Below are 112,749 nucleotides of genomic sequence, written 5' to 3'. Positions count from 1 at the left end.
TGTTCAAGGATCACCACGGCGATTTCCGTGGCCCGGCAGCTGCTGCTCGGGGAGATCCCGGTGGTTTCAAAGTCGATGACTGCTATGCGTTCCAAACCTGGTTCAACTCCGTAAAAATCAATTCTTGAGCAGCAACGCGCCTTCGATCGGCACGTAACGGCTGGCGGCGCGGATCAGCGAGTTGGCGGTCAGGCCCGGCACGCCGTAGGCTACCGCTTGCACCCCGTGCTTGCTGATGATGCGTTCCAGCAGCATGTCGAAATCACCGTCGCCGGAAGCCAGGACGATTTCATCGACATGGTCGGCGGCATCCATGATGTCGAGGGTAATGCCCACGTCCCAGTCGCCCTTGGCCGAACCATCGCTGCGCTGGATGTACGGCTTGAGCTTCACGGTGAAACCAAGGTTGCGCAGGATCTGCTGGAACTGCTGCTGCTTGCTGTCGCCACGGTCAATGGCGTAGGCGTAGGCTTCGACGATTTCGCCCTGTTTGCTGATGTCAGCCCACAGTGCGGCGTAGTTGAAGTGGCAACCATAGGCCTGACGCACGGTGTAGTAGAGGTTCTGGACATCGGCGAACACTGCGATTTTTTTCACCGGCTTTCCTCAAGGCTGAATCAGGCACCAGGCCCGAAAAGTTGCCCAGTATGCCAGCCCGAAGGATTGTTCCGCGAATAATCAGCTATGTGGCAAGGGAGCAAGCTCCCTTGCCACTGACGTGTCAGACGAAGGAATCGTCGTCGCCGCCGAAGAACGATGAGCTATCATCGCTGTAGTCGGCGTCGCTGAACCCGCCCTGATCGTTGCTGTAGGAATCGTTACCGGCCATGCGCTGGTCATCGCCCCAGCCATTGTTGCCCTGGTCGTTGACCTGGGCGGGCTCTTCCTTGATGACTTCGACGACTTCTGGTTGCTGATTGTGATGGAACAGGCTGCTGATGCCTTGTGCCAGCATTACGCCACCCGCCACGCCGGCGGCGGTTTTCAGTGCACCACCAAGGAAACTGCTGCCGGCCGCTGCCGGAGCCTGTTGCTGGGGTGCATAGCCCTGCTGTGGAAAGTTCTGCGGCGGCGCGCCGAAGTTCTGCTGTGGCGGTTGCGCACCGAACGACGAGCGTCCCGGCTCACGCCAGCCACCGCTCGATGGCGGTGCGCTCTGGGTTGGCGCGGGCTGCGGCTCACGAGAGCTGCCGCCAAAGATGCTCGACAAAAAGCCACCACTACCCGGCGCAGGAGCCGGGGTCGCCTGGGCCTTGGCCTGTTGCAGTTCGGCCTGCAACTGCTGGACTTGCTGGGTCAATTGCCTGTTCTGTTCATCGAGGCTCTTGATCGCCGCCTCTTGCACCAGAATCGCCTGGGTCATGAAATAACCTGCCGCGGGCTGGTGCGTCAGGTGCTCCTTGATCCGCGCCTCTGCCTGGGCGTCGCGCGGGGCTGAGTCCGTTTCGGCCTGTTGCAGCCGGGAAAACAGTCCATCGATCAGGGTTTGTTCTTCGCTGTTCATGGCGACCTCGTAGATTGCCGGGAAAATCGTTGCCTTTATCCAATGAGAATAAGGTGCTCAACCTTAATGGAGGCTGAAACAAGATGTTTCAATGTCCTTTACCGAACGTTTACGTTTGCGTTCCCGAGCGCTTGATCGGTTAAAGTGAGCCACTGCTTCCAACCTGCGATACCAACTGATGAATCCGTTAGATGTTCTGCGTGACTCCCTGTATTTCTTCAAGCGCAATCTGGGCCAGATCGCGCAGCTGTGCCTGCCGCTGATAATGCTTGAGGCACTGTTGCAACAAGTGGTCGACCACTCCACGGAGCCGGACAGTTTCCCCGGCATCAGCGTGATTGTAGGTTTGCTGGTGTACCCGTTGTATACCGCCGCGCTGATCCTGTTTCTCGACGCCCGCAGCCGGGGCGAGTCGCCGCGCAACCGCGACCTGCTGGCGATGGCGGCGAGCCTTTGGCCGCGCTTCGCCTTGCTGACGGCGCTCAATACCGTGTTGATTCTGCTGGGCCTGTCGCTGTATTTCCTGCCGGGTATCTACCTGATGGTGACCCTGGCGTTTGGCGAATACCTGCTGGTGTTGCGCGGCCTGGCGCCGCTGGCGGCCATGAAGGAAAGCCTGCGCATGACTAAAGGTCACTTCCTGCGCATCCTGCTGTGCATTCTGTGTGTGATGGGGCCACTGTGGCTGCTCAAAGGGGCCACCCTGGCGGTGTACCCGGAACCTCAGAACCCGGTGGTTTCAGTGCTGATCGACAGCGCCCACAGCTTCCTGCAGCTGTTTACCAGCGTGGTGCTGTTCCGTCTGTTCATGCTGATCAACCCGTTGCCTGAGAAAAATGACTCACTGCTCTGACCTTGGGCGCGACCATCGCTCTCGGGTATGCTCGGGAACAATTTTGTAACGCTAATAAGCCGAGCCATGACCCGTCTACTGCGCTACACCCTGCTGGGCCTGCTGATCGTGATCGGCCTGATCACCGCGATGATCTACAGCCTGACCTGGCACCCCGATGCCAAAGAAGTGTTGCCTGTCAGTTGCAGTGCCCAGGCCCCCTCCCTGGTCCCCGGGCAGGCGTTGAAGGTGATGACCTGGAACGTCCAGTACCTGGCCGGCAAACGCTACGTATTCTGGAATGACCTGGCCGCCGGCACCGACGAACGCCCCACAGCGGAAGACATGGCTTTCAGCCTCGACGAAGTGGCGCGGGTGATTCGCGACGAACAGCCGGACATCGTGCTGTTGCAGGAACTGGACGACGGCGCCAAGGCCAGCGATTACCAGCACCAGTTCAAACTGCTGCAAGAACGGCTCGCCGACTTGTATCCGTGTGGCATCAGCGCGTTCGACTGGAAAGCAGACTTCGTGCCGAACCCGCACATCTTCGGCAGTGTCGGCCGGCAACTGGCGACCCTGAGCCGTTACCAGATCGAACATGCCGAACGGCTGCAACTGCCCATCACCTCGGGCAATCCGCTCAGCCGCCAATTCAAACCCAAAGACGCCTTGCTGGTGAGTTATTTGCCATTGAGTGACGGTGGGCAAATAGCGGTGCTCAATACCCATCTGGACCGCGCCAATCGAGCCGACAACACCTTGCAGAACCAGGTGAACGCCGTGGCCAAGGCCCTCGATAAATTTGAAAGCCGTGGCACGCCGTGGCTGATCGGTGGGGATTTCAACCTGTTGCCGCTGGGCCAGTATCGACGCCTGTCCGATGCGCAACGCGCGCCCTACTCCGCCGACAGCCCGTTGCACCTGCTGTGGGACAAGTACCCGATGATCCCGAGCAACAACGAAGCCAGTGGTATCGACCGCGAGCGCTGGCTGACCCACTACCCGAACGATCCCGGGCTGAAAGGCCCGGACCGGACCGTCGACTACCTGTTCTACAGTCCGCGGATCAAACGGGTCGAGGCCATGGTGCGGCAGGATGATACGTTGCGTATCTCCGATCACCTGCCGGTGATTGCGCGGTTCCTGTTGCCGGCTGCGCCGTAGCACCTCACTCAAGCCCGCTCCCACAGGGTCTGTGCAAACCTGACTTAATGCACCTCCTCCAGATCATCATGCAGCAGCCCGAAGATCTCGCGTTTCATCTCGATGAACGAGCGCTCCATGACCATGTCCAGGTTGCGTGGACGTTCGATCGGCACATCCAGAATCTGCTTGATTCGCCCCGGTCTGGCACCCATGACGTAGACCCGGTCGCCGAGCAGGATCGCCTCGTCGATGTCGTGAGTCACGAACAACACCGTCTTCTTGCTGTTGCCCCACACCCGCAGCAACAACTGCTGCATTTGCAGGCGCGTCTGGCTGTCGAGCGCGCCGAAGGGTTCGTCCATCAGCAGGATCTGCGGGTCATTGGCCAGTGCCCTAGCGATGGCGACGCGCTGCATCATGCCGCCGGACAACTGCTTGGCGTAGTTGTCGGCAAAGCCGCTCAGGCCCACTTCGTTGACGTAGTAATCGACGATGTCCTTGCGTTGCGCCGCCGGCATGCCGCGCCGCTTGAGGCCGAATTCGACGTTCTGCCGCACCGTCAGCCACGGAAACAGCGTGTAGCTCTGGAACACCATGCCGCGATCCGCACCGGGGCCTTCCACCTGCTGGCCGCCGACGTAGATCTCGCCAGAGGTCGGTTCGGCCAGGCCGGCGGTGAGGTACAGCAGGCTCGACTTGCCGCAACCCGAAGGTCCGACCAGTACGGCGAATTGCTGGTCCGGCACCTCGAACGACACTTCCTCCAACGCGGTAAAGGTACCGCCATCGGGTTTCTTGTAACTCAGGCTGACCTTGTCCACCTTCAGCCGAGGCGCGTTCACCGGGGCAGCATGAGGGGCGGTAAAACGATGAGTGGCGGCGGTTACTGAGCCCATGCGGTGATCCTCAGACGTAGGAAACGGAACAGTTGATCGGTGACCAGGCCCAGCAGGCCGATGATCGCGATGGCGAGGAAAATCACATCCACCTGGAAGCCACGCATGGCCTTGAGGCTCAGGTAACCCAGGCCACTGGAAGCGGCGACCAGTTCAGCCACCACCAGGTAAGTCCAGGCCCAGCCCATGGTCACGCGCAGGGTGTCGAGCACACCTGGCAGGGAAGCCGGAGCGATCACGTGCAGCACCGCATCGCGGCGGTTCGAACCGAGGGTGTAGGAGGCGTTGATCAGGTCCTTGGAGATGCCTTTGGACACGTCCGCGATCATCACCAGTTGCTGGAAGAACACGCCGAAGATGATCACCGACACCCGCTGTTCCAGGCCGATGCCGATCCACAGGATGAACAGCGGCACGAACGAGGTCACCGGCAGGTAGCGAATGAAATTCACCAGTGGCTCAAGAAAGGCCTGGACGATGCGGAAGCTGCCCATCAGCAGTCCCAGCGGCACCGCCACCAGGGACGACACGATGAAACCGACCATCACCACTTCGACGCTGGCCCATACATGCTGGCCGAGGGTGCCGTCGCGCCCCAGGCGCACGGCGGCCTCGACCACCGCGCCCGGCGTCGGCAGGAACATGCCCGGCACCACGCCACCGTAGGACAAGCCGGCCCACAGGCCGACCAACAGCACCCAGGCCAGGCCACTCGCGCTCCAGATCACCGAGACCGGCAAACCGGTCTTGGGCGTGATGCAACGGCTCAGCCATGAATTGCGCTTGAACATGCAGCCTCCTAGAGCGGGGTGACGAAGCGGTTGTCGATCAGGTCGTCATTGCTGACGTTGTAGGGCTTGCCTTGCAGCTCACTGGCGGTCTCGTTGGCCAGTTTGATCAGCGGTGCGCTGTCACCCGGTTTACCCGGCGCGCCCAGGAGTTTTTCGCTCATGGCCTGATCGTAGAAACGCACGCCTTGCGCTGCGGTTTCCAGTTCCTTCGGATCGGCCAGGTAACCGCCGACACCCTTGGCCATGATTTTGTAGGCTTCCTGTGGATGATCCTTGGTGTACTGCACGGCTTTGTACAAACCGGCCACCAGCGCCTTGACGTCCTCCGGCTGCTTTTCGATCACGGTGCAGTTCAGTGCGACCACATCGACGATCACCCCCGGCGTGCTGCTGCTGTCGACCAGCACCTTGCCTTGCTTCTTGTCGCGAACCATCGACAGGTGCGGCTCCCAGGTCACGGCAGCCGGTACGCGACCGGCGATGAATGCGGTGGCGGCGTCGTCGGCCGTCATGTTCTGCACGGTGATGTCGCTCATTTTCATGCCGTTCTTTTTCAGCAGATACGACAACCAGAACTGCGAGGTCGAACCTTCATTCACCGCCACGGCCTGGCCTTTGAGCTCTTGCAGGCTCTTGACGTCCTTGCCTACCAGCACGCCGTCGCCACCATGGCTGTCGTCCAGCGCGGCCACGGCCTTGAAGCAGAATTGCGGACGGTACTTGAGCACCTCGTCGATGGTCGACGCCGAGCCGGACAACTCGCCGGACGCTTGTGCGGCCATGTACATCGCCGCTTCTTCGACCACCGGCAACTCGACGGTCAAACCGTTTTCCTTGAAGTAGCCAAGGTCCTGGGCCAGGTACAGGGTGCCGTAGCCGACCCAGGTGGTATGACCGATGGACAGGGTGCCGGCCTGGGCGCTGGTAGCGACCGTCGCGGCGATGGCGGTGACCGCCAGTGGATGGGCAACGCGGGTAAGCAAGGACTTGATCATGGAGCACTCCCAAAGCTGTTGATTTAGTTTTGTCATGGGCAGTACGGCGAGCCCTGAATCGGCTGCAACCTGTGATCTCTCAGGGACCCTTCGGCGGGCAGCATTCGGTGGGCTGGCGAGATCGATGTTGGCCCAAGGGCGGGATTAGGAAAATGAGGAAATATGTGGATGCGAACGATGAAAAAACTGGTTAGCGCGCACTGTGAAAGGGCGCTACGGGCAGGGATGCCCGAGGTGGGTGCAAGACTTGAGAAGTAGTTTGATTCGACAAAAGCAATCGCGAGCAGGCTCGCTCCTACAGGGGGTCTATGTCGCCCTCGTTTCCGATGATCGACACAAATCCAATGTAGGAGCGAGCCTGCTCGCGATAAGGTCCGCAGGACCTTCCAGCAAGATCAGAGCCGGCCGTATTCCTGCGCCGTACGATCCATCGCTTTCAGGGTCTTGCTGATCAGCTCATCAATCTCTTCACGGCTGGCAATCAACGCCGGCGCCATGATCATCCGGCCCAAGGTCGAGCGAATGATCACCCCCTCCTCGAAACCAATGGTGCGGCAGCGCCAGGCGATGTCGTTTTCGTTGGAAAAACGCTTGCGAGTGGATTTGTCTTCGGCCAGTTGTAGCGCCGCGACCATGCCGGTGCCCTGAATATCACCCACCAGCGGGTGCTTGCCGAACACTTCCCGCAGGCACTGTTGCAGGTACGGACCGATGTCGTCCTTGACCCGCGTCACCACGCCTTCATCACGCAGGGCCTTGAGGTTGGCAATCGCCACCGCCGCCGCCACCGGGTGCCCGGAATAGGTCAGGCCGTGGGCGAACACGCCGCCCTGCTCCACCAGCACCGAAGCCATTTTCTTCGACAGGATCAAACCGCCCATGGGGATATAACCTGAGGTCAGGCCCTTGGCGATGGACAGGGTGTCCGGCTCGAATCCGAAGTACTCGTGGGCGAACCATTCGCCGGTACGACCGAAGCCGCCGATCACTTCATCGGCACACAGCAGCACATCGTACTTGCGGCAGATGCGCTGGATTTCCGGCCAGTAGCTTTCTGGCGGGAAGATCATGCCGCCGGCGCCCTGGAACGGTTCGGCGATAAAGCCCGCGACCTTGTCCGCACCCAGCTCGAGAATCTTCGCTTCCAGTTGCTGGGCCGCGCGCAGACCGAATTCAGCCGGGGTCAGGTTGCCTTCGTGGGCGAAGAAGTACGGCTCGTCGATGTGCTCGATGTCCGGAATCATGCCGCCCATTTCGTGCATGAATTTCATGCCGCCCAGCGCCGTCGCGGCCAGGGTCGAACCGTGGTAACCGTTCCAGCGGCCGATCATGATTTTCTTCTCGGGCTTGCCGAGCACCTGCCAGTAGCGACGCACCGTACGGATCAATACCTCGTTGGCTTCGGAGCCTGAGTTGGTGTAGATCGCGTGGCTGTAGTGAGCCGGCAGCAGGCTGAACAGCAGCTCGGACAGCTCGATCACCTGCGGGTGGGTGGTGTGGAAAAACATGTTGTAGTACGGCAGCTGTTCCAGTTGCTGGCTCGCAGCAAAGGCCAGGTCCTTGCGCCCGTAACCGAGGTTGGTGCACCACAACCCGGACATGCCGTCGAGGTAGCGCCGGCCATCGTTGTCCCACAGGTGCAGGCGTTCGCCACGGACCATCACCCGTGGCCCCTCTTCGTTGAGGGCTTTCTGATCGACGAACGCATGGATGTGGTGCGCAGCGTCGGCGGCCTGGTAGTCGCGGGTGTCACGTGATGTGGTCATCGCCAGTTCTCCGTTTTGTTATCAGCGCAATTGAAACCAGGTGGTCTTCAACTGGGTGTATTTATCGAATGAATGCAGGGACAGGTCGCGGCCGAAACCCGACTGCTTGCCACCGCCAAAAGGCACGGTCACGTCCAGCGCATCGACGCTGTTGACCGACACCGTACCGGCCCGCAATTGTCGCGCCACACGGTGGGCGCGGTTGAGGTCGTCGGTCCACAGCGAAGCCGCCAGACCGTAGACACTGTCGTTGGCCAACTGCAAGGCGTGGGCCTCGTCGTCGAATGGCGTGATCGCCAACACCGGGCCGAACACTTCATCGCGAAACAGCGGCATGTCCGGCGTCACGCCGGTGAAAATCGTCGGCTGGATGAAGTTGTCCGAGCCGTTGAAGATCGACTGCCGACCGCCACAAACCTTGGTCGCACCTTGCAGTTCGGCCTGCTGGATGAACTTCATGATGCGCGCGGTCTGACGGCTGTCGACGATGGCCCCGGCGGCGCTCGACGGGTCCAGCGGATCGCCCGGCAACCAGCGTTCGGCCTGGGCCTTGAGGCGTTCGACGAACTCGTCATGAATCGAGCGCTGCACCAGTAACCGCGAATTCGCCGAGCAAACTTCGCCCTGATTGAAGAAGATGCCGAATGTGGCTTTCTCGGCCGCCAGATCCAGATCCTGACAATCGGCAAACACCAGGTTGGCGCTCTTGCCGCCGCACTCCAGCCACACCTGCTTGAGGTTCGACTGGGCCGAGTACTGCATGAAATATTTGCCGACTTCGGTGGAGCCGGTGAACACCAGGCAATCGACGTCCGGGTGCAGGCCGAGTGCCTTGCCGGTCTGCTCGCCGAGGCCCGGCAGTACGTTGAGTACGCCTGGCGGAATCCCCGCCTCCAGCGCCAGCTCAGCCAGTCGCAGGGCAGAAAACGGCGACTGCTCGGCCGGTTTGAGGATTACCGAGTTACCGGCGGCCAGGGCCGGGGCGAGTTTCCACGCAGCCATGTCCAGAGGGAAATTCCACGGCACCACGGCAGCCACTACGCCCAAGGCTTCGCGAGTAATGGTTGCCAGCACGTTCTGCGCACTCGGCGCGACCTGATCGTAGAGTTTGTCGAGGCTTTCGGCGTACCAGCGGAACACGCCAGCGGCACCCGGCACGTCGATGTTGTAGGCATCGGTGACGGGCTTGCCCATGTTCAGCGAATCGAGCAGCGCCAGCTCTTCACGGTTTTCCAGGATCAAGTCGGCCAGGCGCAACAGTACTTGCTTGCGTTCGCTCGGCGAGCGTGCAGCCCAGGTGCCAGCCTCGAAGACCTGCCGCGCATTGTGCACCGCCGCGTTCACATCTTCTTCGCCGCAGGCGGCAACGTTGGCCAGGCATTGCCCGGTGGCAGGGTTGATCGCGGCGAAAGTCTGCCCCGATTGCGCCGCGCGGCGCTGGCCGTCGATCACGGCCTGGTCGGGAAACCGCAGGGAAGCGGCCTTGCGTTGCCAATACTCAAGCTCGAACACGTTCAGATGCTCCAGAGGACATTCTTGTGTATTGGATAGTCGCTCAGGCCCGAGCGGTGGAAAACCAGTAAAAATGTGTTCGCAGGCCAAGAAAAAACTACGTAGCCAATCTCCCTTCTGGCGCAGCATGTGGTTATTGTTCAAACACAACAAATCGCTACCCGAGCGGATAGGGGTGGCGCGCAAATTGCCAGGATGCCTGATCCGTTCTCCCCCGAGGTTTGCTGTGGCTGCCTACAATCTGCGTCAACTGAAATACTTCATCACCACCGTCGAGTGCGGCAGCGTTGCCGAGGCCTCGCGCAAGCTATACATCGCCCAGCCTTCGATCTCCACGGCCATCAAAGGGCTGGAAGACAGTTTCGGCGTGCAACTGCTGATTCGTCACCATGCACAGGGCGTGTCATTGACCCCCAGCGGTGCACGCTTCTACCGCAAGGCCCAGGAACTGCTGCGCATGGCCAAGGAGTTCGAACAGAACGCCCTGGCCGACAACGATGTGGTGTCCGGGCAGATCGATATCGGCTGTTTCGAAACCGTCGCGCCGCTGTACCTGCCGCAATTGATTGCCGGTTTTTCGGCGCTGTACCCGGGAGTGGAAATCCGCATCCGCGACGGCGAGCAACAAGAGCTGGTGCAGGGCCTGACCTCCGGCGCTTTCGATCTGGCGATCCTTTACGAGCACGATCTGGACGGCACCATCGAAACCGAACCGCTGATGCCGGCGCAACGACCTTACGCGCTGCTGCCGGCGGATCACCGCTTTGCCCAGCAGGCGCAGGTGTCGCTACGGGATTTGTGCCTGGAGCCTATGATTCTTCTGGACGTGCAGCCGAGCCGCACCTACTTCGTCAGCCTGTTCGAGGAGCTGGGCCTGACCCCACGCATCGCCTTCAGCTCGCCATCCATCGAGATGGTGCGCGGCATGGTTGGCCAGGGCTTCGGGTTCTCTATCCTGGTGACCAAGCCGCATTCGGAGTGCACCTACGACGGGCAGAAAGTGGTGTGCGTGGACATCGCCGAGGACGTCACCGGTTCCGGGCTGGTGGCGGCATGGCTCAAGCGTGGGCAGCTGACCAAACCGGCGCAGTTGTTTGCAGACTATTGCCGCGAACAACTCACGGCGAAATCCGAAAGCTCACACTGATCCCCTGTGGCGAGGGAGCTTGCTCCCGCTGGGTCGCGGAGCGGCCCCAACTCTTCACCTGAAAAGCAGGGCCTGCTACTCAGTCCAGCGGGAGCAAGCTCCCTCGCCACAGGTTGGGTGTTGCCTTGGCGATTATTTACGCGGTTTGATCCGCGCAGTCGCCTCCGCCACCAGCGGATCATCCGGCCAGTAATGCTTCGGATAACGCCCCTTCAAATCCTTCTTCACCTCGGCATAGGTGCTGCGCCAGAAGTTGGCCAGGTCCTGAGTTACCTGCACCGGCCGGCGCGCCGGGGACAACAGATGCAGCTTGACCACCTGCCGGCCCCCGGCAATGCGCGGAGTCTCGGCCAGACCGAACAACTCCTGCAATCGCACCGCCAGAATCGGCGGCTGTTCGCTGTAGTCCAGACGAATCGACGAGCCCGACGGCACGCTCAAATGATGCGGTGCCAGCTCGTCCAGGCGTTGTGGCAGCGGCCACGGCAGCAGGTTGTGGACGATGTTCGACAGGTCCAGGTTGGCAAAGTGACTGAGCCGCGAAACCTTGCCCAGATACGGCATCAGCCAGTGCTCCAGACTCTTGAGCAATGCCGTGTCGCTGACATCCGGCCACTCACTCTCGCCCTTGCCGGCGAGATCCAGTAGCCGCAACAAGGCGACCCGCGCCTGCCACTGACGCAGCTCCGGAGTCCACGGCAACAGTTCCAGGCCTTTGCGCCGCACCAGGTTCGCCAGCGCCTGGCTGCGGGCGGTTTCGTCGAGACCGGTCAGTGGCTCGCGGCTGAGGATCAGTTCGCCAACCTTGCGCTGACGCTCGGCCCGCAGCACGCCTTCACGTTCATCCCAATCCAGTTGGTCGACGCAGCGCACCTGCTCGGCCAGCACGGAGTCGAAGAGCGCCGGATCGAAGTCCGTCGCCAGATAAATCCGCTCCTCACGCTGGCCCTGGCGACTGCCCAGATCAGCGATCACCAGCCACGCTTGCTTCATGAGGCTGTCGGCCTCGGCAAACAGTGCGGCACGTCCGTTGGCCAGGCGATACTCCGCACCACCGGCCCGCCGTTGCTGGGCGACCCGGTCGGGATAGGCCAGCGCCAGCAACGCGCCGAGCCAGCGCGGATGTTCGGGATCGCTGACCGGCTCCGAGGCTTTGCCGCGCAGGTATCCACGATACTGCCGCGCCAGTTGCCGTGCGCGTTGCACCCCGCCCTGAGCACCCCGTGCGGCGCGCTCTTCGCCAGACAGCAGCACTAGTCGGCTGTGCAGATCCGCCCCGGCGCCGCGCAAGATATCGCGCTCGCCGAGCAGTGCCGCGACATCACAGGCCATGTCCGCCAGACCCAGCGCCTGGCCGCGCAACAGCAAATGCGCGATGCGCGGATGCGCCGGCAGTTCGGCCATGGCCTGGCCGTGACGGGTCAGTGCCTCACCCTCCAGCGCCCCCAGGCGTTCGAGCAGGTCCTGAGCCTGTGCATAAGCGGCGGCCGGCGGCACGTCGAGCCACACCAGTTGTCCGGGCGTCACGCCCCAACGTCCCAGCTGCAAGGCCAGCCCGGCGAGGTCCGCCGAGAGGATTTCCGCACTGCCATAGGCCGCCAGTTGCTCGTGTTGGTCCTGGGACCACAAGCGATAACACACGCCCGGTTCCAGTCGCCCGGCCCGGCCCGCGCGCTGGGTGGCGCTGGCCTTGGAGATGCGTTGGGTGTCGAGGCGGGTCATGCCGCTGCCGGGGTCGAAACGCGGTACCCGCGCCAGCCCGGCATCGATCACCACCCGCACGCCGTTGATGGTCAAACTGGTTTCGGCGATGTTGGTGGCCAGCACCACTTTGCGTTTGCCCGCAGGAGCCGGATCGATGGCCGCACGTTGCGCGGCCAGGTCCAGTTCACCGTGCAACGGGCACAGTAGAACCTGAGTGCTTTCGCCCAAGGCTTCGGCCAGTTGCTGATGCACGCGGCGGATTTCTGCCTGCCCCGGCAGGAACACCAGCACGCTGCCGGTCTCGTCGTTCAAGGCTTCGAGGATGGTCTGCACCAGACGCGGCTCGATGAATTCACCGGCCTGGAACGGCCGGCCCCAGCGCATCGCCACCGGGAACATGCGCCCTTCGCTGCGCAGGATCGGCGCGTCGTCGAGCAACCCGGCCAAGCGTTCGCCTTCGAGCGTGGCGGACATCAAGAGGATTTTCAGCGGCTGATCGTCCCGGAACAGCTCCCTGCCATTAAGGCTCAGGGCCAAGGCCAGATCAGCGTCGAGGCTGCGTTCGTGAAATTCATCGAAGATCAGCAGGCCCACGCCCTCGAGCGCAGGGTCACCCTGCAAACGCCGGGTGAGGATGCCTTCGGTGACCACTTCGATGCGGGTGTTGGGACCGACCTTGCTGTCGAGCCGAATGCGATAGCCCACGGTTTCGCCCACCTTCTCCCCCAGCTCACTGGCCAGCCGTTCCGCTGCTGCGCGTGCGGCCAACCGGCGGGGTTCGAGCATCAGGATGGTCTGCCCGGCCAGCCACGGCTCGTTGAGCAAGGCCAAAGGCACCCGGGTGGTTTTACCCGCGCCGGGCGGCGCTTCGAGCACGGCTTCGTGGCGCGTAGCGAGGGCTTCACGCAGGGCGGGTAAAACTTCATCGATCGGCAAAGAAATCATGCTGGCTCCAAAACAGAGCGGCGAGTATAACGGCGAACTGCGTGGCGTTAATCACGGTCCTAATTCATACCGACGACGTTTCGTTTCGAGATTACCCAGGAGATTTTATATGCATGTTCCCTTTCGCCTGATTGGCGGTGTTCTGGTCGCAACCTTGCTGACTCAAGTGACCGCCTGCGGTTCTATCTTCTACCCGGATCGCCGTGGCCAGATCGAAGGCAAGATCGACCCGGCCATCGCCGCGCTCGACGCCGTGGGCCTGCTGTTCTACATCATCCCCGGCCTGATTGCGTTTGCCGTGGACTTCGCCACCGGCGCGATTTACTTCGAGCCGGGCAAGACCGCTCAGGTCGACCCGCAAAAACTCAAGGACGCCATCGGTCCCGACGGCAAGGTCGATAACCGCAAGTTGCAGACTATTCTGGAAAGTGAACTGGGCCGCAGCTTCCCGCTGGACGATCCACGCCTGATCCAGAGTAAAGGCAGCTCCCAACAACTGGCGATGTTCGGCCTGCAACCCGCCGCGTAATACCTACGCACGAAAGGACTCTTCAAGGAACGATGGCCCCTATGACCTCCAGCTCCGAACACGCCCGCCTGCTGCGGCTGGCGACCCGTGCCTCGGTGGCGGTGGCGTGCATCCTGATCGTCGCCAAAGCCATCGCCTGGTGGCTGAGCGGCTCGGTGAGCATGCTCGCCGGACTCACCGACTCGACACTCGACGGCGTCACGTCATTGCTCAACCTGCTGGCGGTGCATTACGCCCTGCGCCCCGCCGACAATGATCATCGCTACGGGCACGGCAAGGCCGAGTCGTTGGCGGGCATGGCCCAGGCGCTGTTCATTGGCGGCAGTGCGGTACTGATCGCGTTGCAGGCCTTTGAACGGCTCAAACATCCCGAACCGATCGGCGCGCCGTGGATCAGTATCGGCGTGATTGTCTTCTCCCTCGTCCTGACCTTGGCCTTGCTGTCGCTGCAACATCGGGTAATCAAGGCCACGGGGTCCAACGCCGTGCGTGCCGACTCGCTGCACTACCGTTCGGACCTGCTGCTCAACGGCAGCATTCTGCTGGCGCTGGTACTGGCCGGGTTTGGCTGGTTTCAGGTCGACGCCTGGTTTGGTCTGGGAATCGCCGCCTACATTCTGTGGAGCGCAGTGCAGATCGCCCGTGAGAGCTTTGCGGTGTTGATGGATGAAGAACTGCCGCCGGAGGTCAGCCAGCACATGCTGGAATTGGCGTGCAGCGTCCCCGGCGTGCTGGGTGCCCATGACCTGCGCACGCGGATCTCCGGCAACCAGTGGTTTGTGCAGTTGCATCTGGAGCTGCCGGGGGAGCTGACGTTATCCGTTGCCCATGGCATCAGCGATCAGGCCGCAGCAGCCATTCACGCCGCCTACCCGCGAGCCGAAGTGCTGGTGCACGCCGACCCGCAGGAAGTGGTGAAAGCCGTGCGGGATCAGTAAGTCACCTGATAACCGCGACTGCTCAGGCAGTTGCCCTGGGCCTGTCGGTAGGCTTGCACCACCGACGGGTCTGGCTGGTAGGTGGCGGTTCGTGGATCGAAACCACTCTGCTGCACCGCGTATTGATAACACTCGTAACCGTCCCGACTGACCTGCTCCGGCGACTGACCGTTGGCTGGATAGGCCTCCACGTCATAACCATTGCTGCCGGCGGGTTGTTGCGGTTGCGACTGGTCAACCGGCGGCTCGACCACAACGTAGTCCTGAGTGCTTTCCTGATAGGCGTAATACGAACCGGCCGCCAGAAACAGCAGCGCCCCGCCGATCCACACCTGCTGGGCGTAATCAGGCAGGTATCTGACGCGAATCCCGCGCGGTGGCTCCACCACTTCATAGCGCGGACCGAGCGGGCGATACCAGTAACCGCCGGAATAGTAGTAATCCATGCCACGGTAAGGCACGCGGAAGTTGCGTTCGGGGAAGCGGTCGATCACTTGGCCGGGGCGATACCTGGGGCCTGGCCCCCAGCTGTTACCGTATCCACTCGGGCGCCCCTGCATGTGATTGTCATAGGACGGTGCGCCTGTGTAGCCATTCCAGCGATGGCTGTAATCGTTGCGACGCGGCTGGTCCTGGTAGTAACCGCGCTGCGGCTGCTGGGTCTGGCGCACGGTGTCGGGCCGGGGCTGGATTGGCATGTCAGTGGCCGGCAACTGCGGCGGAGGTGGCGGCGAGCGAACCCGGCTGTTGAAATCCGGCGCCGGATGGTTCTGCCACTGGCCATCGTCCTGATGCTGATTCTGGCCGTTGTGATCGTACTGGCGATTGTCGTTGCTCTGCGCCCGGGGCTGATTCTGCTGCTGGCCGTTTTGCGGATGCGGCTGATTGCTGCCACCATGGCCCTGGTTATCGCCCTGATGCCCACCCTGGCCGTGTTGCTCGCCATCATGGCCACGGTTTTGCGGCTCATCGGCCATCGTTTGCGCAGTGACACTGACACACAGCAAACCAACACCGGCCAAACGCCAGATGCGCGATTTCATGCTTTTCCTCATTGCGGATAAGGGCCTGTACGTAAGACTGAGAAAGCAGTGGCCGGTTCTGCGACAGGTTATCAGTCACGCAACTTATTTATTGAGGGTCGGGGGGCAAATTCCGCACAAGAAAAAGGGGAGACCCGTCGGCCTCCCCTTAGAGAACTTCGTCCTGGCTCGACACTTGTGGCGTCGGCTCACCTCACGCCGTCTTCTGGACAGTGTGTAGCTCGGGGGCCGGCACATCCCCGGTGGGGGTGGCGACCGCGGCGGGCCTGATTCGGCGAGCCGCACTGGACTGTTTGTCCGAGCAGTGATTCTGGTGATAAGAATAGGCCGGGAGCGCCGGCAGAGGATTGCGAAGATTGCCGAATTAAACATCACTTGCGCAATTTTTAACCTCGGATACATAATCCTTCGCAATAGTTACGACAAAGGACCGTTTGATGAGCAAACTCGACCGTTACGACCTGAGTATTCTGGCGGAACTGCAGCGCGACGCACGCATCTCCAACCAGGAGCTGGCCGAGCGCATCGGCCTGTCGCCTTCGCCGTGCTCGCGGCGGGTGAAGCAACTGGAAGACGACGGCTACATTTCCCGCCAGGTTGCCCTGCTCGACCGCAAGATGCTCGGCCTGAGCCTGACCGCTTACGTGCTGATCGGCATGGACCGCCACACGCCGGAGCGTTTCGAGAATTTCGAAGCGGCCATCCGCACCCTGCCCCAAGTGCTCGAATGCAGCCTGGTGACCGGGATGGATGCCGACTATCAACTCAAGGTCGTGGTGCCGGACATGGACCACTACCAGAAACTGCTGCTGGGGCATCTGACGCGGATTGAAGGCGTGACCAGCGTACGGTCGAGTTTTGTGTTGAATCAGGTGCTCAACAGCACTGAGTTGCCGTTGACTCATCTGCGTAGCTGATCGAGATTGCGGGGCACCAACTGTTTTTGTGGCGAGGGGGCTTGCCCCCGTTGGGGTGCGAAGCAGCCCTGAAATCAGCATGCAGGTTGTATCTGACACACCGTATTTTCTGCGTTTGCGACTGCTTCGCAGCCGAACGGGGGCAAGCCCCCTCGCCACAGGTGCGACACACCGACGCAGGTCAATACAGCGCGAACCCGCGCAGGCGTATACTCCCCGCGCCCTTTTAGCCAAGCCCGCGCTGGAGATGTTCGATGGATCCTGCCGTTTTCGAAGAGTGGATGATGACCGGTCTGGTCAGCATCCTGATCATTTTCATGGGTTTCATCGTCTGGGATCTGGCGAAGAAGTCCAAGGCCGGGCGCTTTGGCTCATTCATTCTGTTCTTCGTGCTGGGCCTTGGCGTGGCGGCGTTCGTGATCAAGAGCGTGGTGATCGGCCTGATCGAATCCGGCACGTTATAAGCGCGCCGGCACTTCCTTCCACTGGCCCTGATCGAGCCCTTCGATCGTCCAGTCACCGATCCTGACTCGCACCAGACGCAAGGTCGGCAACCCGACCGCCGCGGTCATGCGTCGCACCTGCCGGTTGCGCCCTTCGCGAATCACCAACTCCAGCCAGCTGGTCGGCACGCTTTTACGAAAGCGTACCGGCGGATTGCGCGGCCACAGTTCGGGCTCGTCCAGTTGCCGCGCCTCGGCGGGCAAGGTCATGCCGTCATTCAATTCGACGCCGTCACGCAAGCGCTGCAACTGCTCGGCGTCCGGCTCGCCCTCGACCTGTACCCAATAGGTCTTGGCCAGCTTGTGTTTCGGGTCGGCGATCCGCGCCTGAAGCTGACCGTCGTTGGTCAGCAGCAACAAGCCTTCGCTGTCGCGGTCCAACCGTCCGGCCGGATAGATTCCCGGTACATCGATGTAATCCTTGAGCGTTGCACGCCCTTCCCCGTCGCTGAATTGCGTCAGCACATCGAAAGGTTTGTTGAACAGGATCAGTTTCGGCTCGGACGGCGGTGCCTTGGCGACACGACGCGGGGCTGCGGGAGAGGGTTTCGCGCCAGGGCGGCGGGAAACGGGGCGTTGAGGACGGGACATGGCGACGTGAGCATCTAGCGATCAGGGCTGCTAATGCTAGTGCCCTGACCGCCAAATGACCATGACAACTGTTAGCGGAACGGCGGCTCGTCGAAACTGCGCAGTTTGCGCGAGTGCAACGAGTTGAGTTCGGTGCGCAATAGGTCCACCGCCTCGATACCGATCTTCAGGTGCTGGCTGACCGCGCGCTCATAGAAAGCGTTGGCCGAGCCCGGCAGCTTGATTTCGCTGTGCAGCGGCTTGTCCGAGACGCACAGCAACGTGCCGTACGGCACCCGCAAGCGATACCCCTGGGCGGCGATGGTGCCGCTTTCCATGTCCACAGCCACGGCACGGGACAGGTTGATCAGTGGCCGTTCCTGCGCCCAACGCAGCTCCCAGTTACGGTCGTCGTAGGTCAGCACGGTGCCGGTACGCAGGCGTTTCTTCAGTTCGTCGCCCTTCTCGCCGGTGACGTTGGCCGCCGCTTGCTGAAGCGCGAGTTGCACTTCGGCCAACGCCGGAATCGGAATGTTCGGCGGCACCACCCGGTCGAGAATCCCGTCGCGACGCATGTAGGCGTGGGCCAGCACGTAATCGCCAATGGTCTGCGACTGACGCAGGCCACCGCAGTGACCGATCATCAGCCAGCAGTGCGGACGCAGCACGGCCAAGTGGTCGGTGATGTTCTTGGCGTTGGACGGGCCGACACCGATGTTGACCAGAGTCACGCCGTGGCCGTCACTGGCGATCAGGTGATAGGCCGGCATCTGGTAGCGGTGCCAGACCACACCGGCAGCAATCGCCGAGGCTTCGCCGTGGTCCATGCTCTTGTCGATGATCACATTGCCCGGCAGCACCATGCGCACGAAACGCGGGTCTTTGCGCAGTTGTTCCAGGCCATGGACGATGAACTGGTCGACGTAGCGGTGATAGTTGGTCAGCAGAATCCACGGCTGCACATGCCGCCAGTCGCTGCCGGTGTAATGCACCAGTCGGCGCAGGGAGAAATCCACCCGGGCAGCATCGAACAGCGCCAGTGGCAGCGGATCGGTGTTTTCCCAATCGTACAAACCGTCGGCAATGCCGTCGGTCGCCGCCGACAGGTCAGTGCTCGGGAACACCCGCGCCAGCACCGCGGCGGTGACGCCGGAACCCGCCAGCTCATCTCCCTGCTCGACCACATACGGGTACGGGATGTTCTGCTGGCTGACACCGACTTCCACGGTCACGGTGAAGTCGTGCATCAACGGAACGAGCTGTTCCAGCAGGTATTTACGGAAAGCCGACGGATGGGTAACGGTGACACTGTAGGTGCCCGGCAACTGAACCTTGGCGTAAGCGCGAGTGGTCTGCGGGACTTCGCCCTGGCATAGGTAGGTCAAGCGCAATTCGGGATAGCGGAACATCGCGCGCTGTTCGGCATCGGGCTCGACGCGATCCTTGAGGTAACGCTTGAGCGCCTGGCTCAGCGCGGTGGTTGCACGATTGTGCAAGAGTGCAAGCCGATCCACGGCTTGCTCGGCGGTTTGAACGACAATAAAAGCTTCGGTCACGATCAGCATCCTGTGTTCTGACTTGCAGACCTTCATCTTGCCTGCATCGTCGCTTCACGGGAACAGTGGCTTTGACTATGTACAGAGAACAACTGTGGGAGCGAGCTTGCTCGCGATAGCGGCGTATCAGTCAACATCACTGTTGAATGTTAATCCGTCATCGCGAGCAAGCTCGCTCCCACAGGGGTTTGCGGTGCCGGGTCACTCGTGATCAGAAGCCTTGTGGAGTCGAGCGGGCGACAATGGCTTCCACGTCCAGGCCGCGTGGCAATGCGCCGTACACTCGGCCGCAGCCATCCAGACGACTGGCAATAAACGCATCACTGACCACCGCATTCCCGGCTTCCAGCAACAACTTCGCCTGCAACCCCAGGGCAATGTCTTCGGTCAATTGCCGCGCGCGATACTGAATATCGCTGGTGTCCTTGAAGGCCGCCTGCAACTGGCTGATGTGCGCCGCCAGACGCTTGTCGCCATGGCCATCGCCCAACTCGCTGAACAGCGCATCGAGCACACCCGGTTCTTTCGACAGGGCACGCAGCACATCGAGGCACTGCACGTTACCGGAACCTTCCCACGTAGAATTCACCGGCGCCTCACGGTAAAGCCGCGGCAGGATGCTGTCTTCGACATAACCCGCACCACCCATGCATTCGGCCGCTTCGTTGATCATGGCCGGCGCTCGCTTGCAGATCCAGTACTTGCCCACCGCCGTCACCAATCGAGCGAACTTGGCTTCCTGCGAATCATCCAGATGATCCAGTGCCCGGCCCATGCGCAGGCTCAAGGCCAGGGCGGCTTCGCTTTCCAGGGCCAGATCCGCCAGCACGTTCTGCATCAACGGCTGTTCGCTGAGCAGTTTGCCGCCAACCGAACGGTGAGCGCAGTGATGGCTGGCCTGGGTCAGCGCCTGGCGCATCAGCGAACTGGAGCCGACCATGCAATCGAAGCGGGTCATGGCGACCATCTCGATGATCGTCGGAACGCCACGGCCCTCTTCACCGACCATCCACGCCAGTGCGCCACGGAACTCCACTTCGCTGGAAGCGTTGGAGCAATTGCCGAGCTTGTTCTTCAGGCGCTGGATATAGAACTGATTGCGCGTGTCGTCCGGACGATGGCGCGGCAACAGGAAACAGGTCAGGCCCTTGTCGGTCTGCGCCAAGGTCAGGAAGGCGTCGCACATCGGCGCCGAGCAAAACCACTTGTGCCCGACCAGCTCATAGGCCTGGCCCGGACCGCTGGCACCGACCGGATACGCCTTGGTGGTATTGGCCCGCACATCGGTGCCGCCCTGCTTCTCGGTCATGGCCATGCCGATGGTGACCCCGGCCTTGTGGGCCATGCCGACGTTGCGCGGGTCGTATTCGGTGGCGAGGATTTTCGGCAGCCACTTTTCCGCCAGGTCCGGTTGCAGGCGCATGGCCGGAACGCTGGCGAAAGTCATGGTCAGCGGGCAGCCACTGCCGGCTTCGGCCTGGCTGTGCAGGTACGACATGCTAGCGCGGGCGACATGGGCGCCGTCCTGCGGGTGCGCCCAGGGCAGCGAGGTCAGGCCGTACTCGACCGCCGTGCGCATCAATTGGTGATAGGCCGGGTGAAATTCCACCAGGTCGATGCGATGACCAAACCGGTCATGGCTGTTGAACACCGGCTTGTTCTGATTGGCCAGGAACCCGGCTTCCATCAACGGGCCACCGGCCAGCGCGCCATAGGCGTCGATCCGCGATTCGGCCCAACCGGCCCCGAACCGCCGCGACCACTCCTGCAACGGCAAGTCGATGCGGTACAGGTTGGCGCCGTCCAGTGACGGTGGCTGGTTGGTGACTTCGTGGGTTTCGGCGAACTGATGCAGGTTCATGACAGGGCTCCTTTGGTCGGCCAAGGAACTTCAGTTAAGCACCGCCCCTCGGCCGATCAAAGTGTCATATCCGCCTAACTGCCGGCGCTTTCGCCCTGCTGTGAACAAAGCACGCGGCGATAGAGCGCGGCCTGCAAGTCTTCGAATTTCACCGGTTTGTTCAAATGATCAATCACCGCGCCGGTCGGGCAGCGCTCACGGTCACCGCCCAGGGCGATCAAGAACAATGGCAGTTCGGCATAACCGGGTAACGCGCGGATTTGGCAGCACACCGACTCACCGTCCAGCAGCGGCAACTGACAATCGACCAGCACCGCGTCAAACACTTCGTGCTGCAAGAGATCGAGCGCGGCATCGACGCTGTCGGCCGTACGTACGCGAAAGCCCAGCTTGAGCAACATGCCGCGCATCACCAACTGGCTGATGCCGTTGTCATCCACCAACAGCACGGCACAATCCTGAGGCAAGCGCAGGCGCGGAAAGTCCCGGGTCATCAATGGCACCACCGGACGCTCTACCACCGGCAACCCGACTTCCACATCCAGCTGAAATCGGCTGCCGCGTCCTGGCTCGGAGCGATGAGTCAGGCGTCCACCGAGCAATTCGACCAACTGTCGGCAAATCGCCAGGCCAACCCCCAGGCCACCGTATTCACGAGTCATTGAGCCATCGAGCTGGAAGAACCGTTGATACATCGTGGCCTCCCCCAAATCGGTGAAACCAATGCCCGTGTCGATCACCGCAAAGTTCAAGGCCAGCCGGTCGGGCTCGATGGTCTTGCCGGTCACTCGCAGGGCCAGGCCGCCGACCTTGGTGAACTTGATGGCGTTATCCAGCAGGCATTCCAGGCACTGCGCGATCTTGACGTTGTCGCCGTGCAAACGATCCGGCACACCTGGCGCGACATCGACCTTGAAGTCCAGCGACTTGCTCGATGCGTTGCCCTCGAACTGCGTGCGCAGTGCCTCGACCACGCCACGCAAGCTGAAGGTGTCGGCCGAGGCCTTGAGTTTGCCGGCCTGCAATTCGGTGAGGGTGAGGATGCCGTTGACCATGCGCATCATGTCCCGCGCCGACCCCGAAGCCGTCTGCTGGTACTGCTCGAGCTCCGGGTCCATATCGACCGTCTGCATCAGCTCCAGCGAACCGATCACACCGTTCATGGGCGTGCGCAATTCGTGGGTCAGAGTGGCAAGGAACTCGTCCTTGAGCTTGTTACTGCGGGCCAGTTGCTGGTTGAGGACTTCAAGCTTCTGGCTGGCGTCGAACAGGGTTTGAGCCTGTTGCTCGCGCATGGCGTTGATGCGGTCGGCCAGTGCCAGGGACAGCAACGCCACTTCGATGGCCGAGCCGATCTGGCTGGAGTACATGGTCAGGAACACATTCGGCAGGTATCCCAGCACCATCAGCGTATTGACGATGCCACCGAGCAAAAACGCCGACCAGGCAATGATGAAATACCGCGCCACCCGCAGGCCCCGCAGCCAGGCAAAGATCCCGGAGGCAAAAATCACCACGGTGAATGTCAGCGCCAGGGCCGTGGCCAGGCGCAAGGCCAGGGCATAGCTGGTCATCAACGACAGGCCGACCACCAGCGCACCGAAGCCAACCAGCACCAGCAACAGGCGGTCGAGCCAGCGACTGTGGGTAGCCATTTGCAGGAAACTGCGGGCGAACTGACTGCCGAACAGCCCCGCACAACCGATGAAAAACGGCGTCGCGGCGTTGGCCCACCATGGATTGTCCGGCCAGAAATACTGCACGGCCGCACCATTTACCGACAGCTGATACAAGCCGAACGAGGCGATATAGAAGATGTAGTAGAGGTAACTGGTGTCGCGCACGCTGAGGTAGATGAACAGGTTATAGACCAGCATCCCCAGCAGCACGCCATAGATCAGCCCCAATACGTAGAGGCGCACGGGCTGTTCTTCGAGGTAGGCGGTGCTAGACCACAAGGTGACCGGCGCCTGGATCGAACCTTCGCTTTGCAAGCGCATGAATACGGTTTCGGCCTGATCCGGCTTGAACGTCAGGTCGAACAGATAGTTGTTCTGACGAATCTCGCGGCTAGCGAAGGGCAAGGCATCGCCGGTCTGCCTGACCAACTGATAGTTGCCGGCCGCATCGGGCAAATAGAGATCGAGATGATCAAGGGGTGGATAGGCCAGTTCCAGCAGCCAGGTCCTTTGCGCCGCCGGATTGGCCGGACGGTAATGCAGGTCGATTTTCAGCCAGAACACCGAACGCGAGTACCCGGCGTTGAGCGTGTCCTTGTGGTGCGGTTTGAAGTTGCCGGCCGCCGCTTGCGCACGGATATCCTCGATGGTCGCCTGACCACCTGCGTCCTCATAGACCTGCAGGGTACGGCCCAAAGGGAGGCTTTGAGTGAACTCATCGAACTCGACGGCGTTTGCCAGGAGGGGCAAACATAACAGCAACATCAGCAAATAGCGCATTGAAGCCCCAGCGTGGCCTGTCCGGTTCTGTCAGGAAGCCCCCCATTCCTTTTGAGCAGACGTAAAACCGGCATCACCTGTTATTGGTTTGGATCCACTCTAGCATAGCCGTTGATGGCCATTAAACACCATTGAAATTTTTCCAGAAAAGGCTCTAGGACGGGCGTTTCAGCGATACCTCTGAACGATTATCAATGGCAGGAAAATCACTGTGGCAAGGGGGCTTGCCCCCGTTCAGCTGCGAAGCAGTCGTAAAACCAGTCGACGCAATGAACGTGAAGGTTTTTTGGGGCCGCTTCGCGACCCAGCGGGAGCAAGCTCCCTCGCCACAATGGAGTGTCGCTGCACCCGAAAAAGAATGTTTGGTGGTAAGCTCGCGCACCATGAATATCTACAGCTCTCGCCCCGTTGTCCTCTGTCTCTCCGGCCACGACCCAAGTGGTGGCGCCGGCTTGCAGGCAGATATCGAAGCCCTGCTCGCTCAGGGTTGCCATGCGGCTCCGGCCGTCACCGCCCTGACCGTGCAAGACACCGTCAATGTCACGGACTTCCGCGTCCTCGACCGTGAGTGGGTACTGGCCCAAGCCAATGCCGTGCTCAACGACTCCGAAGTCGCGGCGGTCAAACTGGGCATGCTCGGTTCTCTGGAAATGGTCGACACCGTGGTCGAACTGCTTTCGGCGCACCCGCACTTGCCGGTGGTCTGCGACCCGGTACTGCGCGCCGGCGGCGGCGGACGCCTGGGCAAGGACGAGGTCGGCTACGCCATGCGCGAACGCCTGCTGCCCCTATCGATCATTGCGACCCCCAACCTTCCCGAAGCCCGCATCCTCGCCGAACTGCCCGAAGGCACCGCGGACGAGTGCGCTGAAAAACTCTTGCCGTTCGTCAAACACCTGCTGATCACCGGCGGCCATGGCGACGAAACCGAAATCCACAATCGCCTGTACAGCCGCGATGGTCTGCGCGAAACCTATACTTGCCAGCGTTTGCCGGGCAGTTATCACGGTTCCGGTTGCACCCTGGCCAGTGCCCTGGCCGGTCGTCTGGCCCATGGCGAAAACCTCGCCAGCGCCGTGCAGACCGCGCTTAACTACACGTGGCGCACACTGCGTGATGCCGAGCAACTGGGCAAAGGCCAGTTCGTGCCGCGCCGCTTGCCGCTGGATTTCTGTTCGTAACTTCTATTTGTATGCGGTGAGGCTTGTCCGATGAAACTACGTGGCCTGTACGCCATTACCGACAGCCATTTGCTGGACGGTAAGTTGCTCAAGTACGTGGAGGCGGCGCTGGAAGGCGGCGTCACCTTGCTGCAATACCGCGACAAAAGCAGCGACGAGGCCCGCCGCCTGCGTGAGGCCGAAGCCTTGCGCGAGCTGTGCGAACGCTACAAGACGCATCTGATCATCAACGATGACGCCGAGTTGGCGGCGCGCCTGAATGTAGGCGTGCACCTGGGCCAGACCGACGGCCCACTGACTCCGGCCCGTGCACTGCTCGGGCGCCAGGCGATCATCGGCTCGACCTGCCACGCCCAGCTCGAACTGGCCGAACAGGCCGCCAGGGAAGGCGCCAGCTACGTCGCCTTCGGCCGCTTCTTCAATTCGAACACCAAACCCGGCGCCCCGACCTGCAGCCTCGACCTGCTCGACCAGGCCCGCAAGCAGTTGCACTTGCCGATCTGCGCGATTGGCGGCATCACCCTGGATAACGCCGCCCCGTTGGTGGCCCATGGCGTCGATCTGCTGGCGGTGGTGCATGGCCTGTTCGGTGCCGAGAGCACGGCTGAGGTGACCCGCCGCGCCCGCGCCTTCAACGAATTGTTTTCTATTTAAGCTTTAAATCTGATTTGAGAGCCCGATCATGTCTCGTTCCGAAACGCTGTTTGCCAATGCCCAGAAACACATTCCCGGTGGCGTGAACTCGCCGGTTCGCGCGTTCAAGAGCGTCGGCGGCACGCCGCTGTTCTTCAAACACGCCGAAGGCGCCTACGTCACCGACGAAGATGACAAGCGCTATGTGGATTACGTCGGTTCCTGGGGTCCGATGATTCTCGGCCACAGCCACCCGGACGTACTGGACGCGGTGCGCAAGCAGCTTGAGCACGGCCTGTCCTACGGTGCCCCGACCGAGATGGAAACCCAGATGGCCGACCTGGTCTGCTCCCTCGTACCGTCGATGGAAATGGTGCGCATGGTCAGCTCCGGCACCGAAGCGACCATGAGCGCCATTCGCCTGGCCCGCGGCTTCACCGGTCGCGACAGCATCATCAAGTTCGAAGGCTGCTACCACGGTCACTCCGACAGCCTGCTGGTCAAGGCCGGTTCCGGCGCACTGACCCAGGGCGTACCGAGCTCGGCCGGTGTACCGGCAGCATTCGCCAAACACACCCTGACCCTGCCGTTCAACGACATCGACGCGGTAGAAACCATGCTCGCCGAAGTCGGCCAGGACGTGGCCTGCATCATCGTCGAGCCAGTGGCCGGCAATATGAACTGCGTGCCGCCGGCACCAGGCTTCCTCGAAGGCCTGCGGACCCTGTGCGACAAGCACGGCGTGGTGCTGATTTTCGACGAAGTGATGACCGGTTTCCGTGTCGCCCTCGGCGGCGCCCAGGCGTACTACGGCGTGACGCCGGACCTGACCACCTTCGGCAAGATCATCGGTGGCGGCATGCCGGTCGGCTGCTTCGGCGGCAAGCGTGAAATCATGCAGCGCATCGCCCCGCTGGGTCCGGTCTACCAGGCAGGTACGCTGTCCGGTAACCCGCTGGCGATGGCCGCTGGCCTGACCACCCTGCGCCTGATCAGCCGTCCGGGCTTCCACGCCGAGCTGACCGACTACACCACTCGCCTGCTCGACGGCCTGCAACAGCGCGCCGATGCGGCCGGCATTCCGTTCGTGACCACCCAGGCCGGCGGCATGTTCGGCCTGTACTTCAGCGGTGCCGACAACATCGTCACCTTCGATGACGTCATGGCCAGCGACGCAGCCCTGTTCGGCCGCTTCTTCCACCTGATGCTCGAAGGTGGCGTGTACCTGGCACCGAGCGCATTCGAAGCCGGTTTCACTTCGATCGCCCACGGCGAAGCTGAACTGAAGCTGACCCTGGACGCCGCCGAGCGCGCCTTCGCGGCCTTGAAGTAACGCTCAAATGCTGACGCTGGCCCTTGCCAGCGTCAGCTTTCGCCTGCATTCCCAGGTTTTTTCCTGCTCATCTGCTGATAATCCCCCGCAAAGTGGGCGATAAATTTCCCGCGCAGCAGAAAAACGAGTAAAGACTTTGTAAGGTTGGCCCTGCTTATTTCATAATGCGCGCTTATTGGATCCCCTCGATGGGTCCGCGCGCCCTTCAGAGGTAAGTCGATTCCCATGAACCGCACCGGCCGCACCCTTGCACTGGGCTGCCTGTTGCTTCTTCAGCCCCTGCTCGCGCACGCACAAGCAGGCGGCAACTCGTTGTTAATCCCAGCGATGGGTCGCTGCACCCTCAATACCCAGCCGCAAGACCTGGAACAGGCGCTCGCCGCCTGCCAGAAAGCGTCGGAAGAAGGGGATGCGCAAGCGCAATACGAGTTGGGTGAGTTCTACTACGAAGGCAAAAACGCCCCGCGCGACCTCAACCAAGCCCTGAGCTATTTCGAAAAAGCCTCGCTGCAAGGCCACGCCCAGGCGCAATTCAAACTCGGCACCATGTTCTTCCACGGCGAAGGCGTGCCGGCCAATAACGTTCAGGCGTACATCCTGCTGAAGATGGCGGCGGTCAATGGCGCCGAAGACGCACTGGACACCGCCGACGAAGTCACCGAAAAGATGCCTCGCGAAGAACTGGAGCTTGCTACCCAGGTGCTCGGGCAAATCTTCCGTAAATATTTGATGGAATTGCAGAGCGCTGACGGGCGTACGCCTTTCGCACCACTGCCCTGAGCACTTCTGACTGCGGGGTGGCTTGTTGTGGCGAGGGAGCTTGCTCCCGCTGGGGCGCGAAGCGGCCCTAAATCCTGCAATCACACTCTGCCTGGCACACCGCGCATTTCGGTCTTGCGACTGCTTCGCAGCCGAGCGGGAGCAAGCTCCCTCGCCACAACAAGCCTCTCTAGCCCTAGCTGCTTACTTCTCAGGCATCGGCATCGGAAACGGCATGACATTGCCGACCGCGCCACGGGCTTCGCTGATTTTCGGTGTTCCCATACGCTCGACTTCGTCGATGCGCACGATCGAATGCATCGGCACAAAACTGCGCACCACGCCTTCGAACTGAGCCTTGAGCTTTTCTTCGCTCGGATCGACGACCACTTGCGTGCGCTCGCCAAAGACGAACTCTTCCACTTCCAGAAAGCCCCACAGATCACTTTGATAGATCTGCTTGGCGTACATTTCGAACACCTGGCCCTGGTTGAGGAAAATCACCTTGTAGATTGGAGCTTCACGTTTGGTCATGGCAGGCGAGCAACACATCGGGGGATAAAAATGAGGGCGCGAACTATAGCATAGCCATCGGACGCGCAGCGGTAGGAACCTGGGTGCATGTTCCCTATAATGCGCGGTTCTTTGAATCACGTGATGACTCTATTCCATGGCCAAGAAGCTTTACATCGAAACCCACGGTTGCCAGATGAACGAGTACGACAGCTCGCGCATGGTCGATCTGCTGGGCGAACATCAGGCCCTGGAAGTCACCGCCCGCGCTGAAGACGCCGACGTGATCCTGCTCAATACCTGCTCGATCCGCGAACGTGCACAGGATCGCGTCTACTCCCAGCTCGGTCGCTGGCGCGAACTGAAACTGGCCAACCCGGACATGGTGATCGCCGTCGGCGGTTGCGTGGCCAGCCAGGAGGGCGCAGCCATCCGTGATCGCGCCCCCTATGTCGACGTGGTCTTCGGCCCGCAGACCCTGCACCGCCTGCCGGAAATGATTGACGCCGCACGCATCAGCAAGCTGCCGCAAGTCGACGTCTCGTTCCCGGAAATCGAAAAGTTCGACCATTTGCCCGAGCCCCGCATCGACGGCCCTAGCGCTTACGTGTCGGTGATGGAAGGTTGCAGCAAGTACTGCACGTTCTGCGTGGTGCCCTACACCCGCGGCGAAGAGGTCAGCCGGCCGTTCGACGACGTGCTTGCCGAGATCATTCACTTGGCCGAAAACGGCGTACGCGAAGTGACGCTGTTGGGGCAGAACGTCAACGGCTATCGTGGGACTACTCATGATGGGCGCCTGGCCGACCTGGCCGAGCTTATCCGCGTAGTCGCCGCGGTCGACGGCATCGACCGCATCCGCTACACCACGTCGCACCCGTTGGAATTTTCCGACAGCCTGATCCAGGCCCACGCCGATGTGCCGGAACTGGTCAAGCACCTGCACTTGCCGGTGCAATCGGGCTCGGACCGCATCCTCGCGGCGATGAAACGCAACCACACAGCGCTGGAATACAAATCCAAGCTACGCAAACTGCGCGCCGCCGTGCCCGGAATCTGCATCAGTTCGGACTTTATTGTCGGTTTCCCGGGCGAGACCGAGAAAGATTTCGAACAAACCATGAAGCTGATTGCAGACGTGGGTTTCGACTTTTCCTACTCGTTCGTCTACAGCCAGCGCCCGGGCACACCGGCCGCCGACTTGGCCGATGACACCCCGGAAGAGTTGAAAAAAGAACGCCTGAACGCGCTGCAACATCGCTTGAACCAGCAAGGTTTCGAGATCAGCCGACAAATGGTCGGCTCGATCCAGCGGATCCTGGTGACCGATTACTCGAAAAAGGACCCGGGCGAGCTGCAGGGCCGGACCGAGAATAATCGTATCGTCAACTTCCGCTGCGACAATCCGACCCTGATCGGCCAGTTCGCGGATGTGCACATCGATGCAGCACAACCGCACTCGCTGCGGGGTTCGCTAATTCAGTAACACCGAAGATCCCTGTGGGAGCGAGCTTGCTCGCGATAGCGTCAGGCCAGACAACTCACTTGTTGAATGTAAGGCCGTCATCGCGAGCAAGCTCGCTCCCACAGGGGCCACGCCGGACACAGGGATCGGATTGCAATATTTAAGAGCTTTCGCACCCAGCCCACTGGCGCTATCCTTGATTCATCACTATTGCCCCAGGGCGGCTAAATACGACCTTGAACGCACCCATAGAACCACATCGTTTCATCCTCGAGCCTTTTGAAGCTCGTCGCTTCGCCAATCTGTGCGGGCAATTCGACGAGCATCTGCGCTTGATCGAACAGCGCCTGACCATCGAGATCCGCAATCGCGGAAACCAGTTCGAGCTGATCGGCGAACCCAAACACACCACCTCCGCGGAAAACCTCCTGCGCCGCCTGTACCGGGAAACCAAGGGTACGGAGCTGTCGCCGGACATGGTGCACCTGTTCCTGCAGGAATCGGCCGTCGAGCAGCTGGACAACCACTCCCCCGCCGAACCGTCCGTGGCCCTGCGCACCAAGAAAGGCATGATTCGCCCCCGTGGCTTGAATCAGCTGCGCTACGTGAAGGAAATCCTCGGTAACGACATCAACTTCGGCATCGGCCCGGCCGGTACCGGCAAGACCTACCTGGCCGTGGCCTGCGCGGTGGATGCACTGGAGCGCGAGCAGATTCGCCGCATCCTGCTGGTTCGTCCGGCGGTCGAAGCGGGTGAAAAACTCGGCTTCCTGCCCGGCGACCTTTCGCAAAAAATCGACCCGTACCTGCGCCCACTCTACGACGCGCTCTACGAAATGCTCGGCTTCGAATACGTCGCCAAGCTGATCGAGCGCCAGGTGATCGAAGTCGCGCCACTGGCCTACATGCGCGGCCGTACGCTGAACAACAGCTTCATCATTCTCGACGAAAGCCAGAACACCACGGTCGAGCAAATGAAGATGTTCCTGACCCGAATCGGCTTCGGCTCCACGGCCGTCATCACCGGGGACATCACCCAGGTCGACCTGCCGCGTGGCACCAAGTCCGGCCTGCACCACGTAATTGAAGTGCTCAAGGATGTGCCGGGGATCAGCTTCACCCACTTCCAGCCCAAGGACGTCGTGCGCCATCCGCTGGTGCAGCGCATCGTCGAAGCCTACGAGCGCTTCGAAAACAAAGCGGCCGATGATGCCGCCGCCAAGGATAGCCGCCGCGATGCTTGAGCTTGACCTGCAAATCGCCACCGAAGCCAACGCCCCCAGCGAAGCCGAGTTCCGCCAGTGGTGCGAACTGGCTTTGCGCCAGCGTACCGCCGATTCGGAGATGACCATTCGTCTGGTCGACGAAGCCGAAGGACGCGAGCTGAACCACACCTGGCGGCAAAAGGATTACGCAACTAACGTCTTGTCATTCCCGGCCGATGTGCCGGATGAGTTTCTCGACATCCCGCTGCTGGGCGATCTGGTGATCTGCGTGGCCGTGGTCGAGCGCGAAGCCGCTGAACAGGGCAAGGAACTCAAGGCCCATTGGGCACACCTGGTGATTCACGGCTGCTTGCATCTGCTTGGTTACGACCATATTGATGACGAGGAAGCCGAAGAAATGGAAGCACTGGAACGAACGTTGCTTGCAGAGCTGGGCTTTCCCGATCCGTACGCGGACGACGAAGCAGATGCATCCCCTACCGAAACAACAAAGGATTCAGAGTAATCGCTATGAGCGAAGATCGATCGAGCAACGGGCAGAAGTCATGGCTGGGTAAGCTCACCCAGGCTTTTGCCCACGAGCCGAAAAACCGCCAGGAGCTGCTTGAGCTGCTGCGCGATGCACACCAGAACAAACTGCTGGACAGCGAAGCGCTGGCCATCGTCGAAGGCGCCATCCAGGTGGCTGACTTGCAGGTCCGGGACATCATGGTCCCGCGCTCGCAGATGGTCAGCATCAAGGCGACCCAGACACCCCGCGAGTTCCTGCCTGCCGTGGTCGACTCGGCCCACTCCCGCTACCCGGTGATCGGCGAAAGCCACGATGACGTGATGGGCGTGTTGCTGGCCAAGGACCTGCTGCCGTTGATCCTCAAGGAGAACGGCGACAGCTTCAACATCAAGGACCTGCTGCGCCCGGCCACCTTCGTGCCGGAGTCCAAGCGCCTTAACGTGCTGCTGCGCGAGTTTCGCGCCAACCACAACCACATGGCCATCGTCATCGACGAGTACGGCGGCGTGGCCGGTTTGGTGACCATCGAAGACGTGCTGGAACAGATCGTCGGCGACATTGAAGACGAACACGACGTCGAAGAGGATAGCTACATCAAGCCGCTACCCAGCGGTGACTTCCTGATCAAGGCCCTGACGCCGATCGAGAACTTCAACGAGTTTTTCGACAGCGAATTCTCCGACGATGAATTCGACACCGTTGGCGGCCTGGTGATGAGCGCGTTCGGGCATTTGCCAAAACGTAACGAAATCACCGAAATCGGCCCGTACCGTTTCCGCATCCTGAACGCCGACAGCCGTCGGATTCACTTGCTTCGCCTGACGCCCATTGCTCGCTAAGGATTGAAATGCGCTGGACAACCCGCCCCGGCTGGCCCGGTAACCTGCTGGCCGTGGCGGCCGGTGCAATCACCACACTGGCCCTGGCGCCGTTCGATATCTGGCCACTGGCACTGCTCGCCGTCGGCCTGTTCTATGCCGGCCTGCGCGAGCTGAGCCCACGTCAGGCACTGGGTCGCGGCTGGTGTTTCGGTTTCGGCCTGTTCGGTGCCGGCACCAGCTGGATCTACTACAGCATTCACCATTTCGGTGGCGCTTCGGTATTGCTGGCCGGTTTCCTGATGCTGCTCTTCACGGCGGCGATTGCCTGGTTCTTTGCCCTGCCCGCCTGGATCTGGGCGCGCTGGCTGCGCCGAAATGAGGCGCCGCTGGCCGACGCCTTGGCCTTCGCGGCGCTGTGGGTCGGCCAGGAAGCCTTCCGCGGCTGGTTCCTGACAGGTTTCCCGTGGCTGTATTCCGGGTACAGCCAGCTCGACGGCCCGCTGGCCGGGCTCGCCCCCATCGGCGGGATGTGGCTGATTTCCTTCACCCTGGCCCTGACAGCTGCGTTGATCTACAACGGCTTGCGCCTGGTTCGCACGGGGCGCAAAGGCTTCATCGCTGCTGGAGCATTGCTGCTGGTCGGTCCATGGCTGCTCGGCATGGCCCTCAAACATCATGCCTGGACCAGCCCTTCAGGCCCGCCACTGAGCGTCGCGGCCATTCAGGGCAACATCGAACAAAGCATGAAGTGGGACCCGGCGCAGCTCAACGCGCAACTGGCGTTGTACCGCGACATGAGTTTCAGCTCCAGGCGAGCCGACCTTCTCATCTGGCCGGAAACGGCGATCCCGGTGCTCAAGGAGTCCGCCGAGGGCTACCTGAACATGATGGGCAGCTTCGCGGCCGAGCGTAAATCGGCGCTGATTACCGGCGTCCCGGTCCGCATGGAGGTCCGCCACGAGAAGCGCTTCTTCAACGGCATCACCGTTGTCGGCGAAGGCGACGGCAATTACCTCAAGCAAAAACTGGTGCCGTTTGGTGAATATGTTCCGCTGGAGGATGTGCTGCGCGGACTGATCGCCTTCTTCGACCTGCCGATGTCGGACTTTGCCCGCGGACCGGCCGACCAGCCGCTGCTGCAAGCCAAGGGTTATCAGATCGCGCCGTTCATCTGTTATGAAGTGGTTTACCCGGAATTCGCCGCCAGCCTTGCCGCCCGCAGCGACCTGTTGCTGACCATCAGCAACGACACCTGGTTCGGCACCTCCATCGGCCCGCTGCAACACCTGCAGATGGCGCAGATGCGTGCGCTGGAGGCCGGCCGCTGGATGATCCGCGCCACCAACAACGGCGTATCCGGCCTGATCAACCCGTTCGGTCAGATTACCGATCAGATCCCGCAGTTCGAACGCGGCATCCTGTATGGCGAAGTGGTGCCGATGCACAACCTCACGCCGTATCTGGAATGGCGTTCATGGCCATTGCTCATTCTCTGCGTGTTGTTGTTTGGCTGGGCGTTGATTGCGAGCCGGATGGCCAAGACTGTCTGAAATCATTTGTGGCGAGGGAGCTTGCTCCCTCGCCACAAGGTTTAGCTCTCAGCGATAGAACAACGAATAACCGATCTGCCCCACCGCCTCGTTCATCAACTGCCCGTTCTGCCAGATCGCCTTGAACTCCGGCATCCAGCCACCCAGTGGCCGCGCATTGTCGCCACCCAGAAACCCTACCGGCGCCGGCACCACCTCAAACCCGGCCTTGCGGAAACTCCAGACCGCTCGTGGCATATGCCCGGCATGAGTCACGAGTACTACACGCTTGATGCCCTGTGGCAGCAACACCTGGGCACTGAACTGCGCATTTTCCCAGGTCGTACGGCTGCGCCCTTCCTGCCAGCGCACGGTCACACCAAAATCGTCGCGCAAGGAGTCAGCCATCATCTGCGCTTCGCTTGGCGGAGTGCCGTAATGCAAGCCGCCGCTGGTCAGTACCGACAGGCCGGACGCCTTGGCCAGCCGCGCGGCAAAGCGCTGGCGTTCCAGGCCGATGCCCGTGGGCTGGTCGGCACCCCAGGCCACGTCACCACGCTCGCGACCGGAACCAAGGACAACGATGGCGTCCGCGCGCTGCCCCAGCATTGCCCATTCCTCGCGGGCCAGCGGTGGCTCACGCTCGAGCAGGCCGGCACTCCACTGCACCACAATCGGCAGGCTCATCAGCCAAAGGCCTCCCAGCCCCAGTGCAAAGCACACACCGGCAAGCCTTGGCCTTGAGCGGCGCAACCACCAGGCAAGCAAAAGCAGCAGCAACAGAATGCCGGGGGGCAAAAGAAGTTGTTTTAAAAAGTAACGAAAAGGCATCGAGCATCTCCCGGAGATGCCCGAAGCCTAAGTGGGTTAGCGCAATGCGACAATCAATACAGGAGGACTATGCTTCAAAAAAACCATGGAGCACCGCTCTGCGTCTTATTTGAACTGCAAAGACCGGACCTTTACCGCGTCTCTGCCGGGAACTTTGTCCTTGAGCCAGATGATCTTGGCCGAACGTGGTGCATCGAGTTGCTTTACCGCCTCTGACAAGCATCCGTGTGTCTCACGCTCACTGCGATCCAGATACGCCTTGACCAGTGCAAACTCTGCGGAGCTCAGGCCACGCAGTTCCAGTTCCAGAGGGCGTACGTCGCGCAACCGGTCAGCAGTTCTTGCCGCTTCCAGGGCCAGGGCCAAACGATCGATCAGCCTTTCGTACAGCTCCGGTTTTGTAGCTTTTTGCTGTGACTCAACCATCCCTCACCTCATTGGAAGATAAGACCTACTCCCCAGTTAGAGCTTAGCTTCCATGAACAAACCGGCTGAGCGCCGCGACCAACGGCCCTCGCAGCGGTTTTTGCGAGACGCGCGGCCGCAATCAGGGTTTCCCTCGGTAGAGCGCGGTCATGTATGCTACGGCGCTTCCTGTAACTCCACTTCCAGCTCGGCTGGGCATCGAAAACGCCAATGCGGCGTGATCAGCGTCCAGCGTTGCATTGAAGAGGATTAGGCCACCCCTATTCAGTTCAAAAGTAGCCATGCACGAACAATATCAGCCCCGTGAAATCGAAGCCGCCGCCCAGTCGTTCTGGGACGAGCAAAAGTCCTTTGAAGTCAGTGAACAGCCAGGCAAGGAGACTTACTACTGCCTGTCGATGTTCCCTTACCCCAGCGGCAAGCTACACATGGGGCACGTGCGCAATTACACCATCGGCGACGTGATCTCCCGCTACCAGCGCATGCAAGGCAAGAACGTTCTGCAACCCATGGGTTGGGACGCCTTCGGCATGCCGGCGGAAAACGCCGCGATGAAGAACAACGTAGCGCCCGCCAAATGGACCTACGAAAACATTGCCTACATGAAGTCCCAGCTGCGCAGCCTGGGCCTGGCGGTGGACTGGTCGCGCGAAGTGACCACCTGCAAGCCTGATTACTACCGCTGGGAACAATGGCTGTTCACCCGCCTGTTCGAAAAAGGCGTGATTTACAAGAAAAGCGGCACCGTGAACTGGGACCCGGTCGACCAGACCGTCCTGGCCAACGAACAGGTGATCGACGGTCGCGGCTGGCGTTCCGGCGCGCTGATCGAAAAGCGCGAAATCCCGATGTACTACTTCAAGATCACCGCCTATGCGGATGAGCTGCTGGAGAGCCTCGACGAACTGACTGGCTGGCCTGAACAGGTCAAGACCATGCAGCGCAACTGGATCGGCAAATCCCGCGGCATGGAAGTGCAGTTCCCGTACAACGTCGATTCCATCGGCGAAACCGGCGCGTTGAAGGTCTTCACCACCCGTCCGGACACCCTGATGGGCGCGACCTACGTCGCCGTGGCCGCCGAACACCACTTGGCCACCCTGGCCGCACAGAACAATCCTGAGCTGCAAGCGTTCATCACTGAATGCAAGGGCGGCAGCGTGGCCGAAGCCGACGTCGCCACCCAGGAGAAAAAAGGCCTGCCAACCGGTCTGTTCGTCGAGCACCCGCTGACCGGCGAAAAACTGCCGGTATGGGTCGCCAACTATGTACTGATGCACTACGGCGACGGCGCGGTGATGGCGGTTCCAGCCCACGACGAGCGCGATTTCGAATTCGCCCACAAGTACAACCTGCCGGTCAAATCGGTAGTGCGCACCAGTTCCGGTGACAGCAACCCGACGCCATGGCAAGACGCCTACGGCGAGTACGGCACGCTGATCAATTCCGGCGAGTTCGACGGACTCGACTTCGCGGGTGCCTTCGACGCTATCGAAGTCGCGCTGATCAAGAAAGAGCTGGGCGCCTCGCGCACCCAGTTCCGCCTGCGCGACTGGGGCATCAGCCGCCAGCGTTACTGGGGCTGCCCGATCCCGATCATCCACTGCAACACTTGCGGTGACGTGCCGGTACCGGAAGACCAACTGCCTGTCGTGCTGCCGGAAGACGTCGTACCCGACGGCGCCGGTTCGCCACTGGCGCGCATGCCCGAGTTCTACGAGTGCAGCTGCCCTAAATGCGGCCAGCCTGCCAAGCGTGAAACCGACACCATGGACACCTTCGTCGAGTCCTCGTGGTACTACGCCCGTTACGCCTCGCCTCACTTTGAAGGCGGCCTGGTGGAAAAATCGGCGGCCGACCACTGGCTGCCGGTGGATCAGTACATCGGCGGTATCGAACACGCGATTCTTCACCTGCTCTACGCGCGCTTCTTCCACAAGCTGATGCGCGACGAAGGCCTGGTGAGCTCCAACGAGCCGTTCAAGAACCTGCTGACCCAGGGCATGGTGATCGCCGAGACTTACTATCGCCGCGAAGCCAATGGCGCTTACACCTGGTTCAACCCGGCGGACGTCGAGCTTGAGCGTGACAGCAAAGCCAAGGTTATCAGCGCCAAATTGAAATCTGACGGCCTGCCGGTGGAAATCGGCGGCACCGAGAAGATGGCCAAGTCGAAGAACAACGGCGTCGACCCACAGTCGATGATCGACCAGTTCGGTGCAGACACCTGCCGCCTGTTCATGATGTTCGCCTCGCCACCTGACATGAGCGCGGAGTGGTCCGACTCCGGCGTAGAGGGCTCGCACCGTTTCCTCAAGCGCGTCTGGCGCCTGGCTCAAGCCCACGTCACTCAGGGCCTGCCGGGCAAACTGGACGTCGCCGGCCTGAATGACGAGCAGAAAGCCGTTCGTCGCTCAATCCACCTGGCCATCAAGCAGGCCAGCCAGGACGTCGGCCAGAACCACAAATTCAACACCGCCATCGCTCAGGTGATGACGCTGATGAACGTGCTGGAAAAAGCCGCGCAAGGCACCGAACAGGACTGCGCACTGATTCACGAAGGCCTGGAAACCGTGACGCTGCTGCTGGCTCCGATCACGCCGCACATCAGCCACGAGCTGTGGAATCGACTGGGTCACGCTGAACCTGTGATCGACGCCGGCTGGCCGGTGGTGGATGACAGCGCTTTGGTTCAGGACAGCCTGCAACTGGTGATTCAGGTCAACGGCAAGCTGCGTGGCCACATCGAAATGCCGGCCAGCGCCACCCGTGAAGAAGTCGAAGCCGCCGCCCGTGCCAACGAGAACGTGCTGCGCTTCGTCGACGGTCTGACCATTCGTAAAGTGATCGTAGTGCCCGGGAAACTGGTCAATATCGTCGCCAGCTAATTGGATCAGGCGCCAGGTGAGCCTGGCGCCGAGTAAAACCTTTCGGGCCGCTTGATCGGCCCACATGGTTTCAAGGGGAGCAACAAGATGATCAAACGCAATCTGCTGGTGATGGGCCTCGCGGTTCTGCTGAGCGCCTGCGGTTTCCAGCTGCGCGGCACCGGCACCAATGAACTGGCGATCAAGGAACTCGACCTGAGCGCCCGTAACGCTTATGGCCCAACCGTTACCCAGTTGCGTCAGGTACTGATTGGCAGCGGCGTCAAGGTCTATACCGGCGCTCCTTACAAGCTGGTGCTGACCAATGAACAGGAAAACCAGCGCATCCTCAGCTACGCAGGTGCCGGTCGTGCCGGCGAGTACCAGATCACCACCGTGCTGAACTACGACATCCGTGGTCGCGGCGATCTGCCACTGATGAGCGACAAGATTGAAGTGCAGAAAATCTACATGCACGACGGCAACAACCTGGTGGGCTCTGACCAGGAAGCTGAAACGGCCCGTACAGAAGGCCGCCGGGAGATGGTCCAGCGCATGATGCTGCGCCTGGAACAACTGAGCCCGGCCCAACTGGACCAGTTGCAGCAGACTGCCGAAGCCAAGGCCAAGGCGGATGCCGCGGCACTGGAAGCGGCAAAGAAGGCTGAAGCGGAAACCCCGCGTCAGTCGCCTATCGAACTGCCGCAGCAGTAAGACTTACGGGGCGCTCGGGCGCCCCGTTCGCCCCCCTCTTATGAAGCTCGCCCCCGCCCAACTCGCCAAACACCTGCAAGGCACCCTTGCGCCGGTCTATATCATCAGCGGCGACGACCCGTTGTTGTGCCAGGAGGCGGCCGACGCTGTTCGCGCTGCCGTCCGCCAGCAGGGATTCGATGAACGCCAGGTGTTTGCCGCCGACGCCAGTTTCGACTGGGGGACGCTGCTGCAAGCCGGTGCCAGCATGTCGCTGTTCGCCGAAAAGCGTCTGCTGGAACTGCGCCTGCCTTCCGGCAAACCCGGCGACAAGGGTGCCGCCGCGCTGATCGAGTACTGCTCGCGCCCGGCCGACGACACCGTACTGCTGATCAGCTTGCCGAAACTCGATGGCAGCGCGCAGAAAACCAAGTGGGGCAAGGCGTTGGTCGAAGGACAGCAGACCCAGTTCGTGCAGATCTGGCCGGTCGATGTCGCCCAGTTGCCAAGTTGGATCCGCCAACGTTTGTCCCAGGCCGGGCTTTCCGCCAGCCAGGACGCCGTTGAGCTGATCGCGGCACGGGTCGAGGGCAATCTGCTGGCCGCCGCCCAGGAAATCGAAAAGCTCAAACTGATGGCCGAAGGCGGCCAGATCACCGTTGAAACCGTGCAGGCTGCGGTGGCCGACAGTGCACGCTTCGACGTCTTCGGCCTGACCGATGCGGTGCTCAATGGTGAAGCAGCCCACGCCTTGCGCATGCTAGAAGGGTTGCGCGGTGAAGGCGTCGAGCCGCCGGTGATTCTCTGGGCCCTGGCCCGGGAGTTGCGCCTGCTGGCCAATATCTCCCTGCAATACAGCCAGGGCACGCCACTGGACAAGGCCTTCAGCCAGGCCAAACCTCCGGTCTGGGACAAACGTAAACCGTTGGTGAGCAAAGCCCTGCAGCGCTACTCGGCCCAACGCTGGGCGCAGCTGCTGCTCGAAGCGCAGCGCATCGATGCCCAGATCAAGGGCCAGGCAGCTGGTTCGCCGTGGATGAGTTTGAGCCGGTTGACGTTGTTGATGGCCGGGCAAAGATTGTCGTTACCTGCCGAGTAAGGCTTTCTGTGGCGAGGGGGCTTGCCCCCGCTGGGGCGCGAAGCGGCCCCCATTCGTTACTGAGTTCTTCCAGGCACACCGCACACTCCGGTTCTACGGCTGCTCCGCAGCCGAACGGGGGCAAGCCCCCTCGCCACAAGGGACTAGACATCCCCCCAACTTCGGCCGATGATTTGCCCCGCAAAAACCACTCACTTGCGAGGCTTCATCATGAGCAAAAAGCCATCAACGCATGGCCCCAACAAGGCCAAATCCATCATCGCCCAGCCATTGTTCCGTAGCCGCCAGGTACGCCCGGCCAAGGGCAAAGGCAGTTACCGCCGCGAAGCCTTCCAGTCTGACAGCTGGGAGGCTTCTTACTTTCTGGCTGCGTAAAGCAGAACACCCCTTTGACATGGTAAGGTCTGTACCTGATTCGTATTCCCTGGACCCGTGCATGCCCTTTTGTCTTCCCCGTCGTTGGCACTTACGCCAATTGATCGCTGCCTCCAGCCTTGTTTTGCTTGTCGCCTGTGCGGAAAAACCGACCGCAGCCGACGCTCAGCCGCTTCAGACACTTCCTGTCGCTACCGCCCCGGCGGTTGTTCCGCCTGTGGTTCCGACCGGTGAGAACCTTGACATCCAGCCAACCCAGACCTTCGCCGAATGGCAGGCGGGTTTCCGCAAAGATGCCCTGGCCGCCGGCATCCGCGCCGATCTGTTTGATCGCGCTTTCGCCAATGTCAGCTTCGACCCCAGTGTGATTAATGCCGATCGCAGCCAACCGGAGTTCGCAAAACCGGTTTGGGAATACCTCGACGGCGCCTTGTCGCCGCTGCGGGTACGCAAAGGCCAGTCGCTGATCATCCAGTACGCCGACATCCTGCAAAACATCGAGCAGCGCTACGGCGTCGACCGCCAGGCACTGGTGGCGGTGTGGGGCATGGAGAGTAACTTCGGACAGTTCCAGGGCAGCAAGTCGGTGATCAACTCCCTGGCGACCTTGGCTTACGAAGGCCGCCGTCCCGGCTTCGCCCACGCGCAATTGATCGCGGCCTTGCAAATCCTGCAACAAGGCGACATCGAACCCGAGAAGATGCTGGGTTCCTGGGCCGGCGCCATGGGCCAGACCCAGTTCATCCCGACCACCTACAATACCCACGCCGTCGATTTCGACGGCGACGGCCGTCGCGATATCTGGGGCAGTTCGGCTGATGCCCTGGCCTCGACCGCGCATTACCTGCAAAGCTCCGGCTGGCAGAGAGGTCAGCCGTGGGGCTTTGAAGTCCAGCTACCGAGCGGTTTCAACTACGTACTGGCCGATGGCACGATTCGCAAGAGTGTCGCCGAGTGGCGCCAACTGGGCGTTACGCTGCCCAACGGTGGCCAGGTCCCGGCAGGCTCGGAACAACTGTCTGCGGCACTGCTATTGCCGGCTGGCTACCGCGGCCCGGCCTTCCTGGTGCTCGACAACTTCCGCGCGATTCTCAAGTACAACAACTCGTCGTCCTACGCCCTGGGGGTGAGCCTGTTGTCCGAACGCTTCAATGGCGCTGGCTTGATCAGCGGTACGTGGCCAAAGGATGACCTGCCTCTGAGTCGTACCGAGCGGATCGAGCTGCAGAACCTGCTGAGCGGGCAAAACTATGACGCCGGCACCGCCGACGGGATCATCGGCGCCAACACCCGCAAGGCGATCCGTAGCGCCCAGCAGTCGTTTGGCTGGCCGGCGGATGGGTATCCGACGCACAAGTTGCTGGAAGGGTTGCGGAACCGCTAAAAGCTTCGCGGGCAAGCCCGCTCCCACAGGTTCAGGGGCGTTCACATGATTTGTGTACGACGCGAACACTGTGGGAGCGGGCTTGCTCCGGGCGGCGTTCCGACGAAGACTGACTGACAGGCGATAAAAATCTAACGCCCGACCACCACATCCTGCTCCAACACCAACTCCTTGTTCCCAGCATCCAGCCTGACCAACGCCCCCATGGGCAGCGTCAGGTTCGGGTCGCAATGCCCACTGCGCCACCCGGACAGCACCGGAATCTTCAATGGCTCGAAGGTCTGCTTGAGCAACCTGTCCAGCGCTGCTACCTCAACCCCCGCCACATCCCCGACCAACACGCCGCGCAGCTTGTGCAACGTGCCAGCCAGCCGCAGTTGGGTCAGCAACCGGTCAATGCGATACAGCGGCTCGTTGATGTCCTCGATCAACAGAATGACGCCCTCGGCGTCCATCTCGTAGGGCGTGCCCATGGTCGCGGCGATCATGGCCAGATTGCCTCCGAGCAAGCGCCCATGTGCCACACCCGGCTCGATCGTGGTCAGCGGGTAAGCCACCGGATGAGCCAGCACCGTGCCCGCCCTCACCTGCCCGCGCAGCATGTTGAAGAATGAAGACTCGGTAGGTATTTGCTTGTCACCCAGCAGGTCGGCATTGAGCAACGGACCATGAAAGGTCACGAAGCCGGCATAACGACTGATCGCCAGATGCAGCGCGGTGATGTCGCTGTAGCCGACGAACGGCTTGGCGTTGTCACGCAGCAAATCAAAATCGATGCGGTCGAGCAGCCGGGGTGTGCCGTAACCACCGCGCAGGCAGATAATCGCATCCACCTCGCTGTCGGCGAACGCTGCGTGCAGATCGCCAAGTCGCACTTCGTCGCTACCGGCCAGATAGCCGTTTTTTTCGTAGACCCCGGGAAACACTTTCAGTGAATAACCCCGGGCACGCATCCATTGCACCGCCTTGTCGGTGTCCAGCGGCGCGGGACCGGCGGGTGCGATAACGCCGATCATGCCTTCCGACGGCAGTGCCGGGACGGGAGCATGAGGGCAAAGGGTGTGGGTCGGTCGAGCGGTCATCCGTGAATCTCCCTGCGTGAAATCTTCAGCACACAGTAGTCAGGAACGGGGACAAACAGAAGAGGTACCGTTGCCCCGCAGGTTGCAGAAAAAACAGCCATTGCCATGGGCCAGGCAAAAAAACGCCCGCGAGGCTGGATGCCGTGCGGGCGCTTTTCATTTCATTGCGTCGATCAGGACGACATCAGCTCGGCCTTGACCAGCTTGGCCTGCTCGTCGGCGTGATACGAGGAGCGTACCAACGGACCCGAGGCAACGTTCTTGAAGCCCATCTTGTAGCCTTCCTCGGCGAACCAGGCGAAGGTGTCCGGGTGCACGAAACGCTGTACCGGCAAGTGGCTGCGGGACGGTTGCAGGTACTGGCCGAGGGTCAGCATGTCGATGTCGTGCTCGCGCATGCGCTTCATGACTTCGATGACTTCTTCGTCGGTCTCGCCCAGGCCCAGCATCAGGCCGGACTTGGTTGGAATGTGCGGCATCATCTGCTTGAAGCGTTGCAGCAGGGTCAGCGACCACTGGTAGTCCGAACCCGGACGTGCAGCCTTGTACAGGCGCGGCACGGTTTCCAGGTTGTGGTTGAACACATCCGGTGGCTCAGCGGCGGTGATTTCCAGCGCGATGTCCATGCGGCCACGGTAGTCCGGGACCAGGGTCTCGAGCTGCACGTTCGGCGACAGCTTGCGGATTTCACGGATGCAGTCGGCAAAGTGCTGGGCACCGCCGTCACGCAGGTCGTCGCGGTCTACCGAGGTGATCACCACGTACTTCAGGCGCAGGTCGGCGATGGCAATGGCCAGGCTTTCCGGCTCGTTGACGTCCAGTGGCTTCGGACGGCCGTGGCCGACGTCGCAGAACGGGCAACGACGGGTGCAGATGTCACCCATGATCATGAAGGTCGCGGTGCCACCGGAGAAGCACTCGCCCAGGTTCGGGCAGGATGCCTCTTCGCACACGCTGTGCAGCTTGTGTTTGCGCAGCAGGGCCTTGATGCGGTCGACTTCCGGCGAAACCGGGATGCGTACACGAATCCAGTCCGGTTTCTTCGGCAGTTCGGTGGTCGGAATGATCTTCACCGGGATGCGTGCAACCTTTTCGGCGCCGCGCAGCTTGACGCCGGCTTCAACCTTGGGACGCGGGGCCGGGCGCTCGGAAACATCGAGCGTCGGGATCATGGTTTGCACTGCATCAGTAGTCATATCAGTCGATTCCGCCCGTCAGGGTCGTCTGCTCAGCATAGTCGAGGTGTTTGACGAGCTGCGCGCGCAGCCGGGCACTTACCTCGGCAAATTCAATCGATCCTGCGTGATCGCTCAGCTGGGTCATCGCCAGCCCGGCATAGCCGCAGGGATTAATCCGTCGAAACGGTTCCAGGTTCATGTCCACGTTCAAGGCCAGGCCATGAAAGGAACAGCCGTGGCGGATCCGTAGACCCAGGGAGGCGATTTTCGCCCCATCGACGTAGACACCCGGTGCATCGGGCTTGGCCACGGCGGTGACACCGTAACTGGCCAGCAGCTCGATCAGGCATTGCTCCATCCGGCTGACCAGATCGCGCACGCCAAACCCGAGCTTGCGCACGTCAAGCAGTAGGTAAGCCACCAGCTGGCCGGGGCCGTGGTAGGTCACCTGACCACCACGGTCGACCTGCACCACCGGAATATCACCGGGAAGCAGCAGGTGCTCGGCCTTGCCAGCCTGGCCTTGGGTGAACACCGCAGGGTGTTCCACCAGCCAGATCTCGTCGGCGGCATCGTTGCCGCGTTCGTTGGTGAAGCGCTGCATGGCATGCCAGACCGGCTCGTAAGCCATCTGGCCGAGCTCGCGAAAACCCAGCACACCGGACATCACAGCACCATGTGCACGAAACCGGTTGCCCGCAGTTCGCTGTTGATGTTGTACAGCTGGTCCTGGTCGGTCGCGACGATGTGCAACTGAATGGTGGTGTATTTGCCGTTGCTGCTCTGGCGCTCGTCAACACGCTCATCGTTGATCGTTGCATATTTGCGGACGATGTCGATGATTCTGTCCTTGTTGCCCGCGCCGGTGTCGCTGATCACCTTAACCGGGTAATCATTGGCAGGGAACTCGATCTTTGGCGCCTTTACTTCGGTATCGGTCATGGCGTAACGGCCTCGTAAGCGTAAGCCGTGGCGACGGGCATGGCTGCGCGCCAGATCAGCGCGGAGCCATGCAGGTGCACACTAAATTCAGTTGAACAAGCCGTAGAAGAATAGACGGATGCTATCCCACATGCGGCGGAAGATACCACCTTCCTCGACAGCGTCCAGAGCGATCAGATCGGCGCTGTGCACCACCTTGTCGTCCAGTTTCACTTCGACTTTACCGATCACGTCGCCCTTGGCGATTGGCGCGACCAGCTGCGGGTTCATGGTCATGCTGGCAGCGAGCTTTTTCAGCTGGCCTTTTGGCAGGGTCATGGTCAGGTCTTCAGCCAGACCGGCCTTGACCTGGTTGGTGGAGCCTTTCCAGACCGGAGCCTGAGCCAGCTCGGTGCCCTTCTGATAGAAGGTCTGGGTTTCGAAGAAACGGAAACCGTAGGTCAGCAACTTCTGGGTTTCGGCGGCACGAGCCACTTCGCTGTTGGTGCCGAACACCACGGCGATCAGGCGCATGCCATCACGTACGGCCGAAGACACCATGCAGTAGCCGGCTTCGTCGGTGTGGCCGGTTTTCAGGCCGTCGACGGTCTTGTCGCGCCACAGCAGCAGGTTACGGTTCGGCTGCTTGATGCCGTTCCAGAAGAACTCTTTCTGCGAGTAGATCGCGTAGTGAGCCGGGTCTTCGTGGATGATCGCGCGAGCCAGCACAGCCATGTCGTGAGCCGACGAGTAGTGCTCAGGGTTCGGCAGGCCGGTCGGGTTCATGAAGTGGGTGTTGGTCATGCCCAGGTCGGCGACGGTCTTGTTCATCAGGTCGGCGAAGGCGTCTTCGCTACCGGCGATGTGCTCGGAGAGCGCGACGCTGGCGTCGTTGCCCGACTGGATGATGATGCCGTGCAGCAGGTCGCTGACGGTGACCTGCGAGCCGACCTTGATGAACATCCGCGAACCGCCGGTACGCCAAGCGTTTTCGCTGACGGTCACCGGATCGTTTTCGCCGATCTGGCCACGACGGATTTCCAGGGTCGCGATGTACGCGGTCATCAGCTTGGTCAGGCTGGCCGGTGGCAGACGCTGGTCACCGTTGTTCTCGACCAGCACGTTGCCGCTGCTGGCATCCATGAGCACATAGGCCTTGGCGGCCAGTTGTGGTGGCGAAGGCATCATCTCGACCGCGAATGCGGCAGGTGAGAGAAGCAGCGGGACTAGCAGGAACAGGCGTTTGGCAAAGGTGGTGATGTTCATCCGTCTCTCGAAATCGCTAATGGAAACTGCCCAAGGGCAAAACTAATCAAATAACCTTCAGGCTTTGCCCGAAAACTGCCTGCGCGACGATCATGCTGCGTTAAAAACAGGCTCGGAATGCTCATGTAGGCCCCTACACTCCGCTTCCTCGCCTGTTTTTGCCTTGTCTGATCGCCGCTCGGCGAGTTTTCGAACAAACCCTACGAGTCATCGCGTGTTCAGCTGTTCACTCAGTCACCCTTGCCGGGCTTTTGTTCTTCAACGAGTCAACAACCTGGTTCGCCCCCCAATACCGCAGACGAACCGTCAATCAAGCTCTACGTATTACTTCGTGGCTTACTCGGTCACAACACTCGGTGAACCGAGATTGGCCAGGCGCACACTGTTCTGCACCTGCTGAATTTCACCCGGCGATCCGATCGGGCCCAGGCGAACCCGATGCAGGGTCTGCTGATTGCGCACGATCGAGCTGATGAACACCGGAGCGCTCACCATCCCGCTGAGCTTCGATCTCAGGAGTTCTGCAGCGTCCGGGTTGGCGAACGCGCCCACCTGCAGATACTGGCCAGAGGCTGGTACAGAAGCGTTTTTTTTTGCATCAAGCTGCACTGGCACCATCGCGGCGGCGTGTTGCTGCGGCGGAGGCGTCCATTGTTCGACGGTGCCGGCCGAAGCCGTGATCACCGGGGCGCTATTCTGCGCGACTTTAGGTTCGTTGAGCATTAATGGTGCCGGACGGCCCTTGGCGGCCCACCATTGCTGCGGGTCGATACCTTCGACCTTGACCCGCGCGGTGCCGGTTTCGGCGTAACCGAGTTTCTTGGCGGCAGCGTAGGACAAGTCGATGATCCGGTCCGAGTAGAACGGTCCGCGGTCGTTTACTCGCAGGATCACGCTCTTGTTGTTGTCCAGGTTGGTCACCCGGACGTAACTTGGCAGTGGCAATGTCTTGTGCGCGGCACTCATGCCGTACAGGTCATACACTTCGCCGTTGGCGGTGTTCTGACCGTGGAACTTGGTGCCGTACCAGGACGCCGTACCCGACTGCACGTAGGTCTTGGACTCTTGCAGCGGGAAGTAGGTCTTGCCCAGCACGGTGTACGGGTTGGCCTTGTACGGGCCGGTGTGCAGGGTCGGCGTGGCGTCCGGGATACGCGAAACATCGACATCCCACCATGGCGCGCCATCCTTGTGGGCACGGTTGATGTCCAGCCCCGGCGTCGAGCGCACCGCGGTGCTGCTGGTTTTCTGGGCCGGCGCGCGGCTGGTCGAACAACTGGCGACCAGCACTGCCAGCGCGGCGAATGCCATCAGCTTCAGGGGTTTATTGATAGGCAATGCCCGCATTACTTGACGCCCCGTGCTTGGACCAGCTGTTCAGACAGTTGATGTACGGCCATGGCGTACATCACGCTGCGGTTATATCGCGTGATCGCGTAAAAATTCTTCAGGCCCATCCAGTACTCGGGGCCATTGTCGCCTTCCAGGCGGAACGCAGTAACCGGCATATCATCGCGCAGCGCATCATGACTTGACCACCCCAGGGCTCGCAACTCCCCGACGGTTTTCGTCGGTTCGATACCTGCGGTCAAACCTTCGTCGACCTGATCGCCACGGACATCGGCGCGGCTGACCACCGGTTCGCCGGCGACCCAGCCATGACGCTTGAAGTAGCTGGCGACACTGCCGATGGCATCGTCCGGGTTGGTCCAGATATTGATATGGCCATCCCCGTCAAAATCCACCGCATAGGCGCGAAAACTGCTTGGCATGAATTGCGGCAATCCCATTGCGCCGGCGTAGGAGCCTTTGAGCGTCAACGGATCGACCTGCTCTTCGCGGGCCAACAGCAGGAACTCACGCAATTCCTTGCGGAAAAACTCGGCACGGGGAGGATAGTCGAAACCCAGGGTCGACAAGGCATCGATCACCCGGAAATTTCCGGTATTACGGCCGAAAAAGGTTTCAACGCCAATGATCGAGACAATCACCTGGGCCGGCACGCCGTATTCCTGCTCGGCACGGGCCAACACCGCTTCGTGCTGACGCCAGAAATCCACACCCCGGGCGATGCGCGCATCGGTGATGAACATCGGGCGATATTCGCTCCACTGCTTGACCCGTTCGGCGGGCTTCGAGATGGCGTCCAGAATCGACTGCTTGCGCTCGGCTTCGCGGAACACACCCATCAATTGCTCGCCGGCGAAGCCGTAGTCGCGGGTCATTTCACCGACGAATTCAGCCACCTGGGGTGAGCCTTCGTAGTCGCCGGCCAACGCTTCCTGCATGGTGCCAAGGATGCTTACCAGGCCGACCCATGGCGCGTATCGAGTCGCCCAGCCACGCATTACTTGCATTGAAAATTTCACCTTATTCAAACCTGCGCGATCCACTTGCGATGGGTATGGATCGACATCAAAACCCCAAACGCTGACAGTAGCGTCACCAGCGAAGTTCCTCCGTAGCTAATGAACGGCAACGGCACCCCCACCACCGGCAACAGGCCACTGACCATACCGATGTTGACGAAAACATAAACAAAAAACGTCATGGTCAGGCTGCCCGCGAGCAACTTGCCGAACAATGTCTGCGCCTGGGCGGTAATCACCAGGCCACGGCCGATCAATAGCAGGTAGATCAGCAACAGCGCGCAGATCCCCACCAGGCCGAACTCTTCACCCAATACGGCAATGATGAAGTCGGTGTGGCTTTCCGGCAGGAAGTCCAGGTGCGACTGGGTGCCCAGCAACCAGCCCTTGCCAAACACACCACCGGAGCCAATGGCGGCCTTGGACTGGATGATGTTCCAGCCCGTACCGAGCGGATCACTCTCCGGGTCGAGGAACGTCAGGATTCGCTGCTTCTGGTAGTCGTGCATGATGAAAAACCACATGGCAATCGCCACGGGAACAGCGGCGGCCAGCACGCTGAGGATCCAGCGCCAGCGCAGGCCACCCATGAACAGCACGAAAGCGCCGCCGGCCAGGATCAGCAGCGACGTACCGAGATCCGGCTGGCGCACGATCAGAATGAACGGCACCCCGATCAACATCAGGCTGATACCCACATGCTTGAGTTGCGGCGGCAATGTGCGCTTGGACAGATACCAGGCGATGGTTGCCGGCATCAGGATTTTCATGAACTCCGAGGGCTGGAAGCGCACGACACCAGGGATATTGATCCAGCGCGTGGCGCCCATGGCGTTGTGGCCCATGACATCCACCACCACCAGCAACAGCACACCGATCACATACCCGACCGGCACCCAACGGGCCATGAAGCGCGGCTCGAACTGAGCGATGACGATCATCGAGACCAGACCGATGCCGAACGAAGTAGCCTGCTTGGCCAGCAGGTCCCAGCTCTTACCACTGGCCGAATACAGCACGAACAGACTGCCGGCGGCCAGGGTCAACAGCAAAATCAGCAACACGCCATCGATGTGCATGCGTTGCAGCAGCGTCGCGCGACGACGCATCACATCCTCACTGGAGAGCATGCGATCAAAATTATTCATCACGGGCCGTGGCCTCCGCGCTATTAGGGCTGGCGTATTCGGCTTTGAGGTGCCCGTTCTGGTCGAGCAACCAGGCGTCCATGATCTGACGCACCACTGGCGCGGCGACGCCGGAGCCGGACTCACCGTTCTCGACCATCACCGACACCACGATCTGCGGATCGTCCGCCGGGGCGAAGCCCACGAACAAGGCGTGGTCGCGATGGCGCTCCTGAACCTTGGAGCGGTCGTACTTCTCACCCTGCTTGATCGCGACCACCTGGGCCGTACCACTCTTGCCGGCGATGCGGTACTGCGCACCGATCGAAGCCTTGCGTGCCGTACCGCGGGCGCCGTGCATCACCTGCTGCATGCCGTGGTTGACCTTGGTCCAGTCCGACGGGTCGCGCAGGATGATGTCCGGCATCGGATTCTGATCCACCGGTTTCTCGCCTTCGATGGTCTTGGCCAGGTGCGGACGGTTCCAGATGCCTTTGTTGGCCACCAGCGCCGTGGCCTGGGCCAGCTGCAGTGGGGTCGACTGCATGTAGCCCTGACCGATCCCGAGAATCAGCGTTTCGCCCGGGAACCATGCCTGGCGGCGGGTCGCGCGCTTCCACTCGCGGGTCGGCATCAAACCCGGCGATTCCTCGAACATGTCCAGGGAAACCTTCTGACCGATACCGAACTTGGACAGATACGACGACAACCGATCGATCCCCAGCTTGTGGGCCAGGTCATAGAAGTAGGTGTCGTTGGAACGCATGATCGCCGTGTCGAGGTCGACAAAACCATCACCGGTGCGGTTCCAGTTGCGGTACTTGTGATCGTAGTTGGGCAGCATGTAGTAGCCGGGGTCGAACACCCGGGTCGAGGCAGTCACCACACCCGAATCCAGGCCGGCAATCGCCACGGCAGGCTTGATGGTCGAACCCGGCGGGTACAGACCGCGCAGCACGCGATTGAATAGCGGCCGGTCGATGGAGTCGCGCAGTTCGGAATAGGCCTTGGAGCTGATGCCGGTGACGAACAGGTTCGGATCGAAGCTCGGCTGACTGACCATCGCCAGCACCTCGCCGGTTTTCGGGTTCAGGGCCACCACCGCACCACGACGACCACCGAGCGCGGTTTCGGCGGCTTCCTGCAATTTGATGTCCAGGCTCAGGACGATGTCTTTGCCGGAAACCGGTTCGGTGCGCTTGAGCACCCGCAATACACGGCCCCGAGCGTTGGTCTCGACCTCCTCGTAACCCACCTGACCATGCAGCTCCGGCTCATAGAAACGCTCGATGCCGGTTTTGCCGATCTGATGGGTGCCGCTATAACTGACCGGGTCCAGAGACTTGAGCTCTTTCTCGTTGATCCGCCCCATGTAGCCCACCGAGTGCGCAAAATGCGCGCCCTGGGGATAGTGACGAACCAGTTGGGCGACCACTTCCACCCCCGGCAGGCGGAACTGGTTCACGGCGATGCGGGCGATCTGCTCTTCGGTCAGCTCGAACAGGATCGGCACCGGCTCGAACGGCCGACGCCCCTGACGCATGCGCTTCTCGAAGATCACCCGGTCCTCGGGCGTCAGCTCCAGCACTTCGACGATCACGTCGAGCACTTGCTGCCAATCGCCAGAACGCTCGCGGGTCATGCTCAAGCTGAAGCTGGGCCGGTTGTCGGCAATCACCACGCCATTGCGGTCGAAAATCAATCCACGAGTGGGTGGAATCGGCTGTACATGGACGCGGTTGTTTTCCGACAGGGTCGAGTGGTACTCGTACTGGATCACCTGCAGGAAATACAGGCGCGCGATCAGTACGCCAATCAGCGTGACCACCGCAATTGCCCCGAACACGACGCGGCCACGCACCAGACGGGCGTCTTTTTCGTGGTCCTTGATGCGGATCGGCTGGGACATGAGGGCAGAACTACTTGTGGTAAGGGTGACCGGACAGCACGGTCCAGGCACGGTACATCTGTTCGCCGATCAGGATCCGCACCAGCGGGTGCGGCAAGGTCAGCGGCGACAACGACCAACGCTGGTCAGCCCGGGCACAGACTTCCGGCGCCAACCCCTCGGGGCCACCGACCATGAAGTTGACCGTGCGCGAGTCCAGCCGCCAGCGATCGAGCTCGACCGCCAGTTGCTCGGTGCTCCAGGGCTTGCCATGGACTTCGAGAGTGACAATCCGCTCGTTCGGCCCGACCTTGGCCAGCATGGCTTCGCCTTCCTGGCGGATGAAACGGGCCACGTCGGCGTTCTTGCCACGGGTATTGAGCGGTATTTCCACCAGTTCCAGCGCCAGCTCGGACGGAAGACGCTTGGCATATTCATGCCAGCCTTCTTCCACCCACTTGGGCATGCGTGAACCGACGGCGATCAGTCGCAGTCGCACAGCGGTCCCTTATTCCTGGTCTTTGTTGAGCTTGTTGAAATGCTCGTGACCAACTTCAGGGCTGTGGTGCTTGCCATCGGCCGCACGGCTCTGCTCGGCACCTTTCCACAGGCGCTCCAGGTCGTAGAACTGGCGGGCGTTGGAGGTCATCATGTGGACGATCACGTCGTCCATGTCCAACAGCACCCAGTCGCTGTCGCCCTTGCCTTCTTCACCCAGCGGCTTGATACCCAGGGCTTTGACGGCCTCGCGAACCTTGTCCAGCATCGCGCCGATCTGGCGGTTGGAGGTACCGGTGGCGATGATCATGTAGTCAGTGATGCTCTGCTTGTCGCGAACATCAATCACCAGCACGTCCTGGGCCTTGACGTCTTCCAGGGCGGCTACGGCGATCTTGACCAGCTCGTCGCCTTTAGGCGGCTCGGCGGCGAGGACCTTTTCCGGCAGTGGGGCACTCTTGAATGTGCCTTTGCGTTTTACTTTGCTTACGTCGTTGCTCGTCATATAAAACTCGTTTTGCTCGTTTGTTCGGGCGCTTCAATACACGTTGTTGCCACGTGCCTGAGGCACTCCTATTCAGTTCGACGCACGGTAGAGTCCGTGCGCATCGATGTAGGCCAGGACCGCGTCGGGCACCAGGAAACGTACCGACTTACCGCTGGCCAGCAGTTGACGGATCTGGGTGGCGGATACCGCGAGCGGTGTCTGCCAGACGAATGCAATCTGTCCGCTCGGCCCTTTGAGGGCCAACGGGTCGCTCACCGAGCGCGCTGCCAGCAGGTTGCGCAAGGCATCCGGCGGTTCGCTGTCGGCATCCGGGCGTTGCAACACCAGGATATGGCAATGCTGGAGCAACTCTTCCCAGCGGTGCCAAGTGGGCAGGCCGCAAAAAGCGTCCCAGCCCAAAAGCAGAAAAACCTGGTCATCCGCGGCCAGTTCGGCGCGCATCAGTTCCAGGGTATCAATGGTGTAGGACGGTTTGTCCCGCTGCAATTCGCGGGCGTCCACCACCAACGGTGCCACACCGGCCACCGCGCACTCGACCATCGCCAGACGGTCTTTTGCCGACACCTGCGGCTTGTCCCGATGGGGCGGCCGGGCACTGGGTGTCAGGCGCAGTTCATCGAGCGCCAGTGTTTCGGCGACTTCCAGTGCACCGCGCAAATGGCCGATGTGCACCGGGTCGAACGTTCCGCCCAGCACGCCAATGCGGCGAGGGGCTGGCTCGCTGACGGTGACCGGGGCTGACGGGTCGAAGTCGCCCAAGTCAGACCGGCTCCTGTCCGCGCAACTGCCCGTCACCGACCACGATGTACTTCTCGCAGGTCAGTCCTTCGAGGCCCACCGGGCCGCGGGCGTGCAGCTTATCAGTAGAAATGCCGATCTCGGCACCCAATCCGTATTCGAAGCCATCGGCGAAGCATGTCGGGGTATTGATCATCACCGACGAGGAGTCGACTTCAGCCACGAAACGCCGGGTGTCGCCCTGATGTTCGCTGACAATCGAATCGGTGTGATGGGAACCGTAATGATTGATGTGCTCGATGGCTTGGTCCAATCCGTCGACTACGCGGATCGACAGAATCGCCGCCAGGTACTCGGTGCTCCAGTCTTCCTCGGTGGCCGGCACGGCATCGATGATCGCCCGGGTGCGCTCGCAACCGCGCAGTTCGACGCCTTTTTCGCGGAACTGGGCCGCCATCGCCGGCAGGAAATCCTTGGCGACGGTTTGATCCACCAGCAACGTTTCCATGGCACCGCAGATGCCATAACGGTAAGTCTTGGCGTTGAACGCAATGCGCTGGGCCTTGGCCAGGTCGGCGCGCTCACTCACATAAACATGGCAGATGCCGTCCAGATGCTTGATCACCGGTACACGGGCGTCACGGCTGACACGCTCGATCAGACCACGGCCGCCGCGCGGCACGATGACATCGACGTATTCGGGCATGGTGATCAGCGCGCCGACGGCAGCACGATCGGTGGTTTCGACCACTTGCACTACGGCAGCCGGCAAATCGGCCTCGGCCAGGCCACGCTGAATGCAGGCGGCGATGGCGCGATTGGAATGAATGGCCTCGGAACCGCCACGCAGGATGGTCGCGTTACCAGACTTCAGGCACAGGCTCGCGGCATCGATGGTCACGTTCGGCCGCGACTCGTAGATGATTCCGATCACGCCCAATGGCACGCGCATCTTGCCGACCTGAATACCGGACGGACGGAAGCTCATGTCGCGGATCGCGCCGACCGGGTCCGGCAGCGCTGCTACCTGACGCAGGCCGACGATCATGCCGTCGATACGCGCCGGGGTCAGTGCCAGGCGCTCAAGCAGGGCCGGCTCAAGACCATTGGCGCGACCAGCGGCCAAATCCTGTTCATTGGCCGCCGTCAGCTCGGCGCGGGCAGCGTCCAGCGCATTGGCGGCGGCCTGCAGGGCGCGGTTTTTCTGCGCGGTACTGGCACGGCCGATCACGCGGGAAGCTTCGCGGGCAGCGCGACCCAGGCGGGTCATGTAGTCAAGAACGGACTCAGTCATGGTCTGGCGTGGTCTTTGATTAGGTCTTGGTAAAGAGTAAAGCGACAGATTATAGCTGTCGCGCCCACTGACTAACAGCGGTGACGGGCGGATGGTCGAAATGGAGGGCAATTTGCCGATGTTCAGCCGGGATTAAGCTGCAAATTGTTATCATCACGACTCATTCAGCCCTGACAAATGCCGGTCATCATGTCCAACCTGACTGTTCGAGCGTCCGCCGTGAGCCTGCCCACGGGCCTCCCGGACGCGTTTTTCGACCGTGACGCGCAAATTCTGGCCCGGGACTTACTGGGCAAAGTCATTCGCCATCGGGTTGGTGACCTGTGGCTCAGTGCCCGGATCATCGAAACCGAAGCCTATTACTGCGCAGAAAAGGGTAGCCACGCGTCCCTCGGCTATACAGAAAAGCGTAAAGCCTTGTTTCTGGATGGCGGCCACATTTATATGTATTACGCCCGGGGTGGTGATTCACTGAATTTCAGCGCCCAAGGGCCGGGTAACGCCGTGTTGATCAAATCCGCCTACCCGTGGGTCGATCAATTGAGCGGGCCGGGCAGCCTGGCACAGATGCTATTGAACAATCCCGATGCCCAGGGCCGCCCTCGCCCGTCACAAAAACTCTGCGCCGGGCAAACCCTGCTGTGCAAGGCACTGGGCCTGAAAGTGCCAGCATGGGACGCCAAGCGCTTCGATCATGAGGTGCTGCTGGTAGAACACGTCGGCCAGACCCCTGCCCACATCATCCAGAGCACGCGCCTGGGCATTCCCCACGGACGCGACGAACACCTGATGTACCGTTTTGTCGACGCTGCCTACGCGGCTTATTGCACGCGCAACCCGCTACGACGGGGCCAGGTCGAAGGTCGCGATTATTTTGTGCTGTCCTGAGACTGACCCGGATTTTGAAACTGAAGGAATCCCCTGTGGGAGCGGGCTTGCCCGCGAAGGCGGAGTGTCAGGCGACGTCGATATCGACTGAAAGGGCCTATTCGCGGGCAAGCCCGCTCCCACAGGGGTCAGTGGCGCATTCAAAGTTGCACTTATCCCCTGGAAGCAATTGAACATTTGATGGAGTGGTTTTTATGGGCCTATGGCTCGATAGCGTGACCGGTTGGTTGACGGTCAACCCGCAATGGCTGGCGGCGGCAATATTCCTGGTGGCCTTTGTGGAATGCCTGGCGATTGCCGGGCTGATCGTCCCCGGCACGGTTTTACTGTTCACCGTTGCGGTGCTGGCCGGCAGCGGTGCGTTGCCGCTGAGTGAAACCTTGCTGCTGGGCTTCCTCGCCGGTGTGTTGGGTGACGTGGTTTCGTATTTCCTTGGACGGCATTTTCATCAGAACATCCGGCGCCTACCGGGCTTGCGCCATCATCCGGAGTGGATCGCCGGGGCCGAGGCCTATTTCCAGCGCTATGGCACCGCCAGCCTGCTGGTCGGGCGTTTTATCGGACCATTGCGGCCGATGCTGCCCATGGTCGCCGGCATGTGCGACATGCCCTTCCCACGTTTCATTGCCGTCAGTCTGCTGGCCGGTGCGGGCTGGTCGGTGGCTTATCTGCTGCCAGGCTGGGCTACCGGGGCGGCCATTCGATTGCCATTGCCTGAAGGTTTCTGGACCCAGGCCGGGATCGTTGCCGGCAGCATTGCGGTGATGGTGGGGTTGAGCGCCACCAGCAGCTTGCGCCAGCATCCCAGGGCTACAGCGTTGATCGCTGGCATGAGCTTTCTCATTCTGACGGGGTTGTTCATCGGCTATCCACACCTTGGCGCCCTCGATCAAGGGTTGATGACCCTGGTGCAGGAGCATCGCAACTCGATGCTTGATGAGGTGGCGGTGGTCTTCACGCTGATCGGCGAATTCCGCAACATGCTGTTGTTCAGCGTGCTGCTGACAGGTTTGCTGCTGCTGATGCGCCAATGGCGCCCGGCGATCTTCACCGCAAGCACCCTGCTCTGCACGGCATTGGCGAACACCGCGACCAAATACCTCTTTGCCCGAATGCGCCCCGAAGTGTTGAGCGATCCGCTCACCAGCTACAGCATGCCCAGCGGCCATGCTTCAGGGTCTTTCGCGCTGTTCCTCGCCCTCGCCGTCCTGGCGGGACGCGGACAACCGCCTCGGATGCGTCTGACCTGGTTATTGGTGGGCTGCCTGCCCGCAACGGCAATTGCGCTTTCGCGGGTTTACCTCGGAGCGCATTGGCCGACAGATGTATTGGCTGGCGCAATGCTGGCGGCGTGTGTCTGCGCGGCGAGCCTGTGGCTCATCCAGCGCAAGGAGCCGCTCAACGCCTTGCCCCCCAAGGTCTGGTGGCTGGTGTTGCCGGCGTTGCTGGCATTGTTCGGCTTCTTCGTGTTGCGGCATTTGCCGCATACGATGCTGCGGTATGCGTATTAGCAAAAGCGCCTGTCAGGCAAACAACTCCCCCTGCAACTCATCCAGCAACGCCTGAATCGCATCCAGTCGTTGCTGCGGATCATCGAGTTGCAGCAGGTCGATCTTGTCCAGTTCAGCGAAAGGCAACAGGTACGCCAACTGATTGGCCAGCGACTGCTGGCCGGTCGCTTCGGTGCCCATGTTCAAGGCTTCAACCATTGGGTGTTCCGCCAGGGCCTTGAGCAATGCCACCAGATCGGCGTCCTCATCCTGCAGTGGCTGCTCCGGTTCGTCTTCCAGCCACTCGACCTCGGCGACGGTCAACTGATCGCGCTGGACTTCCGTTCGCAATACATGGAATCGCCGTCCGCCCTGAACCCGAATCCCCAGCAGACCGTTGTCCTGCTGTTTGAAATCGGTAATCAGCGCTTCACAGCCCACCAGCGCGTAGCCGGCCGGAGCGATCCCGACCTCTTCACCCTCGAGGATGCATACCACGCCGAAACCACCGCCCTGCTTCATGCAGCGGCCGATCATGTCCAGATAGCGCGCCTCGAAAATCTGCAAATCGAGGATGCAGCCTGGAAACAGCACTGTATTGAGCGGAAAAAGCGGCAGACTCATAGACATTTCCTTACACCACCATCGACACCGCCAACGGCAGGAACACCGCCGTGGCCACGCCCATCAAACTCATCGCCAGCGCCGCGAAGGCGCCGCATTCTTCACTTTCCTGCATCGCCACCGCCGTGCCGACCGCGTGGGCCGTCATGCCCAGCGCCATACCCCTGGCTTCCGGGCTATGCACGCCCAGCCTGGTTAACAGGGCTGGACCGAAAATCGCCCCGATCACGCCAGTAATCAAGACGAACACCGCTGCCAACGCCGCGACACCACCGATCTGCTCGGCCACCAACATAGCGATAGGCGAGGTCACCGATTTCGGCGCCATGGTCATCAGGATCATATGTTCGGCACCGAACGACCAGCCCAGCAACACGCCCATCCCCGTGGCCACCACCCCACCTATCACCAGCGTAGTAAATATCGGCCAGAACAACTGCCGAATCCGTCGCAGGTTGAGATAAAGCGGCACCGCCAGGGCGACAGTGGCAGGGCCGAGCAGGATGCTGAGAATCTCGGTGCTCTTGCGGTACTCGGCGTAAGTCAGGCCGCAGCCCACCAGCACGCCGATCACCAGCAACATGGAGACCAACACCGGCTGCAAAAAGATCCAGCGGGTTTTCTCGAATGCCGCCAGGACGAGTTGATAGGCGCCAAGGGTAATGCCGATACCAAACAAGGGATGATGAATCACCGACGTCCAGGCGCCGTGCCAGTCGAAGATCATTGGCTGTCCTCGGAGTGAGCATGACCCTTGACCATGCGTTGCATCAGCACCCCGGCGAAGGCCATGGAAAGCAGCAGCGACAACACCAGCGCACCGACAATGGCCCAGAAGTCCGCCGCGATGTCAGCGGCGTAGACCATCACGCCCACGGCCGGCGGCACCAGCAACAGCGGCAGGTAGCGCAGCAGGCTGCTGGCCGCCAGGTTCAGCGGCTCGCCGACCTGTCCGCGACAGATGAGGTACACCAGCAATAGCAGCAACCCCACAATCGGTCCCGGCAGCACCGGCAAGAACAAATGATTGATCGCAGTGCCGAGCAATTGGAACAGCACCAGCCACGTCAGGCCCCGTAACAACATCAAAGATCTCCCGCAAAATCCGTCACCCGCATTGGCCAGGCATTATAAGCATGCTCACGCTATAGACCGGCATTCGCCAAAAGCATGGTCAGTTGACCGGAGCGTTTGGCCATGTTGATCTAAAGTGGTAAGCCGGGAGGTCAGATCCCCGCAAGCCAAAACCATAAAACCGATGAACCCAAGGAGAGTCTCAATGCCCTATGTTCCAGTTGCAGAGCTCAAAGATTATGTCGGCAAGGAACTTGGACGTTCCGAATGGCTCACCATCGATCAGGACCGCATCAACCTGTTCGCCGAAGCCACAGGGGATTTTCAGTTCATCCACGTCGACCCGGTCAAGGCCGCGCAAACGCCATTTGGCAGCACCATCGCTCATGGTTTCCTGTCGTTATCACTGATCCCGAAACTGATGGAAGACATCCTCGTCATGCCCGAAGGCTTGAAGATGGTGGTCAACTACGGCCTCGACAGCGTGCGCTTCATCCAGCCGGTCAAGGTCAATTCGAAAGTGCGCCTGAAGGTCGACCTGACCGAAGTCATCGAGAAGAAACCCGGCCAATGGCTGCTCAAGGCCACCACCACCCTGGAAATCGAAGGTTCGGACAAACCGGCGTACATCGCCGAACCCCTGTCCCTGTGCTTCGTATAAACCGTCCTGGATGCGAAGCAGCTCATGCTGTTTCGCGCCCTCTGCCGGTACCTCGCCCTGTATAAGGGCACATAGCTGCGGCATACTCCCTCGCCTAATTGCCCGGAATCCGCTATGCGCCCACTTGCACTCCTCGCCTTGACCCTGATGCTCACCGCTTGCGGCAACGGCGAATCGCCATTGCCTCCTGACGCACGCCTACCCGACGGCGGACGCTATCGCGGTGACCTGGTCAATGGCTTGCTGCAAGGCAAGGGGCGTATCGACTACCCGAACGGCAGCTGGTACGCCGGCGAATTCGACAAGGGCCAGTGGCAAGGCCAGGGCGAATGGCATGGCAGCAATGGCGAAGTCTATCGCGGGCAGTTCAATCAGGGACTGTTCGACGGCCAGGGGGCACTGACCACCAACGCCAGCAGCTACAGCGGCGGCTTCAAGGCCGGCCGGCGCAACGGCGAAGGCACCCTCAAAGAAAACGGCATGAGCTATCGCGGAGAGTTCAAGGCCGATCAATACGCCGGCCTGGGTCGCCTCGAACTCGAAGACGGCAGCTCCTATCAGGGCCAGTTCGCCCACGGCAAACCCAATGGCGAAGGACAACGCGGCGACGGCAACGGCAATCAGTTCACCGGGCACTTCGTCGACGGCCAACTGGAAGGCAACGGGACTTTCAACAGCGCCGACGGCGACATGTATGTCGGCGGCTTCAAGAACAATCAACTGCACGGCAAGGGCCGCTACGAAAACGCCGACGGCGATGTCTGGCTGGGCCAGTTCAAGGAAGGCTCGCTGAACGGCAAGGGTGAGTTGATCGGCACTGACGGCAGCCACTACATCGGCCAGTTCAATGACTGGCGCTTTTCCGGCCAGGGCCGGCTGAACCTGTCCGACGGCAGCTTTTACACCGGCCAGTTCGACAACGACAGTTACCAGGGGCGCGGCACATTGGTGTTGACCGATGGCACCGTGCTCAGCGGCACCTGGATCAACGGCCAGCGTGTACGCGACGCCGAGGGCAAATTATTGCCCGACACCCTGGAGCTCGGCCTGCTGGCCCAGGGGCGCCTGCTCGACGCAGCGCTGGCCAACGTTCCACCCTCGACCCCGGCGGTGGAGCTGTATTCGTTGACCCTGGGTGGCGACGGCAAGCAAAGCGTGTTTCTGCGCGAATCCGACTACGTCGCCAACATGCTCACCACCCGTTTCGGCACCTTTGGCCAGATCCGTCTGGTGAACCATCGTGACCACCTCGCCGACCGCCCGATGGCCACCCGGGAAAACCTGCGCCGGGCTGCCCTGACGCTGGCCGAACGCAGCGGTCCGGAAGACCTGATTTTCATCTACCTGACCAGCCACGGCACCAGCGAACACGAACTGGTGCTGGACCAGCCACGCATGGAATTGGCCGATCTGCCGGCCGACGAATTGGCCGCTGTTCTCGCCCCCCTGAAAAACCGCGACAAGATCATCGTGATTTCGTCCTGCTACTCCGGCGGTTTCATTCCCGCCCTCAAGGATGAACGGACCCTCATCATGACGGCCTCGCGAGCCGACCGAGTGTCCTTCGGTTGCTCGGAGGAAGCCAACTTCACTTACTTCGGCGACGCCCTGTTCGCCCAGGCCCTGAACCAGACCGATGACCTGGAACAAGCCTTCAAACTGGCCAAGGCCACTGTCGCCGAACGTGAGCTGGCAGACGGATTCGAAGCGTCCGAACCACAGATCTGGGCACCGAAAACCGTGCTCTCGCATTGGCAGTTACTGCGCAAACAGCAGGCACGAAAAGCCCTGCAAAGTGCGTCCATCGAAAGCAAGGATGCAAACAGCAACTAAGCTGAATAGTATCAAGGGAGAAACACTATGTACTTGACGCCTCAGCACGTATTGCTTGCCGGAGCCACCGGGCTGACCGGTGAGCATCTGCTTGATCGCCTGCTTAACGAGCCAACGATTACCCGGGTATTGGCCCCCTCACGCCGGCCGCTGGCCAAGCACCCGCACCTTGAAAACCCCGTCGGCAATCCGGCGGAGTTTCTGCCGCAGTTGAACGGCCGTGTCGACATCGCCTACTGCTGCCTGGGCACCACCATCAAACAGGCGGGCTCGGAACAGGCGTTCCGCGCGGTGGACCTGGACATGGTCGTGGCCTTTGCCAAACGCGCACGGGAGATGGGCGCACGGCACCTGATCGTGATCAGTGCTCTGGGAGCCGATCGCAGATCCTCGATTTTCTACAACCGGGTCAAAGGCGAGATGGAGTACGCATTGCGCGCGCAGGACTGGCCGCAGCTGACAATCTGCCGCCCTTCGCTGTTGCTGGGTGATCGCACTGAACCGCGACTGGGCGAGAAGTTCGCCGGTCCGTTGTCTCGGCTGATCCCTGGCAAATACCACGGTATCGAGGCATGCCAACTGGCTCGCGCGATGTGGCGTCTGGCGCTGGAAGAGCAGGACGGGGTCAGGGTTGTCGAGTCGGATGAGCTGCGCAAACTCGGCAAGTGATCCGCGGACCTGTGGCGAGGGGGCTTGCCCCCGTTGGGTCGCGAAGCGGCCCTCTTCGTTTGTTCAGTAACACTGAGTCGCACCGGATTACGACTGCTGCGCAGCCGAACGTGGCGGTGCGGCGTTCCGACAAGCCCCCTCGCCACAAAAGCGCTATACCTACAAACCACCCGTCGCCTGAAAACTCACCCCTATCACCGTCAGTAATGACAGCGGCAACAGCAGCGTGTCGAGCAACGCACTCGCCGGCAGATCAACGCCCGGGTAGCTCGGCGCTTCCGCGCCGAAACGGTCCATGGCGCAGCACCCACCGTTCATCGCGTACAAATCCAGACGAGTTCCCGAGTACACCACCGGCGCCCCCGGCTTGGCCGCATCGAGGGTGCGCGCCGTGGCGCACCCGGCCAATTGCAGCGCCAGCACCATCACCAGCAACTTATTCATCGCTGGTCAGATGATGCTCGCCCCAGCGCGGCAACATGTCCTGAGGAATATTCAGCAGGTTAAGGATCCGTGCCACGACGAAATCGATCAGGTCGTCGATGGTTTGCGGCTGATGATAGAAGCCCGGTGATGCCGGCAGGATTGTCACGCCCATGTTCGACAACTTGAGCATGTGCTCCAGGTGAATGCTCGAATACGGCGCTTCACGGGGCACCAGGATCAACTGCCGACGCTCTTTGAGCGTCACATCGGCGGCCCGTTCGATCAGGTTGTTGCAGGCGCCGGTAGCGATGGCCGACAACGTGCCCGTGGAACACGGCACCACCACCATTGCCGCTGGCGCGCCGGAGCCCGAAGCCACCGGCGACATCCAGTCTTCCTTGCCGTACACCCGAATCTGCCCGGCGGCAGCCCCCGTGTATTCGGTGAGGAACGCCTGCATCATCTGCGGCTTGGCCGGCAGCGTGACGTCGGTTTCGGTGGCCATCACCAACTGCGCGGCCTTGGAAATCATGAAGTGCACTTCACGATCTTCCCGCACCAGACAGTCGAGCAGGCGCAAACCGTACTGGGCGCCTGAAGCGCCGGTCATCGCCAGGGTGATGCGGTCCGGGCCGTTGTTCATTTAAGCGCCTCGGCCAGTTTGCCGTGCAGGCCGCCGAAGCCGCCGTTGCTCATGATCACCACGTGGGTGCCGGGCCGGGCCTGGCTTTTCACGCGCTCGATGATGCCTTCCAGGGAGTCGCTGACAATCGACGGCACGGTGCACAGCGCCGCGGTGCCCGCCAGATCCCAGCCGAGGTTGGCCGGTGCGTACCAGATCACCTGATCGGCATCGACCACGCTTTCCGGCAATCCGTCTCGGTGTGCGCCAAGCTTCATGGAGTTGGAACGCGGCTCGATGATCGCAATCAACGGTGCATCGCCGATGCGCTTGCGCAGGCCATCCAGCGTGGTGGCGATGGCAGTCGGGTGGTGAGCGAAGTCGTCATAAATGGTGATGCCACCGACTTCCGCGACTTTTTCCATCCGGCGCTTCACGCTTTTGAAAGCGCTCAACGCGGCGATGCCCATGGACGGCACCACACCGACGTGGCGTGCAGCAGCCAGGGTCGCCAGGGCGTTGGCGACGTTGTGCTGGCCAGTCATGTCCCACTCGACCACGCCCTGGGCGACACCTTCGAACATCACTTCGAACTTCGAGCCATCTTCACTGAGCAGCTTGACCTGCCACTGACCGCCGGCACCGGTGGTTTGCACCGGCGTCCAGCAACCCATCTCGATCACGCGCTGCAAGGCCGGCTCAGTGGTCGGATGAATCACCAAGCCTTCGCTCGGGATGGTCCGCACCAAGTGATGGAACTGCCGCTCGATGGCCGGCAGGTCCGGGAAGATGTCCGCGTGATCAAATTCAAGGTTGTTCAGGATTGCCGTGCGCGGGCGGTAGTGCACGAACTTGGAGCGCTTGTCGAAGAACGCACTGTCGTACTCGTCGGCTTCAATGACGAAGAACGGCGTATCGCCCAGGCGCGCCGACACCGAGAAGTTTTGCGGCACGCCGCCAATCAGGAAGCCCGGGGCCATGCCCGCGTGCTCCAGCACCCAGGCCAGCATGCTGCTGGTGGTGGTCTTGCCGTGCGTACCGGCAACCGCCAGCACCCAGCGACCTTGCAGCACGTGATCGGCCAGCCATTGCGGGCCGGAGACGTAAGGCAGGCCTTTGTTCAGCACGTACTCCACAGCCGGGTTGCCCCGGGACATGGCGTTGCCGATCACCACCAGATCAGGGGCCGGATCGAGTTGCGCCGGGTCATAGCCTTGGGTCAATTCAATGCCCTGGGCTTGCAGCTGAGTGCTCATCGGCGGATAGACGTTGGCATCGGAGCCCGTCACGTGATGGCCCAACTCCTTGGCCAGAACCGCCATTGACCCCATGAAAGTGCCGCAGATACCAAGAATATGAATGTGCATAGTCGACCTCGTAAAACATGGCCGCAGGTTAGCTTAGGGAGGGGAAAATCGCACCTTGTGTTTCAGTATATGAAGACGCCTTCGCGAGCAGGCTCGCTCCCACAAGGCCTGCGCAGACCCTGTGAGAGCGAACCTGCTCGCGAAGGGCGCGACACGGTCTACCGGGCAATCCCGTGTTTACGCAGCTTCCGATAGAGGGTGTTTCGACTGACCCCCAACTGCTCAGCCGTGTGAGTCATATGCCAGCGCGTCTGCCCCAGCGCCGTGAGCAACGCCAGCCGTTCGGCATCTTCCAGTGGATGCTCCGATGGCTCCTCGATAGCCTGTGCCACCGCCGGCCTGGCCGAACGAATCATCGCCGGCAAATCCTCCAGCCCGATCCGCCCGCCCTCACACAACGCCGACAACGTACGCAGCACATTTCGCAACTGCCGCACGTTGCCCGGCCAGGCAAACCCCAATAAGGCCTCCCGCGCCGGCCCGTCGATCAACACCGTTTCTCCGCCCGCCTCCTCGGCCAGCAAAAAATCGAGCAACCGAGATTTGTCGCTACGATCACGCAAGGCCGGCAACGCGACTTCCAGCCCGTTGAGGCGGTAATACAAATCCTCACGGAAGCTGCCGCCCTGCACACGATCCAGCAAGTTGCGGTGAGTGGCGCTGATGATCCGCACATTCACCGCTTCCGGTTCGCCACCGATCGGCACCACTTGCCGGTCTTCCAGCACCCTCAGCAAGCGCGTCTGCAAGGCCAGTGGCATGTCACCGATTTCATCGAGGAATAACGTCCCGCCGTCGGCCTGTTGCAACTTGCCGCGCATGCCTTCTTTGCGCGCACCGGTAAAGCTGCCGCCGCGATATCCGAACAGCTCGCTTTCGATCAGGCTTTCGGGAATGGCCGCGCAATTGAGGGCGACAAAGGCTTTCTCCGCCCGCTGGCTGGCGTGGTGCACCGCTTTGGCAAAGGCCTCCTTGCCGGACCCGGTTTCGCCGTTGATCAGCAGCGGCACGTCGCGCTCATAGACGCGCAAGGCCTTGCGGAAGTCCGCCTGCAACGTCGCGTCATCCAGGCAAATGCCCGACAGGCGCGGCGCTTGTGCAACCTTGGCCGCTGGCACCATCGGAATCGGCAGCGGTCGCCGTGCCTCACCGCGCAATACCGCGAACAGCTTGCGACCATCACGGGTGCGCAACGGCCAACTGGCGGCGGCATTGGTGCTCGCGCGTCCGAGCAACTCATCGAGCGAGCAATCGAAAAACGCCTCAACCGGCTTACCCAGCAACCCGCCACGAATATGTCCCAACAGGTTCAGCGCACTCTGATTGACCGCGCAAATGCGCCCTTCCCCGTCGAACGCCAGCAACCCTTCGCTGAACAAACCGACGGACTCGGCCTGCAAGTGAAAACGCAGCAACCATTGATTGTCGAAGCAGCGCAGGAAGTAGCAACTCTCGATCATCTTCGCCGACAGATTGACCAGCGCCATGGTGTGGAACTGGCTTTGCCGCGACACATCACGCCGCGCCGACGACACGTCGAGCACCGCCAGCAATTCGCCATGGGGATCGAAGACCGGGCTCGCCGAGCAGGTCAGGCCGGTGTGGCGGCCGCGAAAGTGTTCGTCCTGATGGATGGTCAGCGACTGACGTTCCACCAGGCAGGTGCCGATACCATTGGTGCCTTCGCAGGCCTCGCTCCAGTCGGCACCGAGCCAGAGGCCGGCACGCTCGAAAATCTGCCGCTCGGAGGGCGCGGTGACGCAGTTGAGGATCACGCCGCGGGCGTCGGTCAGCAGCACTGCATGGCCGGCGCCGGAGAGTTGTTGATGCAGGCTGGTCATTTCATTGCCGGCGATGTGCAGCACTTGCTGCAAGCGCTCGCGGCTTTCCAGGACACGGCCATGTTCCAGCACCGTCGGCGCGATGCTCAGGGCCGGATCGAGGTGATAGTCCTCAAGGCAGCGCAGCCAGGAACGGGCGATGGACGGATCACTGCCAGGACCGTGGAGGTGGGTCTTGCCCTGAGTCACCGTCAATACTTGCTGGGCATGGCGACTCAAATGATTGTCGTGCATTTCTTATTATTCTCCCCGGGGCTCGGCGTCCCGTGCATGAGGTGATGCCGAGCATCCTCCAGCCCGGCCCGCATTGCAATGCCTGCAAGACCGGTTGGTCACGAGCTGTGCCACAAAGGGTACAAAGTGTCACCATGGCTGTACCGAAAGCGTCACAGGCGCTGCCCGCCCGTCCGACAAAAACCTCGCAAGGCCTTGATTTACCTGACATGCAAGGCACTGGCCCGGCCCTTGCTCTACGCTTAAAGCAAGCGCACATGCGCGACTCCCTATAAGCACAAAAGCAAGGAGAGACCACCATGCGTTACGCTCACCCCGGTACTGAAGGCGCTATCGTTTCGTTCAAAGCCAAATACGGTAACTACATCGGCGGCGAGTTCGTCGCGCCTGTCAAAGGTCAGTACTTCACCAATACCTCGCCAGTGAATGGCCAACCGATTGCCGAATTCCCCCGTTCCACGGCCGAAGACATCGACAAGGCCCTGGACGCTGCCCACGCCGCTGCCGATGCCTGGGGCGCCACGTCCGCCCAGGCGCGCTCGCTGGTGCTGCTGAAAATCGCCGACCGCATCGAACAGAACCTGGAGCTGCTGGCGATCACCGAGTCCTGGGACAACGGCAAAGCCGTGCGTGAAACCCTCAACGCCGACATCCCGCTGGCCGCCGACCACTTCCGCTACTTCGCCGGCTGCATTCGCGCTCAGGAAGGCAGTGCTGCCGAAATCGACGGCAACACAGTGGCCTATCACATCCATGAACCCCTGGGCGTGGTCGGGCAGATCATCCCGTGGAACTTCCCGATCCTGATGGCCGCCTGGAAACTCGCCCCGGCTCTCGCCGCTGGCAACTGCGTGGTACTCAAACCCGCCGAGCAAACCCCGCTGGGCATCACCGTGCTGCTCGAACTGATCGGCGACCTGCTGCCACCCGGCGTGCTGAACATCGTCCAGGGTTTCGGTCGCGAAGCCGGCGAAGCGCTGGCCACCAGCAAGCGCATCGCCAAGATCGCTTTCACCGGCTCGACCCCGGTCGGCTCGCACATCATGAAATGCGCGGCGGAAAACATCATTCCGTCCACTGTTGAACTGGGTGGCAAGTCGCCAAACATCTTCTTCGAAGACATCATGAAGGCCGAACCGTCCTTCATCGAGAAGGCCGCCGAAGGCCTGGTGCTGGCGTTCTTCAACCAGGGCGAAGTCTGCACCTGCCCATCCCGCGCCCTGGTGCAAGAGTCGATCTACGACGAATTCATGCAAGTGGTGATGAAGAAGGTCCTGCAAATCAAGCGTGGCGACCCGCTGGATACCGACACCATGGTCGGCGCCCAGGCGTCCGAGCAGCAATTCGACAAAATCCTTTCGTACCTGGAAATCGCCAAGGGCGAAGGCGCCGAGCTGCTGACTGGCGGCAAGGTGGAAAAACTCGAGGGTAGCCTGGCAAGCGGGTATTACATCCAGCCGACCCTGCTCAAGGGCACCAACAAAATGCGCGTGTTCCAGGAAGAAATCTTTGGCCCGGTGGTGAGCATCACCACCTTCAAGGACGAAGCTGAAGCCCTGGCCATCGCCAACGACACCGAGTTCGGCCTGGGTGCCGGCCTCTGGACCCGCGATATCAACCGCGCCTACCGCATGGGCCGTGCCATCAAGGCCGGCCGGGTGTGGACCAACTGCTACCACCTGTACCCGGCGCACGCCGCGTTCGGTGGTTACAAGAAGTCCGGCGTCGGTCGTGAAACCCACAAGATGATGCTCGACCACTATCAGCAGACCAAAAACCTGCTGGTGAGCTACGACATCAATCCGCTGGGCTTCTTCTAAAAACCGGGGGCGACACAGGTGTTTCTGTGTCGCCCTTTCTACCGCCTTCGCGAGCAAGCCCGCTCCCACAGGTTTTTGTGGTGAATCCACCTTTTGAGACCTGACACAGAACTCTGTGGGAGCGAGCTTGCTCGCGATGGCATCCTAAATGACTCGACACTCAAGGCCTGGCCGCTCTGGCACGGGCCTTGCCTACCCATCATTCAGGATTTGCACCCAACCCGTCGTACCCGAAAGTCCAAAAGATTGAACAATAAAAATTAGAGAGGACTTATGACTACTTCTTCCACACAGCTCAAACCCACACTCGGCACCCTGCATTTATGGGGTATTGCCGTCGGCCTGGTGATTTCCGGCGAGTACTTCGGCTGGAGTTACGGCTGGGGCACCGCAGGCACGCTGGGTTTTCTCGTCACCGCGTTGATGGTGGCGACGATGTACACCTGCTTCATCTTCAGCTTCACCGAACTGACGACGGCGATTCCCCACGCTGGCGGACCGTTTGCCTACAGCCGCCGGGCCTTTGGTGAGAAAGGCGGGTTGATCGCCGGCATCGCCACCCTGATCGAATTCGTCTTTGCGCCACCGGCCATCGCCATGGCCATCGGCGCCTACCTCAACGTGCAATACCCGGAACTTGACCCGAAAATCGCCGCTGTTGGCGCCTATTTCGTGTTCATGGGCCTGAACATCCTCGGCGTCAGCATCGCGGCCACCTTCGAGTTGGTGGTCACTGTGCTGGCGGTCGCCGAATTGCTGGTGTTCATGGGCGTGGTCGCCCCGGGCTTCAGCTTCAGTAACTTCGTACTCAATGGCTGGTCCGGTTCGAACGAGTTCACGATGGGCTCGATTCCCGGTATTTTCGCCGCCATTCCCTTCGCGATCTGGTTCTTCCTCGCCATCGAAGGCGCGGCCATGGCCGCCGAGGAAGCCAAGGACCCGAAACGCACGATCCCCAAGGCCTACGTCAGCGGCATTCTGACCCTGGTGTTCCTGGCCATCGGCGTGATGGTGATGGCCGGCGGCGTCGGCGACTGGCGTCAATTGTCGAACATCAACGATCCGTTGCCCCAGGCGATGAAAGCCGTGGTCGGCAATAATTCGACCTGGATGCACATGCTGGTATGGATCGGTCTGTTCGGCCTGGTGGCGAGCTTCCACGGGATCATTCTTGGCTATTCCCGGCAGTTCTTCGCCCTGGCTCGCGCCGGTTACTTGCCCAAAGGCCTGGCCAAACTCTCGCGCTTCCAGACGCCGCATCGGGCGATTCTGGCCGGTGGCGTGATCGGCATCGCGGCGATCTACAGCGACGGCCTGGTCAACCTGCAAGGCATGACCCTGACGGCGGCGATGATCACCATGTCGGTATTCGGCGCCATCGTGATGTACATCATCAGTATGCTGAGCCTGTTCAAGCTGCGTAAGACCGAACCGAACCTGGAGCGCACCTTCCGCGCGCCGGGCTATCCGATCGTGCCGGGGATCGCGTTGTTCCTGGCGGTGGTGTGCCTGGTGGCGATGGCCTGGTTCAACACCCTGATCGGCCTGGTTTTCCTCGGCTTCATGGTTGCCGGTTACCTGTACTTCCAGTTGACCGCCAAGCAACGTTCCGAGGCACCGGCAGACGCTATGCTCGAAGGTATATGAATGCACCGGCGCCGGGCCCCGAGCCTGGCGCCTGCATTATTGAAGTGCATGCAATTCCCCACAGAAAAGCGGATCGAATTTTTGAATTGATCAGGAGGCCCCGCCCCATGGCCGTATATGCCCATTCCGTCGGCGCCCAGACCTATCGCTTCGACAGCCTCAAGGATGTGATGGCCAAGGCCAGTCCGGCGCGTTCCGGGGATTTTCTGGCCGGTGTCGCGGCCCTCAATGACGGCGAGCGCGTCGCGGCACAGATGACTTTGGCCGACATCCCGCTATCCCACTTCCTGCAGGAAGTGTTGATTCCCTATGAGTCCGATGAAGTCACCCGACTGATCATCGACACCCACGACAAACAAGCCTTCGCGGTCGTCAGCCACCTTACCGTCGGCGGCTTTCGCGACTGGCTGCTCAGCGATGCCGCCGACGAGCCGGTCCTGCGCGCCCTCGCCCCTGGCCTGACTCCGGAAATGGCCGCCGCCGTGTCGAAGATCATGCGTGTGCAGGATCTGGTGCTGGTGGCGCAGAAAATCCGCGTGGTCACGCAGTTTCGCGGCACCCTGGGCCTGCGCGGTCGCCTGTCCACGCGCTTGCAACCGAATCACCCCACCGACGAACCGGCCGGCATCGCCGCGAGCATTCTCGACGGCCTGCTGCACGGCAACGGCGATGCCATGATCGGCATCAACCCGGCCACCGACAGCATCGCCTCGATCTGCGCCATGCTGGAGATGCTCGACGCAATCATCCAGCGCTACGAAATCCCGACCCAGGCTTGCGTGCTGACCCATGTCACCACGTCGATCGAAGCGGTAAATCGCGGTGTACCGCTGGACCTGGTGTTCCAGTCGATCGCCGGCACCGAAGCGGCCAACGCCAGTTTCGGCATCAACCTCAATATATTGCAGGAAGGTTACGACGCAGGATTGAGCCTCAATCGCGGCACGCTGGGCCAGAACCTGATGTACTTCGAAACCGGCCAGGGCAGCGCCCTGTCGGCCAACGCCCACCATGGCGTCGATCAGCAAACCTGCGAAACCCGGGCCTATGCCGTGGCGCGGCATTTCAAACCGTTCCTGGTCAACACAGTCGTAGGCTTCATTGGCCCGGAATACCTGTACAACGGCAAACAGATCATCCGCGCCGGCCTGGAAGACCACTTCTGCGGCAAATTGCTCGGTGTGCCCATGGGTTGCGACATCTGCTACACCAACCACGCCGAAGCCGACCAGGACGACATGGACACCCTGCTGACCCTCCTGGGCGTCGCCGGGATCAACTTCATCATGGGCATCCCCGGCTCCGACGACATCATGCTCAATTACCAGACCACCTCGTTCCACGATGCGCTCTACGCCCGACAGACCCTGGGGTTGAAGCCCGCTCCGGAATTCGAACAGTGGCTGGCGAAAATGGGCATTTTCACTCAAGCCGATGGCAGGGTTCTCTTCGGCGACAGCCTGCCGCCAGCCTTCCGGCAGGCCTTGGCGCAACTGGGATGAGCATTGATATGGATAAACTACCCTTCGATCCACACAACCCCTGGTTGGAACTGCGGCGCCTGACGCCAGCGCGAATCGCTCTGGGCCGCACCGGCACCAGCATTCCCACCCACGCGCAACTGGACTTCCAATATGCCCACGCTCAGGCGCGGGATGCGGTGCACTTGCCGTTTGACCATGCCTCCCTCGGCGCGCAATTGGCCGAACGTGATCGCGAGTGTCTTTTGCTGCACAGTGCTGCGACGGATCGCAACACGTACCTGCAACGCCCCGATCTGGGGCGAAAACTCAGTGATGCATCGGCGCAGACCCTGCGTGATTACGCGACGGCCCATCCGGGAGGCGTGGATCTGGTGATTGTGGTCGCCGACGGCCTGTCGGCATTGGCCGTTCATCGCCATACCCTGCCGTTTTTGACACGCCTCGAAGAGCAAATGGCAGGCGACAGCTGGACTGTTGCGCCAGTCATACTCGTGGAACAGGGCCGGGTAGCCGTCGCCGATGAGATCGGTGAGTTACTTGGCGCAAAAATGACCGTGATTCTCATCGGCGAACGCCCTGGCCTCAGCTCCCCGGACAGCCTGGGTTTATATTTCACCTACAATCCCAAGGTCGGCCTTACCGATGCCTACCGTAATTGCATCTCCAATGTCCGGCTTGAAGGGCTGAGCTACGGCATGGCGGCACACCGTTTGCTGTATTTGATGCGTGAAGCCTGCCGGCGGCAGTTGTCAGGGGTCAATCTGAAGGACGAAGCGCAGGTTCAGACACTGGAGTCGGACACAGGAGGCGACATGAAAGGTAATTTCCTGCTCGGCCCCCCGAATGCCTGAACCACCTCCGCATTGCACATTCGTACCAGTTTCAGGCAGGATCGTTGCGCGGCCGCCAAGGGTTTCCCATCGCCGTCAGAGACGTAAGACAGCCACTTGAAGACGAGACCTACCATGCGGATTATTCAAGCGACCCTCGAACACCTGGACCTGCTGACCCCGTTGTTCGTCAAATATCGCGAGTTTTATGGTTCCCTGCCGTATCCGGACTCGTCCCGGGCGTTCCTCGAAAAACGCCTGCGTCGCAAGGAGTCGGTGATCTACCTGGCCCTGTCCGATGACGACAGCAACAAACTGATGGGTTTCTGTCAGCTTTACCCGAGCTTCTCTTCGCTTTCGCTCAAACGTGTGTGGATCCTCAACGATATTTATGTCGCCGAGGACGCCCGCCGCCAGTTGGTGGCCGACAACCTGATCCGCACCGCAAAAAAAATGGCCAAGGAAACCAATGCCGTGCGCATGCGTGTTTCCACCAGCAGCAACAACAAAGTCGCGCAGAAAACCTACGAGTCCATCGGATTCAAGGAAGACACCGAATTCAAGAACTACGTGCTGCCGATCAGCGACGAACTCTGAATCACCTGCACCCTGCTCGCGATGGCATCGACCGGACTAGACTGGCCCAACGATGCGCCGGCATCGCGAGCAGGCTTGCTCCCACCTGTTCGTTATCAAACATCAGCCCTGCGATGAAATTCCCCGCTACAATCTCGACGCGATTTTCACCTCTCGCCTCGTATAATCCCGATATTCCCGGCTTGTAAGAAAAACTACCCCTATCCGTAGTCTTACGCGAAGTCATCCGCACAGGCCTGCTGAGTCGGGCCGTCACCACAGGTGCTATCCATGGATTTCAACCCGATCGACATTGTCCTGCATCTCGACGTCTACCTCGACATGCTTGTAACCAACTACGGGGCATGGATCTACGCCATTCTGTTTATGGTGATCTTCTGTGAAACGGGCCTTGTGGTCATGCCCTTCCTGCCGGGCGACTCCCTCCTGTTCATCGCCGGTGCCGTGGCAGCCGGTGGCGGCATGGACCCGGTACTGCTCGGCGGCCTGCTGATGCTGGCGGCGATTCTGGGCGACAGCACCAACTACATCATCGGACGAACGGCGGGTGAAAAACTGTTCAGCAATCCGAATTCGAAGATCTTCCGTCGCGACTACCTGCAACAAACCCACGACTTCTACGACAAGCATGGCGGCAAAACCGTGACCCTGGCGCGCTTCCTGCCGATCATCCGCACCTTTGCACCGTTCGTCGCCGGTGTTGGGAAAATGCCTTATCCGCGGTTCTTCGCCTTCAGCGTCTTTGGCACCGTTCTGTGGGTCGGCGGGCTGGTGACGCTCGGTTACTTCTTCGGCAACGTACCGTTCATCAAGAAGAACCTGTCGCTGCTGGTAGTCGGCATCATCCTGCTCTCGCTGGTGCCGATGATCATTGGCATGGTGCGTAACCGCCTCGCCGGCTCGAGTTCCAAAGCCGAATCGCGCTGACACGATGTGGTCCCTGAGCGCCTGGCGTCGCCGGCGCACTCTGGCGAAGCACCCGATTGCCGATGACATGTGGCAACGGGTGCGCCATCACCTGAGCTTTCTCGATGGCATCAGCGCCGCCGAAGACCAATGGCTGCGCGAAGCCTGCGTGCTGTTCCTCGAAGACAAGCACTTGAGCGCCCTGCCCGGTGTCGAACTGCATCAGGAACAACGCTTGCTGCTTGCGGCCCAGGCGCAATTGCCGCTGCTGCACCTCGGCGACCTGAACTGGTATCAGGGCTTCCACGAAATCATCCTCTACCCCGACGACTTCCTCAGCCCCCAGCGCCATCGCGATGCCAGCGGCGTCGAGCACGAATGGGACGGTGAGCACAGCGGTGAAGCCTGGCAGCAAGGCCCGATCATCCTCGCCTGGCCCGGCGTAATGGCCAGTGGTGGCTGGGAAGGCTACAACCTGGTGATCCACGAACTGGCACACAAGCTCGACATGCTCAACGGCGTCGCCAACGGCCTGCCGCCATTGCATCCCGACATGCGCGTCAGCGACTGGGCCAGCGTCATGCAAGAGGCCTACGACGACCTCGACCGGCAACTGGAACGCAATCCCGATGCCGAAACAGCCATCGACCCGTATGCCGCCGAGAACCCTGCCGAGTTCTTCGCCGTCACCAGCGAATACTTCTTCAGCGCCCCGGATTTGCTCCACGAGGCTTATCCACAGGTGTACCAGCAGTTGAAGCTGTTCTATCGCCAGGACCCGTTGGCGAGGTTGAAGCAACTTCAGGCGCATGACCCTGTCTATCAGGCACACCAGTGAGCGCCATACGACTTCTGGTCCATGGCGTCGACACGGGAATATGCCTATAATCGCCGCCACTTTTTGGTCAATCCGGCCAAGTGTTTTTGGTCAACTAACGGGGGCAACGCCCAATGAGCTACAGCAAGATTCCGGCTGGCAAAGACCTGCCGAACGACATCTACGTCGCGATCGAGATTCCGGCCAACCACGCGCCGATCAAATACGAAATCGACAAAGACAGCGATTGCCTGTTCGTTGACCGTTTCATGGCCACCCCAATGTTCTACCCGGCCAACTACGGTTACATCCCGAACACCCTGGCTGACGACGGTGATCCCCTCGACGTGCTGGTCGTAACCCCTTACCCGGTTGCTCCAGGTTCAGTGATCCGCGCCCGTCCGGTCGGCATCCTGAACATGACCGACGACGGCGGCGGTGATGCCAAAGTCATCGCAGTCCCACACGACAAGCTGTCCCAGCTGTACGTCGATGTGAAGGAATACACCGACCTGCCAGCGCTGCTGATCCAGCAGATCGAGCACTTCTTCGCGAACTACAAAGATCTCGAAAAAGGCAAATGGGTGAAGATCGAAGGCTGGGCCGGCGCAGACGCCGCCCGCGAAGCGATCACCAAGTCGGTTGCTGCCTACAAAGGCTAAGCTCGGCTGCTGGCTTTTAGCTGTAAGCGGCAAGAAAAACCCCGGGTAATCCGGGGTTTTTTGTGGGTGCTTGATAAGCACGCCAAACACCCCGTTTAAATAGACCCTCCAATGGTTTTTGCTTGTTTAAAATTCCCCAAGAGCGTCTTACATCCAGTCGTAAATTTCCCGCGAAATTTGAACGAGGCGTTTATTCAAACCCTTGTTAGCCGCCAGTAGACTCGCGTTCATGAAAAAGAACACTAGCGGCCCACGCTTCAAAGCGCTCCTCGAAGCAGCGAACATCACGACCACCGGATTTGCCGAATTCCTGGATACGGCTCCGCAAAATGTACATAACTGGTACACCCGCGGTGTGCCTGCCCATTGCATGGAGGAAGTCGCTCGAAAACTCTCCGTCAGCAGCGACTGGCTGAAAACCGGTGAAGGCTCGAAAGATGCCCAACATCTGCGCCTGCTCGACGAAACCGGCAACACCTTCGATGCCCAGACCATCCGTGGTGTCTACACGGTCATCGAGCCTGTCGACGTCGAACTGCCATTCCTCAAGGAAGCTGTCACCGCCCCGGGCTCCAACAAAACCCACGTCATAGAAGACTCCGAGAAATCCATCCGTCTGCCCCGCAGCCACCTCGACTCCCTGGAAATCAACCACGCCGACGCCATCTGCGCCCTGATGAGCGGCAACAGCATGGGTGAGAAAATCGAAGACGGTTCAACCCTGGCGATTGACCGTGGCCTGACCCAGATTGTCGATGGCGAGATCTACGCCATCGAACATGACGGCATGCTGCGCATCAAGTACCTGCACCGACTACCGGGCAACTCCCTGCGACTGCGCAGCCACAACCGCGCCGAATACCCGGATGAAATATTCAGGACCGCACAAATCGAAGAGCAGAACATCAGGGTACTGGGCTGGGTATTCTGGTGGTCGACCCTGAACAAACGACGGCCGACGGTGCCGTTTCTTTAAGCACTCCAGAACGCCCATCGGCCGCCCACCCGGGTGGCCAAACGGCTCTGCCCGGCACTTCCCGCTGGGAATTTCCATCAAACCTGCGTATGCTGCGCCCCACATTTGCGCATCGATCCGCCCTGCGGCTCAGATGCTCTGGCCTGACAGATGACTTTCTCACCAGGTCCCACAGCCGGACGCAAGATCCGGGTGTACGTTTTGAAGGCTGGCGCGGTTTACCAAAAATGATCCAAGCCAGTCCCCGAGAAGCCGGCCACAAGCCGGCTTTTTAATGCCTGAACGAAAGTGATTCACAACAAAACTCACTCAACCCCTTCAGTATTCAGTGCATAAAACTCCTGCAGCTTGGCTTGCAACAGTTTCTTGTCTGGCAATTGGGTGTGGTACTCCGCGATCAAGGCAGGCGACAGTGAGCGGTTCAGGGCGTATTCGACGATTTCGTCCTCTTTGCTCGCGCACAGCAATACACCGAGCGCCGGGTTTTCGTGTGGCTTGCGGACATTACGGTCCAACGCTTCAAGATAAAAATCCATCTTCCCCAAGTATTCCGGCTCAAAGCGCCCGACCTTGAGTTCGATCGCCACCAGGCAGTTCAGCCCACGGTGGAAAAACAACAGATCCAGCGCAAAGTCCCGTCCACCTACCTGCAACGGATATTGCGAACCCACAAAGCAGAAGTCCCTGCCCAGTTCGATCAGAAAATCCCTGAGCTTGTGCAGCAGGCCTCCATGCAAGTCTGTCTCTGCATGACCACGCTCCAGAGCCAGAAACTCGACCACGTAGGCATCCTTGAACACGTCCAGGGCCTGGGGATGAATTTGTCGCAGCGGTGCTGAGACTTTTGCCGGGCTGACCACTGAACGCTCAAACAGAGCCGCCTTGAACTGACGTTCCAGTTCGCGGCTCGACCACTTTTCCTGGATTGCCATGCGCAGGTAAAACTCACGCTCTTCCGGGCGTTTGCTCTGATTGAGGATGATCAGATTCTGGGTCCAGGGCAATTGTCGCAGCAGTGCTGCGACTTTTGCGTCATGCCTATAAGCCTCGTAAAACTTGCGCATGCGAAAAAGATTCGCACGGGTGAACCCCCGCAATCCAGCCTGCGTATAGGCCAGGTGCTGAGCCAGTTGTGCCACCACCCCATCACCCCACTCCGCCGCTTCAATTTTGCGACTGATGTAGGCCCCCACCTGCCAGTGCAACTCAATCAGTTCGGTGTTGACCGCCTGCATGGCGCGTTGTCGCGCGGTCACAATCAGTTGGGTGATTTCGTTGAAAGCAGAATCGAGAGAGGTATCGCTACGAAGATCATTCACGTCAGGGCATTTCCATGTCGGTTGGAGGGCCCTTTCAATTACTCCTGATACCGACGCAGAAACATTCACAATGTATTTCTGCATGAAACAACGCTAATAAGCCTCCATCCCACCCAGAGAACACTTGCCAAGCCAAAATGGCCGATGCTAAATCCACCCAGTCCAAAGACCGCTACCCTTACCCCGGAGAAGCTCTGCCGGTCGGACTTCGCTTTCAAGCTCAACGGGAACCTTCGCAATGGATCTGCACATCCCGACCCTGCTGGTAGTCTCGGTCTTCGTTTTCATTCTGATGGGTTTGTTGACCTGTCACGCCTGGTGGCGTGAAACCCGTGAGCGGCCTCTGGCTTATCTGGGTGCAATGATGCTGCTGGCTGCCCTTGGCGTGGTGCTGGTCAGTTGGCGGGGTCGTGGGGTCGATGTTATCCCGCTGATTTTCGGCAACATGGCTCTGTTGCTGAGCGCAGCGATGAACTGGACCGCCATGCGCGTATTTGTCGGGCGCGCGCCTTCGCTGCCGGGAGTTTTCGCGGGCGCCGGCATCTGGCTGATCCTGTGCCTTATCCCGGCGTTCTATGACGCCATGCCCGTGCGAGTCGTGGTGTATTCACTGCTGACGGCCGGTTATGGCGTGCTGACGGCATCGGAGTTCTGGCGCAGCCGGAAAAAGCTTGAAGTCGCGTACATGCCGGCGCTGGTTCTGACGCTGCTGCACACGGCTTTCTATATCGTTCGCAGCGTGATCGATAAGAGCCTGCCTCTGGATCAAGCGCTGTCAGGCATCGGCGATGGCGTACGTTTTTTCTCCTTCATGCTGTTCGAATCCATGCTGTATGTCATCGGGATCGCTTATGTGACGCTGGCCATGGTCAAGGAGCGCGCGGAGCTGAAGTTCAAAGCTGCCGCGTTCTGTGATCCGCTGACAGGGATCGGCAACCGTCGCGCCTTCATGTCGCACGGTGAACAATTGCTGACCAACTGCAAGCGCCGGGCAGAACCCGTTGCGTTGCTGCTGTGCGACCTGGATCACTTCAAGCGCCTGAACGATAGCTTTGGCCATCCGATGGGGGATCAGGCACTGATCGCGTTCAGCCGGATTCTGACAGGCAACCTGCTCAATCACGATGTGTTCGGTCGTATCGGGGGAGAAGAGTTTGCCTGCCTGCTCAAAGGGGCGGATGAGCAGGAGGCGGTTCAGGTGGCTGAACGCATCCGTCAGGCGTTTTCCCGGCTGTCGCTGCTGGAGCCGGGGATACTCAGTGTCAGTATCGGCGTCGTCACCACCGGCGAGTCGGGCTACGAGCTTTCGAGCCTGCTTTCACAGGCGGATGAAGCCCTGTATGGCGCCAAGGATCACGGGCGCAATCGTGTGCAAACCCTGCGCAAGTTGTACCTCAACCTCACGGATAGCTGAACGACTTCACCAACGTCAGCTCCCCCACCGCGCGCATCGGCACCAGGAACGTTTCCATCTTCTCGCTCGGCGTGCCTTCCTCGGTAATCACCGTCACCTGCGCCGTGGTCAGCGGTTGGACCGCGTCTTCCTGCCCCTCTTCATCACTGCTGTAGCCGCCGCCAAAGTAGTTCACGTAGACCAGATATTGCCCTTTGATCGGCGCGGGCATGGCGAAGATTTCCGGGCCGTAGCCGGTGGTGACGTCGACGTCGAGCGCGGCGCCGTTGGGGGCGACCCGGTCGCCGTACCAGATGTGCGCTCCGTCGGGGGTGATCAGGTGCAGGTCGAGGTCGGTGTTGTCGCTGTCCCAGGACAACAAAACGCGCAATTTGGCCGGAGTCGCACCGCCGCTGCTGTTGAGAAATTGCGTGCGCTGACGTTGTTGGCCATCAGGGCTGCGAACCTCGACGCTGTTGCTGCCGTTGGGGAATGAGAACGGGCGATCGAAGCGGCCGGCCGGGTCGATTTTCAGCGGCATGCTCACCCCGTTGACGATCAGCCGGCCGGGGTCTGTGGATTTGGCTGTGGCCTTGATCTGCCCGCTGATGCGAGCGGTGTTGGCCTGCCCTGCCGGGGTATTCACCGACGAGGCCGGGTAGTTGACGGTCTGTCGGAAGTTTTCCCCTTCGCCCTCAGGCGCGCCGGTGCGCCAGCCACCTGCGGGGGTGTCGAGTTTGACGCTGTCAGCCGCCATCACCGATGGCAACGCCACCAGCGAACAGAGCAACAGCAAGACCTGTGGATAACGGAGCTTCATGGACTATTCCAGCAAGAGGTGGCGGGCGAGCCCTTCGATGTAGGTTTCATCCTGGCCATTGGGATGTGCTTCGAAGGCCAGGTGCAGGTATTCATGGGTCAGGTCGAGGCGGTCTTGCATTGTCTGCGCGCCACGCACGTAGATGCGCAGACGTTCGCGGTCGACATAGGGGCGGCCGAAGGCCAGGCGGCATACGGCGAAGGTGCTGACTTCGCTGTAGCCGGTTTCGCTTTCAAGTTTCTGGCGCCAGCCGCGCCGTTGTTTCTGCAGCCATTCTTGTGCGGCGGGCAACGCTTCGCAGGACGCGACCGGGTTGTCCCAGCGACTGAGACTGGCGCGTGGGTAGGCGTGCAGCAGGATGGCGTCGTAGCGCTGGCCGGCACGGGCCTGTTCGACGGCTTGCTGCCAGGACAATTTGTCCGGTCCGGGTTGATCGGAATGGTAGGTGACGGTGCTGCCGGCCAGCACCAGGTCGCTGGTCCACGCCGCGATATCGCGAGACTCGGACGACGCCGGACGCGGTGCGACCCGCTGGCGGCTGCTGCTGTCGTCGATGCTCAGGCAGTCACCGCTGCGCGTGGCGTTTTGCAGCAAGTATGTGCGAATGGCCACGGTCAGGGCTTTGGCGGCCTCGACCGGTTCGGCACTGGCTTCGCGCTGGAGAACGCGGGCGACGTACTCTTCGCGATCCAGACGAGCCACGAGCTTGTGGTTCAGCAGAAACAGTTCGCCGTCGCTGTGGATATCCAGCCCATTGCCGTTGGCGAATTCGACGCGGTAATCACCCTGCAACGCCCCGGAGGACACCACACCGTTCCCTGACAGCACGCGCCGAAGTGGGTAGCGGGAGAACAGGTCGACCTCTACGCACTGCCCTGCATCCGTAGGCCATGCAACAGGAATCACCGTAGACAGTGCCTGCGCGTAATCTCGAAGTACCCGTTGACTGGTACCGCGTCCACCGGCCCAGACCGGGGTACCGTCCGCCGTCCAACCGGCAAACCCGCCCTGACGCGATGTTGCATCCTGATCCGCCAGCCAGCTCCAGGTCTTCACCCGCAGGCGGCTGCCGAGTTCGCCGACGACATGACCATCAGCGGCATTGAGCAGCACATCGAGCAAAACTCGCCGGGCTTGATCCTGCGCCGGCAGCACGGCCAACACCTTCAACAGTTCCGCCACCGAAACCCGGGTAGCTGGTTGCAACGAAGGCAAATCCAGCAACCATTGCGGCGCCTGCCGCGCCTGCCAATAGGCTCGCCAGTCGGCATCACGAATGCCCAGCCGCGCGGGTTCGAAATACAGACCGCATGACTTCACCAACGCCTGATCACGCTCGATCCTGCCGCCCGCCGTGCAGCAATAAACCTCTTCTTTCGACTGCCCGCGGCATTCGTAAGCCGGCTCGCGCGCGCCGGTGTCCACCAGCCAGGCGTAGACGAACAACTTCCACACACTGCCCAGTGGCGTCTGCAAGGTCGGCGGCAATGGCTCGCGGGTGATCACCTGCGTTCGGCTCAGCGACAACAAATCGCCCTTGAAGGCCAGGCGCAAAGGTTCGTCCTGCGCCGTTGCCAGCACAGGGATCAAACACAGCAACCAACCTATCAGCAGCCTGTGCACGTCAGTGAACCGTGACCTGGCCAAGGGCGGCTTTTTGTTCAAGCGCCTGATGCTGCGGCGCATAAACCTGAGTGAAACGCACCGGCGGCAAGTTGAACTGCCCCTTCTGCGAGAAACGCACCAAGTGCCGCAGGCGCAATTCGCCACTCAAGGCATCGACCGGAACGGCATAAGCCATTTGCCCCGGTTCGAATCGCGCCTTCTCCAGCGATGTCGGTTCGGTGCCAGCCTTGCCCATGAGCTTGATGCCCCAGGTCGTGCGTTCGACATCGGCACCCGGTGGCAGCGGCACCTCCAGCAGGCCATAGCGCAACGGCCTGGCGGCTTTGCTGGTGACGATCACTTCATCGAGATAGAGGTTGTCGCTGGACAACGACGCGTTGCCGACCGCTTCGAGTTTGAAGGTGAAGGCTTCATCCCCCGGCACCAGTCGCGACAGGCGACGGGTGATGGTCACGGCCATCGGATCGACCGCCGGCTGTTGGCTGCGGTAGCTCAATGCAGCGCGCAGCGGACGCTCTTGCGCGCCGGTCAGCGTCAATACCGTCGGCACTGGCGCAGGCCCCTGCCACGTCCAATACATCTCACCAGAAACCCCGTACTGCTTCTTCCAGCCTTCACCAGGCGCCAATGCAATGGTGGGCGATGCCTGCTCGATGCTGCGTTGCAGCCAGGTGAGTGCCAATGCACGTTCCAGGGTCGATTGCTGCGGCAACAGGCGTTGCAGCAAGGCCTGGGCGTGAGCCTGATCGAAGGGTTGCAGCGACAGGTTCAGCGCTTCGGCAAACGGCTGGGAACTGACCGCCAGACGTTGCTGTGCGTCGGCCAGTTGACGGTTGAACGCATCCGGCAATGCGACCTTCGCCTGCCTGGCCAGCGATGCCGTCAGCACTCGTGCGCCCGCCAGCCCCAAGGCTGAATCCGGATCGCTCATGACGAGGCTGTCTTCGCCGTCTTCCATCAGGTTCGCGGCAGTGCCCTCGCCCGCTTTCGCCAGGTCATCCATCAAGCCACTGAGCAAGGTATTGACCGGCAACTGCATTTGTTTGGCGAACGACAGGATCAGCGCCCGCTGCAACAGCGGCGTGTTCTTCGCCTGCTTGGCGTAGACCTCCAGCACCCGCTGCCAATGCTCCGGCGGCAGGCTCAGTTCCAGCACCTGGCTGGCGTGCCAGTCGGCGTAATAAGCGTAGGCGGTGAGGAAGGCATCCGGCTCGCCGTCCATGCCCCACCAGGTGAAGCTCGCCGAAGGGCCGGCCATTTGTACCAGGCGCAAGCGACTGTTTTGCATGATCAGGCGCAGGCGATCGCGGATCTGCGCATTCGCCGCCAGCGTCGGGTAGGCAATGCTCAACGGCAACAGGCGGCTGGCGGTCTGCTCGACGCCACCGTAGGGGTAGCTCAGCAGATCGTCGAGTGCAGAACGGAACAACGCTTGCGGGCTGTCGTCCAGACGCAGGCGGATATCACTGGCGTCTGCCGGCAACGTCAGCGGCGTATCGCCCTCACCCGCATCAAGGCTCTGGGTTTGAGTCACCTGCCAACCTTCACCGGTCGCGCTCAAGTGTACCGCCAGGGCATCAGCGGTTTTGCCATCCTGCACCAGTTCGGCGCTCCACTCGCCATTGGCCAGTTCAAAGGTCGGCAACGGGATGTAGTTGATGCCGCTGTTCAGGGTCACAGGCACACGCTGTTCGTTGCCGGCGAAATGGGTGACCAGTTCGGCCTTGACCGGTTTCTCGGCCTGGCTGAAAGCAAACACACCGAGCTCCGGTTTGTCGCCAGCGCGGAATCGAGTCGGGCCGCTCCACTTCAGGTACAGCGGTTTTTCCGAGCGCACGAATTGCTTCTTCTGCCCGACCTGACCGCCATCGGCAATGGCCCTGGCAGTGATGCGCCAGCGGGTCAGGGAGTCGGGCATCTTGAAGGTGAAGCGGGTTTTGCCGTTGGCATCGGTCAGCAATTCAGGTTGCCACGCAGCGGTGTCGACATCCTCACGACGGGGTCGCTCCAACACCTTCACGCCCCGCTCACTGCGATTGGCTTTGCCCGGTGCACCGGGGCTGCCCGGCAAGGCGACGTCATAACTGATGAACGACAAACTGGCGCTGGTACGCACGTTGTTGCGGCGTGGGTGATAGAAGAACTGGTCGATGCTCGGCGCGACTTCAGGTTGCAGGGCGTAGACCATTTCATCGACCACGCTGACCGTCAGGTGCGCGGGAATCGCTTTGCCGGCGAACTGGGTGGTCAGGTCTACAGAGACGGTTTCGCCCGGCTGGTAGGTTTCTTTATCGGTGGCGATGGCCACGTCGATCTGTGGCGTTACCACCTTGATGCCGGCGTTCTGGAAACTGTACTGGCCGCCCTTGGTGTACAGCACCGAGAACGTCAGGTTCGGCGCGAAACCTTCCTTCACCGGGATGCGCGCGCGGTACTGGGTATCGCTGAGCTTTTCCATCTTCAGCCAGTCGCCTCCCCTGGACAGCAGCGCAGTGGCTTCGACCTTGTCGCGCTCCAGAGACAGCAGTGCATCGCTGACCGGTTCCGGGAAAGTGATCAGCGCCAGCGCTTCATCGCCTGCAATGTACTCGGGCTTGTCGAGGACGATTTCCACGGTGCCGGGTACGGCTTTGACACCTTCGCCGGTAACCGAATGGCCGGTGGCGCCGACCACCCGGCCATGATCATCCTTGAGCGTCAGGTTGTAGGTGCCCGGCCGGTCAAAGGCCAGGGTGAAACCTTTGTCGGTTGCCGCGAGTTTGCCTTCGCCGGTGCTCTGGTCCTCTAGGCGTACCCAACTGAAACTGCCTGGCGTAACGGCGTCGACCTGCTCGCCTTCGCGGGTGTAGCTGAAGGCAACCTTGTCACCCACCGCGCTGAAACGCCGAGGCGCGCTCAAGCGGAAATTCGCCGCGCCGCGGTCTATGAGGATTTCCTTGGTGGTCTTGACCCGATACGCCGCACCGTCGCTGGCAAACACCGTGAGCATGTAACGACTCGGTTTGTCGGCGGCCGGCAAATCGAGGGACGCATTGCCCTTGGCGTCGGTGGTCAATTCGGTGCTGGTCAGTTCCACCGGAAACTGCCCAAGGTATTGCAGTTCGTTGTCGACCATCGACAGCTGTTGGGCACGCAGGCTCAGGCTCAACTTCGCATTGGCCACCGGTTTTCCGTCCGGGTACAGCAGCACCAGGTTGCCCTTGACCGGCTCGCCAGTACGATAATCCTGCTTGACCAGATTGAGCGAAATCTCGAAGTGCGGCTTGATGTACTCAGCGACGCGAAAGGCGCTGCTGTAGGCCTGATCCTTGTAGTTGAAACGCAGTTCATATCCACCGGCCACGGCGTTGTCCGGCAACTGGAATCGGCCTTGGGTGCCAGCCTTGGAATCGAGCTTCAGATCGAGGGATTGCAGTGCCGTACCGGTCGCATCCAGCACGGTTACATTGACGTCGGCCGCGCTTGGCTGCACCGAATCCCGCGCGTTCTTGAATTCACGCCCGACGATTTTCAGCGACACCCAGTCCCCCGGCCGATACAGCGGCCGGTCGGTGAAAGCATAGAGTTTAGTGTCGTAAATTTCACTGTCGTAGTAGAAGTTCTCGGAGACGAACACCCCGCCCTCTTCGTCCTCGCCGATCACGAACGAACGCTCGGGGCTGACGTGTTTCAGGCGTAGCAAACCATCGGCATCCGTGGCGCCACTGCTCATCACGCCGAGGCCGTCAGTCCACAGCACATTGACCTTCGGCACCGAACTGCCTTCGTGTTTGCGCGCGGCCCACACCAGCAATTCGTCGCCGGCGATCTTGCTCACCGCCACGGTGTTGGAGACGAACACCATGGTGGTCGCGCGGTATTTGCCGATCAGCGCTTCCACCAGATACAGACCCGGTTTGAGATTGCCCAACGGGATGTACACGTTGCCGGGCGCGACGCTGACGAACTCGCTGGAAGAACCGGCCAGGATCACCCCCGCAGGTGGCTGGATCGGCTTGGCCTGCCACAACGGATAACGGAACTGGCTGACCACCGGCAAACCCGGTATCAGCGCGAATTGCGGCTGCGCATCGTAGGGCGTTGGCGCGGCCATCGCATTGCCCATCTTCAGTTCCGGCACTTCCTCGGTGACTTGTTTACGCGACTCGTAGGAAAACGCCCGCTGCATCACCCGACGGGATTTGCGATACCAGTTATCCCACAGGTAAGCGAGGGTGTTCGACAGACCTTCACCCTTGAACTGGCCATCGCTGACCACTCGATGCAGGTTCTTCTGGCGCTTGAGAAAATCCAGCGGTCTGTCGATGCGATACACCCGAATGTCGGCGCCTCCGTAGGGCTCCATGCGAAACCGGCGATAGTCGCGGCCCGGCGCTTCGAGACGCACCATCGCCTGTTCATCGCTGGCAAAACTGCTGTCGGCCAGCAGGAAAAAACTCTCGCCGGCCACCGGCGCATAGCCGCTGGACGGGACCGAGTCGTCGGCATCAACCGCCGAGAACGGCAGCACCAATACCAACATCAGAGACAGAAAACGCAGCATGCGGGCACCGGTCATTGGGAAACAAAATTCAGTCGATAGACGCCGATGAAGTTGGGGTTGGCTGCGTCGGGTATCCATCGGGTGTCCTTCCATGTCATGAGTTGCTGCAGGCTTGCCGAACGCATGCCGTTGTCGGTGGGTGTGCTGGTGCCGGTGTGATAGGCGATGTAACGGCCCATCCAGATCATCAGGTGCTGGTCGTCGCCCTGATCGAAAAACATCAGGTCGCCAGGGCGTGCTTGAGACACATCGCGGCTGACCAGATGGCTGTTGAACTGAATCAATTTGATTGCATTGACGTATGGCCCGACCTTGCCGCCGCCCTGCTGCCATTGCTGGGCAAGACCGCGCTGGGCGTCGCTCAGTTGCAGCTCCGGCGGCAGGTAACGATTGGACAGGCCATTGCTGCGCAGCCATTTGTCGTCATGGACTTTCAGCGCTTCATTGGCGGCGAAGCGCACCAGCCCGGCGCAGTCTTGCTGATACCAACGGGGGCTCGGCCCCTGGCTCAGTTGCTCCTGGGCGATGCGCACGAACCAGGCACGGAAGACCTGGGATTGCTGTGGGTCGAGCGACGGCGCCTCGATAGCGCGGGCACCCGCGCTCAGCAACAGCGCCAGCAGGCCGAGACTTCGGATCAATGCCGTCACAGGGCTTTCCACTCCAGCGGCAGCCACTGCCAGTGGCCGTCCGGCTCGCTGCCTTCGGGCAAGGTCAGGGCGTATTTACCGTAGCCGCCGAGCTTGCGCAGTTTCGGGATCAGGTAGGTTTGCGCGGCGTTGTAGAACACCGGCTCCATGTCCTGGGGCAGGCTGTCGAGGGTTTCCTGCTGCATCAGTTGCGCCATGGAATCCGGGCCGAAATAGACCGGCATCAGCAGATCCTTGGGCACCACATCGGCCATCGGCGGGAAGCGTTTGTCGAGGGTGCCGAGGGCCTTGTCCACAAGCTTGTCGTCGAGGGAAAACAGCAGCGTCGAACCATGCCGCGCCAGACTGACTTTCATGAACGCCTTGCCGGTGATGGCGTCGGGGTCTTGAGCGTCCTTGGCCGCATAGGGACCGAAACTGGAGCTGACCTGACGTTGCCACTGGTGGCTCTGGCCTTCCTGTTTTTCCGCCACCGGGAAGGCCCCTTCTTCGACATTGCTCTCGTAGGCGCCGACCATCGAGCCGAACAGGCTGCCCAAATCCCCATCGAGTTTGCCGCTGTCGTCATCGTTGAGGCTTGCCACCAGCAAGGGCGTATACAACCGCGAATCGGCATACCAGCACAGGCCCGCCGCGCCGGCCATGTGTTCGGTCAGCGCCTGAGCCACCTTCTCCTCGGCACCGAGTTTCACCAGCAGCGGTTTCTGTTGCTCGGCAGCCAGCGGCAACGCCACGCAAGCGCTGGCGCCCATGGGCATGGCTTGCCAGATCGGTTTGAAATCGAAGTCCGGCTGATTCTCCAGTTCATCCATGGCCAGGAAGCTGTGCCAGCCCTTGTCGTCCATGTCGAAACGCAGACCGGCGAAATTCGGAATGAAGCGCTGATAACCCATGGCCAGCACGCTGGCATTCACCGACAGGCGTTGTTTCACCTCCGGCGTACGAGGTGGCAGGCCGAAGGCTTCGGGGAACAGTTTGTCGCCATTGAGCAACGCGGCAATGGCCGTGGTCGACACGCTGCCCGATTCTTCCGTTGCGCCACTTTGCGGATCGTAGAGTTTCGCCGGATTGGACAGCACCACCAATTTGTCGCCATGGGACGCGAACAGCAGCGCCTTGCTCGCGTTGTAACTGAGTTGATAGAGCCCCACGTCGTCGGTGCCGACCTTCACGTCAGCGACTTTGCTCAACTGCGAGTCGTCCAGCGCCACTTTGGCCAGCGGCTCCAGCACCTTGGCCAGCCCGCCGCGATCCATCACCAGCAGGAAATCCTTGAGCCGCCCATCCGCCCCGCGCCACAACGCTACGTCCGCCGGTTGATCGAACAGTTGCTCGATCAAGGTGTCCTGCAGTTTCAGGTCATGTTCGTAGATGATTCGCCGCAAGCTGCCGATCAACCCCAGGCGGTCGGCATGGGTTTCGTAATAGAAGACGAAGTCTTCGGTCAGGGTTTCCTTGAGGAACGGCACCGCCAGCAGGTCCTTGGGCAACTGGCTCAGGGAATGGGTTTCCAGCAGGCCATCCGGGCGGCTCATGCCCAGTTTGTCACTGGCCAACACAGGCGCTGGGGCCTTGGGTTTGTGCATGAACCACCCCAACCCAGCAGCCACGCCAACGACCAGGCATATCCCGATCAGCAGCGTCGGCCAATGCAGGGAAGATTTGGCCGCTGGTGCGCCAGCGGCCGGAGTAACAGTGCTATCACTCATGTTCACAAAACCCGATGTTCATCCGTGGAGCGGGGATGCTTAGTAGTTGAAAGTCTTGACCAACAGCAGGTCGCCGATTGCGCGCAGGGGCACGATGAACGTCTCGCGTTTTTCATCGACGGTGTTTTCGTTGAGCACCAGATTGATTTGCGAGGTAATGACCTCGTTCTGATTGCCGGACTCATCGAAGTTATAGCCGCCGCTGCCGAAGTTGCCCCAATAGTTCACGTAAACAAGATAGGTGCCACGTAGCGGTGCGGTCATGGTGAACATTTCCGGACCCGGGCCATCGACGCCGTCAGGGTCGAGACCGCCGCCATTGGTCAAGGCCGGGTGCGCCCAGAAGGCATGCTGGCCATCGGGCGTGACAATATGCAGGTCGAGTTCGGCTTTCGGATCATCCCAACCCAGCACCACGCGAATCCGCGCCGGGGTGCGCAGGTTGTTGGCTTCATAGAATTGAACACGCTTGAGGGACTGGCCTTCGGCGCTGCGCACTTCGACGCCGTTGGAGCCGGCGCCAAACGCATAGGGCCGGGCAAAACGCCCTTGCTCGTCGGTATAGAGGTTCAGCGGATTGCCGTTGACCGCCAAGGTGTGCGGCCCGCGCTGGGTGCCGAGGGCCTTCAGTTGGCCTTCGATCATCGTGCGATTGCGCTGCACGCCCCGATCAATCGGCGGCGTAGGATAGGCGACTTGCGGGTTTTCGCTACGGTCCAGCAGACCGTTGTAACGCCAGCCACCCACCGGCTCCGACAACTCGGCATTCGGCGCAGCCAGAATCACAGGCGCGAAAACCAGCCCGATCAGCAGCAAAAGAAATGAGCGCATGCGACGCCTCCTGCCATGCAGGACGAAACCTTGCGCCTGATCCTGGGCGCGTCACAGATGTGAATACTGCGTTTCGTCTGAAAGACCCGTGACTATTGGGTCGTAGATGGCGCAAAGGTTAGCCATTCGGATGTTTTTTAACAATCGGATAGCTCCGAAATTGCGGTGGGAATCACGGTAACGGGTGGACGGTGAGCCGAATACGAGCCATATTCGGCTCATTATGTGAGCCGAATAACCTTTCCAATCGACTCACCGCCCACTTAGAGCATCAAGTTCATGACACCTCAATGGATATGGCAGCAGCCTGATTGGCCGGGGTTCACCTGGAATGCCGAACGCCTGGCGCCCTTGTTACGCGAGTGCGTTCAAGCTCAAGGTCGGCTAATGGGCATGGCCAGTTCCGTGGGCAGTTCGCTGAGCGCGCAAAGTGAGCTGGATGCGTTGTTGCAAAACATCGTCACCTCTTCGGCCATTGAAGGAGAACAACTGAACGTCGGCTCCGTTCGTTCGTCGCTGGCTCGACGCTTGGGCCTGGATCTGGTTGATGGCGATAGAGTCAGCCAACGCAGTGAAGGTCTTGCGCAATTGATGCTCGATGCTACGCAGCATTTTGCCGAGCCGCTGACGCTGGATCGCTTGCTGCACTGGCATGAATGGTTGTTTCCAGAGCAGGACGGCGACCTCGCCGCCCGGGCGATACGTGTCGGTGCATTGCGAGGCGACGAACCGATGCAGGTCGTCTCCGGTCGTCTCGACAAGCCGACCGTGCACTTCGAAGCGCCGCCTCGACTGGGCCTTGAGCGTCAACTCGAAATCTTCCTCGACTGGTTTGAGAGCGGCCGAAACCAGGCCGGACTCGACCCATTGCTGCGTGCTGGCATCGCACACTTCTGGTTTGTCACACTCCACCCTTTTGACGACGGCAATGGTCGCCTCACACGCACCATCACCGATCTGGCATTGGCACAGGGCGAGGCTCAGGCGATTCGTTTTTACGCAATGTCGGCAAGCATTCTTGAGGATCGCACCGGTTACTACCGGGTGCTGGAAACCAGTCAAAAGGCTACGACAGATGTCACTGAGTGGCTGGAGTGGTTCCTGCAAACTCTTCTGCGCAGCCTGCAACAAGCCATGACGCGGATCGACAGTGTGCTGGGTAAGGCGCGATTCTGGCAGGCACACCAGAGATCCGAGCTGTCGGCCGAGCAAACAAAGGTACTTAATCGCTTGCTCGATGGCGGCGAAAGAGGCTTCGAGCACGGCATCAGTGCGGCTCAGTACCAGGCCGTCGCCAAAGTATCCAAAGCGACCGCGACCCGTCATCTGAGCGAACTGCTGAACAAAGACTGCCTGCAACGCCTGCCCGGTGGTGGGCGCAGTACCCGGTACCAGATCAAATACCCCGATACGACGGACACCTGATGCCTGTAGACAGGAAGCTTGTTCCCTCTCCACAGTGTTTGTTCATCCAGAAATTGCGACAGCAAATCCCCCCGCTCATTTGCCCATACCCCCCCTATCTGCTAGTGTCGCGCCGGTTTAACGTCAACCGGAAATCGCCGCCATGGCCCGCAAAAAAGCTGCACTGGATTTCGAACAGTCCCTCGCCGACCTGCAAACGCTGGTGGAGCGTCTGGAGAATGGCGAATTGTCGCTGGAGGACTCGCTGGCCGCTTTCGAGCAGGGCATCGGTCTGACCCGCGATTGCCAGGCGGCGCTGGCCCAGGCCGAGCAAAAGGTTCAGGTGCTGCTCGAGCGTGATGGCGAGCTGGCCGAGGAACCCTTCGACGCGGACCAACCAGAATGATTGCAGCGTACTCGGCAACCAGCCAGGCCCGCGTCAATGCGGCTCTGGAAACCCTGTTCACTGCACCGGGCCCCGAGTTGGCGCGTCTGTATGAAGCCATGCGCTACAGCGTGATGAATGGCGGCAAACGGGTGCGTCCACTGTTGGCCTACGCCGCGTGCGAAGCGTTGGGCGGCAAAGCCGAGCAAGCCAACGGCGCGGCCTGTGCCGTGGAGCTGATCCACGCCTATTCGCTGGTGCATGACGATTTGCCGGCGATGGACGATGACGATCTGCGTCGCGGCCAGCCCACCACCCACAAGAAATTCGATGAAGCCTGCGCGATCCTCGCCGGCGACGGCTTGCAGAGCCTGGCCTTCAGCGCCCTGCTCGACCCGCGCCTGAGCACATTGGACGCCGAGGTCCACCTGCAAATGGTCAGCGCCTTGGCACTGGCCGCAGGCCCGGCGGGCATGGTCGGCGGTCAGGCCATCGACCTCGGCTCGGTCGGTCTGAAGCTCGACCAGCAAGCCCTGGAGTACATGCACCGGCACAAGACCGGTGCGTTGATCGAGGTCAGCGTCAAGCTCGGTGCCCTGGCCAGCGGCCGTGCCGAGAAAGACGAACTCAAGTCCCTGCAGACTTATGCACAGGCCATCGGCCTGGCATTCCAGGTTCAGGACGACATTCTCGACGTCGAAAGCGATACCGAAACCCTCGGCAAACGCCAGGGCGCCGACATTGCCCGGGACAAGCCGACCTACCCGGCCCTGCTCGGCCTCGACGCCGCAAAGGCCTATGCCCTGGAACTGCGCGATCAGGCCCTGCACGCGCTGCGACCGTTTGACGCGGCGGCCGAGCCGTTGCGCGATCTGGCCCGGTATATCGTCGATCGCCGCAGCTGACGGCGATTGCGCCAAAAAAGACCAACGCGTGGGCAGGGGGCGAAGCATCAGGTAAACTGCCGCATCTTTTATACCTATAACGATTCGCCTGATGCCCACGACGTTTCATGAGATTCCCCGCAAGCGCCCGACCACGCCCCTGCTCGACCGCGCGAACACGCCGGACGGCCTGCGCCGGTTAGGCGAAGCCGAGCTGGAAACCCTGGCCGATGAGTTGCGCCTGGAATTGCTCTACACGGTCGGCCAGACCGGTGGGCATTTCGGTGCCGGCCTGGGCGTGATCGAGCTGACCATCGCGCTGCATTACGTCTTCGACACCCCGGACGACCGGTTGGTGTGGGACGTGGGTCATCAGGCTTATCCACACAAGATCCTCACCGGTCGCCGCGAGCGCATGGGCACCCTGCGCCAGAAGGACGGCGTCGCTGCGTTCCCGCGCCGCTCCGAGAGCGAGTACGACACCTTTGGCGTCGGCCACTCCAGCACCTCGATCAGTGCCGCGCTGGGCATGGCGATTGCCGCCCGCCTGCAAAACAGCGAGCGCAAGGCGATCGCGGTGATCGGCGACGGCGCGTTGACCGCGGGCATGGCGTTCGAGGCGCTGAACCATGCGCCGGAAGTGGACGCCAACATGCTGGTGATCCTCAACGATAACGACATGTCGATCTCGCGCAACGTCGGTGGCTTGTCGAACTACCTGGCGAAGATCCTTTCCAGCCGCACCTACGCGAGCATGCGCGAAGGCAGCAAGAAAGTGCTGTCGCGCCTGCCCGGTGCCTGGGAAATCGCCCGTCGGACCGAAGAATATGCCAAAGGCATGCTGGTTCCCGGCACGCTGTTCGAAGAGCTGGGCTGGAACTACATCGGCCCGATCGATGGCCACGACCTGCCGACCCTGATCGCCACCCTGCGCAACATGCGCGATCTGAAAGGCCCGCAGTTCCTGCACGTCGTCACCAAGAAAGGCAAAGGCTTCGCCCCAGCGGAAGTCGACCCGATCGGTTACCACGCCATCACCAAACTTGAACCCCTGGACGCCCCGGCCGCCGCGCCGAAAAAGGCCAGCGGGCCGAAGTACTCCGGTGTGTTCGGCGAATGGCTGTGCGACATGGCGGCTGCCGATCCACGCCTGGTCGGGATTACCCCGGCGATGAAGGAAGGCTCGGACCTGGTCGCTTTCAGCGAACGCTTCCCGCTGCGCTACTTCGACGTGGCCATTGCCGAGCAGCACGCGGTGACGTTTGCCGCCGGCATGGCCTGCGAAGGCGCGAAACCGGTGGTGGCAATCTACTCGACGTTCCTGCAACGCGGTTACGACCAATTGGTGCATGACGTCGCCGTGCAGAATCTCGACGTGCTGTTCGCCATCGACCGTGCAGGCCTGGTGGGCGAAGACGGCCCGACTCACGCCGGCAGCTTCGATCTTTCGTACCTGCGTTGCATCCCCGGCATGCTGGTGATGACCCCGAGCGACGAAAACGAACTGCGCAAGATGCTCACCACCGGTCACCTGTATGAAGGCCCGGCGGCGGTGCGTTACCCGCGTGGTAACGGCCCGAACGCGACCATCGAGAAAGACCTCGAGCCGATCGAGATCGGCAAGGGTGTAGTCCGCCGCCAGGGCAGCAAAGTCGCCCTGCTGGTGTTCGGCGTGCAACTGGCCGAAGCCCTGAAAGTCGCCGAGACGCTGGACGCGACCGTGGTCGACATGCGTTTCGTCAAGCCGCTGGATGAAGCGCTGGTTCGCGAAATCGCCGGCAGCCACGAGCTACTGGTGACCGTCGAAGAAAACGCGATCATGGGCGGCGCCGGTGGCGCGGTCAGCGAATTCCTCGCCCGCGAAAACATCCTCAAGTCGGTGCTGCACCTGGGCTTGCCGGACATTTACGTCGAACACGCCAAGCCTGCGCAAATGCTGGCTGAGTGCGGTCTGGATGAGGCGGGAATCGAAGCGTCCATTCGTGAGCGCCTGCAACTGCTCAACATCTAAACGCAAAACCCTGTGGGAGCGAGCTTGCTCGCGATGGCGGCCTGTCAGTCGACTCAAATGCTGACTGATACACCGCTATCGCGAGCAAGCTCGCTCCCACAGTGGTTTTCAGCGTCTATCAAAACTGTATTCGCCTCAAAGCACCAACGGACTCCCCATGAAACTCTCCCCCTTCGCCCTGACGCTGACCCTGCTGCCGGCCGGTCAATTGCTGGCCGACACCTTCGAACGCGACCAGGCCCTGAAGCTGCCCGACGTGTTGATCAGCGCCAACCGCCAGGTCGAAGCGCGTAACGACAGTAGCGCCGCCAACACCGTATTCACCCGCGAAGACATCGATCGCCTGCAACCCGATAGCGTCACTGACCTGTTGCGGCGGGTACCGGGTGTGCAAGTCTCGCAGTCCGGCGGGCGCGGCAGCATTCCGGGTGTCTACATCCGTGGCACCCAGTCGGCCCAGAGCCTGGTGCTGGTGGATGGCCAACGCATCGGCAGTTCGACCTCCGGCGACAGCAACCTGCAACACATCAATATCGAGCAGGTCGAGCGCGTGGAAGTGTTGCGCGGCTCCCGCTCGGTTATTTATGGCAGCGATGCGATTGGCGGGGTGATCCAGATCTTCACCCGCCGCGGTGGCGAACAAGGCCTGCAACCGCGCCTGCACACGGGTTTTGGCAGCAACCAGACCTGGGAGCGCAGCCTTGGCCTGTCCGGTGGCGATGAGCGAACCCGCTTCAACCTGGGCGCCAGTCTCGACGAAACCGCCGGGATCAATCGCACCCACGAGTCCTATCCCAGTGATGGCGACCATGACGAATATCGTAACAAGTCGCTCAGCCTGAGCCTGAGTCACGCCCTGACGGAAGACATCGAAGTCGGCGCCAACCTGCTGGATAACCGTGGCAAGAGCGAGTTCGACAACCCGTTCGGCCGCTTCGACATGAATACGTTCGAGTCGGTCCAGCAACAGCCCTACAGCGACTTCGATGTGAGCAGTGTCAGCAGCTATGTCGATGCACGGATCAACGATCTCTGGAAAACCCGCGTTGATGTCGGCCACAGTGAAAACCACGAGAAGACCCTCGACAAGCTCAGCGATGAACGCACCGTATTCAACACCTATCGCGACTCGGTGACCTGGCAGAACGACCTGACGCTCAACGAGCGCAACAGCCTGATGCTCGGTGGTGACTGGTACGAAGACCGGATCAACAGCACCACGGCGTTCGACGAAGACAGCCGCTGGAACCGAGCCGCGTTTATCCAGCATCGCTTTCAGGCAGACAGTTTCTCCACGGAGTTGGGCCTGCGTCACGACGATAACCAGCAGTTCGGCAGCCAGAACACCTGGAGTGGCACCTTCACCCTGCCGCTGAACCCGGACAACGAAGTGCTGCTGACCTACAGCGAAGGCTTCCGCGCGCCGACGTTCAACGACCTGTACTACCCGGACTTCAGCAACCCCGACCTGAAGCCTGAAACCTCGAAAAGCTATGAGCTGCAATGGCGCAGCCAATTGACCGAGAACAGTCGCCTGGAGGCGTCGCTGTATCGCACCGACCTTGAAGACGCGATCATTTTCGGCAGCAACTCACGCCCTGAAAACGTCGCCTCGGCGCGGATCAACGGCTTCGAAGCCGCGCTGAAGCAGGAACTGTTCGGCTGGCAGAGCAATCTGGGCGTGGCGATCATCGACCCACGAGATCGTGACACGGGCCACACCCTGGCCCGTCGCGCGCGGCGCACCTTGAGCTGGGATCTGGACCGTCAGTTCGATCGCCTGGGCCTCGGCGCCAGTTGGCAAGCGGTCAGCAGCAGCTTTGACGACTTGAACAATCAACAACCGTTGGATGGTTATGCCTTGTTGGGGCTGCGCAGCAGTTGGGAGCTCAATCGTGAAGTCCAACTGGAGCTGAAGGTCGATAACCTGCTGGACAAGGGTTACAGCCGGGCGCTGTACAGCTTCCAAGGTAGCCAGTACGGGTATCGCGAGGAAGGTCGGGCGTGGATGTTCGGGGTGACCTGGACGCCGGAGAGCTGAGGCTGGCGCGAATCATTGTGGCGAGGGAGCTTGCTCCCGTTCGACTGCGTAGCAGTCGCAATCAACGCTGACCGGGGCAATCAGACAAATTGCAGTGTTAGTTTTTGGGCTGCTTCGCAGCCCAGCGGGAGCAAGCTCCCTCGCCACAGTTACAAATTCGGTGCAATCAACTGGCAGAGTTTGGCAGTTGCCTCAATCATCTGCCCACTCGGCCGCTCCAGGCCCTTGTCCGTCACCAGGCGCAACTGTCCCTGTGCCACGGCCGCCACCTGCGGCCAGGCTTTCCACGCATCGAGCTGCGCCTGTTCGCTGGCCAGAATCACCTCGGGATTGCGCTGCAACACCGCTTCCACACTGACTTGCGGTGCCGGCAGTTTCAGGTCGGCAAACACGTTTTGCGCACCGCAGACCTCCAGCGCATCGCTGATGATCTGTTCACCACCAACCGTGTACAGCGGCCGATCCCAGACTTGATAGAACACTCGTAACGGCTTGTCCCGGCGATAGCGCTGACGCAACTCATCCAGCCGCTGGCGTAAATCGCTGGCCAATGAAATTCCGCGCTCAGGTCGACCGAGCTGAGCGGCTATGGTCTGAATCTGTGCGGCAAGCTGGTCCAGGCTGTGGGGTTCGGCGACGTAGGTGGGAATATTCAGTCGCTTGAGCTGGTCACGCTGGGCCGGGCCGACGCTACCAGGCCATAGCAGCAACAGATCGGGTTTCAGGCTGAGCAAGCGCTCCATATCCAGCTGGCCATAGCGGCCAACGGAAGGCAGGTCCTTGAGTTCGGCAGGTCGTTCACCAGCGTCCAGCACACCCACCAAGAGGTCGGCGGAACCCAATTCAACGACGATTTCAGAGAGCGACGGTGCGAGGCTGACAACCCGTTCGACCGCGATGGCCGGGCCACTGGCGGCCAGCAGCAACACCGCCAGCCAGAGCGCGCGCATCAACCGAGTTGACGCGGAATACGGTAGAGGTAGAACAGCACGGCGGTCGACAGTGCCAGCAGCATCAGCGGCACGGCTTCGAGACCGACGAACACCGCCAGCGCACCGATCCAGGCCGGCAGCCCGGCGGCCAGGAATGCGGTGCGCCGCTTGGCCGCCAGACTGATCCAGGCGGCAGGTTCGTCAGGGGTATCGAGGGCTTTCTGGGTGGCGATCAGCGCGTGTTTGTAGGCGCCGAAAAACTTCAGGCTGACAAACATCGAGGCGACTCCGGCGATGAACAACGGCATCGCCAGCACCGGCAGAATGGCTTCGCCCTGGCCGAACAGCGCATTGATCACAAACAGCGGCAACAAGGCCAGTGCCAGGTATTGCCACCAGTTGACGGACAGTCGCCGCCGCACCTGACCGCGGGTCACGCCCGGTCAACCTCGCCCTGATGCTCATTGCCCATCATGTGGTCGAGCTTGCTTGCCTTGGTTGCCAGGTAGAGTCGGTTATGCGGGTTGTGGCCGGTGTGCAGCGGCACGCGCTCGGCGACCACGATCCCCATGTCGGTCAAGGCTTTGACCTTGCGCGGGTTGTTGGTCATCAGGCGCAGGGACTTCACGCCCATGTGCTCCAGCATCGGCAGGCACATGGCGTAGTCACGCTGGTCGGCGGCAAAGCCCAGACGTTCGTTGGCTTCAACGGTATCGGCGCCGCCATCTTGCAGCTCATAGGCGCGGATCTTGTTCAGCAGGCCAATGCCACGGCCTTCCTGACGCAAGTAGAGCAACACGCCACGACCTTCACGGGCGATGGCCTGCAAGGCAGCTTCCAGTTGCGAGCCGCAGTCGCAACGTTGGCTAAACAGGGCATCGCCCGTCAGGCATTCGGAGTGCAACCGGCCGAGTACCGGGGCACCGTCATCGAACTCACCCAGGCTCAGCACAACGTGCTCGCGGCCGGTGGCTTCATCGAGAAAGCCATGCATGGTGAATTGCGCAAAAGGTGTTGGCAGCTTGCAAGCGGCGACAAAAGCGACAGGCACCGGTGTGCTCCTGATCTAAAAGTCTGAAGATTCGCAGAGCCGGCATTGTAACAGCAGGTTCCGGAGGACGCTTAGGCTGAATTATCGGCGATAACTATCAAAATGTTTGATATACGCCCCGGCACATACCCTGTGGGAGCGAGCTTGCTCGCGATTGCGGTGTATCAGCAGCGTATTCGTCAACGGAAAGTCTGCCATCGCGAGCAAGCTCGCTCCCACAGGGTTCTGTGTCGGTCATCGGCTCTGGGAAGCATTCGAATCAAACGGATACGGCTGTTTCCAGCGTTCAAAAATCGGTTTCAGCTCGCCGCGTTTCACCAGTTGCTCCATGCGCTGGTCGAACAGGGCCATTAACGTGCGCGCCTTCGGGGTCTTGGCGAAGCACAGATACAGCGGCAACTCGGCGATATGGGTGCGCCGCAGCTGGGACGGATCCTTGGCGCGGTTGATGACGTAATCGACTTCGGTCAGGGCATCGATGTAGAAGTCGGCGCGATTGTGGGTCAGCATCGACACGATGCCGGTACGCCGCTGCACTTCGTCGAAGTGGCGCACATTGGGCAAGTAATCCTGGTAGTCGTAGCCGCGCACCCAGGCCAGTCGATAATTGCCCAGGGTTTGCGGGGTGGGTACCGGACTGCTGGCCAGGCCCAGGGCATAGATGTGATCGGTGTCGAAGCTCCAATGGGGATAGAGCACACCCTCGGACTCGTCACGATAGGATCCGACGCAGGCATCGACTTCGCCACGTTCGGCCAGGCCCAGCGAACGCAAGTAGGGTTCGGTGCGGATGTCGACCTTGACGCCCGCCGGCTCGAACACTTGCCGTAGCACGTCCCAACCCAGTCCATGACCGTCAGCGGCGGTGTAGTCTTCCCAGTCTTCGCTGGCCAGATGAATCACCGACGGTGGCGCAGCACTCCCTCCCCCCGCCTGGACAAAAGAGCAAAACATCGCGAACGCCATCACCATCAATCCGCGTACAGCCATCCCCCGCTTCCCCCGATAAACAGCTCTCATGATCAACGCCTGGAAATCCCCGGTCAGGCGAAAAACCACACCAGTCCCTGCATCGCCAACCAGGCGAACACCCCGGCCAGGACATCATCGAGCATGATGCCGACGCCGCCATGTACGTGCCGGTCAATCCAGCGTATCGGCCATGGCTTGAGAATGTCGAAGAAGCGGAACATCAAGAAACCCGCCAGCAACCACTGCCAACCTTCCGGCACCAGCCACAGGGTGATCCACATCCCGACCATTTCGTCCCAAACGATGCCTTCATGGTCGTGTACCCGCAAATCGTCGGCCACTTTGCCGCACAGCCAGAAGCCGAACAGCATGGTGATGCCCAGCATCAGCCAGTAACCCCAGTCGGGCAGCATTTGCCACAACGGAATAAAGGGTAGCGCAACCAGCGACCCCCAAGTGCCAGGCGCCTTTGGCAAGGTGCCGGAGCCGAAGCCGAACGCCAGGAAATGCCATGGATTACGCCAGACCGACGGCGGTACGAATTCCGCCGGAACCTGTTTGGGATGATCTGTCACGGTGACTCCCGAAAATGTTGATAACCCCGGGCTTGCGGGGTGATGTCTTGTCCGTTGGCATCCAGCAGTGTCACACCTTGCCCATTCACGACGCGCCCAATCACATGGATCGGCCAGCCATCGGCCAGCAATAGCGGCAACTCGACGGACGGTAAGGTGAAGGCCAGGACGTAATCGTCGCCGCCGCTCAAGGCCGCAACCTGTGCATCCGATTGGCCGAGAAAGTCGACCAGGCTCTGCGACAGCGGCAAACGATCCCGCTCGACCTCGATACCGACCTTCGACGCCAGCGCGATATGCCCGCAATCCGCGAGCAGTCCGTCAGAGATATCCATTGCCGAAGTGGCCTTGCCCCGTAGCGCCTGACCCAAGCCGAGCTGCGGTTGCGGCGACCAGTAATGCGCCAACAACGGCTCGGCAATGCTCGCTTCGGCTGTGCGCTGGCCGAGCACCAAGGGCAAGGCACCGGCGGCATTGCCCAGGTTGCCGCCGACACACAGCAGGTCGCCCGGTTGCGCACCGCTGCGGGTCAGCGCCAGACCGGCCGGCACGCGCCCGAACACGGTCATGGTCAGGCTCAACGGCCCGCGGGTCGTGTCACCGCCCACCAGCGCCACGCCACAGCTTCGCGCCATCTGGTTCAAACCTCGGGCATAGGCTTGCAGCCAATCGGCGGTCACCGTCGGCAAGGTCAGGGCAAGGGTAAAGGCAATCGGGGTAGCGCCCATGGCGGCCAGGTCGCTGACCGCAACGGCCAGCGAGCGCTGACCGAGCAGAAACGGATCGCAGGGATCGGCGAAATGCACGCCGGCCACCAACGTATCGGTAGAGATCGCCATCTGTTCCCCGGAGGGAACAGCCAGCAAGGCGCAGTCATCGCCAATCCCGAGGGCAACGCCTTCGCCGCCCTGCGCACAAGGCGCGGCGGCGAAGAAATTGCGGATCAGCTCAAACTCACCCATTGGGTATCCTGTCTCACCAATACTGTTCATTTTTTAGCGGCGTCTGGTGTCGCCATACTGCGTTGCCGCTCCTCGCCATAGCACGCTATGACTCGTCGCGGCGCCTTGTCTGACAACACCAGTCACTCGCTAAAAAACGAACGTATCGGCGAGACAGGACACTAGATCCAAGCGCTAATCAGCGCTTGAACGCCTTGACTTCAGCTTCACGCAGACGCGGGGCCAGCTTGTCGAGCACACCGTTGACGAACTTGTGACCGTCGGTGGAACCGAAGACCTTGGCCAGTTCGATACCCTCGTTGATCACAACGCGGTACGGCACGTCGACGCGCTTGAGCAGCTCCCAGGTGGACAGGCGCAGAACGGCCAGTTCAACCGGGTCCAGCTCTTCGATGGTCAGGTCCAGGCATGGCGTGAGCGCGGTGTCGATTTCGGTCTTGAACTGCGGAACCCCGTGCAGGATCTCGCGGAAGTACGCGCCGTCGACATCGCTGAAATCGTTATCGACCCGGAACTGCGCTTCGATCTCGTTCAGCGACTGCTTGGCCATGTGCCATTGGTACAGCGCCTGGGTTGCGAGCTGACGGGCTTCGCGACGCTTGACGCTTTTCGATGGCTTGCCGGCATCCGCAGGCTTTGGATCGCGCGGGTTGAAACGATCGCTTTCGTCGCTAATCACTTGGCCTCCAACTGCGCCAGCAGGCTGACCATTTCCAGAGCGGACAGGGCAGCTTCAGCACCTTTGTTCCCGGCCTTGGTGCCGGAACGTTCAATGGCTTGCTCGATGGAATCAACGGTCAGGACGCCGAAAGCGACCGGAACGCCGAACTCCATGGACACCTGGGCCAGGCCCTTGGTGCACTCGCCAGCCACGTATTCGAAGTGCGGAGTGCCGCCACGAATGACCGCGCCCAGGGCGATGATTGCCGCGAATTCGCCTTTCTGGGCGACTTTCTGCGCAACCAGCGGAATTTCGAAGGCGCCAGGCGCGCGGATGATGGTGATGTCGCTTTCGCTCACGCCGTGGCGAACCAGGGCATCAACTGCACCGCTGACCAGGCTTTCAACGACGAAGCTGTTGAAACGGCCCACTACCAGAGCGTAGCGGCCTTTAGGGGCGATGAAGGTACCTTCGATGGTCTTCAGGGTCATTCGATAGATCTCTTAAAGAGCCGGGACGCGTCTCGTACGCGCCCCTCGGTGATATTTGAACCGCGAATTCAAGGCCGGAAACAACCGGTCATTATTCGGAGGGCACGTATTCTACAACTTCCAGATCGAAACCGGATATCGCATTAAATTTCATGGGTGCCGACATCAGGCGCATTTTGCGCACGCCGAGGTCACGCAGGATCTGCGAACCGGCACCGACAGTGCTGTAGGTGGTCGGTTTTTTCACCGCGGCGTGATCGGCGGTTTCGCGGATGTGCGCGAGCAACACGTCGCCATCGAGCGGGTGACCGAGCAACAGCACAACACCGCTGCCGGCCTCGGCAACCGTGGCCATGGCGGCGCGCAGGCTCCAGCGGCCCGGTTGCTTGACCATCAGCAGGTCGCGCAGCGGGTCCATGTTATGCACCCGAACCAGGGTCGGTTCTTCGGCACACACGTTGCCCAGGGTCAGCGCCATGTGCACGTCGCCTTCCACGGAATCACGATAGGTCACCAGGTTGAATTGGCCCAGTTCGCTGTCCAGTGGCTGCTCGGCAATCCGCTGAACGGTACGTTCGTGGATCATCCGGTAGTGAATCAGGTCGGCGATGGTGCCGATCTTGATATCGTGCTCGGCGGCAAATGCTTCCAGCTCGGCGCGACGGGACATGGTGCCGTCGTCGTTCATCACTTCGCAGATCACGCCGCTCGGCTCGAAACCGGCCATGCGCGCCAGGTCGCACGCCGCTTCGGTGTGGCCGGCACGGGCCAGGGTACCGCCGGCCTGGGCCATCAGCGGGAAGATGTGGCCCGGGCTGACGATGTCTTCAGCCTTGGCATCACGGGCGGCGGCAGCCTGCACAGTGCGCGCACGGTCGGCGGCGGAAATACCGGTGGTCACACCGGTGGCCGCTTCGATCGATACGGTGAACTTGGTGCCGAAACCGGAACCGTTGCGCGGGGCCATCAACGGCAGCTTGAGCAGTTCGCAGCGCTCGCGGCTCATCGGCATGCAGATCAGGCCACGGGCGTGCTTGGCCATGAAGTTGATGTGCTCGGGCTTGCAGCACTCGGCGGCCATGATCAGGTCGCCTTCGTTCTCGCGGTCTTCGTCATCCATGAGGATGACCATCTTGCCTTGGCGGATGTCTTCAACCAGTTCTTCGATGCTATTGAGCGCCACAAGGCACCCCCTTGAGTCAGGATTTGAGGTAGCCGTTTTGGGCCAGAAAGCTTTCGGTAATGGTGCTGCCAGGCTTTTGCGAAGAGCCTGGCTCTGCGGCCTTGTCGCCCAAAAGCAGACGCTCCAGGTAACGGGCCAGCAAATCCACTTCCAGATTCACCCGGCGGCCAGGCTGGTACGACGCCATGATGGTTTCGCTCAGGGTGTGGGGAATGATGGTCAGCAGGAACTCGGCGCCATCGACTGCGTTCACGGTGAGGCTGGTGCCGTCGACGGTGATCGAGCCTTTATGGGCGATGTACTTGGCCAGGTCCTTTGGCGCGCGGATGCGGAATTCCACGGCGCGCGCGTTCTCGGTACGGGCAACCACTTCGCCCACGCCGTCGACGTGACCGCTGACCAGATGCCCGCCGAGGCGAGTGGTCGGGGTCAGGGCTTTTTCCAGATTGACCGGGCTGCCGCTTTTCAGGTCGTTCATGGCGGTGCAGTCGAGGGTTTCGCGACTGACGTCCGCCGCAAAGCCATTGCCCGGCAGTTCAACGGCAGTCAGGCACACGCCGTTGACCGCGATGCTGTCGCCCAGTTTGACGTCGCTCAGGTCGAGCTTGCCGGTTTCGACGTGAACCCGCACATCACCGCCCTTTGGGGTCAATGCACGAATACTGCCGATGGATTCGATGATGCCGGTAAACATGAGGTTCTCCTCGAGAACAAAGCCAGCGCTGTAGCGTTGACCGGAAATTATACGCTCGCGGTTGACGTAGGAATGGCAATGACTCGCCAGTCATCGCCCACTGCGCGAATTTCAATGATTTTAAGCTCGGGCGCATCCTTCATTTGCGCGAGCGGCCAGTCCAGCAGCGGCCGCGCCGAAGAGCCCAGGAACTTGCCGGCAATGAAAATCTGGAACTCGTCCACCAGACCGAGTTGGGCAAAGGCACCTGCCAGGCGCGGACCGGCCTCAACCAGCACCTCGTTGACGCCACGGGCTGCGAGTTCAACCAATAGCTGACGCAGATCGACCTGGCCGTCGTAACCCGGCACGATCAGGCATTCCGGACCATTGGCGTATTGCTCTTCCACCGCCACGCAGGTGGCAACCAGCGCCGGGCCGGCCTTGAAGAACGGTGCATCCAGTGGCACCCGCAGACGACCGTCGACCAGCACCCGCAGCGGCAGGCGGCTCATGGCCAGTGCGGTTTGCTCGGCATCCAGCCCCAGCTCATCGGCTCGCACGGTCAGCCGCGCGTTGTCCGCCAGAACCGTGTCGGCGCCGGTCAGTACCACGCTGGCCTGGGCACGAAGGCGTTGCACCGCAGAACGTGCGGCCGGACCGGTGATCCACTGGCTTTCGCCGCTTTCCATCGCCGTGCGCCCGTCCAGGCTCATGGCCAACTTGACCCGCACGAACGGCAAGCCGTGTTCCATGCGTTTCAGGAAACCTTGGTTAAGCTTTCGCGCCTCGCTTTCCAGTACGCCGCTTTCGGTGGCGATACCGGCCTGTTCCAGGCGTTGTAGACCACGACCGGCGACTTCCGGGTTCGGGTCCTGCATCGCCGCGACCACCCTGGCCACACCGGCATTGACCAGTGCATCGGCGCAAGGCGGTGTGCGGCCGTGGTGGCTGCAAGGTTCAAGGGTCACGTAAGCGGTGGCGCCACGAGCCTGCTCACCGGCCGCGCGCAAGGCGTGGACTTCAGCGTGGGGCTCGCCGGCGCGCTCGTGCCAGCCTTCGCCGACAATCTGCCCGCCCTGCACAATCACGCAACCGACCCGCGGATTGGGGTGCGTCGTGTAATGCCCCTTGCGCGCCAGCTCCAGGGCACGGGCCATGAAATGAGCATCGAGGATGGCTTGTTCTGCGGGCGTGGTCATTCTTTCACCGGTTCACGGGCCAGGCGATCGATCTCTTCGCGGAACTCGTTGAGGTCCTGGAAGCGGCGATATACCGAAGCGAAGCGGATGTAGGCGACTTCATCGAGCTTCTGCAGCTCGGCCATCACCAGTTCGCCGACCACAAGGGATTTGACCTCGCGCTCGCCGGTGGCGCGCAGTTTGTGTTTGATGTGCACCAGCGACGATTCGAGGCGCTCGACACTCACCGGGCGCTTTTCCAGCGCGCGCTGCATGCCGGCGCGGAGTTTTTCTTCGTCGAACGGCTGGCGACTGCCGTCGGTTTTGATCAGGCGCGGCAACACCAGTTCAGCCGTCTCGAACGTCGTGAAGCGCTCGCCGCAGGCCAGGCATTCACGCCGGCGGCGCACCTGTTCGCCCTCGGCGACCAGACGCGAGTCGATGACCTTGGTGTCGTTGGCACCGCAGAAGGGACAGTGCATGGTGGCAGGCAACAAAAAAAGGGAGGGCCATGGTAGCGCATCCCGGTGGCAAGACAAGCCATAGGGTTTGCGGTATACAGACGGGATGATCACTTGATCCATGGAATTCAGCTTTATGGAGCCACCAATGTCGTTACGTCCGCTCATTTTGCTCAGTGTTTTCAGCCTGCTGGTGGCTTGCGGCAGCGATGCACCCAAGCCCCAGCCGCCAACGCCTGGCCCGGCGCCGCAGCAAGCGCAGAAGAAGGCCCGGGAGGCCGCCAACCTCGGCCCCCTGCCTGCCTATCAGCGTGAACTGAGCGGTACCCTACAAGGCGTTCCAGCCGGCGCTGAAGTCGAACTGGCATTGCTGGTGATCGACGAAAAGAACCGCCCGCAGCAATTGCTCGCCAGTTCCAGCCTGATCGGCAACAACCAGGTGCTGGCGTTTCACCTGCGTTTCAACCCGGAATCCTTCCCGGCCGGGGCCCGCGTTGAACTGCGAGGCCGCGCCAGCCAGTCCGGACAGTTGATCCTGCACCTGCCGTCGCAGCTGATTACCCAGCCGACCACCCAGGCCCTGGGCCAACTGCAATTCGTCAAAGCCCCATGAATGCACCGCTCGACCTGCAAAAGGCGTTGGGTGAACTACTCGGTGATGCGCAATTGGTCGCCTGTGAGTTACCAGGGACCGACCTGAAGTTGTGGCTGATCGACGGCGACAACATGGACCGCGCCTTCAGCCCGGAAGAAACCCGGCGCATCCTGCATGAGCCACCGTACTGGAGCTTTTGCTGGGCCAGCGGGTTGGCCGTGGCCCGTTACCTCGCTGACAACCCGCATTGGGTCGAAGGCAAGCGTGTGCTGGATTTTGGCGCCGGGTCTGGCGTGGCGGGGATTGCCGCTGCCAAGGCCGGGGCGCTGGAAGTGCTGGCCTGCGACCTCGACCCGCTGGCGATTGCCGCGTGTCGGGCCAATGCCGAGCTCAATGACGTAGAGCTCAACTACTCGACGGATTTTTTCGCCGAGGCTGATCGCTTCGATCTGATCCTGGTGGCGGATGTGCTGTACGACCGGGCCAACCTGCCGCTGCTCGACCAGTTCCTCAGCCGCGGCCGAGAGGCGCTGGTGGCGGATTCCCGAGTGCGGGACTTCCGCCATCCGTTATACCGGCGCATAGAGATGCTGGAGGCGATGACCCTACCGGATCTGGCCGAGCCCCACGAGTTTCGGCATGTGAGCCTCTACCACGCCGCCCGCGCCTGACCGTATAGTTGCCCCATTCACGCTTTTACGAGATTGCCCATGAGTCAGGAAACGCCGTACATCTTCGACGCCACGACTGCCGATTTCGACCAGTCGGTGATCGAGAACTCTTTCCACAAGCCGGTGCTGGTGGATTTCTGGGCCGAATGGTGCGCGCCCTGCAAAGTGCTGATGCCGATGTTGCAGAGCATTGCCGAGAGCTATCAGGGTGAGTTGCTGCTGGCCAAGGTCAACTGCGACCTCGAACAAGACATCGTCGCCCGCTTCGGCATCCGCAGCCTGCCGACCGTGGTGCTGTTCAAGGACGGTCAGCCGGTAGACGGCTTTGCCGGTGCCCAGCCGGAATCCGCCGTGCGCGCCCTGCTCGAACCCCATGTGCAGATGCCGCCACCGGCCGCTGCCGATCCGTTCGAACAAGCCCAGGCGCTGTTCGATGACAGCCGCTTTGCCGATGCCGAAGCGCTGCTCAAAGTGATCCTGGGTGAAGACAACACCAACGCCAAGGCACTGATCCTCTACGCCCGCTGCCTGACCGAGCGCGGTGAACTGGGCGAAGCGCAAGCCGTGCTGGATGCGGTCAAGAGCGACGAGCACAAGGCCGCGCTGGCTGGCGCCAAGGCACAGATCAAGTTTCTCGGTTTGGCCAAGGACTTGCCGGATGCCGCCGACCTGAAGGCCCGGCTGGCAAAAGACCCGCTGGACGATGAGGCGGTCTATCAACTGGCGATCCAGCAACTGGCCCGTCAGCAGTACGATGCCGCGCTGGATGCCTTGCTGAAGCTGTTCATCCGCAATCGCAGCTACAACGAAGGCTTGCCGCACAAGACCTTGCTGCAGGTGTTCGAGTTGCTGGGCAATGATCATCCGTTGGTGAGTACCTACCGCCGCAAGTTGTTTGCCGCGCTGTACTAAGCCGTCTCGATCCAGCTGTAGAGCGGCGTATCCCCGCCGCTCACTACCTTCACATCCGAACTATGGCGCAAACGCACCAGCAGGCGCTTGCCCGCCGCCGCGCTCCCGGTCAGGCCTTCGAGTTGATCGAGCAAGTCCGGCCCGCTCAACTGCCCGGCCTTGCGCAGCAAATCCCTGGCGATCTGCCACAGCGCATCATCCGGATTCAGCGGTTTCGCCGCTGGCGCGCTGACAGGGGATTTTTCCACCTGCAACTGCGCCCCTAGCCGCGCCCAGTCCGCGTCGTCCATCTCCAGGGTCAAATCCACCGGCCAGTCGCCGATGCTTCCGCGAATTCGCAACATAGGTCTGCTCCCGCACATTTCTTCCCGGCATGCTCCCATGGGACTTGTGCAACGCCAAGCGGGCAGTCAAACTCTCCGCACTTACGTTATAAGATTACATAACAATTTCTTCATTTTACTTTTCGGAGACTCGTCATGCGTCGTCTGCTTCTCGCCCTGCCGTTTGCCATGTTGCCGCTGGCTATCGCCCATGCCGCCGACGAACACGATCATGAGCATGGCAGCCTGGGTGCCCACGAACATGGCGTGGGACGCCTGAACGCGGTGCTGGATGGCAAGACCCTGGAGCTGGAGCTGGAAAGCCCGGCCATGAACCTGGTGGGTTTCGAGCACGTCGCCACCAGCGACGCAGACAAAGCCAAAGTCACCGCCACCCGCGCACAACTTGAGCAACCACTGGCCCTGTTCAACCTGCCAAAAGCCGCCGGTTGCGTGGTAGAGAACCAGGAACTGGAAAGCCCGTTGTTCGGCGACAAGCCCGATGCCGACGATGATCACGATGAAGACGCCAAGGACGAAGACGGCCACGAACATCATCACGATCACAGCGAAATCCACGCTCGCTATCAGTTCACCTGCGCCACGCCTGCGGCACTGAAGTCGCTGGACCTGGCGAATATTTTCACCAGCTTCCCAGCCACCCAAAAAATTCAGGTACAACTGATCGGTCCGAGCGGGCAGCAAGGGGTTGATGTGACGGCCAAGGCTGCGGCCCTGAAGTTCTGAATTCACTCACCACCAACCAGACCGGTTTCACATGACCCAAGCACTCATCGAACTGTCCGACCTGAGCTTCAGCTGGCCCGGTCACCCGCCGCTGCTGGACATCCCGGCGTTTCGCCTGGAGCGCGGCGAGACCCTGTTCCTCAAAGGCCCCAGCGGCAGCGGCAAGACCACCCTGCTCGGCTTGCTCGGCGGCGTGCAGAAGCCTGATCGCGGCAGCATCCGCCTGCTCGGCCAGGAACTGACGCAACTTTCGGCCGGCGCCCGCGACCACTTCCGCGTCGATCACACCGGCTACATCTTTCAGCAGTTCAACCTGCTGCCGTTTCTGTCGGTGCGTGAAAACGTCGAACTGCCCTGCCACTTCTCGAAACTGCGCGCGGAACGGGCGAAACAACGCCACGGCAGTGTCGACAAAGCCGCCGCCACGCTGCTCGCCCACCTGGGTTTAAAGGATGAAAACATCCTCGGTCGCCGCGCCGACTCGCTTTCCATCGGCCAGCAGCAACGAGTCGCCGCCGCCCGCGCGCTAATCGGGCAACCGGAACTGGTTATCGCCGACGAGCCGACCTCGGCCCTCGATTACGACGCCCGCGAGAACTTCATTCGCCTGCTGTTCGCCGAGTGCCGCGAAGCCGGGTCGAGCCTGTTGTTCGTCAGCCACGACCAGAGCCTGGCGCCGCTGTTCGACCACAACCTTTCGCTGGCCGAACTCAATCGCGCCGCTACCCCGTCCGAGGTCTGAGATGTATCTGTTTCGTCTAGCCATGGCCAGCCTGGCTAACCGTCGCTTCACCGCGATCCTCACGGCGTTCGCCATTGCCTTGTCGGTGTGCCTGTTGCTGGCAGTGGAGCGCGTGCGCACCGAAGCCAAGGCCAGTTTCGCCAGCACCATCAGCGGCACCGACCTGATCGTCGGCGCCCGCTCCGGCTCGGTGAACCTGTTGCTGTACTCGGTGTTCCGCATCGGCAACGCCACCAACAACATCCGCTGGGACAGCTTCGAACACTTCGCCAGCAACCCGAAAGTGAAGTGGGCGATTCCGATGTCTCTCGGCGACTCCCATCGCGGCTACCGGGTGATGGGCACCACCGAAGCCTACTTCGAGCATTATCAATACGGACGCCAACAACACCTGGAACTGGCCGATGGCCGGGCCTTTGCCACTGACCCGTTCGAAGTGGTTCTCGGCGCCGAAGTGGCCGATGCACTGCACTACAATCTCGGCGACAAACTGGTGCTGGCCCACGGCGTGGCGGCAATCAGCCTGGTCAAGCACGACGACAAACCGTTCACCGTGGTCGGCATTCTCAAGCGCACCGGCACCCCGGTGGACCGCACGCTGCACATCAGCCTCGGTGGGATGGAAGCGATTCACATCGACTGGCACAACGGCGTGCCGGCCCGGGGCGAGGGGCGCATCACCGCCGATCAGGCGCGCAACATGGACCTGACGCCGCAAGCGATCACCGCGTTCATGCTCGGCCTCAACAACAAGATTTCGACCTTTGCCCTGCAGCGGGAAATCAACGAATTCCGTGGTGAGCCGATGCTGGCGATCCTGCCGGGTGTGGCGTTGCAAGAGCTGTGGAGTCTGATGGGCACCGCGGAAAAAGCCTTGTTCGTGGTCTCGCTGTTTGTGGTGCTGACCGGGTTGATCGGCATGCTCACCGCCATTCTCACCAGCCTCAATGAACGCCGCCGGGAAATGGCGATCCTGCGCTCGGTGGGCGCACGCCCCTGGCACATCGCGACGCTGTTGGTGCTCGAAGCCTTTGCGCTGGCGCTGTCGGGCGTGATCGCCGGCGTGGCGTTGCTGTATGTGTGCATCGCGGCGGCCCAGGGTTATGTGCAAGCCAACTACGGCCTGTTCCTGCCGCTCTCGTGGCCGAGCGAGTATGAATGGACGCTGCTCGGTGGCATCCTGATCGCCGCGCTGCTGATGGGCAGCGTGCCGGCCTGGCGCGCCTATCGCCAATCCCTGGCCGATGGCCTGTCGATCCGCTTATGAGGACATTGAAAATGCCCCGCGCTGTACTTTCGCTGTTGATGCTGGTCGCCCTGCCCCTGTGGGCCGCACAGCCAAAAGACCTGACCTGGTCGGAGATGATCCCGCCTGACGCGCCGAAAGAAGTGCCGAACATGACGCCGCTGCACGATCTGTCGCAGATGAGCAGCACGCTCTCGGCAGAGTCGGCACCAGCAGCCAAACAGGACATGCCCAACGCACCGGTGGTCAAGACCCTCGACGGCCAGAACATTCGCCTGCCGGGCTACATCGTGCCGCTGGAAGTGAGCGAGGAAGGCCGCACCACGGAGTTTCTGCTGGTACCGTATTTCGGCGCCTGCATCCATGTGCCGCCACCGCCGTCGAACCAGATCGTGCACGTCAAGAGCGAAGTCGGCGTGAAGCTCGACGAGTTGTATCAGCCTTACTGGATCGAAGGCGCGTTACAGGTCAAGGCGTCCACCAGCGAGTTGGCGGATGCCGGGTATCAGATGGAGGCGGAAAAGATTTACCTGTATGAATTGCCGGAGTGATTCCGGTGGTTTTGTGCTGTCTGTCAGTCCCTCTTCGCGATGAGGCCAGCAAAAACACCATAAAATCCAACCCCTTCCCACTTTCATTGAGCTGCATCAAAAGACCGAATAGTTAGCCGGCTTACCATTGGACATCGCAAATTTTTAACGTCCTCTGGAGCCCCCCATGAACAAGTCCATGCTCAGCGCTTCGCTGGTTGCCCTCGCGCTCGCAGCCCCGCTCGCCCACGCCTACGAGGCCGGCGACATCATCCTTCGTGCGGGCGCCATCACCGTTAACCCGAAAGCCGACAGCTCCAGCGTAAAGGTCGACCAAGGTCCGCTGGCCGGTACCAACCTGGGCGGCAAGGCGACCATGGACAGCGACACACAGCTGGGCCTGAACTTCGCCTATATGCTCACCAACAATTGGGGGATCGAACTGCTCGCCGCCACTCCGTTCGAGCATGACGTGAAACTCAAAGGCACCGCCCTGCCTGCCGCCAATGGCAAACTCGGCTCCCTGAAACACCTGCCGCCGACCCTGAGCGTGGTGTACTACCCGCTGGATTCGAAGTCGGCCTTTCAGCCGTACGTCGGTGGTGGCATCAACTACACCTGGATCTACGACGAAAGCCTCAGCAGCGAAGCCAAGTCCGCCGGCTTCAGCAACTTCAACGCGAAGAACTCCTGGGGTCTGGCCTGGCAGGTCGGTGCCGACTACATGCTGACCGAACATGTCATGCTCAACGCCCAGGTGCGCTACATCGACATCGATACCCGCGCCACCGTCGAGAACAACTCGATTGCACCAGGCACCCGCGCCAAGGTCAACGTAGACGTCGATCCATTTGTGTACATGGTCGGCCTGGGCTACAAGTTCTAAGCGACATCGCTGGAAGAATGTTCACGTGGTGGTGAACCTGGCTGTTGTGGCGAGGGAGCTTGCTCTCGCTGGGTTGCGAAGCGACCCTAAAACCGGCAAAAGCGGTGATTCAAACAAACCGCGTTGACTGGATTTACGACTGCTGCGCAGTCGAGCGGGACGATGCGGCGCTCCGACAAGCTCCCTCGCCACAGGAATTGCACAAGCTGTAACGTAAATTCCGGCCGTGAAAAAGGCGCCTGTCAAAGGGCGCCTTTTTCATGTTCGCGATTCAGGTTTGTAAAACCATCAGCGCCCCAGCAACCGCGCCAGCCCGACACGCATTGGTGTCTGCTCCGTGGTAGTGAAACGTTCCAACAGACGCCGGTTATTCGCCCGGGAATGACGAATGTCACCGGAGCGCGCCGGGCCGTAGCTCACCGGTGGCAACTTGCCGACCACGGCTTCGAGCGCTTCGAGCATTTGCTTGAGGGTCGTCGCCTGGTTCCAGCCAACGTTGACCGCACCGTCTTCGACCCGGGGCTTCTCGATGGCCTGCACCAGCAAGTCGACCAGATCTTCGACGTAGACAAAATCCCGGGTCTGCTCACCGTCGCCGAACACCGTGATCGGCAAGCCCTTCAGTGCACGCTCGCTGAATATGCTGATCACCCCGGAGTACGGCGAGGACGGATCCTGGCGCGGACCGAAAATGTTGAAGAAGCGGAAAATCACCGGTTCCAGCGCATGCTGGCGGCGGTAGAAGTCGAAGTATTGCTCGCTGGCCAGTTTGTCCACCGCGTAAGGCGTCAGAGGCGCCTTGGGCGTCTCTTCGTCGATCGACTCGCCTTCGCCATTGTTGCCATACACCGCTGCGCTGGAGGCAAACAGCACGCGTTTGACCCCGGCCTGGCGCATGGCTTCGCAGACGTTCAGCGTGCCGATGAAGTTGCTCTGGTGCGTGCGCACCGGATCGTCCACCGAGGCCTGCACCGAAGCCACGGCCGCGAGGTGCGCCACGGCGCTGCAACCGGCCATCGCTTGGGCAACCAAAGCCGCATCGGCCACGTCGCCAACGATCAGTTCGACCCTGGGATTGTCCAGCGGCAGATTGCTGCGCTTGCCGGTGGACAGGTCATCGAGAATCCGCACCGCATGGCCCTTGGCAAGCAGCGCGTCAGTCAGGTGTGAACCAATGAAACCGGCACCACCGGTGATAAAAACGGGGCCGTCAGCCATGGCGATAGAACCTGTCCAGTAGACCGGGAAGCGCCGCACGCCAGGCGCGTGGTTTGATCCCGAAGGTGTGCAGAATTTTCTTGCAGGCCAATACCGCGTGTTGCGGCTCTTCGGCAGCATCCGGACGCGCGGCGTGGGCCTGGGCGGTCGGGGCTTCGATGGCCAGCGGATGCAGGCTGCGGGCTTCGGTCAGAATCGCCTGCCCCAGCGCCAGCGGCGTGGTCGCCTCATGCCCGGCGTAGTGGTAGGTGCCCCACAGCGGTGCGGCGCAATCGAGTTGCTTGAGCACTGAAATGATCACGCGGGCAGCATCGTCGACCGGCGTCGGATTGCCGCGCCGGTCGTCGGCCATCAGCAGTTCTTCGGGTTGTTCGGCACGGGCGAGGAAGCGGCCAAGGGCGCCGTCCGGGCTGTCGTCCAGCAGCCAGCCGAAACGCAGCAGCACGTGTTGCGGGCAGGTGGCGCGCACGCTTTGCTCGATCCGCCACAAGGCCTGACCCCGCAGGCCCAGGGGCACCGGT

Annotated in this window: 108 protein-coding genes (2 of these 108 cut by a window edge); 49 read left to right on the top strand and 59 right to left on the bottom strand. The window is 61.1% G+C overall.

Annotation, left to right across the window (positions count from 1 at the left end; genetic code table 11):
- The 3 genes from KGA96_RS10995 to KGA96_RS10985 all read right to left on the bottom strand — a co-directional run.
- Positions 1–95, bottom strand: the 5' portion of a protein-coding gene (locus KGA96_RS10995; protein ID WP_046041719.1) for a PolC-type DNA polymerase III. 511 nt of this gene lie to the left of the window's left edge; the window shows 95 of its 606 coding nt (coding positions 1–95); the start codon lies at positions 93–95; its stop codon lies beyond the left edge, outside the window.
- A 22-nt stretch (positions 96–117) separates the two neighbouring features.
- On the bottom strand, positions 118–597 hold the full coding sequence (locus KGA96_RS10990) for an NYN domain-containing protein (protein ID WP_007990686.1): 480 nt from the start codon (positions 595–597) through the stop codon (positions 118–120).
- Positions 598–721: 124 nt separating this feature from the next.
- Complete coding sequence (locus tag KGA96_RS10985; RefSeq protein ID WP_223512789.1) at positions 722–1,504, bottom strand: DUF2076 domain-containing protein; 783 nt, start codon at positions 1,502–1,504, stop codon at positions 722–724.
- 178 nt (positions 1,505–1,682) lie between these two features.
- On the opposite strand from KGA96_RS10985, the gene KGA96_RS10980 reads away from it, so the two are divergent.
- Both KGA96_RS10980 and KGA96_RS10975 read left to right on the top strand, forming a co-directional pair.
- Positions 1,683–2,357 carry a YciC family protein gene (locus KGA96_RS10980; protein ID WP_046041717.1) on the top strand — a complete coding sequence of 225 codons (675 nt, stop codon included), beginning with the start codon at positions 1,683–1,685 and terminating at the stop codon, positions 2,355–2,357.
- Positions 2,358–2,423: 66 nt separating this feature from the next.
- Entirely contained in the window at positions 2,424–3,503 is a 1,080-nt protein-coding gene (locus KGA96_RS10975; RefSeq protein WP_223512787.1) for an endonuclease/exonuclease/phosphatase family protein, read from the top strand.
- A 44-nt stretch (positions 3,504–3,547) separates the two neighbouring features.
- On the opposite strand, the gene KGA96_RS10970 is transcribed toward KGA96_RS10975, so the two are convergent.
- The 5 genes from KGA96_RS10970 to KGA96_RS10950 form a co-directional block, all read right to left on the bottom strand.
- Entirely contained in the window at positions 3,548–4,381 is an 834-nt protein-coding gene (locus KGA96_RS10970; RefSeq protein ID WP_046041715.1) for an ABC transporter ATP-binding protein, read from the bottom strand.
- Positions 4,369–5,172 carry an ABC transporter permease gene (locus KGA96_RS10965; protein WP_007990681.1) on the bottom strand — a complete coding sequence of 268 codons (804 nt, stop codon included), beginning with the start codon at positions 5,170–5,172 and terminating at the stop codon, positions 4,369–4,371. Before KGA96_RS10965 ends, KGA96_RS10970 begins: the two co-directional genes overlap by 13 nt.
- 8 nt (positions 5,173–5,180) lie before the next feature.
- Positions 5,181–6,167: an ABC transporter substrate-binding protein gene (locus tag KGA96_RS10960; RefSeq protein ID WP_223512782.1), complete on the bottom strand. Its 987-nt coding sequence runs from the start codon at positions 6,165–6,167 to the stop codon at positions 5,181–5,183.
- 395 nt (positions 6,168–6,562) lie between these two features.
- The gene (locus tag KGA96_RS10955; protein WP_223512780.1) at positions 6,563–7,933 is read right to left on the bottom strand and encodes an aspartate aminotransferase family protein; all 1,371 of its coding nucleotides are present in this window, start codon (positions 7,931–7,933) and stop codon (positions 6,563–6,565) included.
- Between the two features lie 21 nt (positions 7,934–7,954).
- Entirely contained in the window at positions 7,955–9,445 is a 1,491-nt protein-coding gene (locus KGA96_RS10950) for an aldehyde dehydrogenase (RefSeq protein WP_223512776.1), read from the bottom strand.
- A gap of 226 nt (positions 9,446–9,671) precedes the next feature.
- On the opposite strand from KGA96_RS10950, the gene KGA96_RS10945 reads away from it, so the two are divergent.
- Positions 9,672–10,592 carry a LysR family transcriptional regulator gene (locus KGA96_RS10945; RefSeq protein ID WP_223512774.1) on the top strand — a complete coding sequence of 307 codons (921 nt, stop codon included), beginning with the start codon at positions 9,672–9,674 and terminating at the stop codon, positions 10,590–10,592.
- Between the two features lie 132 nt (positions 10,593–10,724).
- On the opposite strand, the gene hrpB is transcribed toward KGA96_RS10945, so the two are convergent.
- Positions 10,725–13,241 carry an ATP-dependent helicase HrpB gene (gene hrpB / locus KGA96_RS10940; protein WP_223512772.1) on the bottom strand — a complete coding sequence of 839 codons (2,517 nt, stop codon included), beginning with the start codon at positions 13,239–13,241 and terminating at the stop codon, positions 10,725–10,727.
- Positions 13,242–13,350: 109 nt separating this feature from the next.
- Between hrpB and KGA96_RS10935 the strand changes: the two genes are divergently transcribed.
- Positions 13,351–13,770 carry a polyribonucleotide nucleotidyltransferase gene (locus KGA96_RS10935; RefSeq protein WP_223512770.1) on the top strand — a complete coding sequence of 140 codons (420 nt, stop codon included), beginning with the start codon at positions 13,351–13,353 and terminating at the stop codon, positions 13,768–13,770.
- Positions 13,771–13,811: 41 nt separating this feature from the next.
- On the top strand, positions 13,812–14,708 hold the full coding sequence (locus tag KGA96_RS10930) for a cation diffusion facilitator family transporter (protein ID WP_223512768.1): 897 nt from the start codon (positions 13,812–13,814) through the stop codon (positions 14,706–14,708).
- Here the strand turns inward: KGA96_RS10930 and KGA96_RS10925 are convergent.
- Positions 14,702–15,751: a DUF6515 family protein gene (locus tag KGA96_RS10925; RefSeq protein WP_223512766.1), complete on the bottom strand. Its 1,050-nt coding sequence runs from the start codon at positions 15,749–15,751 to the stop codon at positions 14,702–14,704. The genes KGA96_RS10930 and KGA96_RS10925 overlap by 7 nt on opposite strands.
- Positions 15,752–16,188: 437 nt before the next feature.
- Here KGA96_RS10925 and KGA96_RS10920 point away from each other — a divergent pair, with 437 nt between their 5' ends.
- Together KGA96_RS10920 and KGA96_RS10915 are read left to right on the top strand one after the other, a co-directional pair.
- Complete coding sequence (locus KGA96_RS10920; RefSeq protein ID WP_007937367.1) at positions 16,189–16,668, top strand: Lrp/AsnC family transcriptional regulator; 480 nt, start codon at positions 16,189–16,191, stop codon at positions 16,666–16,668.
- 254 nt (positions 16,669–16,922) lie between these two features.
- Positions 16,923–17,132, top strand: a complete 210-nt coding sequence (locus KGA96_RS10915; RefSeq protein WP_007937369.1) for a DUF2788 domain-containing protein — start codon at positions 16,923–16,925, stop codon at positions 17,130–17,132.
- Here the strand turns inward: KGA96_RS10915 and KGA96_RS10910 are convergent.
- The 4 genes from KGA96_RS10910 to KGA96_RS10895 all read right to left on the bottom strand — a co-directional run bounded on the left by KGA96_RS10910 (position 17,127) and on the right by KGA96_RS10895 (position 23,617).
- Positions 17,127–17,762 (bottom strand): pseudouridine synthase, encoded by a 636-nt coding sequence (locus KGA96_RS10910; RefSeq protein ID WP_046041705.1) that lies wholly within the window; start codon positions 17,760–17,762, stop codon positions 17,127–17,129. The genes KGA96_RS10915 and KGA96_RS10910 overlap by 6 nt on opposite strands.
- A gap of 71 nt (positions 17,763–17,833) precedes the next feature.
- On the bottom strand, positions 17,834–19,333 hold the full coding sequence (gene amn, locus KGA96_RS10905; RefSeq protein ID WP_223512764.1) for an AMP nucleosidase: 1,500 nt from the start codon (positions 19,331–19,333) through the stop codon (positions 17,834–17,836).
- A gap of 175 nt (positions 19,334–19,508) precedes the next feature.
- On the bottom strand, positions 19,509–21,158 hold the full coding sequence (locus tag KGA96_RS10900) for an acyl-CoA dehydrogenase family protein (protein ID WP_223512762.1): 1,650 nt from the start codon (positions 21,156–21,158) through the stop codon (positions 19,509–19,511).
- Between the two features lie 74 nt (positions 21,159–21,232).
- Positions 21,233–23,617, bottom strand: coding sequence for a hybrid sensor histidine kinase/response regulator (locus KGA96_RS10895; RefSeq protein ID WP_046041703.1), 2,385 nt, complete (start codon positions 23,615–23,617; stop codon positions 21,233–21,235).
- A gap of 383 nt (positions 23,618–24,000) precedes the next feature.
- On the opposite strand from KGA96_RS10895, the gene KGA96_RS10890 reads away from it, so the two are divergent.
- The 4 genes from KGA96_RS10890 (at position 24,001) to KGA96_RS10875 (ending at position 27,544) form a co-directional block, all read left to right on the top strand.
- On the top strand, positions 24,001–24,798 hold the full coding sequence (locus tag KGA96_RS10890; RefSeq protein ID WP_046041702.1) for a hydroxymethylpyrimidine/phosphomethylpyrimidine kinase: 798 nt from the start codon (positions 24,001–24,003) through the stop codon (positions 24,796–24,798).
- Positions 24,799–24,828: 30 nt separating this feature from the next.
- Positions 24,829–25,452 carry a thiamine phosphate synthase gene (thiE, locus tag KGA96_RS10885; protein ID WP_046041701.1) on the top strand — a complete coding sequence of 208 codons (624 nt, stop codon included), beginning with the start codon at positions 24,829–24,831 and terminating at the stop codon, positions 25,450–25,452.
- A 28-nt stretch (positions 25,453–25,480) separates the two neighbouring features.
- Positions 25,481–26,764: a glutamate-1-semialdehyde 2,1-aminomutase gene (hemL, locus tag KGA96_RS10880; RefSeq protein WP_046041700.1), complete on the top strand. Its 1,284-nt coding sequence runs from the start codon at positions 25,481–25,483 to the stop codon at positions 26,762–26,764.
- A gap of 225 nt (positions 26,765–26,989) precedes the next feature.
- The gene (locus KGA96_RS10875) at positions 26,990–27,544 is read left to right on the top strand and encodes a tetratricopeptide repeat protein (protein WP_046041699.1); all 555 of its coding nucleotides are present in this window, start codon (positions 26,990–26,992) and stop codon (positions 27,542–27,544) included.
- 183 nt (positions 27,545–27,727) lie between these two features.
- On the opposite strand, the gene KGA96_RS10870 is transcribed toward KGA96_RS10875, so the two are convergent.
- Positions 27,728–28,057: a DUF1820 family protein gene (locus KGA96_RS10870; RefSeq protein WP_008052403.1), complete on the bottom strand. Its 330-nt coding sequence runs from the start codon at positions 28,055–28,057 to the stop codon at positions 27,728–27,730.
- Between the two features lie 136 nt (positions 28,058–28,193).
- On the opposite strand from KGA96_RS10870, the gene miaB reads away from it, so the two are divergent.
- The 5 genes from miaB (at position 28,194) to lnt (ending at position 33,609) form a co-directional block, all read left to right on the top strand.
- Complete coding sequence (miaB, locus tag KGA96_RS10865; protein WP_046041698.1) at positions 28,194–29,522, top strand: tRNA (N6-isopentenyl adenosine(37)-C2)-methylthiotransferase MiaB; 1,329 nt, start codon at positions 28,194–28,196, stop codon at positions 29,520–29,522.
- Between the two features lie 215 nt (positions 29,523–29,737).
- Positions 29,738–30,745 carry a PhoH family protein gene (locus tag KGA96_RS10860; protein ID WP_046041697.1) on the top strand — a complete coding sequence of 336 codons (1,008 nt, stop codon included), beginning with the start codon at positions 29,738–29,740 and terminating at the stop codon, positions 30,743–30,745.
- The gene (gene ybeY / locus KGA96_RS10855) at positions 30,738–31,232 is read left to right on the top strand and encodes an rRNA maturation RNase YbeY (protein WP_046041696.1); all 495 of its coding nucleotides are present in this window, start codon (positions 30,738–30,740) and stop codon (positions 31,230–31,232) included. The genes KGA96_RS10860 and ybeY overlap by 8 nt, the downstream gene beginning before the upstream one ends.
- A gap of 5 nt (positions 31,233–31,237) precedes the next feature.
- Positions 31,238–32,077, top strand: a complete 840-nt coding sequence (locus tag KGA96_RS10850) for an HlyC/CorC family transporter (RefSeq protein ID WP_027924283.1) — start codon at positions 31,238–31,240, stop codon at positions 32,075–32,077.
- 8 nt (positions 32,078–32,085) lie between these two features.
- Entirely contained in the window at positions 32,086–33,609 is a 1,524-nt protein-coding gene (lnt, locus tag KGA96_RS10845; RefSeq protein WP_223512759.1) for an apolipoprotein N-acyltransferase, read from the top strand.
- 48 nt (positions 33,610–33,657) lie between these two features.
- Here the strand turns inward: lnt and KGA96_RS10840 are convergent, their stop codons facing one another.
- Positions 33,658–34,419 carry a YdcF family protein gene (locus KGA96_RS10840; RefSeq protein WP_223512755.1) on the bottom strand — a complete coding sequence of 254 codons (762 nt, stop codon included), beginning with the start codon at positions 34,417–34,419 and terminating at the stop codon, positions 33,658–33,660.
- A 105-nt stretch (positions 34,420–34,524) separates the two neighbouring features.
- Positions 34,525–34,845, bottom strand: coding sequence for a hypothetical protein (locus KGA96_RS10835; protein ID WP_223512751.1), 321 nt, complete (start codon positions 34,843–34,845; stop codon positions 34,525–34,527).
- Positions 34,846–35,126: 281 nt separating this feature from the next.
- On the opposite strand from KGA96_RS10835, the gene leuS reads away from it, so the two are divergent.
- From leuS to KGA96_RS10810, 5 genes are all read left to right on the top strand, one after another.
- Positions 35,127–37,733, top strand: coding sequence for a leucine--tRNA ligase (gene leuS, locus KGA96_RS10830; protein ID WP_223512747.1), 2,607 nt, complete (start codon positions 35,127–35,129; stop codon positions 37,731–37,733).
- Positions 37,734–37,820: 87 nt separating this feature from the next.
- Positions 37,821–38,426 carry an LPS assembly lipoprotein LptE gene (gene lptE, locus KGA96_RS10825; RefSeq protein ID WP_223512744.1) on the top strand — a complete coding sequence of 202 codons (606 nt, stop codon included), beginning with the start codon at positions 37,821–37,823 and terminating at the stop codon, positions 38,424–38,426.
- A gap of 40 nt (positions 38,427–38,466) precedes the next feature.
- A complete protein-coding gene (gene holA / locus KGA96_RS10820) occupies positions 38,467–39,504 on the top strand; it encodes a DNA polymerase III subunit delta (RefSeq protein WP_046041690.1) in 1,038 nt (345 codons plus the stop codon).
- A gap of 210 nt (positions 39,505–39,714) precedes the next feature.
- Positions 39,715–39,879 carry an alternative ribosome rescue factor ArfA gene (gene arfA, locus KGA96_RS10815; RefSeq protein ID WP_046041689.1) on the top strand — a complete coding sequence of 55 codons (165 nt, stop codon included), beginning with the start codon at positions 39,715–39,717 and terminating at the stop codon, positions 39,877–39,879.
- Between the two features lie 61 nt (positions 39,880–39,940).
- Positions 39,941–41,263 carry a lytic murein transglycosylase gene (locus KGA96_RS10810; RefSeq protein ID WP_046041688.1) on the top strand — a complete coding sequence of 441 codons (1,323 nt, stop codon included), beginning with the start codon at positions 39,941–39,943 and terminating at the stop codon, positions 41,261–41,263.
- 131 nt (positions 41,264–41,394) lie between these two features.
- On the opposite strand, the gene KGA96_RS10805 is transcribed toward KGA96_RS10810, so the two are convergent.
- The 13 genes from KGA96_RS10805 to KGA96_RS10745 form a co-directional block, all read right to left on the bottom strand.
- Positions 41,395–42,345, bottom strand: a complete 951-nt coding sequence (locus tag KGA96_RS10805; RefSeq protein ID WP_046041687.1) for an LD-carboxypeptidase — start codon at positions 42,343–42,345, stop codon at positions 41,395–41,397.
- A 173-nt stretch (positions 42,346–42,518) separates the two neighbouring features.
- A complete protein-coding gene (gene lipA / locus KGA96_RS10800; RefSeq protein WP_162130451.1) occupies positions 42,519–43,517 on the bottom strand; it encodes a lipoyl synthase in 999 nt (332 codons plus the stop codon).
- A gap of 25 nt (positions 43,518–43,542) precedes the next feature.
- The gene (gene lipB / locus KGA96_RS10795; RefSeq protein WP_046041686.1) at positions 43,543–44,190 is read right to left on the bottom strand and encodes a lipoyl(octanoyl) transferase LipB; all 648 of its coding nucleotides are present in this window, start codon (positions 44,188–44,190) and stop codon (positions 43,543–43,545) included.
- A complete protein-coding gene (locus KGA96_RS10790; protein WP_046041685.1) occupies positions 44,190–44,465 on the bottom strand; it encodes a DUF493 domain-containing protein in 276 nt (91 codons plus the stop codon). Before KGA96_RS10790 ends, lipB begins: the two co-directional genes overlap by 1 nt.
- Before the next feature lie 87 nt (positions 44,466–44,552).
- Positions 44,553–45,710 carry a D-alanyl-D-alanine carboxypeptidase family protein gene (locus KGA96_RS10785; protein ID WP_046041684.1) on the bottom strand — a complete coding sequence of 386 codons (1,158 nt, stop codon included), beginning with the start codon at positions 45,708–45,710 and terminating at the stop codon, positions 44,553–44,555.
- A 336-nt stretch (positions 45,711–46,046) separates the two neighbouring features.
- Positions 46,047–47,057, bottom strand: coding sequence for a septal ring lytic transglycosylase RlpA family protein (locus KGA96_RS10780; protein ID WP_046041683.1), 1,011 nt, complete (start codon positions 47,055–47,057; stop codon positions 46,047–46,049).
- Positions 47,057–48,067, bottom strand: a complete 1,011-nt coding sequence (gene mltB, locus KGA96_RS10775) for a lytic murein transglycosylase B (RefSeq protein ID WP_046041682.1) — start codon at positions 48,065–48,067, stop codon at positions 47,057–47,059. Before mltB ends, KGA96_RS10780 begins: the two co-directional genes overlap by 1 nt.
- A gap of 17 nt (positions 48,068–48,084) precedes the next feature.
- Positions 48,085–49,188 (bottom strand): rod shape-determining protein RodA, encoded by a 1,104-nt coding sequence (gene rodA / locus KGA96_RS10770; RefSeq protein ID WP_046041681.1) that lies wholly within the window; start codon positions 49,186–49,188, stop codon positions 48,085–48,087.
- Between the two features lie 31 nt (positions 49,189–49,219).
- Positions 49,220–51,115, bottom strand: a complete 1,896-nt coding sequence (mrdA, locus tag KGA96_RS10765; protein WP_046041680.1) for a penicillin-binding protein 2 — start codon at positions 51,113–51,115, stop codon at positions 49,220–49,222.
- A 10-nt stretch (positions 51,116–51,125) separates the two neighbouring features.
- Positions 51,126–51,593, bottom strand: coding sequence for a 23S rRNA (pseudouridine(1915)-N(3))-methyltransferase RlmH (rlmH, locus tag KGA96_RS10760; protein WP_008052376.1), 468 nt, complete (start codon positions 51,591–51,593; stop codon positions 51,126–51,128).
- A 9-nt stretch (positions 51,594–51,602) separates the two neighbouring features.
- Positions 51,603–52,097: a ribosome silencing factor gene (gene rsfS, locus KGA96_RS10755; RefSeq protein WP_046041679.1), complete on the bottom strand. Its 495-nt coding sequence runs from the start codon at positions 52,095–52,097 to the stop codon at positions 51,603–51,605.
- A gap of 72 nt (positions 52,098–52,169) precedes the next feature.
- Positions 52,170–52,859, bottom strand: a complete 690-nt coding sequence (gene nadD, locus KGA96_RS10750) for a nicotinate-nucleotide adenylyltransferase (RefSeq protein WP_046041678.1) — start codon at positions 52,857–52,859, stop codon at positions 52,170–52,172.
- Position 52,860: 1 nt separating this feature from the next.
- Positions 52,861–54,132, bottom strand: coding sequence for a glutamate-5-semialdehyde dehydrogenase (locus KGA96_RS10745; protein ID WP_046041677.1), 1,272 nt, complete (start codon positions 54,130–54,132; stop codon positions 52,861–52,863).
- Between the two features lie 189 nt (positions 54,133–54,321).
- Between KGA96_RS10745 and KGA96_RS10740 the strand changes: the two genes are divergently transcribed.
- Complete coding sequence (locus tag KGA96_RS10740) at positions 54,322–55,020, top strand: DNA-3-methyladenine glycosylase (protein WP_046041833.1); 699 nt, start codon at positions 54,322–54,324, stop codon at positions 55,018–55,020.
- Between the two features lie 194 nt (positions 55,021–55,214).
- Positions 55,215–56,531 (top strand): bifunctional DedA family/phosphatase PAP2 family protein, encoded by a 1,317-nt coding sequence (locus KGA96_RS10735; RefSeq protein WP_223512741.1) that lies wholly within the window; start codon positions 55,215–55,217, stop codon positions 56,529–56,531.
- Between the two features lie 12 nt (positions 56,532–56,543).
- Here the strand turns inward: KGA96_RS10735 and KGA96_RS10730 are convergent, their stop codons facing one another.
- Genes KGA96_RS10730 through KGA96_RS10720 form a run of 3 tightly spaced genes read right to left on the bottom strand, consistent with a single transcriptional unit; the run spans position 56,544 to position 58,220 of the window.
- A complete protein-coding gene (locus KGA96_RS10730; protein WP_046041675.1) occupies positions 56,544–57,134 on the bottom strand; it encodes an LON peptidase substrate-binding domain-containing protein in 591 nt (196 codons plus the stop codon).
- A 10-nt stretch (positions 57,135–57,144) separates the two neighbouring features.
- Positions 57,145–57,861, bottom strand: a complete 717-nt coding sequence (locus tag KGA96_RS10725; protein ID WP_046041674.1) for an LrgB family protein — start codon at positions 57,859–57,861, stop codon at positions 57,145–57,147.
- The gene (locus KGA96_RS10720) at positions 57,858–58,220 is read right to left on the bottom strand and encodes a CidA/LrgA family protein (RefSeq protein WP_046041673.1); all 363 of its coding nucleotides are present in this window, start codon (positions 58,218–58,220) and stop codon (positions 57,858–57,860) included. The genes KGA96_RS10725 and KGA96_RS10720 overlap by 4 nt, the downstream gene beginning before the upstream one ends.
- Positions 58,221–58,413: 193 nt before the next feature.
- Between KGA96_RS10720 and KGA96_RS10715 the strand changes: the two genes are divergently transcribed.
- The 3 genes from KGA96_RS10715 to KGA96_RS10705 all read left to right on the top strand — a co-directional run bounded on the left by KGA96_RS10715 (position 58,414) and on the right by KGA96_RS10705 (position 61,371).
- Positions 58,414–58,869 carry a MaoC family dehydratase gene (locus KGA96_RS10715; protein WP_046041672.1) on the top strand — a complete coding sequence of 152 codons (456 nt, stop codon included), beginning with the start codon at positions 58,414–58,416 and terminating at the stop codon, positions 58,867–58,869.
- A 114-nt stretch (positions 58,870–58,983) separates the two neighbouring features.
- Positions 58,984–60,702: a C13 family peptidase gene (locus KGA96_RS10710; RefSeq protein WP_223512740.1), complete on the top strand. Its 1,719-nt coding sequence runs from the start codon at positions 58,984–58,986 to the stop codon at positions 60,700–60,702.
- Between the two features lie 27 nt (positions 60,703–60,729).
- The gene (locus KGA96_RS10705) at positions 60,730–61,371 is read left to right on the top strand and encodes an oxidoreductase (RefSeq protein WP_046041670.1); all 642 of its coding nucleotides are present in this window, start codon (positions 60,730–60,732) and stop codon (positions 61,369–61,371) included.
- Positions 61,372–61,530: 159 nt separating this feature from the next.
- Here the strand turns inward: KGA96_RS10705 and KGA96_RS10700 are convergent, their stop codons facing one another.
- The 4 genes from KGA96_RS10700 to KGA96_RS10685 all read right to left on the bottom strand — a co-directional run bounded on the left by KGA96_RS10700 (position 61,531) and on the right by KGA96_RS10685 (position 65,861).
- On the bottom strand, positions 61,531–61,815 hold the full coding sequence (locus tag KGA96_RS10700; RefSeq protein ID WP_046041669.1) for a YceK/YidQ family lipoprotein: 285 nt from the start codon (positions 61,813–61,815) through the stop codon (positions 61,531–61,533).
- Positions 61,808–62,440 (bottom strand): flavin prenyltransferase UbiX, encoded by a 633-nt coding sequence (gene ubiX / locus KGA96_RS10695; protein WP_046041668.1) that lies wholly within the window; start codon positions 62,438–62,440, stop codon positions 61,808–61,810. Before ubiX ends, KGA96_RS10700 begins: the two co-directional genes overlap by 8 nt.
- Positions 62,437–63,786, bottom strand: a complete 1,350-nt coding sequence (mpl, locus tag KGA96_RS10690; protein ID WP_046041667.1) for a UDP-N-acetylmuramate:L-alanyl-gamma-D-glutamyl-meso-diaminopimelate ligase — start codon at positions 63,784–63,786, stop codon at positions 62,437–62,439. Before mpl ends, ubiX begins: the two co-directional genes overlap by 4 nt.
- A 158-nt stretch (positions 63,787–63,944) precedes the next feature.
- Positions 63,945–65,861 carry a sigma-54-dependent Fis family transcriptional regulator gene (locus tag KGA96_RS10685; RefSeq protein ID WP_046041666.1) on the bottom strand — a complete coding sequence of 639 codons (1,917 nt, stop codon included), beginning with the start codon at positions 65,859–65,861 and terminating at the stop codon, positions 63,945–63,947.
- A 299-nt stretch (positions 65,862–66,160) separates the two neighbouring features.
- Between KGA96_RS10685 and KGA96_RS10680 the strand changes: the two genes are divergently transcribed.
- The 9 genes from KGA96_RS10680 to KGA96_RS10640 all read left to right on the top strand — a co-directional run bounded on the left by KGA96_RS10680 (position 66,161) and on the right by KGA96_RS10640 (position 75,600).
- Entirely contained in the window at positions 66,161–67,681 is a 1,521-nt protein-coding gene (locus KGA96_RS10680; protein ID WP_046041665.1) for an aldehyde dehydrogenase family protein, read from the top strand.
- Between the two features lie 273 nt (positions 67,682–67,954).
- Entirely contained in the window at positions 67,955–69,328 is a 1,374-nt protein-coding gene (gene eat / locus KGA96_RS10675; RefSeq protein ID WP_008052345.1) for an ethanolamine permease, read from the top strand.
- A gap of 107 nt (positions 69,329–69,435) precedes the next feature.
- Positions 69,436–70,830: an ethanolamine ammonia-lyase subunit EutB gene (locus tag KGA96_RS10670; protein ID WP_046041664.1), complete on the top strand. Its 1,395-nt coding sequence runs from the start codon at positions 69,436–69,438 to the stop codon at positions 70,828–70,830.
- A gap of 8 nt (positions 70,831–70,838) precedes the next feature.
- Positions 70,839–71,663 (top strand): ethanolamine ammonia-lyase subunit EutC, encoded by an 825-nt coding sequence (eutC, locus tag KGA96_RS10665; RefSeq protein ID WP_046041663.1) that lies wholly within the window; start codon positions 70,839–70,841, stop codon positions 71,661–71,663.
- 114 nt (positions 71,664–71,777) lie between these two features.
- Positions 71,778–72,239 carry a GNAT family N-acetyltransferase gene (locus KGA96_RS10660; RefSeq protein WP_046041662.1) on the top strand — a complete coding sequence of 154 codons (462 nt, stop codon included), beginning with the start codon at positions 71,778–71,780 and terminating at the stop codon, positions 72,237–72,239.
- A 270-nt stretch (positions 72,240–72,509) separates the two neighbouring features.
- Positions 72,510–73,166, top strand: coding sequence for a DedA family protein (locus KGA96_RS10655; RefSeq protein WP_046041661.1), 657 nt, complete (start codon positions 72,510–72,512; stop codon positions 73,164–73,166).
- Between the two features lie 4 nt (positions 73,167–73,170).
- Positions 73,171–73,983 carry a zinc-dependent peptidase gene (locus KGA96_RS10650; protein WP_046041660.1) on the top strand — a complete coding sequence of 271 codons (813 nt, stop codon included), beginning with the start codon at positions 73,171–73,173 and terminating at the stop codon, positions 73,981–73,983.
- 113 nt (positions 73,984–74,096) lie between these two features.
- The gene (gene ppa / locus KGA96_RS10645; protein ID WP_007990564.1) at positions 74,097–74,624 is read left to right on the top strand and encodes an inorganic diphosphatase; all 528 of its coding nucleotides are present in this window, start codon (positions 74,097–74,099) and stop codon (positions 74,622–74,624) included.
- A 229-nt stretch (positions 74,625–74,853) separates the two neighbouring features.
- Positions 74,854–75,600, top strand: coding sequence for a helix-turn-helix transcriptional regulator (locus tag KGA96_RS10640; RefSeq protein ID WP_046041659.1), 747 nt, complete (start codon positions 74,854–74,856; stop codon positions 75,598–75,600).
- Between the two features lie 305 nt (positions 75,601–75,905).
- On the opposite strand, the gene KGA96_RS10635 is transcribed toward KGA96_RS10640, so the two are convergent.
- Positions 75,906–76,919 (bottom strand): YhcG family protein, encoded by a 1,014-nt coding sequence (locus tag KGA96_RS10635; protein ID WP_046041658.1) that lies wholly within the window; start codon positions 76,917–76,919, stop codon positions 75,906–75,908.
- 238 nt (positions 76,920–77,157) lie between these two features.
- Between KGA96_RS10635 and KGA96_RS10630 the strand changes: the two genes are divergently transcribed.
- Positions 77,158–78,333, top strand: coding sequence for a sensor domain-containing diguanylate cyclase (locus KGA96_RS10630; RefSeq protein WP_046041657.1), 1,176 nt, complete (start codon positions 77,158–77,160; stop codon positions 78,331–78,333).
- Here the strand turns inward: KGA96_RS10630 and KGA96_RS10625 are convergent.
- The 6 genes from KGA96_RS10625 to KGA96_RS10600 are packed head-to-tail and all read right to left on the bottom strand — an operon-like array spanning position 78,320 to position 88,491.
- On the bottom strand, positions 78,320–79,132 hold the full coding sequence (locus KGA96_RS10625; protein ID WP_223466781.1) for a YfaP family protein: 813 nt from the start codon (positions 79,130–79,132) through the stop codon (positions 78,320–78,322). The genes KGA96_RS10630 and KGA96_RS10625 overlap by 14 nt on opposite strands.
- 3 nt (positions 79,133–79,135) lie before the next feature.
- Entirely contained in the window at positions 79,136–80,779 is a 1,644-nt protein-coding gene (locus KGA96_RS10620; protein ID WP_263286953.1) for a DUF2300 domain-containing protein, read from the bottom strand.
- Positions 80,757–85,316: an alpha-2-macroglobulin family protein gene (locus KGA96_RS10615; protein WP_223512734.1), complete on the bottom strand. Its 4,560-nt coding sequence runs from the start codon at positions 85,314–85,316 to the stop codon at positions 80,757–80,759. Before KGA96_RS10615 ends, KGA96_RS10620 begins: the two co-directional genes overlap by 23 nt.
- Entirely contained in the window at positions 85,313–85,951 is a 639-nt protein-coding gene (locus tag KGA96_RS10610) for a DUF1175 domain-containing protein (protein WP_223466775.1), read from the bottom strand. Before KGA96_RS10610 ends, KGA96_RS10615 begins: the two co-directional genes overlap by 4 nt.
- Positions 85,948–87,660 (bottom strand): DUF2138 domain-containing protein, encoded by a 1,713-nt coding sequence (locus KGA96_RS10605; protein ID WP_223512731.1) that lies wholly within the window; start codon positions 87,658–87,660, stop codon positions 85,948–85,950. The genes KGA96_RS10610 and KGA96_RS10605 overlap by 4 nt, the downstream gene beginning before the upstream one ends.
- Positions 87,661–87,699: 39 nt before the next feature.
- Positions 87,700–88,491: a YfaP family protein gene (locus KGA96_RS10600; RefSeq protein ID WP_223466771.1), complete on the bottom strand. Its 792-nt coding sequence runs from the start codon at positions 88,489–88,491 to the stop codon at positions 87,700–87,702.
- Between the two features lie 279 nt (positions 88,492–88,770).
- Here KGA96_RS10600 and KGA96_RS10595 point away from each other — a divergent pair, with 279 nt between their 5' ends.
- The 5 genes from KGA96_RS10595 (at position 88,771) to KGA96_RS10575 (ending at position 95,216) form a co-directional block, all read left to right on the top strand.
- Entirely contained in the window at positions 88,771–89,916 is a 1,146-nt protein-coding gene (locus KGA96_RS10595) for a Fic family protein (protein ID WP_223512728.1), read from the top strand.
- 142 nt (positions 89,917–90,058) lie between these two features.
- The gene (locus tag KGA96_RS10590; RefSeq protein ID WP_007970180.1) at positions 90,059–90,301 is read left to right on the top strand and encodes an exodeoxyribonuclease VII small subunit; all 243 of its coding nucleotides are present in this window, start codon (positions 90,059–90,061) and stop codon (positions 90,299–90,301) included.
- Complete coding sequence (locus tag KGA96_RS10585; RefSeq protein WP_046041650.1) at positions 90,298–91,185, top strand: polyprenyl synthetase family protein; 888 nt, start codon at positions 90,298–90,300, stop codon at positions 91,183–91,185. The genes KGA96_RS10590 and KGA96_RS10585 overlap by 4 nt, the downstream gene beginning before the upstream one ends.
- Before the next feature lie 91 nt (positions 91,186–91,276).
- Positions 91,277–93,175, top strand: coding sequence for a 1-deoxy-D-xylulose-5-phosphate synthase (dxs, locus tag KGA96_RS10580; protein ID WP_046041649.1), 1,899 nt, complete (start codon positions 91,277–91,279; stop codon positions 93,173–93,175).
- A 157-nt stretch (positions 93,176–93,332) separates the two neighbouring features.
- On the top strand, positions 93,333–95,216 hold the full coding sequence (locus KGA96_RS10575) for a TonB-dependent receptor domain-containing protein (RefSeq protein ID WP_223512716.1): 1,884 nt from the start codon (positions 93,333–93,335) through the stop codon (positions 95,214–95,216).
- 149 nt (positions 95,217–95,365) lie between these two features.
- Here KGA96_RS10575 and KGA96_RS10570 read toward each other — a convergent pair whose 3' ends face one another.
- From KGA96_RS10570 to nrdR, 12 genes are all read right to left on the bottom strand, one after another.
- Positions 95,366–96,166 carry a cobalamin-binding protein gene (locus KGA96_RS10570; RefSeq protein WP_223512714.1) on the bottom strand — a complete coding sequence of 267 codons (801 nt, stop codon included), beginning with the start codon at positions 96,164–96,166 and terminating at the stop codon, positions 95,366–95,368.
- Positions 96,166–96,585, bottom strand: coding sequence for a hypothetical protein (locus KGA96_RS10565; protein ID WP_046041646.1), 420 nt, complete (start codon positions 96,583–96,585; stop codon positions 96,166–96,168). Before KGA96_RS10565 ends, KGA96_RS10570 begins: the two co-directional genes overlap by 1 nt.
- The gene (ribA, locus tag KGA96_RS10560; RefSeq protein ID WP_046041645.1) at positions 96,582–97,199 is read right to left on the bottom strand and encodes a GTP cyclohydrolase II; all 618 of its coding nucleotides are present in this window, start codon (positions 97,197–97,199) and stop codon (positions 96,582–96,584) included. The genes KGA96_RS10565 and ribA overlap by 4 nt, the downstream gene beginning before the upstream one ends.
- 234 nt (positions 97,200–97,433) lie before the next feature.
- The gene (locus KGA96_RS10555) at positions 97,434–98,189 is read right to left on the bottom strand and encodes a substrate-binding periplasmic protein (protein WP_223512712.1); all 756 of its coding nucleotides are present in this window, start codon (positions 98,187–98,189) and stop codon (positions 97,434–97,436) included.
- Positions 98,190–98,242: 53 nt separating this feature from the next.
- Positions 98,243–98,746: a phosphatidylglycerophosphatase A gene (locus KGA96_RS10550; RefSeq protein WP_007970166.1), complete on the bottom strand. Its 504-nt coding sequence runs from the start codon at positions 98,744–98,746 to the stop codon at positions 98,243–98,245.
- Entirely contained in the window at positions 98,743–99,708 is a 966-nt protein-coding gene (thiL, locus tag KGA96_RS10545) for a thiamine-phosphate kinase (protein WP_046041643.1), read from the bottom strand. The genes KGA96_RS10550 and thiL overlap by 4 nt, the downstream gene beginning before the upstream one ends.
- A gap of 178 nt (positions 99,709–99,886) precedes the next feature.
- Complete coding sequence (gene nusB / locus KGA96_RS10540; RefSeq protein ID WP_003185935.1) at positions 99,887–100,387, bottom strand: transcription antitermination factor NusB; 501 nt, start codon at positions 100,385–100,387, stop codon at positions 99,887–99,889.
- On the bottom strand, positions 100,384–100,860 hold the full coding sequence (gene ribE, locus KGA96_RS10535) for a 6,7-dimethyl-8-ribityllumazine synthase (protein ID WP_003228649.1): 477 nt from the start codon (positions 100,858–100,860) through the stop codon (positions 100,384–100,386). The genes nusB and ribE overlap by 4 nt, the downstream gene beginning before the upstream one ends.
- A 91-nt stretch (positions 100,861–100,951) precedes the next feature.
- A complete protein-coding gene (gene ribBA / locus KGA96_RS10530) occupies positions 100,952–102,043 on the bottom strand; it encodes a bifunctional 3,4-dihydroxy-2-butanone-4-phosphate synthase/GTP cyclohydrolase II (protein ID WP_007984459.1) in 1,092 nt (363 codons plus the stop codon).
- Between the two features lie 16 nt (positions 102,044–102,059).
- On the bottom strand, positions 102,060–102,737 hold the full coding sequence (locus KGA96_RS10525; protein WP_046041642.1) for a riboflavin synthase: 678 nt from the start codon (positions 102,735–102,737) through the stop codon (positions 102,060–102,062).
- Positions 102,738–102,784: 47 nt separating this feature from the next.
- Positions 102,785–103,918, bottom strand: a complete 1,134-nt coding sequence (gene ribD, locus KGA96_RS10520) for a bifunctional diaminohydroxyphosphoribosylaminopyrimidine deaminase/5-amino-6-(5-phosphoribosylamino)uracil reductase RibD (RefSeq protein WP_046041641.1) — start codon at positions 103,916–103,918, stop codon at positions 102,785–102,787.
- A complete protein-coding gene (gene nrdR, locus KGA96_RS10515; RefSeq protein ID WP_003228656.1) occupies positions 103,915–104,379 on the bottom strand; it encodes a transcriptional regulator NrdR in 465 nt (154 codons plus the stop codon). Before nrdR ends, ribD begins: the two co-directional genes overlap by 4 nt.
- Positions 104,380–104,506: 127 nt before the next feature.
- Between nrdR and KGA96_RS10510 the strand changes: the two genes are divergently transcribed.
- From KGA96_RS10510 to trxA, 3 genes are read left to right on the top strand one after another with little or no spacing between them, the layout of a single operon-like run.
- The gene (locus KGA96_RS10510) at positions 104,507–104,971 is read left to right on the top strand and encodes a YbaY family lipoprotein (RefSeq protein WP_046041640.1); all 465 of its coding nucleotides are present in this window, start codon (positions 104,507–104,509) and stop codon (positions 104,969–104,971) included.
- Complete coding sequence (locus KGA96_RS10505) at positions 104,968–105,624, top strand: class I SAM-dependent methyltransferase (RefSeq protein WP_046041639.1); 657 nt, start codon at positions 104,968–104,970, stop codon at positions 105,622–105,624. The genes KGA96_RS10510 and KGA96_RS10505 overlap by 4 nt, the downstream gene beginning before the upstream one ends.
- Positions 105,625–105,663: 39 nt before the next feature.
- The gene (gene trxA / locus KGA96_RS10500; protein ID WP_046041638.1) at positions 105,664–106,536 is read left to right on the top strand and encodes a thioredoxin; all 873 of its coding nucleotides are present in this window, start codon (positions 105,664–105,666) and stop codon (positions 106,534–106,536) included.
- On the opposite strand, the gene KGA96_RS10495 is transcribed toward trxA, so the two are convergent.
- On the bottom strand, positions 106,533–106,880 hold the full coding sequence (locus KGA96_RS10495; protein ID WP_223466763.1) for a hypothetical protein: 348 nt from the start codon (positions 106,878–106,880) through the stop codon (positions 106,533–106,535). The two genes, trxA and KGA96_RS10495, sit on opposite strands and share 4 nt — an antisense overlap.
- Positions 106,881–107,015: 135 nt before the next feature.
- Here KGA96_RS10495 and KGA96_RS10490 point away from each other — a divergent pair, with 135 nt between their 5' ends.
- The 5 genes from KGA96_RS10490 (at position 107,016) to KGA96_RS10470 (ending at position 111,010) form a co-directional block, all read left to right on the top strand.
- The gene (locus KGA96_RS10490) at positions 107,016–107,606 is read left to right on the top strand and encodes a DUF2796 domain-containing protein (RefSeq protein WP_046041636.1); all 591 of its coding nucleotides are present in this window, start codon (positions 107,016–107,018) and stop codon (positions 107,604–107,606) included.
- Positions 107,607–107,637: 31 nt separating this feature from the next.
- Positions 107,638–108,348, top strand: coding sequence for an ABC transporter ATP-binding protein (locus KGA96_RS10485; RefSeq protein WP_046041635.1), 711 nt, complete (start codon positions 107,638–107,640; stop codon positions 108,346–108,348).
- 1 nt (position 108,349) lies between these two features.
- Positions 108,350–109,615: an ABC transporter permease gene (locus KGA96_RS10480; protein ID WP_223466761.1), complete on the top strand. Its 1,266-nt coding sequence runs from the start codon at positions 108,350–108,352 to the stop codon at positions 109,613–109,615.
- An 11-nt stretch (positions 109,616–109,626) separates the two neighbouring features.
- Positions 109,627–110,145, top strand: a complete 519-nt coding sequence (locus KGA96_RS10475) for a DUF3299 domain-containing protein (RefSeq protein ID WP_223466760.1) — start codon at positions 109,627–109,629, stop codon at positions 110,143–110,145.
- Positions 110,146–110,311: 166 nt separating this feature from the next.
- On the top strand, positions 110,312–111,010 hold the full coding sequence (locus KGA96_RS10470) for an OmpW/AlkL family protein (protein WP_046041632.1): 699 nt from the start codon (positions 110,312–110,314) through the stop codon (positions 111,008–111,010).
- Between the two features lie 288 nt (positions 111,011–111,298).
- Here KGA96_RS10470 and KGA96_RS10465 read toward each other — a convergent pair whose 3' ends face one another.
- Both KGA96_RS10465 and KGA96_RS10460 read right to left on the bottom strand, forming a co-directional pair.
- On the bottom strand, positions 111,299–112,228 hold the full coding sequence (locus KGA96_RS10465; protein ID WP_046041631.1) for an NAD-dependent epimerase/dehydratase family protein: 930 nt from the start codon (positions 112,226–112,228) through the stop codon (positions 111,299–111,301).
- A protein-coding gene (locus KGA96_RS10460; protein WP_046041630.1) for a sugar nucleotide-binding protein crosses the window boundary here: on the bottom strand, positions 112,221–112,749 show its 3' portion. The gene runs 356 nt beyond the window's last position; the window shows 529 of its 885 coding nt (coding positions 357–885); the start codon falls outside the window, past its right edge; it ends in the stop codon at positions 112,221–112,223. Before KGA96_RS10460 ends, KGA96_RS10465 begins: the two co-directional genes overlap by 8 nt.

Source organism: Pseudomonas sp. GL-R-26 (assembly GCF_019947365.1).
Lineage (GTDB): Bacteria > Pseudomonadota > Gammaproteobacteria > Pseudomonadales > Pseudomonadaceae > Aquipseudomonas.
Note: the sequence above shows the minus strand (reverse complement) of the source record. Positions and strands in the feature narration are given on the sequence as shown.

What these genes read in the sequence shown, in the direction of transcription:
- KGA96_RS10985 (WP_223512789.1), bottom strand. Translation starts at nt 1,504, where the DNA reads ATGAACAGCGAAGAACAAACCCTGATCGATGGACTGTTTTCCCGGCTG.
- KGA96_RS10980 (WP_046041717.1), top strand. Translation starts at nt 1,683, where the DNA reads ATGAATCCGTTAGATGTTCTGCGTGACTCCCTGTATTTCTTCAAGCGC.
- KGA96_RS10975 (WP_223512787.1), top strand. Translation starts at nt 2,424, where the DNA reads ATGACCCGTCTACTGCGCTACACCCTGCTGGGCCTGCTGATCGTGATC.
- KGA96_RS10970 (WP_046041715.1), bottom strand. Translation starts at nt 4,381, where the DNA reads ATGGGCTCAGTAACCGCCGCCACTCATCGTTTTACCGCCCCTCATGCT.
- KGA96_RS10965 (WP_007990681.1), bottom strand. Translation starts at nt 5,172, where the DNA reads ATGTTCAAGCGCAATTCATGGCTGAGCCGTTGCATCACGCCCAAGACC.
- KGA96_RS10960 (WP_223512782.1), bottom strand. Translation starts at nt 6,167, where the DNA reads ATGATCAAGTCCTTGCTTACCCGCGTTGCCCATCCACTGGCGGTCACC.
- KGA96_RS10955 (WP_223512780.1), bottom strand. Translation starts at nt 7,933, where the DNA reads ATGACCACATCACGTGACACCCGCGACTACCAGGCCGCCGACGCTGCG.
- hrpB (WP_223512772.1), bottom strand. Translation starts at nt 13,241, where the DNA reads ATGATTTCTTTGCCGATCGATGAAGTTTTACCCGCCCTGCGTGAAGCC.
- KGA96_RS10935 (WP_223512770.1), top strand. Translation starts at nt 13,351, where the DNA reads ATGCATGTTCCCTTTCGCCTGATTGGCGGTGTTCTGGTCGCAACCTTG.
- KGA96_RS10930 (WP_223512768.1), top strand. Translation starts at nt 13,812, where the DNA reads ATGACCTCCAGCTCCGAACACGCCCGCCTGCTGCGGCTGGCGACCCGT.
- KGA96_RS10925 (WP_223512766.1), bottom strand. Translation starts at nt 15,751, where the DNA reads ATGAAATCGCGCATCTGGCGTTTGGCCGGTGTTGGTTTGCTGTGTGTC.
- KGA96_RS10920 (WP_007937367.1), top strand. Translation starts at nt 16,189, where the DNA reads ATGAGCAAACTCGACCGTTACGACCTGAGTATTCTGGCGGAACTGCAG.
- KGA96_RS10915 (WP_007937369.1), top strand. Translation starts at nt 16,923, where the DNA reads ATGGATCCTGCCGTTTTCGAAGAGTGGATGATGACCGGTCTGGTCAGC.
- KGA96_RS10910 (WP_046041705.1), bottom strand. Translation starts at nt 17,762, where the DNA reads ATGTCCCGTCCTCAACGCCCCGTTTCCCGCCGCCCTGGCGCGAAACCC.
- amn (WP_223512764.1), bottom strand. Translation starts at nt 19,333, where the DNA reads ATGAAGGTCTGCAAGTCAGAACACAGGATGCTGATCGTGACCGAAGCT.
- KGA96_RS10900 (WP_223512762.1), bottom strand. Translation starts at nt 21,158, where the DNA reads ATGAACCTGCATCAGTTCGCCGAAACCCACGAAGTCACCAACCAGCCA.
- KGA96_RS10895 (WP_046041703.1), bottom strand. Translation starts at nt 23,617, where the DNA reads ATGCGCTATTTGCTGATGTTGCTGTTATGTTTGCCCCTCCTGGCAAAC.
- KGA96_RS10890 (WP_046041702.1), top strand. Translation starts at nt 24,001, where the DNA reads ATGAATATCTACAGCTCTCGCCCCGTTGTCCTCTGTCTCTCCGGCCAC.
- thiE (WP_046041701.1), top strand. Translation starts at nt 24,829, where the DNA reads ATGAAACTACGTGGCCTGTACGCCATTACCGACAGCCATTTGCTGGAC.
- hemL (WP_046041700.1), top strand. Translation starts at nt 25,481, where the DNA reads ATGTCTCGTTCCGAAACGCTGTTTGCCAATGCCCAGAAACACATTCCC.
- KGA96_RS10875 (WP_046041699.1), top strand. Translation starts at nt 26,990, where the DNA reads ATGAACCGCACCGGCCGCACCCTTGCACTGGGCTGCCTGTTGCTTCTT.
- KGA96_RS10870 (WP_008052403.1), bottom strand. Translation starts at nt 28,057, where the DNA reads ATGACCAAACGTGAAGCTCCAATCTACAAGGTGATTTTCCTCAACCAG.
- miaB (WP_046041698.1), top strand. Translation starts at nt 28,194, where the DNA reads ATGGCCAAGAAGCTTTACATCGAAACCCACGGTTGCCAGATGAACGAG.
- ybeY (WP_046041696.1), top strand. Translation starts at nt 30,738, where the DNA reads ATGCTTGAGCTTGACCTGCAAATCGCCACCGAAGCCAACGCCCCCAGC.
- KGA96_RS10850 (WP_027924283.1), top strand. Translation starts at nt 31,238, where the DNA reads ATGAGCGAAGATCGATCGAGCAACGGGCAGAAGTCATGGCTGGGTAAG.
- lnt (WP_223512759.1), top strand. Translation starts at nt 32,086, where the DNA reads ATGCGCTGGACAACCCGCCCCGGCTGGCCCGGTAACCTGCTGGCCGTG.
- KGA96_RS10840 (WP_223512755.1), bottom strand. Translation starts at nt 34,419, where the DNA reads ATGCCTTTTCGTTACTTTTTAAAACAACTTCTTTTGCCCCCCGGCATT.
- KGA96_RS10835 (WP_223512751.1), bottom strand. Translation starts at nt 34,845, where the DNA reads ATGGTTGAGTCACAGCAAAAAGCTACAAAACCGGAGCTGTACGAAAGG.
- leuS (WP_223512747.1), top strand. Translation starts at nt 35,127, where the DNA reads ATGCACGAACAATATCAGCCCCGTGAAATCGAAGCCGCCGCCCAGTCG.
- lptE (WP_223512744.1), top strand. Translation starts at nt 37,821, where the DNA reads ATGATCAAACGCAATCTGCTGGTGATGGGCCTCGCGGTTCTGCTGAGC.
- holA (WP_046041690.1), top strand. Translation starts at nt 38,467, where the DNA reads ATGAAGCTCGCCCCCGCCCAACTCGCCAAACACCTGCAAGGCACCCTT.
- arfA (WP_046041689.1), top strand. Translation starts at nt 39,715, where the DNA reads ATGAGCAAAAAGCCATCAACGCATGGCCCCAACAAGGCCAAATCCATC.
- KGA96_RS10810 (WP_046041688.1), top strand. Translation starts at nt 39,941, where the DNA reads ATGCCCTTTTGTCTTCCCCGTCGTTGGCACTTACGCCAATTGATCGCT.
- KGA96_RS10805 (WP_046041687.1), bottom strand. Translation starts at nt 42,345, where the DNA reads ATGACCGCTCGACCGACCCACACCCTTTGCCCTCATGCTCCCGTCCCG.
- lipA (WP_162130451.1), bottom strand. Translation starts at nt 43,517, where the DNA reads ATGATCCCGACGCTCGATGTTTCCGAGCGCCCGGCCCCGCGTCCCAAG.
- lipB (WP_046041686.1), bottom strand. Translation starts at nt 44,190, where the DNA reads ATGTCCGGTGTGCTGGGTTTTCGCGAGCTCGGCCAGATGGCTTACGAG.
- KGA96_RS10790 (WP_046041685.1), bottom strand. Translation starts at nt 44,465, where the DNA reads ATGACCGATACCGAAGTAAAGGCGCCAAAGATCGAGTTCCCTGCCAAT.
- KGA96_RS10785 (WP_046041684.1), bottom strand. Translation starts at nt 45,710, where the DNA reads ATGAACATCACCACCTTTGCCAAACGCCTGTTCCTGCTAGTCCCGCTG.
- KGA96_RS10780 (WP_046041683.1), bottom strand. Translation starts at nt 47,057, where the DNA reads ATGCGGGCATTGCCTATCAATAAACCCCTGAAGCTGATGGCATTCGCC.
- mltB (WP_046041682.1), bottom strand. Translation starts at nt 48,067, where the DNA reads ATGCAAGTAATGCGTGGCTGGGCGACTCGATACGCGCCATGGGTCGGC.
- rodA (WP_046041681.1), bottom strand. Translation starts at nt 49,188, where the DNA reads ATGCGTCGTCGCGCGACGCTGCTGCAACGCATGCACATCGATGGCGTG.
- mrdA (WP_046041680.1), bottom strand. Translation starts at nt 51,115, where the DNA reads ATGTCCCAGCCGATCCGCATCAAGGACCACGAAAAAGACGCCCGTCTG.
- rsfS (WP_046041679.1), bottom strand. Translation starts at nt 52,097, where the DNA reads ATGACGAGCAACGACGTAAGCAAAGTAAAACGCAAAGGCACATTCAAG.
- KGA96_RS10745 (WP_046041677.1), bottom strand. Translation starts at nt 54,132, where the DNA reads ATGACTGAGTCCGTTCTTGACTACATGACCCGCCTGGGTCGCGCTGCC.
- KGA96_RS10740 (WP_046041833.1), top strand. Translation starts at nt 54,322, where the DNA reads ATGTCCAACCTGACTGTTCGAGCGTCCGCCGTGAGCCTGCCCACGGGC.
- KGA96_RS10735 (WP_223512741.1), top strand. Translation starts at nt 55,215, where the DNA reads ATGGGCCTATGGCTCGATAGCGTGACCGGTTGGTTGACGGTCAACCCG.
- KGA96_RS10730 (WP_046041675.1), bottom strand. Translation starts at nt 57,134, where the DNA reads ATGAGTCTGCCGCTTTTTCCGCTCAATACAGTGCTGTTTCCAGGCTGC.
- KGA96_RS10725 (WP_046041674.1), bottom strand. Translation starts at nt 57,861, where the DNA reads ATGATCTTCGACTGGCACGGCGCCTGGACGTCGGTGATTCATCATCCC.
- KGA96_RS10720 (WP_046041673.1), bottom strand. Translation starts at nt 58,220, where the DNA reads ATGTTGTTACGGGGCCTGACGTGGCTGGTGCTGTTCCAATTGCTCGGC.
- KGA96_RS10715 (WP_046041672.1), top strand. Translation starts at nt 58,414, where the DNA reads ATGCCCTATGTTCCAGTTGCAGAGCTCAAAGATTATGTCGGCAAGGAA.
- KGA96_RS10710 (WP_223512740.1), top strand. Translation starts at nt 58,984, where the DNA reads ATGCGCCCACTTGCACTCCTCGCCTTGACCCTGATGCTCACCGCTTGC.
- KGA96_RS10705 (WP_046041670.1), top strand. Translation starts at nt 60,730, where the DNA reads ATGTACTTGACGCCTCAGCACGTATTGCTTGCCGGAGCCACCGGGCTG.
- KGA96_RS10700 (WP_046041669.1), bottom strand. Translation starts at nt 61,815, where the DNA reads ATGAATAAGTTGCTGGTGATGGTGCTGGCGCTGCAATTGGCCGGGTGC.
- ubiX (WP_046041668.1), bottom strand. Translation starts at nt 62,440, where the DNA reads ATGAACAACGGCCCGGACCGCATCACCCTGGCGATGACCGGCGCTTCA.
- mpl (WP_046041667.1), bottom strand. Translation starts at nt 63,786, where the DNA reads ATGCACATTCATATTCTTGGTATCTGCGGCACTTTCATGGGGTCAATG.
- KGA96_RS10685 (WP_046041666.1), bottom strand. Translation starts at nt 65,861, where the DNA reads ATGCACGACAATCATTTGAGTCGCCATGCCCAGCAAGTATTGACGGTG.
- KGA96_RS10680 (WP_046041665.1), top strand. Translation starts at nt 66,161, where the DNA reads ATGCGTTACGCTCACCCCGGTACTGAAGGCGCTATCGTTTCGTTCAAA.
- eat (WP_008052345.1), top strand. Translation starts at nt 67,955, where the DNA reads ATGACTACTTCTTCCACACAGCTCAAACCCACACTCGGCACCCTGCAT.
- KGA96_RS10670 (WP_046041664.1), top strand. Translation starts at nt 69,436, where the DNA reads ATGGCCGTATATGCCCATTCCGTCGGCGCCCAGACCTATCGCTTCGAC.
- eutC (WP_046041663.1), top strand. Translation starts at nt 70,839, where the DNA reads ATGGATAAACTACCCTTCGATCCACACAACCCCTGGTTGGAACTGCGG.
- KGA96_RS10660 (WP_046041662.1), top strand. Translation starts at nt 71,778, where the DNA reads ATGCGGATTATTCAAGCGACCCTCGAACACCTGGACCTGCTGACCCCG.
- KGA96_RS10655 (WP_046041661.1), top strand. Translation starts at nt 72,510, where the DNA reads ATGGATTTCAACCCGATCGACATTGTCCTGCATCTCGACGTCTACCTC.
- KGA96_RS10650 (WP_046041660.1), top strand. Translation starts at nt 73,171, where the DNA reads ATGTGGTCCCTGAGCGCCTGGCGTCGCCGGCGCACTCTGGCGAAGCAC.
- ppa (WP_007990564.1), top strand. Translation starts at nt 74,097, where the DNA reads ATGAGCTACAGCAAGATTCCGGCTGGCAAAGACCTGCCGAACGACATC.
- KGA96_RS10640 (WP_046041659.1), top strand. Translation starts at nt 74,854, where the DNA reads ATGAAAAAGAACACTAGCGGCCCACGCTTCAAAGCGCTCCTCGAAGCA.
- KGA96_RS10630 (WP_046041657.1), top strand. Translation starts at nt 77,158, where the DNA reads ATGGATCTGCACATCCCGACCCTGCTGGTAGTCTCGGTCTTCGTTTTC.
- KGA96_RS10625 (WP_223466781.1), bottom strand. Translation starts at nt 79,132, where the DNA reads ATGAAGCTCCGTTATCCACAGGTCTTGCTGTTGCTCTGTTCGCTGGTG.
- KGA96_RS10615 (WP_223512734.1), bottom strand. Translation starts at nt 85,316, where the DNA reads ATGACCGGTGCCCGCATGCTGCGTTTTCTGTCTCTGATGTTGGTATTG.
- KGA96_RS10605 (WP_223512731.1), bottom strand. Translation starts at nt 87,660, where the DNA reads ATGAGTGATAGCACTGTTACTCCGGCCGCTGGCGCACCAGCGGCCAAA.
- KGA96_RS10600 (WP_223466771.1), bottom strand. Translation starts at nt 88,491, where the DNA reads ATGCGCTCATTTCTTTTGCTGCTGATCGGGCTGGTTTTCGCGCCTGTG.
- KGA96_RS10595 (WP_223512728.1), top strand. Translation starts at nt 88,771, where the DNA reads ATGACACCTCAATGGATATGGCAGCAGCCTGATTGGCCGGGGTTCACC.
- KGA96_RS10590 (WP_007970180.1), top strand. Translation starts at nt 90,059, where the DNA reads ATGGCCCGCAAAAAAGCTGCACTGGATTTCGAACAGTCCCTCGCCGAC.
- KGA96_RS10585 (WP_046041650.1), top strand. Translation starts at nt 90,298, where the DNA reads ATGATTGCAGCGTACTCGGCAACCAGCCAGGCCCGCGTCAATGCGGCT.
- dxs (WP_046041649.1), top strand. Translation starts at nt 91,277, where the DNA reads ATGCCCACGACGTTTCATGAGATTCCCCGCAAGCGCCCGACCACGCCC.
- KGA96_RS10575 (WP_223512716.1), top strand. Translation starts at nt 93,333, where the DNA reads ATGAAACTCTCCCCCTTCGCCCTGACGCTGACCCTGCTGCCGGCCGGT.
- KGA96_RS10570 (WP_223512714.1), bottom strand. Translation starts at nt 96,166, where the DNA reads ATGCGCGCGCTCTGGCTGGCGGTGTTGCTGCTGGCCGCCAGTGGCCCG.
- KGA96_RS10555 (WP_223512712.1), bottom strand. Translation starts at nt 98,189, where the DNA reads ATGGCTGTACGCGGATTGATGGTGATGGCGTTCGCGATGTTTTGCTCT.
- thiL (WP_046041643.1), bottom strand. Translation starts at nt 99,708, where the DNA reads ATGGGTGAGTTTGAGCTGATCCGCAATTTCTTCGCCGCCGCGCCTTGT.
- ribE (WP_003228649.1), bottom strand. Translation starts at nt 100,860, where the DNA reads ATGACCCTGAAGACCATCGAAGGTACCTTCATCGCCCCTAAAGGCCGC.
- KGA96_RS10525 (WP_046041642.1), bottom strand. Translation starts at nt 102,737, where the DNA reads ATGTTTACCGGCATCATCGAATCCATCGGCAGTATTCGTGCATTGACC.
- ribD (WP_046041641.1), bottom strand. Translation starts at nt 103,918, where the DNA reads ATGACCACGCCCGCAGAACAAGCCATCCTCGATGCTCATTTCATGGCC.
- nrdR (WP_003228656.1), bottom strand. Translation starts at nt 104,379, where the DNA reads ATGCACTGTCCCTTCTGCGGTGCCAACGACACCAAGGTCATCGACTCG.
- KGA96_RS10510 (WP_046041640.1), top strand. Translation starts at nt 104,507, where the DNA reads ATGTCGTTACGTCCGCTCATTTTGCTCAGTGTTTTCAGCCTGCTGGTG.
- KGA96_RS10505 (WP_046041639.1), top strand. Translation starts at nt 104,968, where the DNA reads ATGAATGCACCGCTCGACCTGCAAAAGGCGTTGGGTGAACTACTCGGT.
- trxA (WP_046041638.1), top strand. Translation starts at nt 105,664, where the DNA reads ATGAGTCAGGAAACGCCGTACATCTTCGACGCCACGACTGCCGATTTC.
- KGA96_RS10495 (WP_223466763.1), bottom strand. Translation starts at nt 106,880, where the DNA reads ATGTTGCGAATTCGCGGAAGCATCGGCGACTGGCCGGTGGATTTGACC.
- KGA96_RS10490 (WP_046041636.1), top strand. Translation starts at nt 107,016, where the DNA reads ATGCGTCGTCTGCTTCTCGCCCTGCCGTTTGCCATGTTGCCGCTGGCT.
- KGA96_RS10485 (WP_046041635.1), top strand. Translation starts at nt 107,638, where the DNA reads ATGACCCAAGCACTCATCGAACTGTCCGACCTGAGCTTCAGCTGGCCC.
- KGA96_RS10480 (WP_223466761.1), top strand. Translation starts at nt 108,350, where the DNA reads ATGTATCTGTTTCGTCTAGCCATGGCCAGCCTGGCTAACCGTCGCTTC.
- KGA96_RS10475 (WP_223466760.1), top strand. Translation starts at nt 109,627, where the DNA reads ATGCCCCGCGCTGTACTTTCGCTGTTGATGCTGGTCGCCCTGCCCCTG.
- KGA96_RS10470 (WP_046041632.1), top strand. Translation starts at nt 110,312, where the DNA reads ATGAACAAGTCCATGCTCAGCGCTTCGCTGGTTGCCCTCGCGCTCGCA.
- KGA96_RS10465 (WP_046041631.1), bottom strand. Translation starts at nt 112,228, where the DNA reads ATGGCTGACGGCCCCGTTTTTATCACCGGTGGTGCCGGTTTCATTGGT.